We start from the raw sequence: 115,343 nt of genomic DNA, 5'->3' as shown, positions 1-115,343 counted from the left end.
ATTTGCATTTGAAGCGTAACCGGTTTCAAATTATTTGATTTGAACCAAAATGTTGATTTCTTCGAGGTTCTATTAAATTTATACTCCCAATCCTGAACTTTCAGCTCTGCAAAATTCCATTCTTTCGGGAATCCCGGTTTGATACTGATTTTATTCTCCAACAAATTTGGATAAACCCCAAAAAGTCCTTCCGTTAAAGTTCTTGCAGCAACGCCAATCGGGTCGGCAAAATCACGATACAATTCACCTCGAAAGGCATCATAATGTGATAATTGCTCAAAATTTCCGGGACTTATCCCGTAATACATACTTTCGGTAAGATTTCCTTTCCAAAGCAGGTATGCATCCTCATTTCTTCCGGCCTGCCAATATGCCAAAGCGGTTTGTAAATTCTCCGCCAAAGCGACATTGTTTATAGACCAAGTGTATGGTTGCCAATTTGTTGTTGCTAATGTGTAATAGTTTTTGGAATCTTCGCCTTTTACTTTTACGGGAATGTGAGGAATTTGATTTCTAATGTATTGTGTGTTTTGATAATCCTCAAATTCATTCAGAATATAAGCATCTGAAACGTGATAAATAGACCATATTCCCGGCTTATCGTGAAGGATTTGATTGCCTAAAGCATCTTTGAATTCAGCGAAATAACCGTTCTTTTTAATCCAAAGCTGGTTTTTCATTGCCTTTAAAATTGCTTCCGCTTCTTTTTCATAAGGAGCAGGATCTTCACCAATAATTTTCGCCAGTTTTGCCATTTCGCGGTTGGCTCTGTAATTATATGCTGAAGTATGGGTCACTTTTCCACCCGAATATTGCAATCCGTCACTTGCCCAAATCGCAGCATATGCATCATAAAGATCGCCACGTTTGAAATTTCTTTTTTCCCAATCCATATGACGAACCATCGTTGGCCACATTTTCTTGAGGAATTCTTTATCTCCCGTATAATTGAAATGCGAAAACATCTGATCAAAGAAAACCAAATTCATATCATAATGATGTGGCTTTGAATTATCATTCGGATTCCTAGAAATATATCCGCTTGAAAACACCGAAGTTCCCATCTTTTCTGCGTGTCTTGCTAAATGTAAAAGTGTATCCATCTCAACAGGTGCAAAATCTGGTTTTAAAACCTGAGAATTTGAATAGCTTTCAAAATGTTCTTTCGCTCTGTCGTGCCAACTCAAAACGTCAGCTGCATAAGCGCCACGCCAGGCATTGAGTCTCATTCTCCACGCAACGGCGCCGTGAAGAAAGGTCGGGCTTTCCCAAACTCCGTCTGCGGCAACTGCTAAATTAGCTCCGAAATTATTTAAATCTGAATCCGGAGTTTTTAGCTGAATTCTGTTGGTTAATGTTAAACGTGATTGTTCAGCATCATTAAAAATCCCGGCAAGCTGTTCATCAGATAAATTAGAACTAGAATTTCCTTTGGCTATTTGAATATAAACCGGATTTTTTTGTGCTGAATAACCAGCGTAAACAATAGGGGATTGTTCTGCTTTATTTTGTGTGAAATCAGACAGATTATCTAACGTTTTTGCATCTGTTAATTGTAATGAACTAACGTTTGAAAAATTTCCGTTAATGGTCTGAGTTTCCTTTTTTTTATTGAAATAAGAAAGCTGGAATTGGTTTTTATTGATTTGAAACTGATTGCCTTCACAATATTCGGGAAGCAGGTAAAATCCTGATTCAGGATCTGCACCGATGTCGCCGTTTCTGCTGAATGTTTTTCCGCTTGCGCCACCGTAAACCGCATAGATTTTTGTATTGGAATCTATAGTTGAAGTTTCCATTTTTAAAACTAAACCTTCTTCTTTTGATTGTGCTAAAACAGTTAATTTTAAACTTCCATTTCCAAGAATAGGATCTTTGATTTCATACAACATTGAGCCCGGTCGGTAACGAGTTTCAATTTTATCAGCGTTAATCAGTTTTTTGATAGAGTTTCCTTTTTGGATGACAAACTGAAGATTGCCGCCCATTCCGGGAAGATACAGTGCGAATTCAGGTAAATCTCCTGCCTCAACACGGGAAGCACGGTTATTGCCATACAAAGCACGATTGAATCTGTATTTTCCGTTGACCAATAAAAAATCGCCTTTGTCTTCTGTGTAATGCAGTTCACGCTCGTTATTCTGCCCATGTTTAGACTGGGAAAACGAATATGAGAATGCCGATAAAACAATCAGTCCGGCGAAAATGGTTTTTCTTCGCATTTTATGGTTTTAACTCGGTTAAAGGCTGTCCGTTAACAGTCACATTTTTTAAGGTCACATTTTTCAGGAAATCTACTTTGTAAGGAATCTGAACACCAGTCATTTTAGCATTGATCATCGTGAAATCTGTTACCGGAGAAGATTCGTAAGCATCAGAAAGAACAGCATATTTTCCACCTTTCTCAACCTGTAAATTTTCTACCCAAATATTTCTGATCGTCGGAATATGATTTCCGGGTTTTTCATAATGCATATTAAAGCGAACTGCTGCTTCTTTGTAAGCGCCGACTTTTGTGTTGTAGAAAAACACATTTTCAATAGTTCCGCCACGGCTTGAGCTCGTTTTAATTCTTAAAGCTCGGTCAAGATTTTTACTGTCCATCACGTTTCCGATGGCATAAATATTTCTTGCTCCGCCCGCAATTTCGCTTCCAATAACAACACCGCCGTGACCGTCTTTCATTTCACAGTTTTCAATAATATGATTTTCAGCAGGTCTTCCGATGTCCCTTCCATCCTCATCTCTTCCAGATTTGATGGCGATACAGTCGTCTCCAGTATCAAAATAAGAATCTTTGATCCAGACGTTTTTACAAGCTTCAGGGTCGAAACCGTCATTGTTTGGTCCGTGACTTATTACTTTTACTCTTTCAATCAAAACATTTTCACACAAAACAGGATTCAAATTCCACATTGGAGAGTTTTTTACAAGAACATCTGCCATATAAAAGTTTTTAGACTTGTAAGGCTGAACAAAATTGGGTCTTAAATACCATCCATCCCCGAAAATTCTTTCTCTTGCTGGTTTTCTTTCAGCCATATATTCGTGAAGCTTTGCACGGGCAGGATTTTGTCTTCCCGGACGAGAAGTATTGTATCCGTATTTTGTGGCGCCACACCAAAACCACCAGTTATCATTATCAGAATTTCCATCTAATGTTCCTTTTCCGGTTACTGCAATGTTTTCTTCTTCGTAAGCATAAATTAACGATGAGTAATTCATACATTCCATACCTTCCCAACGTGTGAATACGATAGGATAGTCTTTGCTGTCCTGACTAAATAAAATCGTCGAACCGTCACTCAAATGCAGATTAACGTTACTTTCTAAATAAATTGCTCCTGTGAGGAAAACTCCGTTCGGAACGACAACTCTTCCGCCGCCTTCAGCACTACATTTTTCGATTGCTTTTTTAAAAGCTTCAGTATTTTTTGTTTTTCCGTCACCAACAGCTCCGAAATCAGTTATCAGATAATCAACTTTTCTGAATTCAGGTTTTTTGATCTGCTTCTTTAAAGCTTTAATTTCTTTTAAAGGTTGCTTTGCGGAAGTCCAAGGTTTGTATTGAGCCGATGCATTGATCGATAGGATGAATACAAAAATGAATAAAAAGTATTTTTTCATAATTCTAGAGAATTGTAAGTTTATAAGGCTGATCTTTTGAATTGTTTTCTTTCTAATCGCAATCTAAAATAATTGAAATTAAAAATTGTCCTGCACTGTCCGTTATTTTATTTTTTATGTAAACGATTGCATTGTTTTAATTTATAAATGTAAGTTAAACGAAGATTTACTTATATATAGGCGCAAAAAAAGAGAAGTAACGATGTTATTTCTCTTTTATATATTTAAAAGTATTATAAAAATTTAAAGCTGATTTACATCTAAAATTTATAAACGAATGCGTTAATATTCATTCCTGCCCCGACTGATGCGAATAAAACAATGTCGTTTTCTTTGATAGAATGTGAAGCCAGTTCATCATTTAAAATCATAGTCAATAATGATGGGATTGTTGCAACGCTGCTGTTTCCAAGTTTACTGATCACCATCGGCATAATACCTGCCGGCGGAGGAGTATCATATAATTGGTAGAATCGGTTGACAATTGCTTCATCCATTTTTTCGTTTGCCTGATGTATGATAATTTTATCCAGCTGATCTATTGAATAGCCACTTTGATCAAAGCATTTTTTCATCGCATCCGGAACATTGATGAGAGCAAATTCATAGATTTTTCTGCCATCCATCTTGATGTATCTTGTATCCGGGCAACTATCATTATTATATGACTTACCAAAATTTAAGAAATCTTTTTCATTTAATGTGTGAGATGCAGATACGTGAGATTTTATACCAGAATCGTCATCATTATCATTGGCCTCCAGAATAACTGCTCCTGCTCCGTCTGCATAGATCATGCTGTCTCTGTCGTGTTCATCAACAACTCTTGAAAGTGTTTCTGCACCGATAACCAAACATCTTTTTGCAATACCAGATTTGATAAATGCATTAGCCTGAATAACGCCTTCAATCCAGCCGGGGCATCCAAATAACAAATCATAACCAACGCAGAAATTATTTTTGATCTGCAATAAATTTTTAACTCTTGAAGCAAGACTCGGAACAGCGTCTGACTGTATGGTACCGAATTTTACATCGCCAAAATTGTGAGCGAAAATAATATAGTCTAAAGTTTCAGGATCAATTTTTGAATTTTCTATTGCATTCTTTGCCGCAATAAACCCTAAATCAGAAGTTACCTGATCATTGCTCGCATATCTTCTTTCTTCAATCCCTGTAATTTTTTTTAGCTTACTGGTAATTAAAGAATTATCATCTTTTAGATTTTCTCCCTGTTCATTAAGGAAAACATGCTTATCGAAAAACAGATTGGTAATGGTTTCTGATGGTATGTAGTTCCCTACACCTATAATTTTACTTTTCATATTGCGGGTATCTCATTGTTGAGATCAATAAAATATTATGAATAAATTAATATTTTTATACTAAAGGTAGTTTTTTAATGGCGAAAGATACTATAAAAAATAATTTATTACAACGATTTAACATTCGATACATACAAAATTATCCTGTTGAATGACATAAACAGAATGAAAAATATCCTTCAACGACCCGTAAATAACTGTGTAAAAATGCACTATGCTGTTTTAATAATATTAAATGAAAAAAATCATGTTAAGTTTAAATGCTTGAGTCTCATTTTTTTACTATTTTCAATTTTCTTCAAATATCTATAATAAACTTTTAGTGATTTAATTATTAAAAGTTTTTTTATTCACTTTTTTATCTTTCACTTTAATTATGAAATCTGGGACAACTACCATTTCTCCAGCTTTCACATTAATATCAAAGCTTTTGGTTTCACAATATGTGTTTGCAGGAAGGGTAGACTCATCAATAGCAATTGTATAAGTACCGGTTGGCAAAAAAGAATTGAATTTTCCTTCATCGTCGCTTCCTATTGTTTGTACGATATCGTTTTGTTTAATAATTTTAAATGCCACCGAAGAAGCTCTGTGCTCAAAATCAAGAGCGGTTTTTGAATTGTAATCAAAAAATATTTTACCCTGAACTGTTCCGTTTTGATGAAGCGGAATATTTAAAGGATATAAGTAAGAATCAACAGTAAAATCATATTCATCATAATACCAGCCTTGCTGAATAAATTGTTTTAAGCTAAATTTTCCGAATGGTACATTTTTATAAAGTGCAGTTCCTTCTTCGGTAGTTTTCAATGCTATATTATTGATATTGATAATATAATCGTGCGCAGGTTTTTCTCCCATATCAAAAACATTATTGTTGTTTTCGTCATAAAAGGCAAATGCCTGTATTTTTCCTTTTTTATCAGGACTGAGTACTGTATTTCTGAAATTTAACGTTAAACCAACTTCAAACGTCAGAATATTATTGGACAAAACTCCAACAGAATAATTATACCATGACGAATTCATAAATGCAGTGAAATTTTTACCGAGATATTTTGCATTTAAAAATGCAGAAGGCGATTTGCCGTAGATTACATCATCTACATACGACAATCCCGTACTCAGATTCACTTTGTCTTTGATGAAATTATCATTATAGAAAAGTGAAACGGTGAGTTTTTTATAATCGGTATTTGCTGCGGCTAAATGAGAAAATGCATATTCGGATAAATAGTAACTTCCAGATTGGTAAATGGCATTGATATTAAAGTTTTTAAAACTGTAGTTTCCATTCAGTTTCATTTGAAAATTCTGCTCGTCATCAAGTGGATACTTTACAATTCCTGTTTCAAAGGCAAATACTGCAGATTGTCTGGTTTTGTAATTTGACCACGAAATTTGTTCTACAATTCGGTGCGCCGTTAAATCCCGCAATTGACTATTTTCCCAGCTTCCAAAAAAATTATTGTAGCTGTTTGAGTTTTCATTCTGAAACTGATAAAAAAGCCCAAAACTAAAATCTTTTACTCTTGGAAATTTTGTTCCTATCTCAATTCTAGTGTTTTCAGAAACCTGAGGTCTGTCGAAAAAGTAGTATTTAGGCGAGAAGTTGGAGAATATAACATTACCAAAAAAGTTATAATTTTTATAATTCTTTGAGATATTCTGCTGCAGAAGCAAACTTCCACGTCGGTTTCCCGGGTAATATCCTGTACTGAAAAAATAGTTTCCGTTCAGATTATAGTCATTAATCGAACCAATATAATTAGATTCTGCCGACATCGACGGTTTTGTAATATCCTGAGATTCATAAGAACTTAAACCTGCATTTATCTTGGCATTCATACTCCAGACTTTATCAAAAGCATAAGTAGCTTCTGTACCCAAAATATTGTGCTTACTTTTCTCAAAAGGGTCGTAACGGTAAATGTAGGCTGCTGAAACGTTTCTTGAGCTGTTGTTGGCGTTAAGCGTTCCTTTGGCAAAAAAACCGTAACCGTTTTTTAAAAAACTGTTTTTTTCAACAAGATTAAAGTTTTGATCGACAAAACCGATCTCCAGTTTGGTATCTTTTGCAAAAGTACGACTGTATTCTGCACCTCTTCCTACCAGGGTCATTTCTAAAAGTTTGTTGACACTTCCAATGGTGTACTGGTTTTTACCCTGCTGCAGAACTACATTAGTATTGGTTACCAAAGGCTGTTGCTGGCTGTTTAGAAAAGCAATATTTCCTCTTATAAAAAGAAATCCGGAAGGTAGATTAAAACCTCCTGAACCAATCAATTGATACATATCAATATTATCTCCTACCTTTCTGTATGATGTGGTAATTTGATTTTTTGTCTCCTCAGCAAAATTATTGAATTGCGGATCCTGATATTTCTGAACACTCGAAATATTCTGTACAAAAACAGTCGCTGTATTGAATATTTCTTTGTCGGGATTTCTGAAACCCGAAATGTTGATAGAAAAGTTGGACAGTCTGGACAAACCTTTTGAAGGCTGATAAGTAAATGTAAAAGTAGAATCTTTTTTTACATTAATAATGGCTTGTTGCTCTAAAAATTGATTTCCATTTTCAGGATCAGGAATTTTGCAAACCAAAGTAATATCCTGAGATATATTTCCCGAGTTACTCACCCTTACTTTTACCGATATAGGTTCCAGGCTGGAAGATCTGTAAATAGGAGCATTCAGTAGAGATAAATTCAGGTCATTATTTACCTCAATCACATGTTCTTTTATTCTTTCGGCAATAAAAATACCAAGCTGATCAAGCAATCTGACTTTTATAGGCGAAGATCCTGCTTTAGCATCAGATTCTACAATGATTCTTACAGGTAAATATTTTTTTTCGTTGGGCTTAAGTTCTATTAAAGGTTCTTCACCAGAGATTACTTTAAACCCTTTTGGGCATACAAACTGTATTTTTCCGGTGAAATTATTAGAACTATGATTCTGAATAGCAACAACAAGATTTAAAAGCCTCGAACGTGATGGCGAATTTCCCTGCTCGATCTCCATAGTGACATTAGATTCAGTTTTTTGTGCATTTATAAAAATACTACTGAATAAAACGATAAATAAGGTGAACAAAAATCTTCTGCTGAAAAAAGGCATCATTTAAAATTTATTGAGGAGTAATTTCGTACTGTAATGTTGTAGAATACTCGGTAGGCTTAGCATTAATTAATTGCTCATCTTGTGGCAATGTAAAATATTTGATGTCGTAGTTGTAGATGGTACTTTGGGATGCATTTCCCTTTGCAAGAGTTTGATTTGCAGTGCTCAAAGTTATCGGGAAAACAGTCTGATTACTTTGCCCAAGAGGTTGCAGAGTAAGATGCACTGCTCCCACAGGAATAGAATAATTGCCTGTGTTTGATTGCAGATGACTTTGTAATGATCTTACTTTAATCTGGAAGTTGGTATTTGTATTAATTTGCAAACCGCTCGGATAAACAACGCTGGTTCCGTTGTTGTAATCCTGCATGCTATTAAATTCAAGCAAGCCGTTTGCGGCATTCATGTTTATTTTTAAAGACATTTCCTGCGTTATTGGTGGTGTTCCCGTCAAATTAGCAATGTGAAAATCAAAAGTATGATTTACTTTTCCTATCACATTATTGTATTGATCATATGCTGTAAATTCTACAGGAGCTACAAACCTCGTCCACGCCGGATATGTTCCCAAATAAGCACCACCCATTATCGTAATACCGTATTTAAGCTGAAGGTTGTAATAGCCATTGGGTGTAGAAGGCATATTGTATAAAGGAGCATTGGATTGAGGAACCAAAAAGACTTCTGCATTTTCCTGTAAAAATACATTCGGCGGTACTCCTATTTGTGCTAGTGATGGAGTAGGGTTAGGATATGCCTGCCCGACTGAGGAGATGGGCTGAAAGGATATTTTATTTCCGGGAATGGTGTATTGGCCGTCTGTAGAAGTTATGGGCTGTTTCAGGTTTGCCGAAAGTTTCCAATAAGGTATATTTAAATTGCCATTGGCTGCAAAGGTAACCGTATAGGCATCGGGATTATTGTTTCCATTGTAAGAATTTACCTGCAAATAGCTGTTCGTCCATGAAGTGAATGAAACCTGAGCATTAAACAGCATGGAAATTGTGATGAAGAAAGTGACTAATACCTTACTCATAATTAAAATTCAATTCTCCCATTTCTAATGTCTCATTATCTCCGTAATCAATCAAAACAGACACATTATACGAGCCTTTTTCAGTTAAATCTTGTACCGGAATGGTTACCTTACGGATGTTTCCGGGGAGGGTATAAAAAACAATTGGCTCTACCGTAATTTTTTTACCTGTGTTTGTATTGATAATATCTGTTATGATTTTTCCGTCAGTCCATATCTCCGATTGGTTTTCAAAAGTAATATTTAATAGCTTTTTTGAGCTATCGAATTTTAAATCCTGAATTTCAATTTTTCTTTTTATTGGTTCCAGTGTTCTATGAAATATTTTGATTCCGGAACGAATGCTTACTTTAATTTTTGCTCCTTTGTTGTCTACATCGTCCACAGGATTCATTTGGCTGACAAATAGTACTGCTGTATGTGCAGAAAGTTTGTCTTGGTTTACTTTTGGTGAAGTAAGGGTTACCTCCAGTTCTTTTCTCTCTCCGGGAGCCAGACTGAAGTAGTTATCATCTTTTTTGATATTGATCCAGCTTGCACAAGAGTTTTTCAACGCGCCGGCTGCATACATCATATTTTCACCTTTTTCATCATAATCCCAATCACCTAAGCTAACCGCAAGGTCTAAAGTGTTTTTTGCACTCACATTGGTAACCGTTATTTTTTGCGTATTACTAGATCCCGCAGCAGACTCAAAATATACTCTAGGTGGAGAAACCGAAATACCTGTCTGTGCACTGATTTGTATCATCAGAAATAAGAAAAGTAAGGTGATTTTGTTCATGATGGTATTTTTAATTACATAAAAAGTGTCACAAAGAATTGTGACACTACAATATCATAATGAGTGTAGTTTGTTATTGACTAACAATCGTATACGTTAATTCTGTTGTATATAGAGTAGGATCTTGACCTGCAATATAATTGTTTATGTAAGCATTTGCTCCAGCTCCTTTATATGCAATGTTGATTTTTTTGTTAACTCCACCACTTGTTGAAGTTACCAAAGTGCTTTCACTTCCACTTAGCTGCACGTCTTGAGAGTATTGAGCTCCGTTTAAAACATCTGAACCTGCTGAAGCTTTTATTAGAATAGTATTTGTAGCGATACTTTTTCCTCCGTTCTGCATTGCAGCATTACTAGCTTTTACTTTAACCTGGAAACCACCAGTACTGTAAATGTTTAAGTGATCCGGATTTTCTGATGTTACACCGTTTTGATAATCATCTTTTGTGACGTACTCTAAGTTTACTACTTTTTGGGAAGTGTTTACTACTAGCGTTTGAATGGGCTTTAATCTAACGTTTAATGTTACGTTTTGAGCGCTAGCTGTTGCGAAAGCAAGTAATCCTGCTGCCGACAATAAAAATTGTTTCATAATATCAATCAGTTTTATTTTAGATATGTATATCTATTCTTTTCGAGTGCAAAGATATGTACCATCTAGAGATTGGGATTTGCAAAAACACGCTTATTTTTTGTAAATTTTTACACAAATGAGTATGTTTTGCAATAATTGATATAATGAAAACTATTTTTAATACGAATATGTGATTAGAAACTGGCTCTTACAGAGTTGTGAGCACAATTACTTAGTTTTTTAAAACAGGTAACCGGATGCATTGATTTTATTCAATACATCCAGTTACCATTGAAAACTGATGATGAAAAGTTTATTAATATGATGAATGTGTCGATTGAAAAGAATAAATATAATACTAATAATACTTTGTGATTTGATGTTCTTCGTTATTTTCTGATATGATAATTTTTATGTTGTTCTATTTAATACTGCAAATCTACTCAGTATATATATGTAATACAATTTACTATGGGTTTGATTTAATAATTTTTACGTAAAAATTTATAAATTATTACGTAAAAAAGAGATGCAACTACTTACTAATTAAATATTTATATTATTTACCTTACAAAGTTCATACAAACAAAATTTGCTCTAAAAAATAGAGCAAAAAATGGTATAAAACATAAAATTTTACAAACTTAGAAAGTCATTTCCCGCATATCGGAAGGTTTTTTTCCACTGTGTTTTTTTACAAAATTGGTGAAGTTACCCTCATCTTTAAATCCTAAATCAAATGCAATTTCAGATAAAGTTTTGTTTGAAAATTTGATAGCTTTCTCACATTCGAATTTTACTTTTTCTATAATCATTTGCTTCGCAGATTTACCATATACAAATTCTGTCATGTCGGTAAGTCTACGACTGGAAACCCTCAATTCGCTTGCATAATGAGAAACTTTTTTTTCTGTTTTATAATCTCTATGAAGAATCACAGTAAAACGATTAACTAAACTTACAGATTCCAACTGTTCTTTTGGATCGTTTTTGTGATCAATATGCAAATGAGCATCAAGAATTAAACTTTCTATTGCATTATGTGCCGCAGCAAAATAGATGTTTTTTTCATCAATTGCTGAAAATATTTTCAGCCTTTCTATTAAGATGATTTTATTGTATTCGGTATTTCCAAAATATGGCGCAACAAAAATGTGAGATTTACTGTTGAAAAAAATATTTGAATTGAGATATATGCTGTCTTTTGATGTCTTATCAAAAAATTCTTTAGAAAAAACAATGGCGTAAATTTCTTTACCCAATGCATTTCCAAATTCTACATTTTTTTGAGGACCAATAAAGACAGAGTTTCCACCGGGAATCTGATAAGGTTTATGCTCAACCGTTATATTGAGATCTTCAGCGACCAAATAAATAGCAAAATACTCTAATGTATTGAATTTTCTTGAAAAATTATTGCGTTTTATAATATCAGAAACGAGATTAATACTGAAGCCATTTTTTTTTAATTCATCGAATATTTGATTCATTGCCTAATTTGTGTTTATGAATGAATATATTCGTCAAAAATAAGTATTAGTTGGGTATAATTATCACTTTATTTTATGATTTTCTTACAAATTTTCAAAAAAAATAGAAAAGTAGTCTGATTATGTCATTTTAGCTTTGCTGAAAAATTGATTTTCCTTTATTTCATCATATATGTAGCTATTTTGATACAAATTAATTTCATTACTAATAATCGTCTTTTTATATTCTGAAATCTTACATGATCAGCGGTTAAATAATGAATAGTTGAAAAGTGCAAATTATTTTTTTGAGAAATAGTAGTATTGCCTTAAATACCATGTCGAGTGAGGAAGTCTCTATGATATTAACTATTAAATGTAGTTTTAATGACGATATTTTTTATTTTTTATGTTTTGATGAAATATTTTCATTTATATATGTCAAAAAAAACCTCTACAATTAGGCTGGAATAGTCTGAAACCATATATTTGCAGCCTAAATTTTATAGACATGAAAGAACTTATCGAAAAAATCAACGCAGAATTTGAAGCGTTCACAACAGAAGCTAACCAACAAGTTGAAAAAGGAAACAAGGCAGCTGGAACCAGAGCTCGTAAATCAGCTCTTGAACTAAGCAAATTGTTCAAAGATTTCAGAAAAGTTTCTGTTGAAGAATCTAAAAAATAATAAGTAAGCCGGCTGATTCAGTCGGCTTACTTTTTTTAAAATATATTTTTCTTGCTGATTTTTGGCTTCTTATTCATAATGGCCTGGTAAGATGATGTAAATGCCGAAAGGCTTTTGTATCCCACTTTGTAAGCAATTTCGCTTAACGTAAATTGATTACCATCAATCAATTCTATACTTTTAAGAATCTTGATCAGTTGTACATATTTCTTTATACTTATTCCGGTTTCCTGTTTAAAGATGCGCTGAAGGCTTCTTGTAGAAAGATTTGCAATCTCTGCAAGTTCTTCAATACTATGATTATGCTGATAATTTTGATTAATAAGCTGACAGACTTCAAGTAATCTTTTATCTGAAGGCAGCGGAATTTGTAATGCATTATTTTCATTACAAAAGTGAGGAAGGCTAATCAATAGTGCATTCATAAAAGCTTCCTGCTCATCATTTTCTGCCGTTTCTTTATTCCATTTTTTCGCATATAATATCATCTCTTTCAACACCGGCGGCGCTGGGAAAACATGTATTTGACTATAAAAATAATCTTCAGGAATATTTTTAAAAAGACTTACCATCAATTTTACGGTTTCGGCTTCTGAAGTTATCTTATGTTTTTGCAATGACGGAACCCAAATAACATGATTCTGCGGAACGAGATATATTTTATCGTTAATGTGAAAATATTGATAACCTTCTTTCACAAAAGTGAGCTGTGCCCGCTGATGAAGATGTTCGTAATCATCATGTTGCCAATTTTCTTCGTACCAGATGTAAGCGTCTTTTTCTAATGAATCATCAAAAAATCCATTTTCCTGTTCGGTAAGACTGCATTTAGATTTGGCGCTTTGCATAAAGTTTTTGGCAAAATTAATAAAAATGACAGCACTAAATTTGCATAATCATAAATAATTTACATGAAGACATTCAATAGATTTTTAGTAATTTTCATTTTAACGATAATTTCAAATACGATGACGGCTCAAAATAATAAAGCAAAAGTATTGGTGCTCATCCATTCTGATAATGGCGGTACGTACGAATTGGCAAAGCAGATTTCAAAAGGAATTGAAAACAATGGAAATGTTCAACCTATTATCAAACAGGTAAAATCATCAAATAATACAATTTTAAAAGATATTCCGGTGGCTTCGGTGGAAGAATTAAGTTCTTATGACGGAATCGCTTTTGGCTCACCTGTTTATTTTGGAAACATCAGTACAGGAATGAGTGAGTTTCTTTCGAAAACTGTGAATTTGTGGACGAATCACTCATTGGAAGGAATGCCTGCAACAGTCTTTATGTCTGCAGGAAGTGGAGCTGGAAATGAACTTGCCGTTCAGGCTTTTTGGAATACGCTTTCTGTTCACGGAATGGTTTTGGTTTCAAATGGAATTCGTGGTGTTGAAAAAATAGATAAAAATATTCCGCAGGGAAATACGGTTTTGGGAGTTACAAGTCTCGCTTCGGTTAAAAATGTAGAAAGACCAAGTTCCAGTGAAAAAGAAATAGCTTTTGAACAGGGAAAGAATTTCGCAAAAGTTGTGTTTGCTTTAAAAGGAACTTTTCACAAAAATTCTGAAATTAAAATTTCACAAAACAAAAACATCGATAAAGTTTTAGAAGAAAAAAATATTGTTCTTCCAAATGTCCCGAAACCGGCAGGAAATTATCAGCCTTTTGTAAGATCGGGAAATCTGGTTTTCATCAATCAGGTGGCATTGAAAGACGGAAAGATTTTATATCCCGGAAAATTAGGAGTTTCGGTGGATGAAAATCAGGTGAAAGAAGCGACTAAACAAACAATGCTGAATGTGTTGGCTGTATTGAAAGACGCTGTGAATGGAGATTTAGATAACGTGAAAAAAGTGGTGCAGCTCACCGGAATCTTCAATACGAAAGATGATTATACCAAACATGCTGATTTGATGAATGTTGCTTCAGACCTTGCTGTAGAAGTTTTTGCTGAAAAGGGAAAGCATGCAAGAGCCACCTTTGGTGCTTCTTCGGTTCCTGTAAATTCTTCTGTAGAAATTCAGGCAATTTTTGAAGTTGAATAACTTAAAACCGTTAAAGAAATTTAAATATTCACAAATAATATTAAATAAATCATTCATTGTAGAATTCTATTCTTTTTTGAATTTATATTTGTTCCGCTAATAACCAATAGCGGAACTTTTTATTATGAAACATATTTCCTTTTTATTTGTTTTATTTTCTGCACTTTTCTCAGCACAAAAATTACAGGTTGTAGATGCTGAAAACGGAAAACCAATTGCCAATGCACGAATTATTTTAACCGACCAATTGTTTTATACCAACGAAGATGGTTTGGCGCCTGTCGATGAGAATTCTAAAGATTTTGAAGTTTCTGCGTCGGGCTTTAAGAAAGAGAATTTTAAAAACTTCAGTTCTGTCATTAAACTTGAACCTGTTTTTAAAAATATTGAAGAAGTGAAAATCATTAATGTAGACATCAAGAAGATTATTGAAGATTTGCATAAGAATTATAATAAACGATATTTTGACAAGCCATCACTCTATGATATTACTTTTAAATCTAAAAGTTTTAATAATGATAGCCTGTTTTTTATGGTAATTGCAGAAGCTAAATTGTGGACTAAAAGCAATTCTTACAATTTTAGAGATGGATTTAAAAAGAATTATGACGAAATATTACAGATACAACTTAATAATATAAAGTATAAAAAAAATAGCTCGAAAGGTGTTTTTAATGTCAAAACAAATGAGTTTGAACACGCAAGTATGGGCGATTATTTTTTTAGTTTTGAAATATATCGGTTGTTAGCAAATATGAATATTAAAAATTCAAAAATTACCGGTCGACTGATTTCAGAAGATAATGATAATCAGGTTATTTATGTAAAAGTACAATCTGAAAGAGGAATAGATGTATCGGGTGAAATTACTTATAATAAAATAGATAAAGTAATAACGTTATATGATTTAAATTATCAGCAGGAAAATTTTCCTGTTTATAAAAGAACCAATAAAGATGGGGTAGAATTTGATTATCAGCTTGGAAATGCAAGGGTAATTTTTGATTTTTATAAAAAGAACGGAAGCTACATACCTGCGTCTAAAAAAATTACTGGCGAAAAATTCTTTGTAAGCTATGATGGTAAAAAGGATGAGAGAAGTTTTACTACAGAAATAGTCTACAACACGTTTACAAAATCTGATAAAAAGGGATTAGACCCAAAAGTAGATTTCAATAAAAGTATCTGGGAAAATGTTCCGGTGAAAGAAGATAAAGAAGCGACTATTTTACTTTCAAAAGAAGAACAGGAATTTATCAATCAAAAATAATATAGTATGAAAAGTTTAGTTTTATCAGCTTTTATCTTGTCAGGTTTCTTATCTAAAGCACAAACGCATCGTTTCATTTATGATGTAGAATACAAGAAAGATTCTACTCAAAACAGCATTACTAAAGAAAATTATCATCTCGATATTGAATCTAAAATCGTGAAATATTATCCACGTGATTTTTATATTGGTGATTCTTTAGTGACGAACAATCTTCCGATTACGGATGGGTCGAAATTTAATACGTCTCATATTATCACTCATCAATTGGGTTCGGCAGATTACAATTATTATGATGTTTTGGAAAATGTTGTTTTAAAACTTTCATCTAAAAATACCCAAAACTGGAAGCTTACCAACGAAAAAAAGAAAGTGAAAGATTTGAATATGCAAAAAGCGACGACAAATTGGGGTGGAAGAAATTGGACGGCGTGGTTTACAACTGATATTCCTTTTCAGGAAGGTCCGTACAAATTTCACGGACTTCCCGGTTTGATTACAGAATTGTATGATGATAAAAACAATTATAAATTTGAATTGGTAAAAACTCAGAAAATTGCCAATCCTAAAGGGAATATGTATATCGATTATATGGTGAAAAGCAGTGTTGCCGTAGATGAGACAAAATATAAAGATTCTAAGCTGAAATATTACGATTCTCCCGTCAATTATTTAAGAAATGCAACACAGCAAACCCGTTCAAATGAAGAATTTTTTCTAAATGACGGAACTAAGGTCGGACAAAACAATTCCCGTGAAGTCAATGAAAGATTAAAGGAGAGAATCAGGAAATATAATAATCCAATAGAATTGGATAAGGCGATAAAATATCCACTTTAATTTATGGGTAATGAATAATATGTAATAGGCAATGATTCCCAATTCATATTTACTATTCTTTTTACTATTAAATCTGTGCAAATTTGTGTAATCCGTGGGAGAAAGTAAAATTCATTTTCCGCTGATCATACATGTTTACACAGATTTTTATTTGTAATAGAAGTTTTTAGGAATTTTAATTTTCATTAAATAACTTTATCTTTATGCCAATCAATAAAAGTATGAAGATAAACACCTTTTTTGCAGTTCCTGCACTAGTTTTGGCGAGTCAGTTTGTCAATGCACAATCAGCCACTCAGAAATTAAACCCCATTGTTGAAAGTTTTGTAAACGAAACCAATAATCATTCTCAGTTAGAGGATATGGCGTTCGAATTATTAGACGGTATCGGTCCGCGTTTGGTCGGAACTCCGGAAATGCAGAAATCTAATGAATGGACAGCTAATAAATTAAAATCTTGGGGTATTGATGCTACTTTACAGCAATTCGGAACCTGGAAAGGCTGGCAAAGAGGAACTACGCATGTAGATATGGTGTATCCACGTGTAAAATCTCTTTCTGCAACGCAATTAGCATGGAGCCCTTCAACGAAAAAAGCAGTTGAAGCAGAAGTAATTGTTCTTCCTAAAGTTTCTTCAAAAGCAGAATTCGATCAATGGCTTCCTTCCGCAAAAGGAAAAATAGTTTTGATGGCTCAGTATCAAAAAATTGGTCGTTCGGATGAGCAGATCAAAGAATTTGCAACTCCTGAATTGTACGAAAAACTGAAAGCCGAAAAAGAGCAGGCTTCAAAAGACTTCCGCGATTATGTGAAAAATATCGGATATGATAACAATACACTTCCCGAAGCTTTAGAAAAAGCAGGTGCAGCCGGAATTGCGATTTCAAACTGGACAGGAATAATGGGAGCCAACCGTATTTTCGGAGCGAAAACTTCTAAAATTCCAATGATTGATATCGACATAGAAGATTATGGAATGCTGTACAGAATGGCCGAAAAAGGAAGTAAGCCGAGAATTAAAGTTGAGGCGCAATCAAAAATTCTTCCTGATGCAAAAACTTTCAACACCGTTGGGATGATCAAAGGTTCTGAAAAACCTAATGAATATGTAATTCTTTCTGCCCATTTAGATTCTTGGGACGGTGCGCAAGGTGCTACAGATAACGGGACGGGAGTTTTAACAATGCTTGAAACCATGAGAATTCTTAAAAAGTATTATCCTAATCCTAAAAGAACCATCGTTGTCGGACTTTGGGGAAGTGAGGAGCAAGGTTTAAACGGATCTAGAGGTTTTGTGGCAGACAATCCTGAAATCATCAAAGGAACGCAGGCAGTTTTTAATCAAGATAACGGAACCGGAAGAGTTGTAAATATTGCAGGTCAGGGTTTTGTAAAGTCTTATGATTATATCGGGAAATGGCTAAATGCCGTTCCAAAAAATGTAAGAGATCACATCAAGACCGATTTCCCAGGAATGCCTGGTGGAGGAGGATCGGATCACGCTTCATTTGTTGCAGCCGGAGTTCCTGGGTTTTCTTTAGGTTCTCTAAACTGGGGATATTTCGGTTATACATGGCACACTACGAAAGATACTTATGATAAAATTGTTTTTGATGAAGTGAAAAACAACGTGATTCTTACCGCAACTTTAGCGTATATGGCATCTGAAGATCCTGAATTTACAAGTAGAGAACGCAGAACAATGCCTGAAAATGACAAAGGAGAAATCGCAAAATGGCCAGAATTAAAAGAGCCAAGGAGGGATTCTAAAGATTATAAATAATTACAACGAAAGGAAAATAATAACTATAACTTAAATAGTAACTTATTTCTGAATAGAAAAAACGGGTTGAGATCATATCTTAACCCGTTTTTATTTATTTAAAATGAAATAAAGGTATTTCATTAATTTAGTATTTTATGATTAAGTCGTCTCTTAATTTCCGGAATTTGACTTTCTTTTACAATATAAGTTTTACATAATTTATTGTTCATGTGCATACTGAAATGCATCGTTGTTTTAGAGGCTTCATAATTACTATTTGGACCGGAAACAATATCTTCAAATACAGGAAAGAAATTAGCAAACGATAATACATTTCGAAACATCGATTTTAAAATCTTTGGATAATTCCCAAAATCATCAATAACTTTTAATTTAAATAACTTCTTTCCCAACGTTGTTCCAAATATAGATTCAGATACAGCTCCATAAATAAGTACGCTTGCAATTGAAAAGAATAAAGAAACAATAATAATCTTGTTAAAACCATAGTGAAATATCAGAAAGAAAAGAATTAAATCGATAATTTTTGCATATAAACGTTCTCTCTCATTTCCCTTATGTGTCGGATTATAAGGTAAATCATATTCAAATTCATCATAAATACGTTTGCCTTCCGAATCAAAATTTCGGGTTGCTCTTCGAGTTATTTTTCTTTCTTTAAGTTCTGATATTCTTTTCATCTCTGATCAAAATTAAATGTTTTTCATAAATTATCAATAGAGTTTGAATTAAAATCATTCAATGGAGCTATTATTTTCAAATTAAAAAAGCAAGAACATCATGCTCTTGCTTTACTATTTATCTCAAATCATCACAGTAAATAGGGTTTAAATACAAAATTCCAGATCTGAAAATTTTGAAACGGAAGGTTTGTATTCCGGAATATTCAATGTTCCAAAACCATATTCACAAAAAATAAATGATAAATGGTTTGCGTTCGCAGAATCATGATCTGTCTGTGTGTCGCCAATATACACTGAATTTTCATGGCTTAAATGATTTCTTTCCATGAGCAGTTTTATGTTTTCGGCTTTCGGTTTTTTAGTGCGTCCATGAGACTCAATGTCTGTAAACAGATCATTAAATTGATAGTATTCTAAAAATGCTTCAATATAGCCGTCCTGACAATTGCTCACAATGAAAAGATTGTGTGTTTTTTTCAAGTTCGTCAGAGTTTCTGCCACTCCTTCATAAAGAATACCGCCATGAGTGCGCAAAACCTTATTTTCCTTCTGTACAATTTCCACAAGAATCTCCTGCACCTGTTGATCTGAAATTCCGGGAATGATATCTTTTAAAATATCATCAAATAAAAGTCCCATATATTGATCCATATCTTCAGGTTTCAATTCTCTTTGCAACAGTTGACGTAGGGTTAAAACCTCATTCCAGATTTTGATGATTGTCGCTCTGGGATCCCAAAGCGTTCCGTCTAAATCGAAAATTAAATTTTTTTTGTTCAAAATGTATTGTTATTTAGTTTGAATTATATGATTGAAGAACCTTTGCAAAGTGTAATTTACAACACCATACTCAGTTGAATTCTCTTCCTCGCTTCATCCACTTCCGTCACTCTTACCTGAACGTGTTGATGTAGCTTCACGACTTCATTTACATCAGAAACGAAGCCGTCTTTCAATTGAGAAATATGAACCAATCCGCTTTCTTTAATTCCTAAGTCTACAAAACATCCAAAAGCGGTGATATTGTTGACAATTCCCGGAAGGATCATTCCGGTTTTTAAATCGGTGATCTTTTTTACATTCGGATCAAACTCAAAAACTTTTGCCGCTTTTCTAGGATCTAATCCTGGTTTTTCCAGTTCTTTCAAAATATCTTTTATTCCTAAAATTCCGATGTCTTCCGTTATATATTTTTCAGGTTGAATTACATTGATTTTCTCTTTATTGGCAACTAATTCATTGGTTTTAATGCCTAAATCTTTTGCCATTTTTTCGATAATTCCATACGCTTCGGGATGAACTGCCGAATTATCTAAAGGATTTTCGCCATTTGTAATTCTAATGAAAGCTGCAGCTTGTTGAAAAGCTTTTTCTCCGAGCCTTGGAACTTTCTTCAATTGTTTTCTGTTTTCAAAAGCCCCTTTTTCAGCACGGTAATTCACAATATTTTCTGCCATCTTTTCACCAATTCCGGAAACGTAGCTTAACAGTGATTTGCTTGCCGTATTCAAATTAATTCCAATCGAATTTACACATTTCATTACCGTAGAATCGAGTTCGTTTTTTAGCTGAGTCTGGTCTACATCATGTTGATATTGACCGACACCGATCGATTTAGCATCAATTTTCACCAATTCAGCGAGCGGATCGGAAAGTCTTCGCCCGATAGAAACTGCACCACGAACCGTCACATCAAAACTTGGAAATTCATCTCTTGCAATTTTACTTGCGGAATACACAGAAGCTCCGGCTTCCGAAACTACAAAAACCTGCAAAGGCTTATCAAAACCAATTTTTTTAATGAAAAATTCAGTTTCACGGCTTGCGGTTCCGTTTCCGATAGAAATTGCCTGAATATGATAAGCATTTACCATCGAGCGAATTTTCTTCATTGCCATTCCGCTTTCGTTTTGCGGAGCATGAGGATAAATCGTTTCATTGTGTAGTAAATCTCCTTTTTCATCTAAACAAACCACTTTACAACCACTTTTAAAACCGGGATCGATTGCTAAAATTCTCTTCTCTCCCAAAGGCGGAGCGAGTAGAAGCTGACTTAAGTTTTCAGAAAAGATTTCGATGGCTTTTTTATCGGCTTTTTCTTTGGCTTCCTGAAGCGTTTCGTTGGAAATTGCAGGTTCTAAAAGTCTTTTGTAAGAATCTTTAATGGCTAAAGCGATTTGCTCTGAACTTTCATTTTTAGATTTGATAATTGCATTTTCAATAAAATCAAGCGCTTCATCTCTATCGATTCCGATATTTATTTTTACGTAGCCTTCTGTTTCTGCTCTCAGCATTGCCAAAAGTCGATGAGAAGGTGTTCGGTTCAGACTTTCTTCCCATTCAAAATACTGCGAAAATTTTTGAGCTCCTTCGTCATCTTTTTTAGCTTTCACAACTTTAGAAGTAACAGTTGCTTTTCTTTGAAATAATCGGCGAAGATTTTTACGGACGTACATATTTTCATTGATCCATTCTGCCATGATGTCTCTTGCGCCCTGTAAAGCTTCTTCCTCAGAAGAAACCTGATCATTCAGATATTTTGAAGCTAAAAACTGAATATCCTGAGCTTTTTGGCTCATAATAATTTTAGCTAGAGGCTCAAGACCCTTTTCTTTTGCCGCATCTGCTTTTGTTTTTCTGCGTTTTTTGAAAGGTAAATAGAGATCTTCCAACTCCTGAATATCAAAGCTTTCATCAATTCTTGTTTTTAATTCTGGAGATAAAGAATCTTGCTCTTCTATAGATTTTAAAATACTTTCTTTACGTTTTACGATGTCTTCAAACTGTTTATTTAGTTTAAAAATTTGCTCTATTTGAATTTCATCTAAATTTCCTGTTGCATCTTTTCGATAACGAGAAATAAATGGAATAGTGCAATCTTCAGATAATAGTTTTAAAGTAGCATTAATGCTTTTATCAGATATACTAAGTGTTTTTTTTATGAATTCTGTTACAGTCATTCGGCTTTTTTAGAACGGCTAAAATAGTGACTTTTTCAGAGTATTAAGCCAATTGTGAACTTGAATTTAAGCTTTGTTTAATTAAGTCTTTTCGTAAATTCAATAAATGTGAAAATGCATTAAAAGCATTTATTTGCTTTTAAAATTACATAATCTGTATTTTTAAAAGATTATATAATTGTTTTAAATAATTATGTTATGATTTGCATAAAAATACTATATTTGTGGATTATCACAAAATGTACGCCTATGACAGAAATTTCTACTTTTTCTATTTTTTTTGTATTTACAAATTCAGATGTTTCTTTAATCCGGAAAACATCTTATTCATTTACTAACCATATTCTACTATTATGAACAGATTTTTAATGATCCTGGGGATTTTGCTGTGCTTTCAGCTCAAAGTCTCCGCACAATGTACGGCTTTGCCCGTCCCATTTTTACAGTCTTTCAGCACAGGGGCTTTGCCTACTTGCTGGACCAGTCAAAACCCAACCAGTTCATCCACCAGCATATACGTTAAATGGAGATTTAGCACATCTGCAGGTTATGGTGCAACAGGAAACGGAGGTAAACCTGCGGGAACCTTTGCATGGGTAGATGCCAGCTCGCCTTATACTAATGAACACACGGTTGAGCTTATCAGTCCGCAAATCAATCTAACCGGACTTACGAATCCTTTTGTGAAGTTTGAATGGTTTAAAAATCATCTTACTTCAGCAACAGGAACCGTTCCTCCTTACGAGCATAACAGAATGAAGCTTGAAGTAAATAACGGAAGCGGCTGGGTTGAGATATGGTCTGATAACAGTAATGCCGCAGAATGGCGAACGGTAGGTGTTCCTCTTGCAGCGACTTATGTAGGAGCGACGATTCAGCTTAAATTTACAGTTGATAAAGATGTTGCCGGTAACGGATATTTTTATGATGATGTACTTTTGGATGAAGTTCAGGTAATACAGGCGCCAACATGTTTTGAGCCTGTTATAGGAACAGCAACAAATATAGCTCCGAATTCTGCAACTTTGAACTGGGCTGCTCCGTTAGCGCCGGCTCCCGCACCTGCAGGAGGATATGAATATTATTACAGTACTACAAATACACTTCCAACAGCAGGAACAGTAGGAACTATTGTTCCCGGTTTTTCAGCTAATATCACTCCTTTGGTGGGTGGAAGTACCTATTATTGGTGGGTTCGTTCAGTATGTTCAGCTTCAGATAAATCTTTATGGGTACAGGGTGATCCTTTTACTCCGGGACAGATTGGAGGCGGTACGGCAACTCATGCATTTTTGCCGGTATATTCTTGTTCAGGATTTAATTATTCTCAGCAGATTTATACCCCTACCGAAATAGCAAGTGCTGTTGGGACGAATAATATGATTACATCAGTTAAGTTTTTTGTATCTACTACAGCAGCTAATCAGGCAAATTATAACCAGTGGGTTATTTATATGGGAAATACAACTCAAAATGATTTTGCTACAACTACAAGCTGGATTCCTGCAGGAACGATGACCCAGGTTTACACCGGAACACTCCCTGCAATGACTGCCGGAACTTGGATCAATATTCCTCTTGCAACCCCATTCCTTTGGGACGGAACGAGCAATTTGGTAGTTGCAGTAGATGAAAATGTTACAGGAACATCTTGTACAGCCAACTGGGGAAGTTATTCTGCAGGAACCAACAGAGGAATGATTTATTATAATAGTACAACTAATCCTGATCCGCTAAATCCGCCTGCGGGCACTAGCAGATATGCTGTTTTGCCGAGACTGCAGCTTACAGGTACTGTTTTGCCTTCTTGTACAAATGTACCACCGTCAAATATTGCAGTAAACAATATCACGGCAACTTCCGCTTCGGTATCCTGGACTGCCACTCAGAATGCAACCTATGTTGTAAGGTACAGAGCTTTACCATCCGGGGCTTGGCAAACGATTAACGTTACAACACCATTTACAAATAATGTGATACTTCCGGGGCTTATTGAGCAAACTCAGTATGAAGTGCAGATCGCAACGATTTGTGGAACTCAGGGTGCTTTCTCAACACCAGTTCCATTTACTACTCCGGCTCTCACTTACTGTAGCTCGGGTACGGCAACGGTGACAAACGGATATATCAATAACATTACGATGATAGGAACCAATGTTCCAACCACAACTAATAATTCAGGACCAAGTACTTTTACAGACTATTCTAATGATCCTTCAAAGACCATTACTTTATTAAGAAATTCGGTTAATAATACATTATCGGTTGGAAGATCAATTGCTTCTGGAACTTATTCCACTTATGCATGGATTGATTTTAACGGTGACGGAATTTTTAATAATAGTCCTGTAGGTACAGCGGGAGGAGAAAGAATTATGAATCTGGGATATTCTAGTACAACTCCTGTAACTGCAAATTTTGATGTACCCGCCAATGCTTATATTGGTACGAGTAAAATTAAAATGCGTGTTATTGTCTATTTTAATACGCCGACAGATCCTTGTGCTAACCTTACGAGTAACGGAGAAGTAGAAGATTATTATATTAAATTTATTGATCTTCAACCGTGTACAACAGCTCCTCCTACAAATATTGCTGTAGGTAACCTTACTCATAATTCAGCGTATGTGTCATGGCTGCCGGCAGCTAATGCAACATATGTCATAAGATGGAGACAGGGAACTACAGGACCATGGTTGCCAAGTGCAGCTGGATTAACACTTCCTGTCGGGCAGAGCTTTCACACAATTACGGGTCTAACAGAGCAAACTGCTTATCAGGTACAGGTTGCTACCATATGTGGCGGAAATCAGGGAGCTTTCTCACCATTGCTTGATTTTACAACACCACCGGTTACTTATTGTAATATGAATGGAACAGGAGTAAATGATTATATTTCTAATGTAAAAGTGACGCCTGTCAATTTTCCGATGATGGAAAATATTTCACTTCAAACGAACTATACCAGCTATACGACACCAGCAACATTAATTAATCTTGAAATAGGTTCGCTAGGTAACCAGATTGCTGTATCAAAAGCTTGGGCAGGAACTAATTACGGAGATTCCGTACATGCTTGGATTGACTGGAACAGAGACGGAATTTTCACAGATAGTGAGAAAATAATGACTACTCCTTCCAATACCACAACACCTGTTAGTGCTACATTTGATGTTCCTGCAACGGGAGTTTATACAGGAACGAACACTACAACGATGAGAGTTGTCCTAAAGCGTGGAAGTGCACCGGTGATGTGTCAGGATGCAGCGAATGGGGAGGTAGAAGATTATGCGGTAAAATTAAGACCTTGTAATAATGCTACGCCAGGAACACCTGCTTTTACAACGATAACTCATAATTCGGTTATTATTAACTGGACTCCAGCTGCCAATAATAATGCATTTGTGCTGGAATACAGAGCGGTTACCAATCCTGCTTCTGCATGGACAACGCTGAATCTTTCTGTTTTAGGAGGAAATCCACCGGTGACTATTACCGGATTAACTCCTGCAACACAATATGAAGTAAGAGTTGCAGCAGTTTGTGGAAGCGGTGGAGCAGGTTCTTATACTCCAGTACAGGCATTTACAACAAGATGCGATCCTGAACCTCCGAATGTAGTAATATCTAATGTTACATCAAATTCGGCAATGGTAACCTGGAACCCGCTTGTCCCAAATGCTACTTATGTTTTGAGATGGAGAGAGGTAGGCAGTACCGTTTGGAATACTCCAACATTGCCACCACCACCAATAAACACCTATACAATACCAAATCTTGAGTCTTATAAGACTTATGAAGTGCAGGTAGCAAGTATTTGTAACGGAGAAACCGATCCGAACCCATGGTCAATTACACAAATATTTACAACAATGAGAGTTTGTGAAGTGCCGCCGCCAGGATTTACCATTACTCAATTGACGCCTACAACTGCGGAAGTGGTTTGGGATGCGTATACGGGGACTGGAGCTACCAATAATTATATATTGCGATACAGAAAAGTAGGAATACCTAGTTGGACGACTGTTAATGTAAGTAATACTACCTACACAATAACAGGATTATTAGAATTAACTAAATATGAAATGCAGGTCGCTAATGTCTGTACCGGGGCAGCAGGTAATTTTACACCTTTATACTATTTTATTACACCTACAGTGATTTATTGTCAGATGCAGTCAAATAACTTTGCGTCAGAATATATTTCAAAAGTTACTGCTACACCGAATGGTAAACCTGAAATGATTAATGTTTCGACGGGAGCTACTTATTCTGATTATACAGGAGATCCTAAAAAATTTATTGAATTGATTCAAGGATCAACGGGAAATCAAGTTACCATTGATAAAACCCAAGGAGCAGATTCTGGAGTTGCGGTATGGATTGATTTCGACAGAAGCGGAACTTTTGATCTTAATGAAAGAATTATTGCAGACGGACCTAATTCAAATCCAACAGCAAGTGCTACATTTAGTGTTCCATCTGATGCATTCATCAGTATGACCAATTCTAAATATGTTGTGATGAGAGTTGCTATGGCCAAAGGTGCCATCCCTGTAAATTGCATCAGCTTTGATGATGGAGAAGTAGAGGATTACACCGTAAGAATATCAAAACTTCCAACTGTAAATTCGCTTAATCAGACAGATATTTTGATTTATCCAAATCCGGTAAAATCAATATTGAATGTTAAAAATATTAGTGAGAAAGCAAATTATAAAATCTATAGTGCTGCCGGAAGATTAATATCTAGTGGATCGATCGTTAACAATAAAATTGATGTCAGCGCACTTATTAGTGGAGTTTACATCATTGATATTGACGATAAAAAAGGAAATGTACAGAAAAAATTCATTAAAGAAGAATAAGTGTTTTTTAATTTCCGTTTAAACAATAAGCTCTCATCATTGAGAGCTTATTTTGTTTTATAAAAGAAAGATGTGCTATTTTAAAACATCATTGTAATACAGCAAGTCATTATTTTCGTCAAAGCCAATAATCATAACCCGGAAATTTTTTGCATCGTCATTATTATACCATTGCACGATAGTAGATTCTCCTGATTTGCTTTCAAGATACGGGTTCCAATACAAAATACTTCTTTTATCTTCAGAAATAGATTTGGCACTTTGCTCATCGTAGATGCCATTATTAAAAGGTATTTCTTTATCGTAGCCATTTAGTTTTACTTCTTTGAGGTTAGACGGTAAAGTAGTGTCGATTGCGGCAGAGCCAGTAGTTCCGCCACGTCTGGTGTATATGGCAATAGCTCCATTTCCTCCTCCGAAGCTTCCTGCAAAATTTCCTTTAATTACTTTCACCATTGCAATAGTTGATACAGGAATAGTAGAAATCTGGCTTGCATCAATTCTCATTTCGTCTAAAAAAAACTCTACAGCGCCACCACGATTAGTAGCGGTGTAAGTGCCGTTTTGCATTTGAATCTGAAGACCGGCAACTCTACCTTGTAGATACTGCAGAATATTCATGGAAGCTTGCGCATTCTGATTCTCGTTCACAAAATCAAAAACAGTTTCGTTTCCATTTCTAAAAAGTGGGCTGCTAAGTTCATTATTAAGTTTTTTTGTTAAATCTTTCTTTTGTGCCTTAATTTTAACTTCTTCAATAAGCGTTTCTTTTTCTCTTAAGGTAGTCTGTGAACTCTTATTTGATACTGCACGTTCTATTTCACGAGGAATTTGATCAGTCGACTGACGTTTTGTAAGTGTATAATTGGTAGAAGGAAGATTGCCTCGTAAAGGTAAGAATGAAAAATCAGGCTGAAAATAGACCTGTACCGAATTTTTATTAGCTTTCTCGTGATTGAGCTGATAAGAAAATGCCATTGAATCTTCAAAAACCAACCCACTTAAGGTGAACATTCCCTCTTTGTCCGTTTTAATCAGATTATATTTAATTCCCTGATCCGGCATTTTAAAAATTAAATTAATCTCTTCTTCTGAAGCAGGTTTCCCCAATTTAGTTGCTTTTCCTTTGTATGAAAGATAGCTTTCAGGCTTATATTTGATAACCGGAAAAGTTCCAGACATAATGGTCTGCCAATTAAATCTAGACCATTTTTCTGAAATCAATAAAGCATCCAGTGCGTCTGTGTTTCTGTTTTCATCGAAATATTGGGCAGGATAATATATTTTTGAAGTAAGATCTCCCGTAAGCCAAAGTGTGCTTGGTAAACTATTGTCGTTCTCAGGATTTTCACTCTCATTATCGGTTACACTTACAAGATAGCTTGAAATCGCCGGATTATTTTCTATATTGAAAGAATTGCTGTCTCGAGGTGTTAAACTAAGAGAAGTCCCTTTTAAAGACGGCTGTTTAAGTTTAAGAATTTGAGGTTGTACAAAACAAAGTCGTTGGGCAACAATATTTTCAGATTCATCAAAAACGGTAAGATTAAGGATTCCATTCACCAATTGGCTGGTCGGAATTGTATAAACCTTATCTGAAATTTGAGAGACATTGGCTTTGTAAACCATTTGATTATTAATGGTCCCTAAGATTTTATATTTAGCATTTTGATCAATATTTTTACTTTTAAAGACAAACTTTATAGCATCAGATTCACTTTTAACCTGTAAATTTATTCCTGAAGCAGCTGCATCTGGCAAATTGATAGTTTGCTTGATTCCTTTTTCATCTTCTACTGTAAGCTGATATTTTTTTCCGGCAACAGGTGTAAAACTAAAAGATCCTGTATTTTGATCAAACCCTTTGAAAGTAACCAGTTTTGTCTGTGGGTTCAGCATTTCTGTGATAAAACCAGTCCAGTTTGTAGATGTTTCCCCTTTGGATTGCAGTCTTACCGAAAATTTCGTATTAATTCCATCAATAAAAGTTCCACTTTCCGGGAATACAGCAGCAGACCATGGGGCAGAAGTGTTTTTCACCAACTTTTCAGACGATGAAGGATTGTATATAGTAATCGGCATTATTTCATTGAAATCGTCACTGAAATTCCCCATCCATTTGGTATAGGCTCTGATATAATAGACATCTTCTTTCAAATCAGCAGGTAAACTGATGCTTCCGCTACCTTTACCGTTAATCAGAGGATAGATTTTTTTGCTGATTTGTTTTTTATTTTGATCGTACAATTCGATGAAAACACTGGTGGAAATCGTCGAAGGGCTGTATCCGTCAAATACAAAAGAGGTAAACCAAAGATTTTCACCGGCAACATAATTTTTTTTACTAAGAAGAAGGTGTATTTTTTCCTGTGGATAATTCTCCTCAAATTTTTTAAGTGCTTCTTCTGCTTTGTTCTGAGAAAAATAAAATGGAGCAATAATTAGTGATAATGCAATCAATGGCTTTTGAAACAAACAGATATTCATTGTATGGGTTCGTGTTTTTAATATATTTCAAAAATACATTTTTTTCTATTGAAAGAGAGATAAATAGTGCTATTATTTAAATAAAAATGCCCCGCAGATAGGCGAGGCGCTAAATGTTTTCACAACGGAATAATCCTTATTGTGAATTGCTTTCGGATACAAATCTAAAGATAATATTTTTAATCAGTTTACGGTTTTCCACATTTACATGAATTATTTTCTTACTACTTTTAAGAAACTCAATTATACTAAATAGTGATGGCAAAAAATATACTTGGATTAGACTTAGGGACCAACTCGATTGGTTGGGCGCTAATCAATCAAGACTTTGAAAACAAACAAGGCGAAATTCTTGGAATGGGAAGCAGAATAATCCCTATGTCTCAAGATATTTTGGGCGATTTCGGAAAAGGGAATTCTGTTTCTCAAACTGCTGCAAGAACAGGTTATCGAGGCGTGAGAAGATTACGTGAAAGATTCTTATTACGAAGAGAAAGACTCCACAGAGTTTTGAATATTATTAATTATTTACCAGAACATTATGCTTCTCAAATTGATTTTGATAAAAGATTTGGGAAATTTAAAGAAGAAGCAGAGCCAAAATTAGCTTATAATAAAGATGAATTTATTTTCAAAAATTCTTTTGAAGAAATGCTTGCTGATTTTAAAAACTATCAACCTCAACTTTTAGAAAATAATAAAAAAATCCCTTACGATTGGACGATTTATTATCTCCGCAAAAAAGCGATTTCTCAAAAAATAGAAAAAGCAGAACTGGCTTGGATTCTTTTGAATTTTAATCAGAAACGTGGTTATTATCAGTTGCGTGGAGAAGATTTTGAAGAAGAAAAAGATAAAACGTTTGTACGTCTAAAGGTTGAAAAAATTATTGATTCCGGAGATAATGTAAAGGGTAAAATATTATATGATGTTTATTTCGAGAATGGCTGGAAATATGATAAACAAATTGTAAAAACGGAAGATTGGATAGAACGTGTAAAAGAATTTATTGTTACTGAATCATTCTTGAAAAATGGTGATATAAAAAGAACTTTTAAAGCCGTTGATTCTGAAAAAGATTGGATTGCTATTAAGACTAAAACTGAACAGGAAATTGATAAATCTCACAAAACCGTCGGTGTCTATATTTATGAAGCGCTTCTTCGAAATCCAAAGCAAAAAATTAAAGGAAAATTGGTTCGTACAATTGAGCGAAAATTTTATAAAGATGAACTTAAACAGATTTTAGAAAAGCAGAAAGAATTTCATCAAGAATTAAAAAATGATGATTTATACAACGACTGCGTTCGTGAATTGTACCGAAATAATGAAGCGCACCAATTGACTTTGAGTAAAAAAGAATTCGTACATCTTTTGATGGAGGATATAATTTTTTATCAAAGACCTTTAAGAAGTCAGAAATCGTCCATTTCAAACTGCAGTTTAGAATCTCGAAAATACAAAGATGAAAATGGAGTAGAGCATATTCAATTTTTAAAAGCCATTCCGAAATCCAATCCATATTATCAGGAATTTCGCATCTGGCAATGGATTTTTAATCTTAATATTTACAAAAAAGATGATGATTCTAACGTTACGAAAGAATTTTTAAATACAACCGAAAACTTCGAAAATCTGTTTGAATTTCTAAATAACAGAAAAGAAGTTGACCAAAAAGCATTGTTGAAACATTTTAAATTAAATGAAAAAACGTATCGCTGGAATTTTGTAGAAGATAAAAAATATCCTTGCAACGAAACCAAAACAATGATTTCTTCACGTTTGGATAAAGTTGAAAATATTTCTGATGATTTCTTCACGAGAGAGACTGAGCAGAAGATTTGGCATATTATCTATTCTGTAAACGATAAAATGGAATATGAAAAAGCTTTAAAATCTTTTGCCAGAAAAAATAATTTAGATGAAAATTCTTTCTTTGAAGCGTTTAAAAAATTCCCGCCATTCAAAAGTGAATACGGCTCTTTTTCCGAAAAAGCGATTAAGAAGTTATTGCCTTTGATGCGATTGGGGAAATATTGGAATTATGCCGATATTGACAAATATTCGAAAGACAGGATTCAGAAAATCATCAATGGAGAATTTGATGAAAATATCAAAGATAAAGTCCGAGAAAAGGCAGTTCATCTTACGTCTGAAAATGATTTCCAAGGTCTGCAATTGTGGTTGGCTCAATATGTAGTTTACGGAAGGCATTCAGAAGCTTCAATAATTGGGAAATGGAACTCTACAGATGATTTGGAAGAGTTTTTAAAAGAATTTAAGCAACATTCCCTTCGAAATCCAATTGTAGAACAGGTGATTACGGAAACGCTTCGTGTTGTAAAAGATATTTGGATAAAATATGGAAATGGAGCAAAAGATTTCTTCAATGAAATTCATATTGAACTTGGGCGAGAAATGAAACTTCCTGCCGACGAAAGAGAGCAACTGACAAGGCAAATTTCTGAAAACGAAAATACCAATCTTCGTATCAAAGCGTTATTGGCTGAAATGATGACTGATAATTCGGTTGAAAATGTTCGTCCATATTCTCCAATGCAACAGGAAATTTTAAAAATCTATGAAGATGGAATTTTAAAATCCGACATCGAAATTGAAGATGATATTCTAAAGATTAGCAAAACAGCACAACCTTCTTCATCAGATTTAAAAAGATACAAACTTTGGCTCGAACAGAGATATAAATCGCCTTATACTGGACAGATTATTCCATTAAATAAACTATTTACCCCGGAATATGAAATTGAACACATCATTCCGCAGAGCCGATATTTTGATGACAGTTTTAGCAATAAAATTATTTGCGAATCTGCGGTGAATAAATTAAAAGATAATTATATCGGATTAGGATTTATTAAGCAATTTGGTGGAACTATTGTTGAATGTGGTTTAGGGAAAAATGTAAAAGTTTTTGAAGTTGATGAATATGAAGATTTTGTTAAAAAACATTACGCCAATAACCGAGGCAAAAGAAATAAACTTCTTTTGGAAGAGATCCCTGAGAAAATGATTGAGCGACAACTGAACGATACTCGTCATATCAGCAAATATATTTCAGGTGTTCTTTCTAACATTGTTCGTGTAGAAGATGGAAGCGATGAAGGTGTAAATTCTAAAAATATTGTTCCCGGAAATGGAAAAATAACCACACAACTCAAGCAAGATTGGGGATTAAACGATGTTTGGAATGATTTGATTCTTCCACGTTTTGAAAGGATGAATCAACTTACCAATTCAACGGATTTTACCGCCTGGAACGAAAATCACCAAAAGTATTTGCCAACTGTTCCGATTGAGTTTTCAAAAGGATTTTCAAAGAAAAGAATAGACCATCGCCATCACGCTTTAGATGCTTTGGTCATTGCTTGTGCAACGAAAGACCACGTGAATTTATTGAATAATCAATCGGCAAAATCGGATACTAAACGTTACGACTTGAAAAAGAAACTGATGAAGTTTGAGAAAGCGGTTTACAAGCATCCACAAACTGGCGAAAGAATAGAAAGAGATGTTCCGAAGCAATTTTTAAAACCTTGGGAAAGCTTTACAATTGATGCTAAAAATAATTTAGATAAAATCATAGTAAGCTTTAAGCAAAACTTAAGAGTCATTAATAAAGCTACCAATTATTATGAAAAATATGTAGAGAAAGATGGCGTCAAAACTAAAGAAAAAATACAACAGACCGGAACAAACTGGGCGATTAGAAAACCAATGCATAAAGAAACTGTTTCCGGAAAAATTGATTTGCCTTGGGTGAAGGTTCCGAAAGGGAAAATATTAACCGCAACAAGAAAAAGTCTTGATACATCTTTTGATTTGAAATCGATTAATTCAATCACAGATACCGGAATCCAGAAAATTCTTAGAAATTATTTGGAATTTAAAGAAAGCTCGGAATTGGCTTTTTCATCTGAAGGAATTGAAGATATGAATAAAAATATCGAGAAATATAATGATGGAAAACTTCATCAACCTATCAATAAAGTGAGAGTTTTTGAATTAGGAATTAAATTTCAAGTTGGGCAAACTGGCAATAAAAAAGATAAATACGTGGAAGCTGCCAAAGGAACAAATTTGTTTTTTGCAGTTTACGAAGATAAAAATGGAAAAAGAATTTATGAAACAATTCCTTTGAATATTGTTATTGAAAGGCAAAAACAAGGATTGTCTGTTGTCGACTTAAAAGGAGTAAATGATTTCTATCTGTGTCCAAATGATTTAGTTTATATTCCTTCGGAAGACGAGCTTGAAAACGTAAATAACATTGATTTTAAAAATTTCACAAAAGAAAAAAATGAAAGAATTTATAAAGTTGTAAGTTTTTCGGGTAGTCAAATATTTTTTGTGAGACAAGATGTTTCTACATCAGTTGTTAATAAAGCAGAATTTTCAACTTTAAACAAAATGGAACGTGCAATTGATGGTTCTATGATTAAAGAGCATTGTTTAAAACTAAATGTTGACCGTTTAGGAAATATTTCAAAAACATAAATCTATGATAACCCGTTCCATCTACATCGGCAATCCCACCTATCTGAAACTCAAAGACAATCAGATGAAAATCCTTTGTCCGGAAACTAAAATCGAAAAGGGGAGTGTGCCGGTGGAAGATTTGGGTTTGTTGATGTTAGATCATTTTCAAATTACCATTTCGCATCAACTGATTCAGAAAATGATGGGAAATAATGTTGTAGTAGTAAGTTGCGATTCCCATCATTTGCCACACGGAATTATGCTTCCATTATATGGGCATTCGGAACATTCGGATAGGGTAAAAGACCAGTTAGAAGCAAGTGAACCGCTCAAAAAGCAACTCTGGAAACAAACTATCGAATGTAAAATTGAGAACCAAAAAGAAGTTCTCCGGCGATTAGGAAACTATTACGAACCAATGCTTGAGTATCAAAACAATGTTAAAAGCGGTGATATTACCAATATGGAAGGCATCGCCGCACAACATTACTGGAAATATCTCATCAGTTTGGATTTCCTGAGACAGCGTTTTGGAGATTCACCCAATCAGTTTTTCAATTTCGGGTATGCCGTTCTAAGAAGTATTGTCGCAAGAGCAATAGTTGAAACAGGATTGCTTCCGGTTCTCGGAATTTTCCATAAAAATAAATACAATCCTTATTGTCTTGCTGATGATTTGATGGAGCCTTACCGCCCATTTGTAGATTTGCTAGTCATGCAGTGGCTTGAAATACATCCCGAAACCGAAGAATTAACCAAAGAGTTCAAAGCCCATATCCTCCAAATTGCCACAAAAGATGTTCGGATTGATGATAAAACAAGACCTTTATTAATTTCTGTAAAAACAACTGTAACCTCGCTTTATAAATGCTACACCGGCGAAAAAAGAATGATTTCCTATCCAGAATTACAGTGATTTTTTTTATGGGCAGCTTTTCCGCCTTCCGCTCCCAATCTTTTTTGCAGACGATTTCACATAAAATAGTATTTGAGAGCAAGCAAAAAAGGATTTCCGCTCAAGTCGGGCTGCAACCATTATACCGCAAAACAAAACCATGAAAAATGAATGCCGAAAGGTTTAACGCTTACCGAATTATGTGGGTTTTAGTATTATACGACTTACCAACGGAAACCAAAGCCAATATGAAAGATGCCAACCGCTTTTGTAAAGGCCTAATTGATGATGGCTTTACATTATTTCAATTTTCCATGTATGTTCGCCATTGCCCAAGTCGTGAAAATGCTGAGGTGCACATTAAGCGCACGAAGTTTAATCTTCCAAAGGCAGGAAAAGTAGCCATCATGTGTATTACCGATAAGCAATTTGGCGACATTGAAATATTCTTTGCCAGAAATAAAGAAGAACCGCCGCCCACCTTCCAACAGCTTGAATTATTCTAAATTTCAAATCCTAAAAAACAACAAAACCCATTGAATAACAATGGGTTGAATTTTGAGGTTGTGTTATATCTCAAAGATACTCAAAAATGAAAGCAATTCACAACTTGAAAGTAACTTTTTCAGAAAAACCTCCTGTTGTGTTATATCTCAAAGATACTCAAAAATGAAAGCAATTCACAACGCATATCTAAAACCGAGGAAATAAAACAAAGTTGTGTTATATCTCAAAGATACTCAAAAATGAAAGCAATTCACAACAAATCATTAGTACTAACTTTTAAAAAATTTGTTGTGTTATATCTCAAAGATACTCAAAAATGAAAGCAATTCACAACAGCCAGCACTTTATCTCCGGCCATTAATCCGTTGTGTTATATCTCAAAGATACTCAAAAATGAAAGCAATTCACAACAGCATAATGCCAGACACTTGAGACATTCCTGTTGTGTTATATCTCAAAGATACTCAAAAATGAAAGCAATTCACAACTAATTGTTACTACGGTGTTGTTGATGAATTGTTGTGTTATATCTCAAAGATACTCAAAAATGAAAGCAATTCACAACGTCGGGCCTGTGGTCCACCCAGGGAACGGGGTTGTGTTATATCTCAAAGATACTCAAAAATGAAAGCAATTCACAACAGTTTAAGTTAATATTATAAAATATATTAGGTTGTGTTATATCTCAAAGATACTCAAAAATGAAAGCAATTCACAACAGTTTAAGTTAATATTATAAAATATATTAGGTTGTGTTATATCTCAAAGATACTCAAAAATGAAAGCAATTCACAACATACCGCTGAAGAATTAGAAGAGCACAATTGTTGTGTTATATCTAAAAGATACTCAAAAATAAAAGAAACGAAATAATATCACATCCCAAAAAATATTCATAAAAGATATTCCTATTTTTGCGAATGATTTACTTTCTTTTGGTGTCAAATATTTTGACTTTTATAGTTTTCGGAGTAGATAAATGGTATGCTAAAAAAAACAAAAGAAGAGTTTCAGAACTATTTCTTCTGAGTTTGACTTTTTTAGGAGGTACTTTGGGAGCATTGTTAGCGATGATGATTTTTAGACATAAAATATCAAAAAAATCTTTTATTCTTAAACTTCTTATCGTAATTTTTGTTCAGCTAATTATATTTGGAATAATGAAAAATTTTAAAGTGAATTTTTAACATTTTTTAATACCACAATCATCGGAGTAGGCATTATATTTTCTTACATATCTATTTTAACACCCAAAAAATATTATTATGTCAAAGAAAATTGCAATTCTAGCAACAAACGGATTTGAGGAAAGTGAATTGAAATCTCCAAAAGAACATTTGGAACAACAGGGTTGGACGGCTCATATTATTAGTCCAGAATCTGGTACCATAAAAGCATGGGCAGAAAAAGATTGGGGAAAAGAATACAATGTTGATAAAACGATTGGTGAAGCGAGCGCATCAGATTATGATGCTTTGGTTCTGCCTGGAGGAGTAATCAATCCCGATCAATTGAGAACTAATGATGAAGCACTTAATTTTGTAAAGGACTTTTTTACTCAGCATAAACCGGTTGCAGCAATTTGCCATGGCCCACAGATTCTTATTAATGCTGAAGCAGTGCAAGGCAGAAAATTGACATCAGTAAATTCTATCAGTAAAGATTTGAAAAACGCTGGTGCCGTTTGGGAAGACAGTGAAGTAGTGGTAGATAATGGTTTGGTCACAAGCCGTACTCCGGAAGATTTGCCTGCATTTAATGCTAAATTGGTTGAAGAAATCAATGAAGGTAAACACGAAGATCAGAATTTATAAGACGTTTTATTTAGGAGTAAGGAAGACTTGAATATTGCATTCAGGTCTTCTTTTTATATAATATTGATTTTCATAAAGATTAAAGCTTATATTTTAATTTTCATCATTATTCGTACCTAACACGGGATTAGAATTTTTTAATCTCAACCATTGAAAATGCACTATTTATAACGTGTTTTTCACCATCGTTCATCAATCTTCTCATTATGAATTTGTTAATAAATGAATATTGATAGTGGTTAATTAATTAAAAATCACTAATTTCGCACCCGTAAAAATCATTCATGCAAAACATTAGAAATATTGCGATTATCGCACACGTTGACCACGGTAAGACTACTTTGGTTGATAAGATTATTCATGCTACAAACATTTTCAGAGAAAATCAGGAAAGTGGAGAATTAATAATGGATAACAACGATCTTGAAAGAGAAAGAGGAATTACCATTTTATCAAAAAATATTTCTGTTACTTATAAAGACGTTAAAATCAACGTTATCGATACTCCTGGTCACGCCGATTTTGGTGGTGAGGTAGAGAGAGTTTTAAAAATGGCAGATGGTGTTATCTTATTGGTAGATGCATTCGAAGGACCTATGCCTCAGACTAGATTCGTTTTGCAGAAAGCATTAGAATTGGGTCTTAGACCATTAGTGGTTATCAATAAAGTTGACAAACCAAACTGTCGTCCTGAAGAGGTTCACGATCAGGTATTTGATTTGTTCTTTAATCTTGAAGCTACAGAAGAGCAGTTGGATTTCCCAACGTTCTATGGTTCTTCAAAACAAGGATGGTTCAACACTTCATTAGAGCAAACTGACAATATTTTCCCATTATTAGATGGTATTTTAGAGTATGTTCCTGAGCCTAAAGTTGAGGAAGGTAACTTACAAATGCAAATCGTTTCACTTGATTTCTCTTCTTTCTTAGGAAGAATTGCAATCGGAAAAGTGATCAGAGGAGAAATTAAAGAATCTCAATGGATCGGTCTTGCGCAAGCGGACGGAAAAGTTTTAAAAGGAAAAGTAAAAGAACTATACGTTTTTGAAGGTCTTGGAAAGAAAAAAGTAACTGAAGTAAAAGCTGGAGATATCTGTGCTGTAGTAGGTTTTGATGCTTTCCAGATTGGAGATTCTTTCGTAGATCTTGAAAATCCTGAGCCATTGCCAAGAACTGCAATTGATGAGCCTACTTTGAACATGACGTTCTCGATCAACAATTCACCTTTCTTCGGTAAAGACGGTAAATTTGTAACTTCAAATCACCTGAAAGAAAGATTAACTAAAGAATTAGAAAAAAACCTTGCATTAAGAGTTCAGCAGACTGATGATGCAAATACATTCTTGGTATTCGGTAGAGGTATTCTTCACTTGTCAGTTTTAATTGAAACAATGAGAAGAGAAGGGTATGAAATGACTATTGGTCAGCCACAGGTTATCTTGAGAGAAATCGACGGAGAAAAATGTGAACCTTACGAATCTTTGGTTGTTGACGTTCCTGAAGAATATGCTTCAAGAGTAATCGACTTGGCTACTCAGAGAAAAGGTGACCTTCACATTATGGAAACTAAAGGGGAAATGCAGCATATGGAATTCGAAATTCCTTCTAGAGGTTTGATCGGATTGCGTTCTCAGATGTTGACAGCTACTGCAGGTGAAGCTATCATGGCACACCGTTTCACAGAATACAAGCCTTTCAAAGGTGCGATTCCTGGAAGAAGTAACGGTGTATTGATTTCTAAAACTCAAGGTCCGGCTACAGAATATTCTATTGCTAAATTACAGGATAGAGGTAAGTTCTATGTTGATCCGGGCGAGGAGATCTATGCAGGTATGGTTATCGGTGAGCAAAACAAGCCGGGTGACTTAGTGGTAAACATCGTGGAAGCAAAACAATTGAATAATATGCGTGCTTCTGGAAAAGATAAAGATACAGGAGTTGCTCCAAAAATCTTATTCTCTCTTGAAGAATGTATGGAATATATTCAGGCTGATGAAGCAATCGAGGTAACTCCAAACTTCATCCGTATGAGAAAGAAAATCCTTTCTGAAGAAGAAAGAAAAAGAATGGAAAGAGGAGCGAAAGCATAATCCGAAATTCTCAGATATATTTAAAGCCTCGATTTTCGGGGCTTTTTTTGTTTTATTTTACTAATTTAGCAATACTAAAATATTAATAGTATGACAATTACTAAAGAAAAATTACATCAACAGATAGATAAATTTCCGGATGAAATAAGCATAGATGAGGTAATTGAAAGACTAATCATGATAGAAAAGCTTGAAACTAGAATACAAGAATCAGATGAAGATGATACCATTTCAGAAGAAGATCTCAAAAAGGAAATGGGACAATGGTTCGAATAAAATGGCTAAGATCAGCTAAAATAGATTTAAAAGAAATCTATGATTTTATAAGCCTAGATTCTAAAAGATATGCGAGATTTCAAATTGAAAAAATTCAAAATAAAACTGAAATTTTAAAAACCGGAATGATTGTTGGAAAACGAGTTTCGGAAATAGACAATAATAATGTAAGAGAGATTTTTGAAGGAAATTACATAATAATTTATCATATCTCAAAATGAAATTCATATTCTTTTAATTCATCACGGTGCAAAAGATATATTGCATAGAATGAAATAATGCATTAAACTATTCTTTAATAATCTAAAAGTCTCGATTTTCGGGGCTTTTTTCGTTTTAACTAAATTTTACAGTAACATATTTCTCAAATTATCTTTATATCATTAGTTTTGTGTTTTGAATAACTCAGAAATCCTTTTTTGGAATCATATATGAAAATCTCTACAATAAAATTAGTCTGCATATTGGGTATGTTTGCTTCTTTCAGTACTTCGTGTGCTGTAAGAGAAAACAAGCCGAAAGTAAAAGATAAAGTCTCTAATAATACTACTAAAACTCCAAATCCCAAATTAGTTCCTCCTATCGCAGCGATTCCTGTGAATGAGGAGTTTAAAGCCAATCTTCCAGCGATCAAAAGAGAATTTCGTGGAGTATGGATTGCGAGTGTTGCCAATATCAACTGGCCTTCGAGAAATAATCTTTCCGTAGATCAGCAAAAAGCGGAAGCGATCAGTATGTTGAATATGCTTCAGGAAAATAATTTTAATGCAGTGATTTTTCAGGCACGTCCGTCTGCTGATGCTTTGTATACAAGCGAATTGGAACCTTGGTCTTATTTTTTGACCGGAAAAACAGGCGAACCTCCATATCCAAATTATGATCCGTTGCAGTTTTGGATTGAAGAAGCCCATAAAAGAGGGATGGAGCTGCATGTTTGGCTGAATCCTTACAGAGCACATCACTCTAATGGAGGAGCGGTTTCTAACCAATCGATGGTCAATAAACTTTCGGATATTACCATTAAATTGAAAAACGGAATGTATTGGTTTGATCCCGCCAATCCGAAAACTCAGGGACATGTTTCGAATGTTGTAAAAGATTTGGTAAAAAGATATGATTTGGATGCCATACATTTTGATGATTATTTTTATCCGTATGCAACCTATAATAGAGGTGCAGATTTTCCGGATCACGAAAGCTGGAGAATCTATCAAAGTTCAGGTGGAACACTTTCGAGACCAGACTGGAGAAGAGATCAGGTCAATAAATTTGTAGAGAGAATTTATAAAGAAATCCACGCTGAAAAAAATTATGTAAAATTCGGAATCAGCCCGTTTGGAATCTGGAAACCGGGTTATCCGGAAGGAGTTGTTGGTTCTTCACAATATGACGAATTATTTGCTGATGCTAAATTATGGTTAAATAATGGCTGGGTCGATTATTTCTCTCCACAGCTGTATTGGCCGATCGATTCAAAAGGACAAGCGTTTGCTTCTCTGTTAAATTGGTGGAAATCTGAAAATACAATGAACCGTCATCTTTGGCCGGGCTTAAATACGGTTGAAGTGAAAGTTTCCGACAGACCGGGTGAAATTAAAAATCAGGTGGAATTGTCAAGGCAGATTTTAAAGGATGATGCAGGAGAAATACATTGGAGTATTGCGGGTTTAACGAAAAGTTCAAACATGCTTCCAACCTTAAAAAACGGACCTTATAAAGAGAAAGCGTTGACTCCGAAAAGCCCGTGGATAAAAATGGCTCCTTTAGAAAAACCAACGCTATTCATCAATGATAACGGAAGTTCTGTACAAACAAGCTGGAGCACAAAAAATATAGGGAATGTTTTTCACTGGGTGCTTTTTACGCAATATAACGGAGTTTGGGAATCAGAAATACTTACTTTAGATAACCTTTCAAAAGAAATTCCTAAGTTTAAAGATGGTAAAAATTTAAATGCTATTGCAATAAAAGCGATTGATCGTTTAGGAAATGAAAGCGATTATATGGCAAAGAAAATCAAATAAAATATGTTATTGAACAAAAAAAGACGCAAATTTTGCGTCTTTTTATTTACTTATAATTTATTTTTAAAATATCAGCTATTGTGTTAAATTGTTTTTCAGCTTCATGTAAATTATCTGGAATTTTATTTTTAAAGCGCTCAGATAATCCAAATGGAATTATATAATCACCATCTTCAATGCGCAGTAATACATGGTACTCATCCGAATATTCGAAAATAAACTTGTTAAGGTTTACATTTTCAAACCCTTTTTCATTTATGAATTGTATAAAATTAAATTTTTTGTCGTCCATTTTAATTTTTTTCTAGTACAAAAATATAAATTTAACTTTCAAAATAGCTTTTAAAAAAGATTTTTATCCGATCTCGATACCGTTCTCAACATTGCTGTCATCCGGTGCTACAAAAGATAATTTCCCGTCTGGTTTTGTTGTTAATAGCAACATTCCCTGAGATTCTATTCCTCTGATTTTTCTTGGAGCAAGGTTTAATAAAATCATTACCTGCTTTCCGATCACTTCTTCTGCAGTAAAGCTTTCTGCAATCCCAGAAACAACAGTTCTTACATCAACACCTGTATCAACAGTTAGTTTTAATAATTTATCTGCTTTTTCTACTTTTTCAGCTTCAATGATTGTTGCTGTTCTCAAGTCGATTTTTGTAAAATCATCAAACTGTATTTCCTCTTTCATTGGGTTGGCGTTAGGATTGGTTTTTTTATTGCTTTGTTTTGTATTTTCTAATTTTTGAATCTGAGCTTCAATAACGTCGTCTTCAATTTTTGAGAAAAGAAGAGATGATTCGTTGATTTGGTGACCGGTTTCAATTAAAACGGTTTTTGTTTCAACAGTATTCCAATCTGATTTTTGAACATTAAACATGTTCAATAATTTCTCAGAACTGAAAGGCATAAATGGTTCACACAACTGTGCTAAAGCAACAGCAATCTGAGCTCCGACAAATAATGAATGTGCCGCCTTTTCAGGATTATCTTTAATGCTTTTCCAAGGTTCTTCTGCCTGAAGATATTGGTTTCCGAAACGTGCTAAATTCATTAAAGCTGTTAAAGAATTTCTGAATTCATAATTTTCTAAGAATCCTGAAATTTCTTTCGCTGATTTATTGATTTCCGCTAATTCCGGAGCGTTCACATCTCCTTGAGGAACAGTTCCATCATAATATTTATGAATTAAAACCGCAACTCTGTTGATGAAGTTTCCGAAAATCCCTACTAATTCAGAATTATTTTTAGTCTGGAAATCTTTCCACGTAAAGTTATTATCTTTTGTTTCCGGAGCTGAAGAAAGCAATGCATAACGCAAAACATCCTGCTGTCCCGGGAATTCTTCCACATATTCGTGTGCCCAAACTGCCCAGTTTCTGGAAGTTGAAATTTTATCATTTTCAAGGTTCAAAAATTCAAAAGCAGGAACATTTTTTGGCATTTTGTAATCTCCATGAGCCTTCATCATCGCAGGGAAAATAATACAGTGGAATACAATATTATCTTTTCCGATAAAGTGAACTAAGTCGCTTTCTTCACTTTGCCAGTAATCCTTCCAGTTTTTTCCATTTTTTGCTGCCCATTCTTTGGTGAAAGAAATGTAACCAATCGGTGCATCAAACCATACATACAAAACTTTTCCTTCTGCATTTGGAAGAGGAACAGGAACGCCCCAATTCAGATCTCTGGTCATCGCACGAGGTTTTAAACCATCATTTAACCAAGATTTTACCTGCCCGTAAACATTAGGTTTCCAGTCGTTTTTGTGACCTTCAATAATCCATTCGTTTAAGAAATCTTCGTATTCATTTAATGGTAAATACCAGTTTTTTGTTTCTTTTAAAATAGGAACATTTCCACTCAACATCGATTTTGGATTGATCAATTCTGATGGCGAAAGGGTAGAGCCGCATTTCTCACATTGATCTCCGTACGCATTTTCATTTCCACAATTCGGACAAGTTCCAACGATATATCGGTCAGCCAAAAATTCATTGGCTTGCTCATCGAAGTATTGCTCAGACATTTCTTCCGAAAATTTCCCTTTTTCATAAAGAACTTTAAAGAAATCCTGACTTGTTTCACGATGATTAGCTGATGTTGTTCTAGAATATTCATCAAAAGAAATTCCTAAATCTGAAAAAGATTTTTTGATGATTTCGTGGTATTTGTCGACAATATCCTGTGGTGTAACCCCTTCTTTTTTAGCTCTTATGGTAATAGGAATTCCGTGCTCATCTGATCCACAGATAAAAGCAACATCTTTTCCTAATCTTCTTTGAAATCTCGCATAAACATCTGCAGGAATATAAACTCCAGCCAAATGCCCAATATGAACCGGTCCGTTTGCATATGGCAAAGCCGCCGTAATCATCTTTCTGTTTGACATTTATAGTATAGTTTTAAGTCTGCAAAGATAAAGATAATTTGGCAATGCCTATTTATAAAACTTCTACAAAAAAGAGATGCTATTTTATCAAAATGAATCAATAGTAGTTAAACATTTGTTTAATTATTTTTCTCTGTTAAGTAGATATTATGTAGTGAATAGTTTTATATAATATCTTTATTATCAGTGATTTAACATTAATAATTCGTTAAATTTACAAAATATTAACTAAACTTAATATAAAATTAAGATAATTATAATTTTTTTTTAAATTGCAAGACTGCTAAGGCAGTTTTTAAATAAAAGAAACTATATAAAAATATAATTTGTGAAAAATTTTACGACAGTATTAAAAATTGCACCTGCATTTTTATTGGCTAGTTCCATGATTCATGCACAGGTACAAGACTCTACAACTAAGGAGAAGGCAATCGAGGAAGTTGTTTTGATTGGATATGGAAAGCAAAAGAAGGAAGACCTTACAGGATCTATATCTTCGATTACATCAAAAGACTTTAACGGAGGTGCAGTATCTGCCGATCAGCTAATACAGGGTAAAGCTCCTGGTGTAACGGTAACGGGTAACGGTGGGGCGCCAGGTGTTGGCTCTACAATCAGGATTAGAGGTGGGGCTTCATTAACGGCTTCAAATGACCCTCTTATAGTCATAGATGGAATCCCGATGGATTTTGGTAGTGTTTCGGGTGCTTCAAATGCTTTAGCATTGATCAATCCAAACGATATCGAATCATTTGACGTTTTGAAAGATGCTTCAGCTGCTGCAATCTATGGTAATAGGGCTTCAAATGGAGTTATTCTAATTACTACAAAAAAAGGTTCTGCAGGTAAGCTAAAAGTTAATTTTTCCACTTTGGCATCAGTATCAACAAAAATGGGAATACAAGATGTCCTTACTGGTGATGAATTCAGAAAATATGTGACGGAAAATGCTTCTCAACAAAAGTATATCGATATGTTGGGTACAGCAAATACAAATTGGCAGGATCTTATTTATCAACAGGCTTGGGGTACAGATAATAATGTTGCAATCTCTGGCGGAATCAAAAAACTTCCATACAGATTATCACTAGGATATAATGAGCAGAATGGTATTGTACGAACCAACGAATTCAGAAGAACTTCTGTTGGGATCAACCTTACACCAAAACTATTTGACAATCACTTAAGCATTAATGTCAACATCAAGGGGTCGATGACAGAAAACCGATTTCCTGCAAATGTGATTGGAGCAGCGCAGCAGATGGATCCTACTCAGAATGTTAATGATAATTCTGCTCAGGGTGCTCAGGTGGGTAATTATTATGAATGGTTTTTAAATAATAGCTTAAATGTAAACGGAACAGCAAATCCATTGGCATCTTTGGAAGCCAGAAGAGACGTTTCTACAGTGTTTAGAGGGATTGGAGGTTTACAGTTGGATTATAAATTTCATTTTTTACCCGATCTTCACTGGAATATTAATGTAGGATATGATTATCAAAAAGGTACTGGAGCTGTTACAGAATACGCAGGGTACAGAGCTACATTCTTTAATTTGGGAACAAGGAGAGATTACACTCAGGAGAAATCAAACAAATTATTGGAAACGTATTTGAACTACGTTAAAAATATTGATTTCGTTAATACTAAAGTTGATTTACTTGCAGGTTATTCTTACCAGAAATTTAATGATAAAGTTCCTGGAGCGCTGACTTATAATGGTGATCCGTCTTATAATGCGGTTTCAGCACCTAGAGATTATGAAGGCAATCTTGTACTGTTAGGATTTTATGGTAGAGGTATTTTTACAATTGCAGATAAATATATTCTTACTGGATCTGTACGTAGAGATGCAACTTCAAGATTCTACAACGGAGTAGACTTAAAAAATAACTGGGGAACTTTCGCTGCTGTTTCAGGAGCATGGAAGATGAAAAATGAAAATTTCCTGAAAGATTCTAAAGTTTTCTCAGATTTAAAACTTAGAGCAGGATGGGGTGAAACAGGTCAGCAGGAAGTAGGAGGATATTATAATTCATTTGCATCTTATAATATTTCGGATGCTACAGCACAATATGGCTTTGGAGATCAGTTTTTCTACATGTACAGACCGACACAGTATAATCCTAACTTAACTTGGGAGACGACTGAAACCATAAATGCAGGTATTGACTTTGGTTTCTTAAATAATAGAATAACAGGATCTTTCGATTGGTTTAAGAAAAATACAAGAGATTTGTTGGCAAGAGTACAGGTTCCGGCGGGCGAGTTCAGTAATACCAACATCAAAAATGTAGGATCTATGGAAACTGACGGTCTTGAATTTTTGATTAACGTTGTTCCTGTAAAAACAGAGAATTTCAACTGGGATTTCAGCTTCAATGTTGCTCATTACAACCCTGTAATTACCAATTTTCAGGATGTTGCTCCTGATTATTTGATTCAGCAGGGAGGGATTTCCGGAGGTATTGGAAACAATGTTCAGGCACATGTCGTAGGAAATACTCCATTCAGTTTCTGGTTGTTCCAGCAAGTGTATGATGATAATGGTAAACCTTTGGAAGGAGTTTATGTTGACCGCAATAACGACGGAAAGATTGACATTGCTGACAGATATCTATACAAATCTACGACACCAGATGCAACATTTGGTTTCTCAACAAAATTGAGATATAAAAAATGGGATTTTTCTACAAGTTTGAGAGCGGTAGTAGGAAATTACGTTTACAATAATTTTGCTTCACAGTCTAATGTTCAAAGTATTCAAACCAATGATTACCTTCAAAATATTTCAACTACGGCTCTTAACTACGGTTTTGCAACTCCACAATATTGGAGTGACGCATTTGTGGAAAATGCTTCATTTTTAAGAATGGACAACCTGACGGTAGGATATAATTTTACAAATATCTTTAATAAGGGAACGAGTTTGAGAATCTATGGGATGGCACAAAACGTTTTTGTGATTACAAAATATTCAGGGGTAGATCCTGAAATCTTCGGAAATATTGATAATGGATTTTACCAGAGACCAAAAGTATATTCATTAGGTCTTAACTTTCAATTTTAATAAGTAAAAAATGAAAAATATTAAAATAAAAAATATATCTCTTGCTGTTGCAATGTTGGGTTTAAGCCTTACCGCAAATTCTTGTGCAGATGATTTAAGACAAGAGCCAATTACAGAAATTACTGCTGCAAGTCTTTACAAAGACTTTGGAAATTATAAAAATCTTGTAGCAAAACTTTATGGTGGTTTGGCTGTGGGCGGACAGTCTGGAGGTGACGGTAATGGTGATATTGCTGATATTGACGGTGGATTCTCTAACTATATGAGACTTCTCTACATCATGAATGTAATCACTACTGACGAAGCAGTGATTGGATGGAATGACGGAACACTTCCTGAATTTCATAAAATGACATGGACTCCTGCCAATGAATTCAATAATGCAATGTATTATAGACTATATACTGAGATTGCATTCTGTAATGAATTTATTAAAAATACTACCAATGAAATGCTGGGGCAGAATGGTATTTCTGGAGCAAATCTTGATGAGGCAAAAGCGATGAGAGCAGAAGCCCGATTCTTGAGAGCTCAGGCATATTATCATCTTTTAGATATGTATGGTAATGTTCCTATGGTAGATGAGACAACTTTTGGAACTTTACCAAAACAAATGAACAGAGCTGCATTATTTACTTTCGTTGAGTCCGAACTTAAATTAGCGGAGTCAGAGCTAAAGGCTCCCAGAACAAATGACTACGGTCGTGCTGACAAAGCTGCTGCATGGTCACTTTTATCAAGATTGTATCTGAATGCAAAGGTATATAATAACACCGAAAGATATGCAGACGTTATTGAAAACTGTAACAAAGTAATCGCTGCAGGTTATTCTATAAATCCTTCATACGAAAAACTTTTCCTTGCTGACAACAATGTAAATAACCCTGAAAATATATTTTCAGTGGTTTATGATGGTCAGTATACTCAGACTAATGGTGGTACTACATTCTTGGTTCACGCATCAATTGGAGGTTCCATGGTTCCTGCCTCATTCGGTGTTAATGGTGGCTGGGGTGGTATTCGAACTACAAAAGCTTTCGTTCAGAAATTTCAGGCAAGTGATTTAAGAGGTCGTTTCCACACAGCAGGTCAGACTTTAGAAATCAATGATCTTGCAAACTTTAATGATGGATATGCGTTTATAAAATATAAAAATGTAAAAAGTACCGGTCAGGCTGGAATACATGATAACTGGGTTGAAACTGATCTTCCTATTTACCGACTAGCTGATGTTTACCTGATGTATGCTGAAGCAGTCTTAAGAGGCGGTGGAGGCAACTCAGCGACAGCTTTGGGATATGTTAATGCATTACGTACAAGGGCTAATGCGTCAACTGTAAGTTCTATTGATCTGAATTTTATCCTTGACGAGAGATCAAGAGAATTATCTTGGGAAATGACAAGAAGAAGTGATTTGATCAGATTCGGTAAATTTACTACGTCAGCATATTTATGGCCTTGGAAAGGAAACGTGAAAGATGGGATAGGTGTAGCAGATTACAGAAATATTTTCCCGATTCCAAACAACGATCTTGTAGTAAATTATAATTTAGTTCAAAATCCTGGGTATTAATAGTTAAAATCTTAAATAATGAAATATATATATAAAATATTTTCAGTTTTTGCAGTTTTGTTTTTGTTCTCTGCTTGTGAAAAAGATGAAGATACGACGGTAGTAAGCGAGCTTACGACAAGTTCATTAAAAGCAGATAAAACAATAGTAGTCTTAAGCGAGCTCGTTTCAGAAACTGCAGCAGTAAATTTTACATGGCAAAAACCTACATTCAACGTAGCAATAGTTCCAACTCAACAAATTGAATTTGCTAAGAAAGGGAATAATTTTTTAAACTCTACCATAATTGGTTATGGAAGTAATGTAAGTACATCTGCAGTTACCCATGCACAGCTTAATATGATTATGTCTGATTTAGGAGCTACTGCTGATGTGGTAAGCCAGATCGAAGCAAGACTTGTTACTGTTTTGGGACAGAAAAAAGTGTATTCTTCTCCTGTGACAATTTCAGTGACTCCTTATACTCCAAATCCTGACAATGCATATCCGAAAATAAATGTTCCGGGTGCGTTTGGTGCAACATCTGGTTATACTGGCTGGGCTCCCGCAAATACGGCAAATCTTTATTCTCCAGAGAAAGATAATAAATACAGAGGTTTTATTTATGTTTCAAGTGTAGCTGGTGATGATGGAAAATATAAGTTTACGATCAATCAGGATTGGCCGGGAAATAAAGGAGATGATGGCACGCTTACAGGAAAACTTGCTTTAGATGGTTCAGATATCAAAGCTACTGTGGCAGGAACCAGATATATCAAAGTTGATTGGGTAGCAAATACCTACTCATCAGTCTTGGCTAATTTTGGTGTGATCGGTGACGCTACTCCTGCTGGTTGGGGTTCAGATACAGATTTGGTTTACAATTCTGCTACGAGAACTTACGTTATCAATTCAATAGCTCTAACTGCTGGAGGAGTTTTTAAATTCAGAGCCAATGATGACTGGGCAATGAAGATTCAGCCTGCTGCAGCAGATCAAACTTTAGCTTCAGGTACAGGAGTTCAGACCTTCTTTAGTACAGAAGGTACTGTAACTGGAGATCCGGCTTACAAAGTTTCCGTTTCAGGAAATTATAAAATCGAATTAGATTTACATAATTCTGCTAATTACAAATTAACTGTTACGAAATTATAACATATACTACCTAATTTACATAGCAAACTGTTGCTGTAAAGCAGCAGTTTTTTTATTTTTAAAGTTTATAATAATCAATATGAAGAAAATGACAATCGGAGCATTTTTGCTCTCAATGATGTTTGGAGGTGCCAATGCACAATCTTTAAAATCGCCGGATGGAAAGTTCGAAATGGATTTCCAGTTGAAACAAGGCGTTCCTTATTACAATCTTAAATATAACGGTAAAACGGTAGTTGAAGATTCAAAATTAGGATTGAGAATTTTTAAAGATTCTTCAATAAAATTTGCTTCCGAAATTGCAAAACCTGAAGATGCAAAACTAGATTTAAATAGCGGTTTCGCAAAAACTGACGAAAAAAGAGATTCGAAAAACGAAACCTGGCAGCCTGTTTTAGGTGAAAAGAAAAATTATATCAACAATTATAATGAATTGGCAGTTACGCTCAATCAGGCGAGTACAGACAGAAATATCATTGTTAAATTCAGATTGTTCAATGATGGGTTAGGTTTCAGATATGAGTTCCCCCAGCAGAAAAATTTGAATTATTTTGTCATTCGTGAAGAAGATTCAGAGATCGATTTCCCTTCAGATATGAAAGCCTGGTGGATGGTTGCAGATTACGATTCTCAGGAATATCAATATCAGGAAACAAAAGTTTCAGAAATTCCTGCAAGATGGCCAAAAGCTGCTGATGCCAATGCTTCTCAGACCTTAATCAAAAATGCAGTTCAGTCTCCTTTGATGCTGAAAAAAGAAGGGAAAGAGCCTTTGTATATCAACGTTGCCGAGGCAGCAGTTTTAGATTATCCTGCTTCTCATTTGGAAGTTGATGCTCAGGATTTTAAGCTGAAAACTCATCTTACGGCAGACAGGCAGGGAGCCAAAGGGTATATGCAGACTCCTATGGTTACGCCTTGGAGAACCATTATCGTTGCTCCGAAAGCAGAAGATGTGATGGATTCTAAAATGATTTTTAATCTGAATGAACCTACTAAATACACCGATACTTCTTACATTCATCCTACAAAATATATGGGTGTTTGGTGGGAAATGATTATCGGGAAATCTCAGTGGGCATACGGTCAGCCGGAATCAAATGTACGTTTAGGGGAGACCGATTTTACCAAACTTACACCTAATGGAAAACATGGCGCCAACAATACAAAAGTAAAAGAATATATCGACTTTGCAGCTGAAAACGGTTTTCAGGGACTTTTAGTTGAAGGCTGGAATGTGGGTTGGGAAGACTGGTTCGGACGTTCAAAAGAATATGTTTTTGATTTTATTACGCCATACCCGGATTTCGATATCAAAATGTTAAACGAATATGCACATTCAAAAGGAATTAAGCTGATTATGCACCACGAAACTTCAGGTTCTGCAACGAACTATGAAAGATGGTCTGATAAAGCATTTCAGTTGATGAATAAATATGGCTATGATGCTGTGAAAACAGGATATGTAGGAGATATTATTCCCAGAGGTGAGCATCATTATTCTCAATGGATGATCAATCATTATTACAGAATTGCAGAAAAAGCAAACGAGTACAAAATAATGATCAATTCTCACGAATCGGTGCGTCCTACAGGAGAAAGCCGTACCTATCCGAACTACATTTCTGCTGAGGCAGCTCGTGGAACAGAATACGAAGCTTTCGGAGGAAACAATCCTGATCACCAGACAATTCTTCCATTTACAAGATGGATGGGAGGTTCTATGGATTACACGCCGGGAATTTTCCAGACCAAATTAGATTATTACTTCCCTGGAGATACCCGTTTTGTAAAAACAACACTGGCAAAGCAGTTGGCATTGTATGTCACGATGTATATGCCGCTTCAGATGGCTGCCGATTTACCTGAAAACTACAAAAAGCACATGGATGCCTTCCAGTTTATCAAAGATGTTGCAGCAGATTGGGATGATACCAAAATCTTATCAGCTGAACCTGGAGATTATGTCATTACGGCAAGAAAAGCAAAAGGTACAGAAAACTGGTTTGTAGGCGGAATTACCGATGAAAATAAGCGTGACTATACAGTAGATTTTTCTTTCCTGGATAAAGGTAAAAAATATGAGGCAGTAATTTATGAGGACGGAAAAGATGCAGATTACATCGACAATCCTCAAAGCTACAATATCTACAAAAAGCAGATCACGAGCAAGTCTAAAATTCCTTTCAAAATGGTAAGAAGCGGAGGTTTTGCGATCTCTATCAAACCTGTGAAATAAAATTCGCCCTCTATGAAGGATAGATTTGAGCGCAGCGGGAAAGACGGGTAATTTTATACGTAATTTTATTTTTAGAAGCTGTTTCCCGCTCTTCACTGTATCTTTTTTTTCCTTGGCTTTTGCCTAAAACAAAAAAGGATGTCGTTGCGATCAGGGCTAAGATAAGCTCCATATATTCAAACTTTGTTGAGGTTTAAAAGCTCTCGACAAAGTTTTTTTTGTAAATTGAAATTTAAAATTCTTACAGATGAAGTTGATGACTACCATATTCAGCAAGCAGAATGTTTTTCTTCTCTTGTTGATCGTAATGGTCTTACTGGCAAAGCTGATCCCGTTTCACGAATCTTATAATCAATATTTCAATCTCGCAGGTTTCATAGATTGGGGAATTGCCGTAATATTTCTTTTGTATGGTCTAAAACTAAATCTGAAAGAAGTTGTAAAAGACGTATCCAACTGGAAATTACACCTGCTGATTCAGTCCGGTACTTTTATTATTTTTCCGTTACTGGCGCTGATATTCTATCCGTTTGCAAAAGATTCGGAGTATTTTAATCTTTGGCTTTCGGTGTTTTTTCTGGCAAGTCTTCCGTCAACAGTTTCTTCATCCGTCGTGATGGTTTCTATTGCAAAAGGAAATGTAACTTCCGCGATCTTCAACGCCTCTATCTCCGGAATTATCGGAATTATAATGACACCATTGCTGATGAGTTTCTTTCTCACAGCAAACAGTGAAGGAGGTAATCAGACCGAAATTATTGAGCAACTTCTACTCAAAGTCCTTCTGCCCATTATTTTAGGAATTCTGCTGAATCCGTTGTTCAAAAAATGGGTGAACAAATACGCAAACATTATTTCAGAATTCGACCGCCTCATTATCTTGCTGATTGTATATGAAAGTTTTTCGACAGCATTTTTAGAAAATGTCTTTGTTTCGGTACCTGCATTAGTCTTTGTCGTCTTAGCATTCAGCGTTATATTTTTATTTTTTACAACCTACTTTATTTTAAAATTGATTGCGACAAAACTTAAATTTAAACCTAAAGATATCATCACTGCAACATTCTGTGGTTCCAAAAAATCACTGGTTCACGGCAGTTTATTTCTCCTTGTTTTAGGTATTCCCAATGATCAGAAAGTTCTCTTTTTGTTGCCGGTAATGATTTATCACAGTTTCCAGCTTTTCTATGTCAGTTGGCTGGCAAGTTATCTTTCAAAAAAGTATACCGTTGTTGAGGTACAAGAAATTATTTAATTATCTTTAAATCTATGAATTTGCTCAAAAAAATCACTTCTCTGTCTGCACTTTCGCTTATTTCAATGATGAATGCACAATCTGTTCGCACAATTCTGAATAAAAAAGAATCGTTCAGAAAAGACACTATATTTTCCATTAAAGCAGATACAAAAGCAACATATTTTCCCGTAACGATTATAAAAGGCAAGCAGAAAGGCCCCGTTTTCAGTATTGTCGCAGGAATTCACGGCTACGAATATCCGCCCATCATTGCCATTGAGGAATTGTTGAACGAAGTAAAACCTGAAAATCTCAAAGGCACTTTAATTATTGTTCCGATTGCCAATGTAGAATCTTTTCAGAAGAGAACGCCGTTTGTAAATCCTCTCGATCAGAAAAATTTAAATAACGCTTTCCCCGGTTCACCAATTGGAAGTCCGACCGATCAGATTGCCCATTTAATAACTCAAGAAATTATTTCAAATTCAGATATATTTTTAGATATTCACGGTGGTGATGCCAATGAAGATCTTTTACCCTTCGTTTGCTATTACGACAGAAAAGATACTCCCGAAAAAACAAATGCCGCAAAATCTTTATCCCGGCAATCAGGAATGAAGTATGTTGTTTCATATCCTTATAATTTAGCCCAAACAGAACCTGCAAAATATGCTTTCAAACAGGCAGCACAACAGGGAATTACGGCTTTAAGTATCGAAGCCGGAAAATTAGGGACTGTTCAGAATGAAAATGTTCAGATGATCAAAACAGCTGTTTACAGAATGTTGGAGTATTCTAACATGTATTCTTCGCCATTTAAAAATAAAGTACAGGCCAAAACTATACAACTCGACAATCAGGACTACATCCGTGTTCCTGAAAACGGAATTTTCTACAGCCTTTTAAAAAGTGGGGATAGCGTACGCAAAAACCAGATTTTAGGATACATCACTGATGAATTTGGAAAGAAGAAACAAGACATTATCTCAGAAACCAACGGAATTATTTTATACAAAGTCGGTACACCGCCTGTGAATAAAGGAGAAACGCTCTTTTGTATCGGCTATACCAAATCTTAATAACTATTTATGAAAAAAATATATGCCATTTTTGCTTTGTCGGCATCCGCTGTCGCTTTTGCCCAGATTCAGAAAGTAGAACCTGCGTTTTGGTGGAAGGGAATGAAAAATCCCGAAATCCAGATTCTTGTGTATGGAAAAGACATCGCTAATAATGAAATCGAGCTTTCAGATGGAATAAAAGCAGTAGATATTCAAAAAGTTGAAAATCCTAACTATCTTTTTGTTACCGTCAATACCAACGAAGTTAAGGGTTCAAACTTTAAAATTAATATTAAAAAAGGCAAGAAAAATGTTGATTCCTACAACTATGAATTAAAAAAGAGAAATCCCAATTCTGCCAATAGAGAATCTTTTACTTCCAAAGATGTAATGTATCTAATAATGCCCGACCGTTTTGCAAATGGTGATGGAAATAACGATTCGATGCCGAATTTGACCGAAAAAGCAAACCGAACTTTACCAAACGGTCGGCATGGCGGAGATTTGCGTGGAATTATTAACAATCTTGATTATATCCAAAATTTAGGAGCAACTTCAGTCTGGTTAACGCCTGTAAACGAAGACAACGAAAAAGTCTATTCTTATCATGGGTACGCTCAAACCGATTTGTATAAAATCGACGGCCGCTACGGAACCAACGAAGAATACCGGGAACTTTCCCAAAAATTAAACAAAAGAAACATGAAACTGGTGATGGATTACGTCACCAATCACTGGGGAATTTCTCATTGGATGATCAAAGATTTGCCTACAAAAGATTGGATCCATTTATTTAGCGATGAAAAAAATGGTTTTAAACGTTCCAATTACAAAACAACGACACAATTTGATATAAACGCTTCTGAAGCTGATAAAAGAGTAGCTCTTGACGGCTGGTTTGATACCACAATGCCCGATATAAACCAGAAAAATCCTTTGGTTTTAAAATATTTAACCCAAAATGCAATCTGGTGGATTGAGTATGCTGAATTAGGAGGTTTTCGTGTAGACACGTATCCTTACAACGATAAAGAAGCAATGGCAAAATGGGCAAAAGCGATCACCGATGAATATCCGAAATTCAATATTGTTGGTGAAACATGGCTGAATACGGCAGGTCATATTTCAGCTTGGCAAAAAGATTCGAAAACGGGAGAAGCGGCGAATTATAATTCAAATCTGCCTTCAGTGATGGATTTTATGCTTTATGATGAGCTTCCGAAAGCTATCAAAGAAAAAGATGGCTGGAATAATGGGATGAATAGACTCTACAACAGCTTTACAAATGATTTTCTTTATCCTGATATCAACAATGTGATGGTTTTCTTTGAGAACCACGACACCGAAAGATGGAATGAGATTTTCAACAGTGATCCAAAAGCCTATAAATTAGGTTTGACATTACTCTCGACCGTACGCGGAATTCCGCAGATTTATTACGGTTCAGAAATTGGAATGCGTGGCGACAAAAACAAAGGCGGCGACGCAGATATCCGAAGAGATTTTCCCGGTGGCTGGAAATCTGATAAACAGAATGCCCTAAATCCTTCAACCCAAACTCCACAACAAAAAGAATTTTATGATTTTACTCAAAAATTACTGAACTGGAGAAAAGGAAAAGAAGTTATTCATACCGGAAAAACTAAAAATTTCGTTCCTCAGAATAATGTTTTTGTGTACTTTAGATACAACGAAAAAGAAACCGTAATGGTTGTAGTAAACAATAATGATAAAGATGAAACTCTAGATTTAAAACGTTTTTCAGAGACCATCAAATCGTCAAGAAAAGGGAAAGATATTATTTCAGGAAAAGAAATTTCTCTGCAGAATAATTTAATAGTTCCTGCAAAAACCTCAATGATTATTGAACTTAACTAAATATTTGAGTTAAAAATAAAAAAGATTAAATATGAAAAAGACAACAATATTCTTAACACTTGCTTTATTTGTTTTGAGTTTTACAGCAGTTTCTGCTCAAACAGGATTTGATAAAGAGAAAACAGCGATCAATAAAATGCTCGATGATTTCAATATTGCAGCTGCAAAAGCAGATTACAAAACTTATTTTGATTTTTTTGCTGAAGAATCTACTTTTATCGGAACCGATGCAACAGAAATCTGGGACAAAAAGGAGTTTATGGTCTGGGCAAAACCACATTTTGATAAAAAGAAAACGTGGGATTTTACTTCATTAAAAAGAAATATTTACTTTGCAAAAGATGGAAAATTGGCTTGGTTTGATGAATTATTGGATACTCAAATGAAAATCTGCCGTGGTTCCGGAGTTTTAGAAAAAATAAATGGTGTATGGAAAGTAAAACAATATGTGCTTTCGATGACGGTTCCCAATGAGATTGTTGATAGAGTAGTTGACGAAAAAAGGGTAATAGAAGATGCGCTCATCGACAAATTAAAAGCAAAGTAAAAAATGGCAAATAAAATAAAGCCAAATTTGTCTATGGCTCAGATCATCAACATGAGCATGGGTTTTTTGGGAATTCAGATGGCTTTTGGGCTTCAAAACGGAAATGCAAGCCGTATTCTGGGGAACTTCGGTGCAGATGTGCATGAGCTTTCATGGTTTTGGCTGGTTGCGCCGATTACTGGTTTGATCGTTCAGCCAATCATTGGTCATATGGGCGACAATACATGGAGTCCTTTGGGTCGTAGAAAACCTTATTTTTTAATCGGTGCAATTCTCTGCGCGATTGGTTTGGTTTTGCTTCCAAATGCAGCTTCTGCAACCCAGATGATGGCTGCTAATGTTTTGCTTTTAGCGGTGATTTTTCTTGCGATGATGGATGCATCTATTAATGTAGCTATGGAACCATTTCGTGCGTTGGTGGGCGATATGCTTCCGAAACATCAGGGAACTTTAGGCTTTTCAGTTCAGACGATTTTAATTGGTATTGGTGCAGTTATCGGATCTTATCTGCCGGATTGGCTAACTAAATTAGGCGTTTCTAATGTTGCTCCTGCAGGATTTGTCGCTGATAATGTGATTTATGCATTTTACTTTGGTGCCGGAATTCTTTTATTGACGATCATTTATACAATTGTTACTACAAAAGAATATTCACCAAAAGAATTTGCTGAGTTTGAAGGCGGAAAAGAAATTGTAGAAGAACCTTCTAAATTTAAAGATATTTTTAGTGATTTTGCTAAAATTCCGAACTTGATGAAAAAACTGGGTATTGTTCAGTTTTTCTCTTGGTTTGCTTTATTTACGATGTGGGTTTTTACGACGAGTGCTTTAGCAACTCATCAATTCGGTCTTTCTCCGGAAGACACGCATTCTGTTGCTTTCAATAAAGCAGGTGATCTTACCGGAAAATTATTTGGGATGTATAATCTCTGGGCGATTCCTTTTGCTTTTTTATTAACGCCGATTGCTAAGTTGATTGGCAAAAAACAAACCCATGCTTTGGCTCTCTTTTGCGGTGGATTAGGGCTGATCTCAATGTATTTTATCAAAGATACTTCACTACTTTGGATCTCAATGATCGGGCTTGGTTTTGCTTGGGCAAGTATTTTGGCAATGCCTTATGCAATGCTCATCGATGCAATTCCACAAAAAAAGATGGGCGTTTTTATGGGGATTTTCAACTTCTTTATTGTGATTCCTCAAATTATCAACGGACTTTTTGGAGGGCCAATTGTAAAAGGTGCTTTCGGAAATTACGCAATGGGTTATGTTGTTGTTGGTGGAATCTGTATGCTTTTGGCGGCAATTCTTACCTTAATTTTTATTAAAACAGACGATTCAAATCCAAAAGAAATTGAAGAAGAAATACAACAGGTACATTTTTAATTTAATTAGAAGTTAGAAATTATTTTTGATAACATTCAACATTATCACCATTATATATCAATAGGAGCGGACTTTAGTCCGCTTTTTTAATAGCTTTTTGTATTTCTTAGCTAAGTTTACAGCTTTGTATAACTTTAAAATGGTCAAATTTTAATATTCTTTGTTTGCCTTTACATTAGTAAAAAACAGGTCTACATATATATTTAGCATGAAAATTCACTTCGAAGAAAATTCACAATTCACAATTTACCATTCACCAAAAAATCCTTTCTTACCTTACATCAACATTTCTCTACTATCGACACCGTACATTTGTACCATAAATAATCAAAAAAATATCGATAATATGAAAACAGTTTATCACAAAGCAGATACAAGAGGTCATGCCAATCATGGTTGGTTAAATTCTTATCACACCTTCAGTTTCGCAGGTTATCAAAATCCTGAAAGATCGCATTTCGGAGTTTTGAGAGTATTAAATGACGATACCGTCTCTCAGGGAATGGGTTTTGGAACTCATCCGCACAAAGACATGGAAATTATTTCAATTCCGTTGGAAGGTGATTTAGAACACAAAGATTCAATGGGTACAACTGCTGTTATCAGAAAAGGAGAAATTCAGGTAATGAGCGCCGGAACCGGTGTGATGCACAGTGAGTACAATAAAAATAAAGACGAAGCCGTAAAATTCTTGCAGATCTGGGTTTTTCCAAGAGAAACAGGTGTTGAGCCAAGATATGATCAGAAAAGTATTGCAGACGGTGAAAAAAATAATGGATTCCAACAGATTTTATCACCCGATAAAAACGATGCCGGAGTTTGGATTCATCAGGATGCATGGTTTAATTTGGCTAAATTCACCAAAGGAAACGGTAAAAACTATATGATCAATAAAAAAGGAAACGGTGTTTATGCTTTTGTTTTAAAAGGAAGTGCCAAAGTGGGCGACAGAGTTTTAAGTGAAAGAGATGGTTTAGGAATTTGGGATACCCAAAGTTTCAACATTGAAGCAACAGAAGATACCGAAATACTTTTAATGGAAGTTCCTATGGAATTACCTTCTTATTTAAAATAAAAAAAAATATTTTTGCCGAATAAAAATTCCCCTTCCTTGGAGGGGTGACGAAAATTCGAAAGAATTTTTGACGGGGTGGTTTTAGTACTACTTCAACAATAATACATTAAAACTTAGACAAATTTAAATATACAATGAAAATTTTAGCAGTAGCAGGAAGTAATTCCGAAACATCAATCAATAAATTATTAGTTTCTTACGCAGCTTCATTAATTGAAAATGCAGAAGTAGAAATCATTGACATGAACGATTTTGAAATGCCAATCTACAAACATCAGCGCGAAGTAGAAAGCGGAGTTCCTCAGGAAGCAAAAAACTTGGCAGAAAAAATAGATGCTGCAGACATTCTTTTAGTTTCTTTGTCTGAGCACAACGGAACGTATTCTACAGCATTTAAAAATGTTTTCGACTGGACTTCAAGAATCAAACAAAGAGCTGTTTGGAACGAAAAACCAATGTTGTTAATGGCTACAGCTCCTGGTGGAAGAGGTGGTTTGGGAGTTTTGGAAGCTGCAGAAAAGCGTTTTCCGTTACATGGAGGGAATATTATCGATACTTTTACCCTTCCATTCTTTAATGATAACTTCGATAAAGAAGCAAATGTGATTTCTAATGCAGAGAAAAACAGTGAGTTAAAAGAAAAAGTAGCAAAGATTGCTTCTGTTGAAATAATCTTAGAAAAATAGCATTTGAAAATTAATATAAAATTAATATCTTTGCAAAAAGAAAAAGTAATGAAAATTCAGACCACTTTTAAAGAATGTTTCTCCAAAAAAGGGAATATTGTGGACTCTGAAATTCTGAGATAAAATAACGGCCGATAATCTACTAAGATTGTCGGCTTTTTTGTTTTCTAAATTTGAATAAAAAGTAAAAATAAAATGTACCAATTTATCAATGTAACAGTTTACCAATTTTAGACCATTGTTACATTATTACATTGATACATTGCTAAATTATTAAGCATGAGCAACACGTACAAATCTGCAGGAGTAGACAAAGAAGAAGGTTACAAAACCGTTGACAAGATCAAAAAAGCGGTGGGCGAAACTCACAATTCCAATGTTTTGAATCATTTGGGAAGCTTTGGAGCTTTCTACGAGATTGGAGGTTACAAAAATCCAGTGTTGGTTTCGGGAACAGATGGAGTAGGAACGAAGCTGAAAGTAGCTTTAGATTCAAAAAAATATGACTCTATCGGGGTTGACTGTTTCGCGATGTGTGCAAATGATATTCTTTGTCATGGTGCAAAACCATTATTTTTCCTGGATTATTTAGCTTGCGGAAAATTAGATTCCGAAATCGCTGCAGAAATCGTTTTAGGAATGGTAGCGGCTTGTAAAGACAATAATTGTGCGCTTATCGGTGGTGAAACTGCTGAAATGCCGGGAATGTACAAACCGGGAGACTACGACGTTGCTGGATTCTGCGTTGGAATTGTTGAAAAAGATCAGATTATTGACGGTTCAAAAATCAAACCTGGAGACAAAATTATTGCTTTACCAAGTTCAGGTTTCCACTCAAACGGATTCTCTTTGGTAAGAAAAGTGTTCCCTGATTTTAATGAAGAATTTGAAGGGAAACCTTTGTACGAAACACTTTTAGTTCCTACAAGACTATATTATAAAGATATTCATAAGGTAATTGAAGAAGTAAAAGTTGCAGGTATCGCTCACATTACTGGCGGTGGTTTGTACGAAAACATTCCAAGAATTATTGGTGATGGTTTGTGTGCTACAATCGATGCTTCAAAAATTCAGATTCCTAGTATTATGGTAGAACTGGAAAAAAGAGGAGGCGTGGCTCACGAAGAAATGTTCGGAACCTTCAATATGGGGGTTGGGATGATCGTTGTAGTTGATGCAGAACATGCAGAAAAAGTATTACACCTTTTGGATGATGCGTACGAAATCGGAGAAATCACAGAAGGAGCTGAAAAAATAGATTTAAAATTTTAAATAAAAATAGAATTTAGTATTAGAGATTAGGTTTAAACTAATTTCTAATTTCTAACTTCTAACTTCTAATTAATGAAAAACTTAGTTATACTCGTTTCAGGTTCAGGAACCAATCTACAGAGAATTATTGATACCATTGATAATGGAGAGATCCAAAATGCAAAAGTATCTTTAGTGGTTGCGGATAGAGAATGTTTCGGGTTGGAAAGAGCAAAAAATCATAACATAGAAAACGTTTTGATTCCGAGAGGAAAGAACTTCAGTAGCGAATTGAGTAAAATCATTCCAGAAAATACTGATCTTATCGTTTTAGCTGGTTTTTTATCAATCTTAAAACCTGAATTTTGTGAAAACTGGGGCGGGAAAATAATCAATATTCATCCTGCTTTACTTCCAAAATTTGGAGGAAAAGGAATGTGGGGACATCATGTTCACAATGCGGTGATTGAAGCTAAAGAAAAAGAAAGCGGAGCGACAGTACATTTTGTAACTCCTGGAATTGACGAAGGAGAAGCGATTCTGCAAAAATCATTCGAAGTTACTGAAAACGATACTCCCGAAACTGTTGCAGAAAAAGTTCACAAAATTGAATATGAAATTTTTCCGATAGCAATAAATAAAGTACTCAATAATGTACCAATGTAACAATGTATCAGTTTACCAATTAATCAAATTGGTACATTGTTACACTAATATATTGTTACATTAATAAAATAAAGACACACTTAGATTGATTAAAAAAGATTTCGAAAAAGTAAAAAATCTAAGTAAAGTAAGATCGGAGGTGAAAGAACCGGTCTACAGTTTGAAATAACTGTAAAAAGTAAAAATTGAAAGTCCCAAAAGGACGATTTAACCAAGTGTAGAGTGAAATCCTATGCTGAAAATGAAAGTAAAAATGAGTGAAAATCGCAATATTGCGGTTTTCGCTTAAAAAAATGAAAAATCTATGAGCAAGAGAGTTTTGATCAGTGTTTCTGACAAAAGCGGATTAACAGAATTCGCACAGTTTTTGGAATCCCAAAATTATGAATTGATTTCTACAGGCGGGACGTTCAAACATTTGAAAGAGGCTGGTTTAAATCCCATTCAGATCGACGAAGTAACAGATTTTCCTGAAATGTTGGATGGAAGAGTGAAAACTTTACACCCAAAAGTTCACGGTGGTTTATTGGCGGTTCGTTCAAACGAAGAACACATGAAAACGGTTCAGGAGCACGGAATTGGCTTAATCGACATGGTGATCGTTAATCTTTATCCTTTCTTTGAAAATGTAAATAAAGATATTTCTTTACATGAAAAGGTAGAATTTATCGATATTGGTGGACCATCAATGCTTCGTTCAGCAGCTAAAAACTTCGATTCTGTAACCGTAATTACCGATGTTGAAGATTATACGAAAGTAAAAATCGAAATGGAGCAAAACGGTGACACGTACATCGAAACTCGTAAAAGATTAGCCGGAAAAGTATTTAATCTTACTTCAGCCTATGATGCCGCGATCTCAAGAATGCTTTTAGAAGAAGATTATCCAACATATTTAAGTGCTTCTTATAAAAAAGTTTCAGACCTTAGATATGGTGAAAACCCACATCAGACAGCAGCATATTATGTTTCTACTTTCGAAAACGGTGCGATGAAAGATTTCGAACAGTTGGGAGGTAAAGAATTGTCTTTCAATAACCTTCGCGATATGGATCTTTGCTGGAAAGTGGTTACAGAATTTAAAGAAGAAATGGCTTGTTGTGCTGTAAAGCATTCTACACCTTGTGGAGTGGCTATCGGAACTTCAGCTTTGGAGACTTACCAAAAAACTTTTGAATGTGATCCTGTTTCTATCTTTGGCGGAATTGTTGCAATGAACTACAAAATCGACGCAGCAACATCTGAAGAATTAAACAAAACATTCCTTGAGATTGTAATGGCTCCTGATTTTGATGAAGAAGCATTGGAAGTTTTAAGAAAAAAGAAAAATTTAAGAATTATAAAAATCGTTAATCCAGTTTCTGACAAGCAAACTTGGGTAAAAGTTGACGGAGGAATTTTAGTTCAGGATAACGACAGTATTTTCTCAGATGATATTAAAGTGGTTACTGAAACACAACCGACAGAAGCACAGCAAAAAGCATTATTGTTCTCTCAGAGAGTGGTAAAATATGTGAAATCTAACGCGATCGTTGTGTCAAACGGTATTCAGGCTTTCGGAATCGGAGGCGGACAGGTTAACAGAATCTGGGCAACTCAACAAGCAATTGAAAGAGCTAAAGAAAAATTCACAGGAGATCTTGTTTTGGCTTCTGATGCATTTTTCCCTTTCCGTGATGTGGTAGATTTCTGCGCTCAGGAAGGTATTACGGCAATTATTCAGCCGGGTGGAAGTGTAAAAGACCAAGACAGCATCGAAGCGGCAAATGAGCACAAAATCCCGATGATGTTTACTGGTGTTAGACATTTTTTCCATTAATTAAAATAGAATTAAAAAATAATTTGAGATTGTATTTATAGCATTCAAAATTATATATTTGTACAATAGACTAGATAATAAATAAAGTATGAGAATATTAATCATAGGTGAAGGTGGTAGAGAATCTGCTTTGGCAGCAAAACTTCAGAAAGATTCTAGAGTGAGTCATATGTTTTTCGCCAACGGAAATGCAACTACTGGTGCGATAGGAAAAAATGTTCATTTATCAGAGATTAAAGAACTTAGAGATTTTGCAATCAAAGAAAAAGTAGATCTTACGATTGTAGGACCAGAAGCTCCTTTGGTAGCTGGTTTGAAGGATGAATTTAAGAAACATGGTCTTAAGGTTTTCGGTCCGAATCAGAAAGTGGCAAGTCTTGAAGGAAGTAAAGCTTTCTCTAAGAAATTTATGCAGACCTATGATATTAAAACAGCAAAAGCTGTGGTATTTGATTCTTATCCTGAAGCTAAAGAATATGTTCAGAATCAAGAATATCCTTTGGTTGTAAAAGCAAGTGGTCTTGCTGGTGGAAAAGGAGTTGTAATCTGCGAAACTTTGGAAGAAGCAGAAGCTACGATTCACGATTTCATGATAAGAAGAATCTACGGCGATGCAGGAATTCGTTTGGTTATCGAAGAATATTTAGAAGGTTTTGAAGCATCAATAATTGCATTCTCAAATGGTGAAAAAATATTCCCATGTATTGCAGCTAAAGATTACAAAAAAGTAGGAAACGGCGATACAGGTCCAAATACAGGAGGAATGGGTTCAGTAGCTCCAAGCCCTGAATTCACAGAAGTACATTATGTTGATTTTGAAAACAATATTTTGAATCCAACTGTAAAAGGTCTTAAAGCTGAAGGTTTCACGTTCAAAGGAATGATTTTCTTTGGATTGATGATTACCAAAAACGGGACTTACTTATTAGAATACAACATGAGATTCGGTGATCCTGAAACTCAGGTTTTGATGGCATTAATGGAAAATAATCTGTTAGATGTAATCAACGACTGTATGAGCGGTAAAGAAATCGAGCTTAAATTTAGAGACGAAAAAGCAGTGTGTTTGGTGATGTGTTCAGGTGGTTATCCTAGAAATATCGAGACTGGTTTTGAAATCACGGGTGAAGAAAAAGTAAGACACAGTCAGCTTTTATATGCAGGAGCAATCAAAAAAGGAGATAAAGTGGTTTCCAACGGCGGTAGAGTTTTAAATATCGTTGCAACAGGCGCTACCTATGAAGAGGCCAGCAAAAAGGTATACGAAGACGCTAGTCATGTACATTTCGATTACGGCTTCTACAGAGAAGACATCGGAAAGTTTTAATATAAAGCCCTGATTTGTCGGGGCTTTTTTTATTAGAAGCTATTTCCCGCTTTTCGCTATATCTTTTTTGTCATTGCGAACAAAGTACAGCAATATGCTGAACTGGTTTACAATCGCAATAACAAAAAAGGATGTCGCTGCAATCGGGGCTATGGTTTTCGGTATTTCAACAAAAATTAGTTATCAATCATCATTTATCAATTATAAAAATGAACAACGGTATTATCATTTTAGATTTCGGATCTCAGTACAACCAGCTTATCGGAAGAAGAATCCGTGAAATGGGGGTTTATTCCGAAATTTTACCTTTCAATACACCATTAGAAACAATTTTAGAAAAGCAGCCGAAAGGGATCATCCTTTCCGGTGGACCAAGTTCTGTGAATGCGGAAAATGCTCATTTGGTTGAAAAAGAATTGTATGAACAAGGAATTCCGGTTTTGGGAATTTGCTACGGAATGCAACTTACAGCACATCTTTTAGGTGGAAAAGTACACAAAGGAGTAAAAGGAGAATACGGAAAAGCACATTTGGAAATCGTAAAAGAATCTTCTTTATTAAAAGGCGTTACCAACGATTCTATTGTTTGGATGAGCCACTTTGACGAAGTTGGAGAATTACCTGCAGGTTTCGAGTTAAATGCAAAATCTGGTGTAATCGCTTCAATTTCTAACGAAGACAAAAAAATATATTGCGTACAGTTTCACCCTGAAGTTTCTCACACAGAAGAAGGTGGCAAAATGCTGGAGAATTTCGTGTTCCCGATTTGTAATGCAGAGAAAAACTGGAAACTTACAAATTATATTGAAAAAACAGTTGAAGAAATCAAAGAAAGAGTAGGAGATCAGAAAGTGATTCTTGGTCTTTCAGGAGGTGTAGATTCTTCTGTTGCTGCAGTTTTAATTCATAAAGCGATTGGTGATCAATTGCAATGTATCTTCGTAGACACAGGATTGTTGAGAAAAGATGAAGATGTAAAAGTAATGGAAAACTATGGAGAACATTTCCATATGAACATTAAGCTTGTTGATGCTAAAGAAAGATTCTTATCAAAATTAGCCGGAGTTGATGATCCTGAAGCAAAAAGAAAAATCATCGGAAACGAATTTATTCATGTTTTTGATGAAGAATCTCATAAAATTGAAGGCGCAAAATTCTTAGCGCAAGGAACAATTTATCCTGATGTGATCGAAAGTCAGTCAGTAAACGGACCTTCTGCAGTGATCAAATCGCACCACAATGTTGGCGGACTTCCAGAAGAAATGGAGTTTGAATTATTAGAGCCTTTAAGAGAATTATTCAAGGACGAAGTAAGGAAAGTAGGTGAAGAATTGGGTATTCCTCATCATTTGGTACACAGACATCCTTTCCCTGGTCCTGGTTTAGGGATCAGAATTTTGGGCGCTGTAGATGCTGAAAAAGTTAAAATCCTTCAGGAAGCGGATGATATTTTCATCGAAGAATTGTATAAAAATGATTTGTACGATAAAGTTTCTCAAGCTTTCGTAGTACTTCTTCCTGTAAAATCTGTAGGAGTAATGGGGGACGAAAGAACGTATGAATACACAGCAGTTGTTCGTTCAGCAAACACGATCGACTTTATGACGGCAACGTGGAGCAGACTTCCTTACGAGTTTTTAGATACTGTTTCAAGCAGAATCATCAACGAAGTAAGAGGAATCAACAGAGTAGCTTACGATATCTCAAGCAAACCACCTGCAACAATAGAGTGGGAGTAATTTTGACTTGAATTTTAAATATAAATCCTGCCTTCGGCGGGATTTTTTGTTTTATTTTTGAATAAACTTTAATATGAAAAATATTCTAATAACAATTTTTATAGTTGTACTCTCATCTTGTAATAAGAATCCTAAAATTACTGAAGTTGTAGAGAATAAAAAGATAATTGCTGAAATTGATCGGTTTATAGAAGATTCAGACAAAAAAAATAAAGAAAAATTTATGGTAGTTTCCGGATTTCATGACTCACAGAAACAGAAAATAGATATTCTTTTTACAAATCAAAAACCAGTTATCATTACCGAAAATACAGCAAGATATAATGATGAAATTAAAAATAGTAAATATGGTTATTTCACCTATAAAAATTATGAGTTTCTGGTTTCTGATAAAATGAAAAGTGTTTTTAAACTGGATTATAAAAATTTTGATGCGATGAAAAAACATTTTACCATAAAAAAGAACTTTGCTACGAAAGAAGAGGCAATGAAAAGTAAATGGAGAACCATGTATATGAGGTTGAACACCGCAAAAGATTCCGTAGAACAGAGCACATCTCAGAAATATCCTTATCTGATTATAGCCGTTAAAATAAATTTTATAATAAATCCTGCCCTTTGCAGGATTTTTTTTTGATTGTATTTTAAAATATAAATATTTTCTACATTTGTCCTATGAAAATAGCATACCTCGGCCCACAAGCCAGTTTCACACAATTAGCAGCGTCTCAGATTTTCCCGAGTGAAGAATTAGTTCCTCAGTCGAGTATTTTAGATTGCTTTAATGCAGTGAAAAATAATGAAGTAGATAAAGCCGTAGTTCCATTAGAAAATTCTATTGAAGGAACAGTTTCTATGACCCTCGATTATCTCTACGATTTTGAAGTTTTTATCGAAACCGAATTGGTGATGCCGATTGCGCATCATTTGATGATTCATCCCGATAACGAAACTTTTGAGAAAGTCATTTCACATCCGCAAGCTTTGGCGCAGACTTTTCATTTCAGGTATGATCATTTTAAAGACATTCCTTCGCAGGATTATAGTTCTACAGCGGCTTCAGCTAAATTGGTTTCTGAAAATCCTCAGGAAAAATGGGCGGCAGTCGCCAATAGATATTCAGCAAAACTGTATGGCTTAAAAATTATTCATGAAAACATTCAGGATTTTGAGCAGAATCATACCAAGTTTATTGTGATTTCAAAAACGAAATCTGCTTTAGATATTCCTTTACCCAGAACTTCAGAAAAAACGTCTTTAATCATTACGCTTCCCGAAGATCATGCAGGAGGTCTTCATCAGGTGCTTTCTGTTTTTGCTTGGCGAAAAATGAACCTTTCGAAAATTGAAAGCAGAACGTTGAAAACAGGTTTGGGAAATTATTTTTTCTTCATCAATGTAGCAAGTGAATGGCACAATGTTTTGTCCCAAAATGCTATCGACGAGATTATCGCATTAGGAACTAAAGTGAAATTTTTGGGACATTATAATGAATATATTTTTGAAGAATAATTTTAGCTTGCATTTCTAAAGATTATTGCTGAAAAATCTGTAATTTACATTTCCAAAATTATCACAGATGATAGATAAATTAAAATCTAAAAGCAATATTAATGATGAATTTAAATATGTTGCCAAACTTCTGAGTCGTGCCACATTAAGCTTCCTGAAAATCAATCTTATCGGGCAGATTTCTATTGCAATTCTTTGTATTATCACAATTATTGTAATTGTGAGTCAGACATTTAATAATGGTGGCGGACCGGTTCATACCAACGGACAAGCTGCCATTTTAGTATTATTTGCAGCAAGACCGATTTCTTTCGGATTGACGATACTCAGTATTTTTGGAGCTCCGATTCTGTTATTCACATTAGGAAATAAATATGTGATGTTTCGTACGATGAACAGGTTGATTGCTGATAAAGGTGAACAATTACTTTTCCCGATAATTGACAGAATTTTAAATAAAACAAAAGATAATCAACCACAATTATTTCAAAAAGGAACGGATAAAGCCAAGCTCCAGCTGAAGATATTACAGGAAATAAGAGATTCTAAAGAAAATAAATGGTTCAAGAAAATCATTAGCTACGGTTTCAAGAAAGTTGAACTTGACGAAATAGATTTTAAAGATGAAAATGTAAGCTTTACCGAGATTTTAAAGGGAAAAATCATTGATAAGCTTGAAGATATTTCACAACCAAGCCGACTGTTTTTCTATCTTATTTTGGGTTGGCAGGCTTTGATTTTGTTGTTGACTGTTTTTAAGGTTATTTAATATTTGATCTGAAGTGTCAAGTTTTAATATTGAAAGTAGTTTTTAAAAGGAATAATTTTTGAACGTAACTTGCAATTCAATTTACTCTCACCACAATATGTTTGATAAGCAGCAAAGAAAACTAAAAAGATCGGCAAAACTGATTTCCGTTTTAAGTAAGTACGGATTCAAAGATATGATTGCCAGAATGGGCAAAAAACCGGAAGAGGGTATTGCTCAATCTGACGAAATCATCTCAAAAGGAACTGTTTATGAACGCATTCGTCTTGTTTTGGAAGAGTTGGGTCCCACTTTCGTGAAACTCGGCCAGACTTTCAGTAACCGTGAAGATCTGCTTCCACCCGAGCTTATTCAGGAGCTTCAAAAACTTCAGGACAGAGTAGAAGTAGTAGAAATGAATGTGGAGGAAATCCTTGAGAATGAATTCAATATTATTCCCAAAGAACATTTTTCAGAAATTATTGCAAAACCTTTGGCAACGGCGTCTATTGCACAAGTTTACAAAGCAACTTTAATTTCTGGGGAAGAAGTTATTCTGAAAATTAAAAAGCCAGACGTGTTATCGGTTATTGAAGACGATTTACTGTTGATAAAAGATTTGGTAAAACTCATTTCAACGTATTCTGAAATCGGTGCTAAACTGAATCTGAAGCAGGCAATTTTAACTTTTGAAAAATCGTTGCTCGAAGAAGTTTCTTTGGTGAATGAAAGAAATAATATTCAGCAGTTTGCTTTAAATTTTAAAAATAATAAAGAAACTTACGTTCCGAAAGTCTATGATGAGTTTTCCAACAATAATATATTGTGCATGGAATTCATCGACGGAATAAAAGTAACCGATAAAGCGGAATTATTAAAGCATAATATCGACCCGGTTGTGGTTTCAGAAGTTGGTTTAAGGCTTTTTGTCTCGCAGATTTTAGATTACGGATTTTTCCATGCCGATCCTCATGCCGGCAATATTTTGGTAAAAAGAGATGGAAGAGTCGTATTTATAGATTTTGGCGCAGTCGGGAAAATACAGCCAAATGACAAGGAAATTTTAGAAAGTTTAATTGTTGCTTTTGTCGCTAAAAATTCTCATAAAATCGTCCGTTATCTGAAAAAAATGGCGGTGAGCTATGAAATTCCCGATGAGAGAAGATTTGAAAATGATGTTGATGAAGTTTTAAATTTCGTGCATAGCACTTCATTGAAAGACATCGATCCTAATATTATTATCAATAAAATGAAAGATGTTCTGAAAGATAACAGGTTGTATATGCCTGATTATTTTTATCTTTTATTTAAAGGAATTGGCTTGATAGAAGGTGTCGGAAGAACGATCAATCCTGATTTGGATATCGTAAAAAGTCTTCATCCGTACACAAAAAAAATATTAAGCAACAAAATAAGTCCCAAAAAACTCCTGAAAACAGGAATCGAAAAGATAATGACTTTCACCGATAATGTAGACGAAATTCCTAAAGAACTGCGTTCTGTATTAAAAAAACTGGATGATAACAGTTTTACAATTTCGAGTGAAATTAAAAATATTGACAAAACGAATCAGTTAATAAAATCGAGCATTATCAATCTTATTTTAGCGATGATTTTAGGAGCAAATATTATTGCAACAGCCATTGTTTTTGTTTCAGAATCCGGTCCGCGAATTGGGGAAATGTCTTTGGTGGCTGTTCTTGGATTTTTGTTTTCAGTATTGCTGGTAATTATTCTTTTGCTGAGAATTACAAGGAAATGAGAAATTTAATTCAATAAATATATTAAACTAAAATGAAAATATTAGTCTTATTTACTTTCACGTTCTTTGGTTTATCACTTTCTGCTCAGGAAACGGAAGGTGTTTTAGGTGATTTTGACGGAAACGGAATTCAAGAATATGCGTACACAAAGATAAATGATTGTAACGACGACTGCGACGGAAAGTGTGAGACAATCATTTATTTTAGTGATAAAAATATCAAACCTTTCATAATTGCTCCTTCGAGAAATGGAACTTTATACAATCTAAAAGATTTAAATAGCGACGGAAAAGACGAAATAGGTTTCTATCCTGATTGGTGTACAAGTTGTTGGCACCCGTTTTATGTTTATACTTATGGGAAAAGTGTTTGGAAACCTTTGGTGTCTCCAATTTCTACACATTGTTCGCAATGGGAAGATGAGAAATTTCCGATTAAAAAAGATCCGAAAAAGAAAGGATATGTCATCATTACAACAAGTGTCTGGAAAGATGATGATATTAAAATTATGAGCAAAAGCGTGAAAATTAATTAAATTTATTTGCCGAGATTTATATAGATTTAAAACTTAATAACGAGTCTAAAAACTCACTTCCTTCAGTATAGATTTACAACCAAATTAATTGCCTATCTTTGCAAAATGGAAAAACTCACTTTTGCAGACTTTGACCTTCCGGTTAAAGTTCTTGATGTTTTAGCAGATTTAAATTTATTTGAGCCCACTCCAATTCAGGAAAAAAGTATCGGCCCGATTCTTTCGGGGAGAGATGTGATGGGAATTGCACAGACAGGAACAGGAAAAACTTTGGCGTATTTATTACCGGTTTTAAAAACCTGGAAATATAATAAAAACGGAAATCCTACTGTCGTTGTTTTGGTTCCTACAAGAGAATTGGTGGTTCAGGTAACAGAAATTGTTGAAAAACTGACAGAAAATCTTACTGCAAGAGTAATTGGAATTTATGGTGGGAAAAACATCAATACACAGAAATTATTGTTCAATAATGGTTGTGATATTTTGGTAGGAACTCCCGGTAGAATCATGGATTTGGCGATAGATAACGCAATTTCATTAAGAGAAGTTCAGAAACTTATCATCGATGAATTTGATGAAATGCTGAATTTAGGTTTCAGACCACAGTTAACTCACATTTTCGAAATGATGCGCGAAAAGAGACAGAATATTCTTTTTTCGGCTACCATGACAGAAGCTGTAGATGAAATGTTGGATCAGTATTTTGCAGGTCCTATTGAAATTTCACTAGCAAAATCAGGAACTCCGCTTGAGAAAATCGAACAGACCGCTTATAAAGTTGAAAACTTCAATACAAAGATCAATTTACTTGAGCATTTGTTGAAAAACAACGAAGATATGTCTAAGGTGTTGATTTTTGCCAATAACAAGAAACATTCAGATCTGCTGTTTACACAAATTAATGAGCTTTTTCCAGAGCAATTTGATGTGATCCACTCCAACAAATCTCAGAACTACAGACTCAAAGCAATGAAGCGCTTTGAAAATGAAGAAATCAGAGGTTTAATTACGACAGACGTAATGGCGAGAGGTCTTGATATTTCAAATATTACACACGTTATCAATTTTGAAACTCCTGAAGTTCCTGAACAGTATATTCACAGAATCGGTAGAACAGGTAGAGCCGATAAAGACGGTATTGCAATAACCTTTGTGGCGAAGAAGGAAGAAGAATCTGCTTTAGATATCGAATTATTGATGGATAAAGAATTGAGATACATCGATTTCCCTGAAACGGTAAAAATCAATCCTAAGAAAATTGCATCTGAAGAAGATCAGATTGTAATGAAAAACCCTGCTCAAGCGAAACTTTTTGACGGCGGCGGAGCTTTCCACGAGAAAAAAGATAAGAATAAAAAAGAAAACTGGGGCGGACCTTCCAAAAGAAAAACTCCTAAGAAATTCGGTGCGAATAGAGCACAACAGAAAGCAATTTCTAAGTCTAAGAGAAAGAAATAAAATAAAAAAAGATGCGTCTCACCTGAGACGCATCTTTTTTATGGTTGTTTTTTAAATAAAATAACTGACGTATCATTTACGCCATCACCATTGTAATCTTCAATGTGATCTACAGTCATCATTTCAGTACTATTCAGCGAATGAACGACGCTCGATTCTACCATCGAATCTGAATATGTAAAGGTCAGCATTTTTGTATTTTCACTATATTGATACGTTCCAGTGTCAAATCCGTCAGCAATGCATTCTGTATTATTTTTAGTGTAATATTTTATACTGAAACCTTGATTTTGACCGAACTCGAAAGTGTTTAAAGCTTCGCAGCCTGTAACAGGACTTGACTGCAAAATTGCATTATTAGAGCCTGAGATAATCATTGTTTTACTCATTTTCCAATTTCCTACAATTGGATTTATTTCGTTTTGACTATTTTCGTTGTCATCGTTACCACAGGAAGTCAATAGAAGTAGGATGGCAAATGCCAGTAGAGAGATTTTTTTCATCGATGTTGTTGTGTTTATTTTCACAAAACTATGATTTTTTTAACCACTAACAATGGAATAATGTAAAAAAAGCGATTTCAACTGAAATCGCTCTTGTTTTTTCTAAAAATCGAATGTTTTTTAAGGTTTATAATCCTATTATTTCATATAAGGATTCATCACTTTTGTCCAAAGTCTGTAACCTTCAGGTGTCATATGAAGCATATCTTCTACAAAAAGATCTTTTCTTATATTTCCGTCAGCATCATTCATCACCTTGGTAATATCTATGAAATCAGCGTTTTTTTCTTTTTTCATAAACTTCTTAATTTTTTTGTTGGCTTCTTTCATTTGAGGCCATAGATTTGCACGGCTCGGCGAATATTTTATTGAAATATAATCAACCTGAATAGTCGGAAATTTCTCACGAATTTTTTTGTAGAACGTTTTGTATCGGTCAACCACAACATCAGCTTTTAATTGTGCATCATCGGCAAAATCATTTTCTCCGCAATAAATGATGATCTGTTTTGGTTGATAAGGAATTAATAAATCTTCAGAAAAATAATTTAAATCTGTTAGTCTTGATCCTCCAAAACCTCTGTTGATAATTGTTTTACCCGGAAAATAATCTGAAACATCCTGCCATTTTGTGAATGATGAGCTTCCGACTAAAAGGATAGAGTTTTTTGGCGGAGCATTTTCCTGATCTAGTTTTTTGAAATTCTGAATGTCCTGCCAGAACAGCGGTTGTTTTTCCTGAGCGAAAGTCAGGGCGAAAATCAGTAGCAATACTACTGAGAAAATCTTCTTCATTGTTTCTAAATTTTTAACGAAAGTAAATATAAAAAAAACTCCCGTAAAAAACGGGAGCCTGTATCGTATATTTTGTTTCTATCTTTTATAAGTAATGTAAGTAGTGTCTATTACTAAATCACCATTTACATCAACATTATCAAACATCTGCACAAGTCTAAGTTCACTATTGCTTAGAATAATAACCTTGTACGCTCTTTCGCTGTCATTATCGTATTTTATAACCAATAATTTATCCTCATTGGAGTATGTGTAAGTTCCTTCAGTTTTTGCACTTGTACACGATGCACCAACACCTGAGAAACCTGTATAGGAAGCGTAATAATCAGTTCTGAATTCTGTTATACTTTTAGTTTCGCATCCTGTAGGAGTAAATGTCTGTAGCGCAGTCGTATTATCTTTTCCTGATATTACTTCAGTTTTTACAGTTTTCCATTCGCCTTTCAGCATGTCCATTTCATAACCCTGAACGTCATCATCTTCACATGATGTCAATGCTAATGCAGAAAAGGCAAATAAGAGTAAGTGTTTTTTCATTTTCACAAATTTAAGAATATGCTAAAATATAAATAAATTTGTAATATATATAATGAAATCGAGGTTTTTTAAACAAATGTTTGTAAAAAATATAATCTAGATATTAGGTTTTAGGTTTTAGAAAAATCTCTGAAGTATCATAATTTCTCATTTTCCTGAAAATATATTAGCATAATTTTTTTAACTAAATCCTAAACCCTAATATCTATTACCTAATTTTAGTAACTCATCTCAACGATTTTATATGCATCTTGAGGAGTGAGATTTTTATTTTCACCTAGGCCCAGCCAGTTTCTCTCAGTAAAAGCTTTTTCAACTCTTTCCGCAGTTCCTGCAAAATCCTGCGTGTAATCTGACAGTTTTGTCTGAATTTGAAGACTGTGGAAAAACTCTTCCAGTTTTACGATAGCCAGCTCAGCTTTTTCTTCAGTGCTGCCTTCTGTAATTCCCCAAACTCTTTCTGCATATTGTGCCAATTTTCCTTTTTTTGCATCAAAATTATAGCGATAATGCGAAGGAGCAACTACAGCTAAAGTTCTTGCATGATCAATCCCGTAATAAGCGGTCAATTCGTGTCCCATTGCGTGAACAGCCCAATCGGTAATCACTCCTTTTTGAATTAAACCATTTAGAGCCATCGTGCAACACCACATAAAATTACCTGCAGCATCATAATCAAAATCTTCAGACATCACTTTGGTAGCGGCATTCTGAAGGCTTATCAAAATGCTTTCAGCAATTCTCTCCTGAAGATCTGCTGAAGAAGGCGAGGTCATATATTGTTCTAAAACATGGGTGTAAGCATCTGCAATTCCGTTTGCAATCTGATTTTTAGGAATTGATCTGATCACTTCAGGATCTAAAACTGAAAACTGAGGAAATAATCCAGGTCCGCCTGAAGACAGTTTTTCGTTGGTTTCCCTTCTTGAGATTACATAGCCGGAATTCATTTCAGATCCCGTCGCCGGTAAAGTTAAAATGGTTCCGAAAGGCATTCCTTCACCTTCAAAAGTACGCACCGGCTTTTTAAGGATTTCCCAAGGCTCGCCTTCGTAATTAGCAGCGGCAGAAAGAAATTTAACGCCGTCAATTACAGATCCGCCACCAACAGCAAGAAGATAATTGATGTTTTTTTCTTTAATATAGCTTAAAGCATTGACCAAGACTTCGTATTCCGGATTGGCAGGCACACCACCAAATTCATGTAAGTCATGATCTTTTAAAGCTGTTTTCACCTGATCATAAACACCATTGTTTTTGATGCTTCCGCCACCATAAATCATTAATATTTTGGCGTCTTTAGGAATTTCATTTGAAATTTTTGCAATTTCACCTTTTCCGAAAAGTATTTTTGTGGGATTTTTAAACTCGAAATTAAGCATTGTTCTTATTATTTACATCAAATGTAAGCATAGAAACACGAAATCTCAGTTAAGAAAGTTTTAAAGTTTGTATGATTATATTTTATGTAAACTATTGCAATTTTGCATTTATTTCATCTAAACTGTAAATTGCTGTAATTGCTTCTTTTCCGCTTGAATCTATAAATCCGAATTTGTTGTTGACTGTCTCTACCAAAGCGAACCCTTTTTTTAGTTCGTCAAACTTTCCAATTTTTTGATAAATTGTCGGTACAATTTCTTTTCCGTTTTTGTCGATGAGCCCATAAGTATCCGTAATTGCTTTTACGACAGCAAAGTCAGGATGTACATTTCCGAATTTTTCGATTTTAGAATAGATTGGCGTTACAATCTGCTTTTTATTTTGATCAATGAAACCGTAAGTTCCTGAAGAGGTTTTTACCAAAGCCCAATTTTTTTGATAGTCACCATAAGTATACACTTTTTTATATTGAGCAAAAGACGAAACGCTAAGCGAAGTAAACATGAGAACAAATAAAGCCTTTTTCATGGTTCAGTAGAATTTTAATTATAAATATTTAGATTTTCGTGATTTTATCTCAGCATTTAATTGACCGATATTGATAAAACTAGGAATAAATGATATTACGATGCCGATTGCAGAAGCAATTAAAGCAAAATTTTTAGACGTTATCGCAAAATAGAAAAAGAATAACACGCAATGAATATTACAATTATAAATCCTATTGTAGCATTTAAAATCATTTATTTGCTCTCATGAATTTTAATCTAATACAATTTTATAATATCCATTTTCTTTTGTTGTCAATACGTTTTGAAAGTTAATCTCATCAATTTGATAGCCATCACAATCCGTCGGAACATCAGATGATCTGATAGAAAAAAAGAAAATATTGGGCGCTGAAGTAAATCTGTATTCTTGAATTCCGTTATATGTACCAACATTTTTTAATACAACCTTATGATCTTCAGTCTCTGTAAGTTCTACACTTGTATAACCGCCTTGTCCTGTTTTTCTCATAATGCTGTAAGTAGTGATATTTCCATTTTCAATTAAATTTTCTCCGGCTGAATTAACAAATTCAAAAACTACTTTTTCAGGAGCGGTATAACAGTCTTTTTTACAGGAGATTGTAAAAAAGGCAAAACATAACAATAACATGATTTTTTTGATCACAATAAAAATATTTTAGATTTGAATATCACGAAAGTACAAAAAATAAAAGATTTTTTATTAAAAGTCCCTTAAGGTTGAAAAAAAATAAGTGTTAAAGCAACTTATTTGTAATTCTATAGAGTTCTTGTTTTCCAATTTTTAATCACTTTCGGAATTCATACGATTGGTAAATGCGATCGAGATTATTCTAACACAATTTTATAATATCCATTTTCGTCAGTAACATCAATATCAACACCTGTAAACGTTAATTTATTGATTTGATAACCGTCACAACCTCCTTTAAATTCTGAAGACTGTATTGAAAAATCAAAAACTTTGAAACTAGAGTAGAAGGTATAATTTTTTGTTCCATTATAAGCACCCACTTTTTCTAAAATAACCTTATTATCATCGGTTTTAGTCAGTTGCAGACTAACATTATTCTCGTCTTGAATTGAATATACGGTAAGTGTTCCATTGGCAATAAGATTTTCATCGTTTGAATTAACAAACTCAAAAACAATGGGTAGTGGCGCATTATAGCAATCTTCAGCGCAGGCTGTGAAAAGAAAAGTCATTACAAGGAATAGGAATATTTTTTTCATTAAATATAGATTGGTTCGGTAAAATTAAGAACTAATCAGCAAATATTTTCATTTAAAATTATAAATCTGAATGATTACTTCGAGATCTGAATATTTTTAACACCTGCGCAAATTGATAATTGCTAATATCAAAATCATCAATCTTAATTTCAATTTTCTCATTATTATGGAAAAAATATAAATAATTAATTTCAGGCTTGTAATCATTTTTAGGTTCTCGGCTTACTAAATGTTTTGATGTAATTTTTTCAAGCTGAATTTCATTCCAAAAGTATCTTGTGTTATCTTTTATCTGAATTCCTTTTCTATTTATAGAAATCATAACTTTAGGTATTTTCTTAATTTCTAAAACTATTTTTGTAATGAAATAACCTGTAAATCCTGTTAATGCAATCAGTACAAATATTGTCACAAAATTCAGTTTAATGACAATTGATGAAAGAAAGAGAATTCCTATCATTACAAAAATACAGTACATAGAAATTGCTATAATTCTACCAGAACGTGAATATTTAATGACTACTTCATCTGAAACTGTATCTTCTTCATATTCAATTTTATCATGCTTATGCATACTGTATTCTTTATGAATAAAAATTCCATTGATAAATGCACCAATAAAAAATATAATCGAAATAATAAAATTATACTGAAGAAAATAAATTCCTAGTGTAAAAGTTAAAATGCCAAGTATGGTATAAAAAATAATTCCGAATTTCATAGTGTATAATTAGTCAATCTCATATTGATTGTTAAACTTTGCATTCAATTTAAGATGATTTTTAAAGATTTTAGCGAAGATACATTTAAAACACTATTTAGAGAGGTTTGCTAAAAAATTTTCATATTATTTTAAACTGATTTACTCGAAATTAAATTTAAAATCTCCTACATTTGTTATATGATACACGACCAGCGCGCAGAAAAATTCAGGCAGATCGTTGAAAATAAGTTTCAGATCTACAATTCATTATTTATGAGCCTGCCTTATGATAAAATGACGAATATTGGGATGTTGCTTCCGTTTCTTTGTGAAGAAAGCAAGATCGGTTACGAAGCAGGAAAAACACCTGAAGAAATCGTTGAAGAATTCTTTAAAAATCATACCGATTTACAGACCGAAGAGCAGAAAACCGAACTCCTTTTTAAAATTATACAATATATTGAAAGACAAGTTGTTTTGTTTGATAGTATTGAAGATGCTGCCTTTCCTAACATTCACTCCGAAAGTGATAACGGAACAGTGACCAATATGTACGAACGATCATTACAGGATCACAAACTCGATAAAATTCGTGAAAAACTGAAAGATTTTGCTGTAAAAATTGTTTTTACGGCTCACCCGACACAGTTTTATCCGAATTCGGTGCAGAGAATTCTTCATGATCTTCGAAATGCGATTACGACAGATTCTATCACCAGTATTGATATGTTACTGCAACAATTGGGTAAAACCCCTTTTGTCAATAAAGAAAAACCGACTCCGATTGATGAAGCTTTGAGTATCATTTATTATCTGAGATATGTGTATTATGATACGATTGGCGAACTTTTCACAAAGATAAAATCAACATTTGAGAACGAGCATTTTCATCTACATGAAGACCTTATTCAATTAGGTTTTTGGCCGGGAGGTGACCGCGACGGAAATCCTTTTGTGACGGCAGATGTTACGAAAAGAGTAGCGGAAGAACTGCATTCAGCCATTTTAAAGGCTTACTATAATAACCTTAAATCTGTAAGAAGAAGATTAAGTTTCAGAGGAGTTTCTGATGTGTTGACAAAGCTGAGCAATGAATTGTATTCTGCTATTTTTAGAAATGAAAAGATCACTGCGGAAGATATCATTACAAGATTAGAGGAAGCTGAAAAGATATTAGTTGAACAACATAATTCGCTATTCCTTGATCTTTTGGTAAACTTCAAAGATCGTGTGAAGATTTTCGGAACTCATTTTGCGACGTTGGATGTTCGACAGGACAGCAGAATTCATCAGAAGGTAATTGACACCGTTTTTGCTAAGGTTTTTGGAAATAATGAGGCGAGCAATGAAGATAAATTCAATCAATTAATTCAAATTTCAGATAAGGTTAATGCTGATGATTTTGAAGATATTGTGAAAGATACGTTGTTGACAGTTTCTCAGGTATCAGAAATTCAGGAACTGAACGGATTGAGAGGAATGAATCGATATATTATTTCAAATTCTGATGCCGTGAAAGATGTGATGAATGTATATGCATTTTTCAAAGTTTGCGGTTATAAAGATGAAGACATCAATATGGATATTGTTCCACTTTTTGAAACCATGGAAGGTCTTGCGAATGCTGAAAATGTAATGAATGAATTGTATCAGAACTCAGTTTACAAAAAGCATCTTTTAAAGCAAGGAAATCAACAAACCATTATGCTTGGTTTTTCAGACGGAACCAAAGATGGAGGTTATTTGAAAGCCAACTGGGAAATTTATAAAGCAAAAGAAGTTCTCACGAAACTTTCTGAAGAAAACGGAATTAAAGTCGTATTCTTCGACGGCAGAGGCGGCCCGCCTGCAAGAGGTGGCGGTAAAACCCACGATTTCTACGCTTCGCAAGGGAAAACGATTGCCAATAATAAAATTGAATTAACAATTCAGGGTCAGACGATTACTAGTATTTTTGGGAATAAAGAACAGGCAAAATACAATTTTGAACAGCTTTTAACAGCCGGAGTTGAAAATGATGTTTTCAAAAATTCTAAAAAAGATTTAACTGAAAAAGAAAGAGCTTTAATTATTGAATTGGCTGATCTAAGTTATCAGAAATATTCAGATTTGAAGGCACATCCAATGTTCGTTCCTTATTTGCAGGAAATGAGTACGCTGGAATATTACGGTAAAACCAACATCGGAAGCCGCCCGTCAAAACGGGGTGGCGACAGCGAGCTTAGATTTGAAGATTTAAGAGCGATTCCTTTTGTGGGATCCTGGTCGCAGTTGAAGCAAAATGTTCCGGGATTCTTTGGGTTTGGTTTTGCGATGCAGCAGATGAAAGAGCAGGGTAGATTTGAAGAAGTAATTGAATTATACAGAGGTTCAGACTTCTTTAAAACTTTAGTTTTAAACTCGATGATGAGTATGAACAAATCTTACTTCCCATTAACGTATTACATTAAAAACAATCCCAAATTTGGCGAATTTTGGAATGTTCTATTTGATGAATTTAATCTTTCTAAAAACATTATGCTTGAATTGACAGGATTTAAACAGCTTCAGGAAGAAGATCCGTTATCAAGAAAATCTGTTAAAATTCGAGAGAGAATTGTGCTTCCATTATTGAGTATTCAGCAATATGCTTTAATGAAAATCCAGAAAGGAGAGGGTAATAAAGAAGCTTACGAGAAATTGGTAACACGTTCTTTATTTGGAAATATTAATGCCAGTAGAAATTCGGCTTAAGAATTTTTAAATATAAAATTAAAAGAGACTGCCATAAAGACAGTCTCTTCTTTATAAACCTAATTTGTCATTAGGATTTGTCGGTTCACTTACCTGATTAATCAAATTGATACTTGTTGGCGTAACCAGAGGAATATGGTCTGCGTCTAACTGCTTTTTTATCTTTTCTAAAGCTTCGCTTTTGACGTGTAGCATATTGGCTCCGGTTGTGATCCAGAATTTAGCCTGAAGAGTGAAAATCCCTTGTTTGAGATTTGTGAAATTAACCTCAGCAGTTTCAAGCTTATCGATGTTTTGTAATTTTTTTATAACCTCCAAAATACCTTGCTGTGCTTTGCTTATATCTTCATCAGCAGGAATTTCAAAATCTAAAATAATTCTTCTTTGCGGTGAAGCTGTAATATTATAAAACGGTGCATTAAAGATGACCTGATTGGGAATATATGCTTTTTTTCCGTCATCTGTAATCAATTTTGTCGTCAAAAAACCAATGTCCTGTACAGTTCCCGAGTGATTTCCTATTGTAATATAATCTCCCACTTTGAAAGCTTTATCAATCCCGATAAGCATTCCGGAGAAAATACTCGATACCAGATCTTTCAGCGCAACACCCGCAATAACACCCGCAACTCCTAAACTTCCTATAAACTTCCATAAGAAACCGCTGAATCCCATGATTTCAAGAGCAATGAATGTTCCCATCAACATAATAATGAATCGGAAAATTCCAATAATAGTGATTACAGATCCTTCGTTCTTACTTTGAGGAAAAACCTTATGCATTATTTTTACGGCAAGCTTACTTAGATATTTACTGGTAAGAAGAAAGAGTGAAAAAACCAGAATTCCAACAACAAGTTTCGGGGTGAGTTTTGCAAATGCGATATACCAATTTTGTAAAACTTTATATACTGTATCTACGTAGCTTAAGCCATATTCCATAATAATCTTTTAATTTTTAATATAATTTTTAAGCAAAAATTTTGCCAGTTACAAAAAGTCTATTAAATTTGTAGACTAATAAAACGAAATATTATGTCAATCAAACTAGGAGATACCGCACCCAACTTTCAGGCAGAGTCGTCGTTAGGCAATATTGATTTTTATGAATACTTAGGAGATTCCTGGGGGATTTTGTTTTCGCATCCTGCAGATTTCACTCCGGTTTGTACAACAGAACTAGGTTTTACATCAAAACTACAGTCTGATTTTGAGAAAAAAAATACTAAAGTGATTGCCTTAAGTGTGGATGGAGTAGAAGATCACAAAAAATGGATTGATGATATTAATGAAACGCAAAATACGGAAGTAAAATTTCCGATCATTGCAGATAAAGATAGAAAAGTTTCAGAACAATATGATTTTATTCATCCCAATGCCTCTGCAACTGCCACGGTTCGTTCCTTGTTAATTATAGATCCGGATAAGAGGGTGAGATTGATTATTACATATCCGGCTTCTACAGGAAGGAATTTTAATGAAATCAACAGAGTCTTAGATTCTCTTCAGTTGGTAGATTCTCATAAAGTTGCGACCCCTGTAAACTGGAATGACGGTGATGATGTCATTATTCCGCCAGCAATTTCTACAGAAGATGCAAAAAATATTTTTCCTAAAGGTGTCACAGAAATAAAACCATATTTACGATACACACCGCAACCCAATAAGTAGGCTTAGATTTTTTATTTATTATATATAGTTTAGTTTTAATTTGAAAAAGCGGCTCGGAAATTTTCCGAGCCGCTTTATTTTATATAAGTTGTAATTAAATTATCTTACATCATTTGCAACTTGCTTAGCTTTTGAACTTGGTAAATAAATACTGAAACCAACATTAAATGTAATGTTTGAGTTTAAACCTTCATTACCAAATCCTGCTTGTCCTTGATATTTTACTAATCCTTCAAGTCCAATGTTTGGAGTGATAAAATATGAATAACCAGGACCAACTCCGAAATCTAAACCAGTTGTCGAGTTACCACTTTCAACAGAAGATCCACCAATACCTACGTTACCTTCAAAAAACCATCTACCGTGATTTAATAAATTGTCAACTCCTTTTTCTCCTGGTGAAAGGAAATAACGACCTAAAGCTCCAACTCCATAATCAAATCTTGTAGGGCTTCCGTTTGTTACTTTAGAAATTCCTAAGTTTACATAACCACCGACAGCAACATTGTCTTCTACAAAATATGCTCCTTTAGGCTGTAGTGCAATACTGTAACCTCCACCAGTGTTTAGTCCGAAGTTGCTTGAAAGTAAGCTGCTTCCTACCATCCAGTTACCTTTTTGAATTTGAGCATTTGCAGTTGTAGCTAAACCTGCGATAGCTAAAATTCCTGTAAAAATTAATTTTTTCATATTTATTATTTTAATATTAACGTTTATTATTTATAAAAGTTAAAATTCAATTAATGTGCCAATACGTTAATGTTAAAGACTTTTTTTTGATTTTTTTAAGATTTTATTATAAGAGTAAAGCTAAATTAAAGGTGTCTCAATTGTGATTGCCAAGTTCTGTTGGGAAATAAAGCTGCAGAAATTGTTAAAATTCTTTCAAGCTATTTTCTTTCTTTTTATTTTACTTTCTATAATTTGAAGCAATAAATTTTCATAGTATAACTTTTTGCTTATTATAAATTACGTTGCAAAAATAAAGTGGAAACTGCATCTTGCAATTTCCACTTTAATAGAAGTATTAATAAATTATTTAAAGCTTATACGTAAGCGTAAAATAAAAGTTTCTTGGTGTGATAGGGTTTACAGAATAATTTTCGTGAACGTTGTAATTTTCGACATCAAACAGGTTTCCAACTTTTGCCTGAATCATGAATTTTTTCCATTCATATCCTGCAGATAGAGCAACTGTTGTATAGTCTTTTACCTCAAAAACTCTGCTCACTCCATTTCTTACTACTAAGCTGTTTGCTCCGGTTTTCGTATCATTCCAGCCAGCCAATCTATTACCGATATAATATACACTTGCTCCCACTTTAAGTCCGGGAACGATTTTTGTAAATTTATAGAAAACAGAACCATTAGCCGTAGTTGCAGGTGTTCTTACCAATCTTTGATCTTCTACATATCCAAACATTTCAGGGGTGTCCAGATAAACCGAATTATTGTAAGAAACTCCTCCAATAATTGATAAGTTTTCGGTAGGATTTCCTGTAATATCAAGTTCAACACCGCGACTTCTCATTTGCCCTGCAAAGTCTTTTGTTAAACCTGTAGGATCTACAGCATTTCCATTGTTATCTAAAGCATTTTGGTAGTAATTTTTGTATAAAATTTGGTACACTGTTAAGTTCACTGCTAATGCGTTATTCCAAAGATTCTTTTTTACACCAACTTCATATTGATCAATATTGGTAGGTGTTAATGCTTCTCCGTTTCTTTCTTTACCTACGTTTGCAACAAATGAATTGGTATACGTTGCAAATACCGAAAGGTTTTCATTTGGCATATACACTAAACCTGCTTTTGGAGATATTGCCTGGTCTGAAGATGCTGAGTTATCTACTAATCCTTTACCAGTTGTAGAATTTGGATTAACGATATTATTTTTTGCTAGTTTAAAGTCAGTTTTTATGGTAGGCATATTTTCAATATACGACCAACGTAAGCCTGCAATTACTTTAAATTCTTTAGTTAAGCTAATAAAATCTTGAGCATAAACACCAATTCTTCTGGTATTGATTCTTGTTTTACTCAATGCTGCAGAGTTTGGCATTGCTCCGGAAGCCCAAGTAGACTGATCATCAAGATAAATAGTTCCAGGCTGCCCATTGATACCTGATGCACCATTTGTACCAAAATAATAACTTGTACCAAAAGCTTTATTATTATCAGGATTATAATAAGCATAAGAATCAGCGACACCATAATCAGCATCGGTACCGATCAAAACTTTATGATTTATTTTTCCTGTATAGAATTCTCCATTCAGGTTTATTTGTGCAGACGTATAGTTTTGTTCGTTATACGTTCTGTTCAATGGTCTGTTCCACGAAAGTCGGTTAGGAGTTGCTGCTACATAAGCCCACTGAACTCTTTCTGTAGAAAAATAATCTTTAGTATAATTCTGATAAGATGCCGTAGAATTTAACGACCAATTTTCACTAAATTTATGGTTAAATGTAACGTTGGTAGAAACCTGCTCTACATTTTGATACTGCCAATCTGTTCCTAGAAATGCACTTCTGTCTAACCCAGTATTCAAAGAATAGCTTTTATCTTTATTTTCAATAGCGCCAATTCCAAAATCTGGAGTGAAATCATTTTTAAGATAATCAGCTTCAACAATTAATTGAGATTTAGGACTCAGATTAAACAAAAATGAAGGATTGAAATAATACTTTTCAGACTGTACAACGTCTCTGAAACTTTCAGCATATTCGTAAGCACCATTTACTCGGAATGCAATATTCTTTGTAAGAGGACCATAAATATCAACTGTTGGTTTGTAAGAATTCCAGCTACCAGCATTCAAACCAACACTTCCGCCAAAATCAAACCTAGGTTTTTTTGTAATCATGTTGATAACGCCACCTGCAGCAGTATTTCCATAAAGCATCGCATTGGCTCCTTTCAAAACCTCAACTCTCTCTAATCCGCTTACTTCAGGGAAAACACCACTGTTAACTCTAGATCCGTTTTTAAATATATTGTCATTACCGAGAGCAAAACCACGACCTCCGAAGCTATCCTGGGAATTTCCTCTGGATGAGGTAACGTACATTCCGTTTACATTTTGCAAAACATCGCTGAGTTGTTTTGCTTGCTGTTGCTCAATGATATCATGAGTCACGATTGCAATGGGTTGTGGAGTTTCCATTACCGTAAGATTCGATTTTGTAGACATTGGGGTCGCCTTGTTGGGATTTCCTGTCTTACGAATATTTACATCTTCAATGGTTCCGATTCTGATTGTATCAGCTTCTGCGTTTTTAAGTTGAGCACTTACTGATATAGTAATAATCAGAAAGCCTAAAGAGATAATTTGTTTTTTCATTGGAATATGTAGAGTGGATTTAAATATTGTGCAAATGTATCATTGTTATTTAGAATAGTTAAAAATAAATTTCTGATTTTTGTCATGTTATTTTTAGAGGATTATTCTCCCTTTCTAATGTTGTAATTTTAAATATCTTTGTTAAAAAATAAGTCTATGCAATTGGTAAAAGTAGGTCTGTGTGCATTTGGAATGAGCGGTAAAGTTTTTCATGCTCCGTTTTTAAAAGAGCATCCCGGTTTTTTTATGTCTGCTGTGGTTGAAAGATCGAAGGAAGATTCTAAAGAAAAATATCCGGATGCAGAAATTTACCGTTCGGTAGAAGAGATGTTAGAAAATGCAGATATTGAGGTTGTGGTTGTAAATACGCCGGTTCAGACTCATTTTGAGTATGTGAAAATGGCTTTGGATGCAGGGAAAAATGTAATTGTAGAAAAACCGTTTACCGTTACTGTTTCAGAAGCAGAAGAACTGGTGAATCTGGCCGAAAATAAAAATCTTTTTTTAAGCGTTTATCAAAATAGGAGATTCGATCGCGATTATCTTCAGGTACAGAAGGTTTTAGCGGAAGGAAAATTAGGAAATGTAAGAGAAACCGAAATCCGTTTTGACAGATTCAGAACAGAACCAAGTGGAAAAGAGCATAAAGAAAATCCTGAGCAAAACGGCTCCGGATCAATGCATGATTTGGGTTCGCATCTGGTCGATCAGGCGGTGCAGCTTTTTGGTTTTCCAGATAAGCTTTTTGCAGATGTTTTTTCAATGAAAGGAGAAGATTTCGCTAACGATTATTTTGAAATTTTGTTTTATTATAAAAATGATTTACGGGTAAGGTTGAAATCTTCTGTTTTTACCAAAGAAGAACATTTTGCTTATAAAATTCATGGCGATAAAGGAAGTTTTTTACAGGAGCGTACCGATAATCAGGAAAATGAATTGACGGCAGGAAAGATTCCTGCATATGGAAAAGAATGGATGGAACCTCTGAAAGAATCTGACGGAATCCTTACTTATTTAAACGAAAATTCTGAAACCAAAAGAGTGTTAACTTCAAGTGAATTCGGAAATTATATGAATTATTATCAGCAAATCTACGAACATATTGTTTTTGGATATGCTTTGCCATCTCTGGGAAATGAGGTTGTACAAAACATGAAAATCATAGAAGCTGCACTTGAAAGCTCAAAAAAAGGTAAAATTATCGAACTGAAATAAACATACATTTCAAAAACTAAATTAATGCAAAAAAGAAGTTCAAGTTTTACAATAATCGGGTTGCTGTTTGTGGGGATTGCCATGACTTTAGTAGAGGATAATATCTACTTACGATACGGTTTTCTTGTTTTGGGAACGGCGTTTCTTTTTTACAGTATTTTTACGATGATCAGGAAAAAGTAATTTAAAATCATAAAAAAAATAGCTATTCAATCACTGAATAGCTATTTTTAATTTTATTTAATCCTGAAGCTCAAGCCATCTCATTTCGTGGTTTTCCAGCTTTTCGGCAAGGCTTTCCAATTCGGCAGAAAGTTTTGATATTTTTTCGTAATCAGTTTCATTATTCAGTTGTTCCAAAATGGCGGCTCTTTTACCTTCAAATTCCGGAATCTCTTTTTCAATGGTTTCCAATTCGCGCTGTTCTTTGAAAGAAAGTTTCTTTTTTGGAGCTTGAGTTTTTGGAGCTTCAGCAACAACTGGTTTTTCAATTACTTTTTCAACAACAGTTTTTGCTTTTTTATCTTCATTTTTTTGGTTTCCGTCTTCAAGTTTTTTATTTTCTCGGTATTCTGAAAAGTTTCCGATGAAATCTTTGATTTTTCCTTCGCCTTCAAACGCTAAAATATGATCAACAATACGATCCATAAAATATCTGTCGTGGGAAACGATAATCAAACTTCCCTGAAAATTTAAAAGGAAATTTTCCAAAACCGTCAAAGTCGGAAGGTCAAGATCATTCGTGGGCTCATCAAAAATCAAAAAGTTTGGGTTTTGATAAAGAATATACATCAAATGCAGTCTTCTTTTTTCACCTCCCGAAAGTTTAGAGATCGGTGAATATTGCGTTTGATCGTCAAATAAGAATAATCTTAAAAACTGCGATGCAGTAATCGTTCTTCCGTTGGCCAAAGGAAAGTTCTCCGAAATTTCTTTGATGAAATCAATCACCCTTTCTTCCTCTTTATATTTGAGGCCTTTCTGTGAAAAATATCCGAACTTAATGGTTTCTCCGGTTTCAATTTCTCCTGAATCTTTTGGTTCAAAACCTTGAATGATATTGAGTAAAGTAGATTTTCCGGCTCCGTTTTTCCCTACAATTCCTACCTTTTCGCCTCTTTGAAAAGAATAACTGAAATCTTTCAGCAACAATTTATCACCATAACTTTTAGAAATATCTTTAAGTTCCAGAATTTTATTACCCAATCTTTTCATTTCAAAATCAAGCTCCAAAGACTCTTTTCTGGTATCTGTTTTAGCTACTTTTTCAGTTTCGTAAAAATCATCTTGTCTGGATTTTGATTTGGTAGTTCTCGCTTTAGGCTGTCTTCGCATCCATTCCAACTCTTTTCTGTAAAGGTTTTGCGCTTTATCGATGGTAGAATTCATGTTATCCTCACGAATCATTTTGTTTTCAAGATAAGTCGCATACGAACCATTGTGGAAATACATATTCTGATCTTCCATTTCCCAGATAATTCCGCAAACAGCATCAAGGAAATAACGGTCGTGAGTAACAAGAATTAATGTGATTTTTGCTTTATTCAAATAATTTTCAAGCCATTCTACCATTTCCACATCCAAGTGGTTGGTCGGCTCATCCATAATCAAAAGAGTATGACGGTGCTCGGCTCTGGTTTCTGTTAAAAGTTTTGCTAAGGCAACACGTTTAATCTGTCCACCCGAAAGCATTCCCATTTTCGCTTCAAGATCTGTAATTTTTAGCTGAGAAAGAATTTGTGTCATCTCATTCTCAAGATCCCAGGCTTTGTGGATTTCCATTTCAGCCAAAGCTTTTTCCATAAAATCATGGTCGTCAGACAATAATGATTTGTGATAATTTTTTAACGCTCTGATTGGGGCCGAATCTAAAGTCATCATAAATTCTTCAATCGTCAAATCAGAATCAAAATCGATTTCCTGATCAAACAAAACCACCTGAATATCTTTACTAATGACTACCGAACCGCTGTCTGCAATCTCTTTTCCCATTAAGATTTTCAGAAGTGTAGATTTTCCGCTACCATTTTTGGCAACAATGGCAATTTTGTCACCTTCATTTACGTGAAATGATATATTTTTAAACAAAGTTTTGATGCCATATGATTTGGTAAGGTTTTCGACAGAAACGTAATTCATTATATTATGAAGATTTTATTTGAAATTTCAATTGAGCGGCAAAAATACAAAAATTAAACCTTAAAAATATGTTTGCAAAATTACGTTTGGTTCCTAAAAAAAGATATTGGGACTATTTCATTTTAGTCGCAAGATTTTTACTTGCTTTTACTTTTATAAAGTACGGCTACAGTAAACTTGTGGATGGTCAGTTTGGAGTTTCATCCAGTGATCTGCAGGTTCCGTTGAAAGATTTGCCTTTGTTTAAAGTAATGTGGTTTTTATTTGATCATGAACCTTTAAAAACAACAGTAGGAATACTTCAAATTATTACGGGAATCTTACTTCTGTTTGAATCAACAGCGATTTTGGGTGTTGTATTTTTTATTCCTATTGCTGCGAATATTGTTTTAATGGATTTGAGTTTTATGGATGCCGGAATGGGGCAGGCTTTTGCAAGACGCTTTATATTTTATTTTATCTTATGCCTTTTAATTTTATGGAATGATAGAGACCGGATAAAAATCATCTGGAATGCAATGATCAAGAAAATTTCGATGAAAAGAAAATTTCCTATATTTCTTTATCTGCTGTTGCCGTTATTTGCGATCATTTTAGAAATATTGCCCGGTATTCCTTATGTTGTTTACTATTATATTACCAATCCGGAAAGAATTTCTGAAAGTTTTAAGATTATTCAAAATCTATTCTGAATTTTTTGTAATTATTTTAATGTAGATTTATGAAACAGATTCTATATCAAAACTGAATTTATTGTCTTTTTAATGTATTACAACTTTAAGATTTTTAATTCAACTAAAGAACTTCCTGAAGAATGGAACTCCATAATCGGGCAACACAATATTATGTTGTCTGAAGAGTATTTTTGTGTTTTGGAAGAATCAAAACCGACAAATATGAAATATTCTTTTGTTGGTTTCTTTTCTGATGAGGATTTGATTGGCGGAGCTTTATTCCAATATTTAAATTTCATCGAGCATAAAAGCTTTCAGAAAGGGGAGATGTTGTGCAGCATAAGAAATTTTTTGGCTAAACAGTTGAGTAAAGATGTAATGATCTTGGGAAATAATATGCTGACCGGACAAAACGGTTTTTATTTCAATACATTAAAAATTTCAACCGAAAAAGCGATCACTTTATTGAAGGAGGCTTCCAAAGGTGTATCGAATGTATTTGGGAAAACGTCTTTAGTCATTTATAAAGATTATCAGAAATCGTTTTTGAAGAATTTTGATAAAGAAAAATTTAAGTCATTTTATAGGTTTTCAGTTCAGCCTAATATGATTTTAAATATAAAACCGGAGTGGAAAACCTTTGAAGATTATTCTAACGACTTGTCTAAAAAATACAGAGCAAGATTGAAATCAGCAAAGAAAAAGATTGACGGAATTCAAAAAAGAGAATTGGATATTGAGTCAATTAAAAAGTATCGGAATGAAATGAATATTTTATATCAAAACGTTGCAGAAAATGCTCCTTTCAATACATTTTTCCTCACAGAAAATCATTTTGAAAGTATGAAACAAAATCTGAAGGATAATTTCAAAGTTTTCGGATATTTTTTTAATGAAAAACTGATTGGCTTTTATACTTTAATTCTTAATAATAACGATATTGATACGTATTTTTTAGGCTATGATAAAGAGATTCAAAAAGAAAAACAGATTTACCTAAACATGCTTTTTGATATGACCGAATTTGGAGTTTCAAATCAGTCTAAACGTATTGTTTTCGGCAGAACAGCTCTCGAAATAAAATCTACAATTGGTGCCGAACCTGTAGAGATTTTTGGTTTAATTAAACATAACAACAAAGCCATCAATCCTTTTATGGAAAAGATTTTCACATCATTAAATCCAAAAGTAGGATGGATCCAGAGAAAACCTTTTAAATAAATTAAGATTTCCGTTCACTTTTATGTGATTATTTATATTATTTTTAACTAATCAGAATTTAAATTTAATAGGATTTTATGAGTGATTTGTAGACGAATTTGAGATTTTTGCTTCAAATTATTATTATGAAAAAAATCAATCTTTTACCATTGCTGTTGACCACCAGTATTTATTATTCACAAACCATTTCCGGAACTGTAATTTCTAAAAATGAAAACCAACCGGTTTCTTATGCCAAAATTGGTGTAGATAAAGAAAATATTGGCGTCATTACCGATGAAAACGGGAATTTTACAATCGATCTTTCTAAAGCAAACACTTCAAATAAGATTAAAGTCGAAGTTGCGGGGTACGAGCCTTTTAGTGAAACTGTTGCCAATTTTATTAAGCAAGATCAACAGAAGATTTATTTGAAAGAAAAAGTGAAAAATATTCAGGAAGTTGTATTAAAAACTAAAAAATTAGTCGATAAAAATTGGGGAGTGAATACGAAGACTAAAAGTGTGATGTATTCGGTAAATCCGGCATTCAGAAAAGAAGATTTTTTAGGAGAAACTGCATTGGAATTTAAAGCGAGTAAAAAATCAAAAATTAAAAATATCAATCTGAATATTGCAAGTATTACGGCAGATCGACCTGTAATTATGCGATATACGATTTATAATGAAAAGAATGGTTTGCCAAATGAAAGTATTTTGGATGAAGAAATTACGGTTGAATTAACAAAAGATAAAATTGTTGACGGAACTTTTACTTTGGATGTGAATGACAAAAATATTTGGGTTCAGGGAAAATTTTTTGTGGGAATTCAGTTTTTGAGAGAGTTTGAAGGCAGGTTAAATATCAGTGCTGCGCTTTTCAGAACGGGATATATCAGAAAGTTTTATGATGAATGGAAGAAAATGACTATTGCTGCTCCGGCCATAAATATTGATGTAAAAGTGGATAAAAATGCAAAAGATGAAAATAAGCACGAAGAATTGAGTGAAGAAAGTATTGCTTCTCTTTTTCCGGATGTAGGAAGTTATCAGGCTGCATCTGAAGAAAGTGTTTTCGGGAAAAATTTAGAGGTTGGAAAGGTGTTGAAGCTGAAAAACGCAGACCTTTATTATGAAGTTTATGGTGAAGGAGAACCGCTTTTTTTACTTCACGGAAATTCGGGAAGTATTAAAGATTTTTACCAGCAAATCCCGGTACTTTCAAAGCAATATAAAGTGATTGTGATAGATACAAGAGCGCAGGGAAAAAGTATCGATAAAACTAAAAATGATTTTAATTATAAGATTTTTGCAGATGATGTAAAAGCTTTGGCTGATCATTTGGGGTTACAAAAAATCAATATTGCAGGATGGAGTGACGGTGGAAATACAGGATTGGAATTTGCTTTAAAATATCCACAAAATTTAAATCGATTGATCACAATTGGTGCAAATGCTTTTCCGGATGGTGTTGATCAGGAATTAATCAATAATTTTAATATTAAATATAAAGTTTTCCAGCTGCAAAATAATCCTGAAAAACTGAATGAAAGAAGACTGTTGAAACTGATGCTGAAAGAACCGAATATCAGTGAAAAACAACTCAACAAAATTCAGAGTAAAGTATTAGTCATTGCCGGGGAAAAAGATGTCATTAAACAAAGTCATACCGAGTTTTTAGCTAAACAAATCGCTAACTCAGAACTGAGAATCTATAAAGACGCCACTCACATGATTCCTTTCGAAAATGCAGATCAGCTTAATCAGGATATTTTAGAATTTTTGAAAAAATAATCAGTTTATTGTTTCAGAAACTTTTCATAATACACTTTATCCTTGGTTTGAATTTTTAAATAATAAGTTCCTTTTGCGAAATCTTCTACTTTGATAGATCTTTGAGCAGATTTTAAAATCATTCTTCCCAGATTATCGTAAACCTCCGTTGAAATAATTTGTGCTTCAGTCGCAATATTGAGGATGTTTTTTACGGGATTTGGGAAGATTGCTATGGTTTTCTTTTTAACGAGCTCTGAAGTATTTAATGTAGAGTTGTAAAAACTTCCAAAATTCAGAATTCCATATCCCATTTGATCATTATGAGCCGGAAATAATGAAGCACTCTGTCTTAGGTTAGTTCTCATTACATCCCTGTTCATTGTCGGGAAAGCCTGAATTAAACAGGCAACTCCACCTGCTGCGATAGGCGTTGCAATCGAAGTTCCCGAAACTGAGATCATTGTGTTATTGTCTACTGTTGCAGATGAAGTTCCTCTTGTGCTTGCATCCGGTTTTATCATTCCTAAAGAATTGGGACCATAAGATGAAAATGCAGAAGCATTTCCAGCAACATCTACCGAACCAATACTAAAAACTTTCACATTATCCGCAGGAGTTGTAATATAATGCCAGGGAACTTCACCAGAATTTCCCGCTGCAATTAACACAAAAATCCCTTTGTTTACAGCAATTTCACTGGCTCTTCCGATAAAAGATTTTGTACCGTTCATATCGGTATAACTGTAACTGTATTTCGGGTCATCAAAATTATTGTAACCTAAAGAAGTTGTGATAATATCAACGCCTTTTCTGTCGGCTTCTTCTGCAGCTTCAATCCAGTATAATTCTTCTTCAGGAACTTCAACTGTCGAATTTTCGCTGCGGTAAAGATAAAAATCTGCATCGGGTGCAGAACCTACAAATGTATTGGCAATATAACCGCCAATTGCTCCTAAAACTACCGTTCCGTGGTTGTTTAGCGAAGTATTGTAGATGTCTGTGCCTTTAGAAACAAAATCGTAGCCGCCTTTTATTTTATTATTCGTCCATAATCTTGAAAATGCCGAACCCGTATTTACGGAAGGAAATCCGGTATCAATTACGGCGATTGTTACTCCGGTTCCGGTAAATCCTGCAAGATGGAGCGGTCTTAAATTGATTTGATCAATCTGCTCAGATCCTGAACCATAATCGAATACAGTTTGGTTTTTCTGTGTCGATTCAAATTCTGACCATTTATTGGTATTTTGAGTTTTTAAAACTAAAGAAGAATTTTTAGCAAAACTTTCTACCGACTGTACAAAAGGCTGTGTTTTAATTAAGTTTACCTGAGCTTGATTCGCATTTACGGCAACACCATTCAGCCATTTTGAATAATCAGTGATGGCGAATCCCAAATTTTGTAAGTTTTGAATATATGATTGCTCAATGGGAGCATCTTGATCATTGAGTGCAATCCCTAAAGCGGTACGCCTGTCAAGCGACTTTTGGCTAAGTTCGGTAAGAGGATTAGCATAAAACGCCGCTTTGTTGGGTTTGCCGGTAAAATAAACAAAAACAAGTTCGGTTTGAGCGGAAACAGTGAAGTAACCTGCTAAAAAACAAAACAGTAAAAGTTTTTTCATCTAATAATTTTTGATAAAGATAAAACAAAATCAATAAAATTTTTGATAGCACTTTAAAATCCTTATTTTTACGAAAATATTCGTTTGAGAAATTGCTTTATTGATGAAAAAAAGAATTAAAACACAAAAGCAATTAAACAAAACTTAAAAAATAAAATTTACATATGAAAAAGATACAGATGGTTGACTTGCAAAGTCAGTATTACAAAATTAAAAATGATGTAGACAATGCGGTTTTAAATGTAATGGATTCTGCTGCTTTTATTAACGGACCTGAAGTAAAATCTTTCCAAAATGAAATGGAAACTTACCTGGATGTAAAACACGTAATTCCTTGTGCCAACGGAACCGATGCTTTGCAAATTGCTTTGATGGGCCTAGATCTACAGGAAGGGGACGAAGTAATCACCGCTGATTTTACTTTTGCAGCCACCGTTGAAGTTATTCATTTATTAAAACTAAAATCTGTCTTGGTAGATGTGGATTACGATACTTTTACTATTTCTACAGAAGCGATAAAAAAGGCAATTACTCCTAAAACAAAAGCGATTATTCCGGTTCATATTTTCGGACAATGTGCCAATATGGAAGAGATTTTAAAAATTGCTGAAGAACATAATTTATTTGTAATCGAAGATAATGCGCAGGCAATCGGTTCTCAATATACTTTTTCAGATGGAAGCGTACGACATGCAGGAACGATGTCTACAGTTGGAACAACTTCTTTTTTTCCATCTAAAAACTTAGGTTGCTACGGTGATGGTGGGGCAATTTTCACCAATAATGATGAGCTGGCTCACCGTTTAAGAGGAATTGTAAACCACGGAATGTACGAAAGATATTACCATGACGAAGTAGGAGTAAACTCAAGACTAGACAGTATTCAGGCTGCAATTTTAAGAAAAAAACTTCCGAATCTTGATTCTTATAACGATGCAAGAAGAAAAGCAGCTGATTATTATGACGAAGCTTTTGCAGGGAATGCAAATATTCTGACTCCGAAAAGAGCAGAAAACTCAACCCACGTATTTCATCAATATACTTTAAGAATTGTAAACGGGAAACGTAACGAATTACAGAAATTCCTTACTGAAAAAGAAATTCCGGCTATGATCTATTATCCTGTCGCTCTAAGAAAACAAAAAGCGTATTATCAGGAAAGTAATGATGCAGATTTTGTGAATACAGACAAGCTTTTGGATCAGGTAATTTCACTTCCGATGCATACAGAATTAGATGAAGAACAGTTGAAGTATATTACGGATGCTGTGTTGGAGTTTATGGGAGAATGAAAAGAAAAGTCTTTAAATATAAAGCTGTATACTATCTAGCAATTAGTACCACAATAATATTAATGTTAATATCATTATTTGCATTTATTTCATTATTTACGGATTCTAATTTTTTCAAATTATTGATCACATTATTTACATTGATAATAAGCCTATTTTCATTTGTAAATTTAATTGAGAAGTATAATAAAGCTGTTTTTTATTTAAATATTAATTTAGGTGTATTTGCTTTTTTTCTTGGATTGAAACTATTTTTTACAGGTATTTCCTTCCAGTCAAAAACATTTCAATTTTTCATTATAATTATAATAATTTCAACAATTATAAATTTGTATAAAATACAAGATGTCGATTTTGTTAGTGAGATAGACAGAATAGGTAAAAAAGAAGATTAAAAAAAATATAAATAAACAATGGCAATACTAGTCACAGGCGGACTTGGATACATCGGTTCTCACACCGTTGTAGAATTAATCAATAATAACTTTGAAGTAATCATTGTTGATGATTTATCTAATTCAGAAAAATTTATTTTACATAATATTGAGGAAATTACAGGTAAACGACCTATATTTTATCCTTTTGATCTGAAAAGAAAAGAACTTCTTAATCAGGTTTTTGATGCACATGAGATTGAGGGTTGCATTAATTTTGCAGCTTTTAAAGCAGTTGGTGAAAGTCAGGAAAAACCAATTGATTATTATGAAAATAATCTGTTTTCGCTAATCAATATTCTTCAGGAATTTAAAGCCAGAAAAATTTCAAATTTTATTTTCAGTTCATCTTGTACGGTTTACGGACAAGCTGATGAAATGCCAATTAATGAAGAGACCCCTCTAAAAATGCCCGAAAGTGTGTACGGGAAAACCAAGCAGATGGGAGAAGAGATCTTAAAAGATTTTGCCAAAGCTTATCATAGCAAAATCTGCCTTTTGAGATATTTTAACCCTATTGGAGCACATCCTTCAGCTTTATTGGGAGAATTACCGATCGGAATTCCGAATAATTTGGTACCTTATTTGATGCAGACAGCTGCAGGAATCCGTGAGAAACTAAATATTTGGGGTAATGATTATCCTACGGAAGACGGAACTGCAATTCGTGACTATATTTATGTTGTAGACCTGGCGAAAGCTCACGTTGCTGCATTAAAAAGTTTAATGAATAAAAATTCTGAAGAAACCGTAATTGATATTTATAATCTGGGCACAGGAAGAGGTTCGTCAGTTTTGGAAGTAGTACAGGCATTTGAATCTGCAAATGAAGTCGCTGTACCTTATCAGATTTGCGATAGGAGAGAAGGTGATATCATTATTGCTTATGCTAATGCTGATAAAGCGGAAAAAGAGCTTAATTGGAAATCTGAAACTTCATTGGAAGAAGCTTTGAAAACGGTATGGGAATGGCAGAAATATTTGGTGTCGCGAAAAAATTAAAATTACAAATAACAGTATAAATAATATGAAAACGGAAAGAATAGGCATTACATTTTCCTCATTTGATTTACTGCATGCAGGTCATATCAAAATGTTGGAAGAAGCCAAAACGGTTTGTGATTACCTGATTGTTGGCTTACAGATTGATCCGTCACATGATCGTCCCACAAAGAATAAACCCACTCAAACCATTGTTGAGCGATATATCCAGCTAAAAGCTGTAAATGCAGTGGATGAAATTATTCCTTATTATACAGAACAAGATTTAGAAGATATTTTAAAGTCTTTTGTGATTGATGTAAGAATAATCGGAGATGATTATTTCGATCGTGACTTCACAGGTAAAAAATATTGTGAGGAAAAAGGTATTGAGATTTTTTATAATAAAAGAGATCACCGTTTTTCTTCCAGTGATTTAAGGAAAAGAATATATGAAGCTGAAATGCAAAAATTAAAATAAAAAAAGTCCCGAAAAATTAATTTCGGGACTTTTTTATGATTGATTGTCAATGATATTACATTGGCCCGCCTTGTTGGTCGTCGCCTGTAGCATTAGAATTTACGTCTTTCTTTCTCTTCGGCTGCTCAATCTTTTCACCTTGCTTAAATCTGTAGGTTAAAGATACTGCAAACTGTCTTGGCTGCCATTGCATGTAAGATTCTCGAGTAAAGTTCTCACCATAAGTAGTAGATCTCATTGCTCTCGTATTGAAAATATCTTGTACATTAAATGACAATGTTCCGTTACCATTCCAAATTGTTTTTGATGCTCCTAAATTTAAAGCATACATATCTTTTCTATCCTGATAAGCAGTTTTTTGTCCTCCTCTGTAGAAACCTTGCAACTGGAAGCTAAATGTTTTGTCAATTTTAAATGTGGAAGTCAATCTTGCTCTTGTAGAAAAACCACTACCGTTAAAATCTGCTGTTGCTATGATTGGGTTTCCATTATTATCCAAAGTGTTATAAAGTACGCTACCTTTTGTTTTGTATCCGAATAAATCAACATTCCCTAAAAATTTCAACCAGCTTGTTGCATCCCAGTTAAAGTTTATATCTAAACCAAAACGATCATCCGATCCTAAATTGATAGGTTTTGTATGGAAAACAATTCTTTCTTCTTTTTCTTCGTCGGGTAGATCTGGGAACTTAGGATCATCAATTAATACTTTTTCATTATAAACCAGCATTTTTGTATCATCTGTCTGATGTCTATAATAAATAGTTGGATTGATTGTAAATTTCTTTTTAGAAATACTATAACCAAATTCGTAAGAATCAACATAAGACGGATTTAAATTGATATTTCCATCAAAGATATTTTGGTTGTCATTATAACTAGGATTAGGTATTAAAAAGAAAGATCTCGGTCTGTCTATTCTTCTTGTGTAATTTAGTAAAAACTGACTGTCTTTAGCTAATTCGTAACTTAAATAAACACTTGGGAAAAGATTATTATAACTTTTTCTTGTTCTAATATCTTCATCTGCAGGGTTTAGATTTGCATAATCAATGTCTATATTTGAATATTCATTTCTTACTCCTACCTGATAACCTAATTTTCCAATTTTACTTTTAAATTGTAAATATCCTGCATTGAACATTTCTTTATATCTTGCTTCATAAGTATATGTTCCTAAGAAATTCAAAGTAGGAATTTTCACAGTACTTTCTCTTACATCATTATCATAATCATTTTGATTAATATCAATTCTGTATCCTGCTTCAATTCTAGAATTCTCTCCAATAGGAAGTTCATAATCCGCTTTACCGATTAATGTTTTATTTTTGGTAGTTTGATTGATAATATTTTGCAGTTCGAAGTTACCATTATTGGTCTCATCAATGTTGGTATCGTTGTAGGATCTGTTGCTTTGTAAACTCAATGATAAAGCAATATTCTGACCTTTATCGTCAAATTTATGGTCTAGTCCTATGTCACCTTGAAATGCGAGGTTATTATTAACACTGTTGGTTAATCTATTTCTAAAAGTATCAGGAGCGCTAAAAAGTTGGTTATTATATGTAACGTTACCAGAATTTTCGCTATCAAATGTTCTTACAGTTCCCGATAAGTTAAAAGAAGTTTTATCAGAAAAATCATAAACAATTCCTCCCGAAGCATTATAATTTTTATTTTGGCTCTCACTAATGTTCTCTTGGTTGCTTTGAACAGTACTTCCGATTTTAGTTACATTAGTAAAATAATTATCAGTTCTATTCGTATTTTTAGATTCACGGTAACCACCGCCACCATTCAAAAACCAGGTAAGATTACCTTTTCTCCAGCTCAGATTTGTGTTTAAATTAGTTTGAGGTAAATATCCTAAAGTTCCGGTAACACTACCGTTGAAACCTGTCTTTTTATTCTTCTTTAAAATAATATTTAAAATACCTGCAGTTCCGCTTGCTTCAAATTTTGAAGAAGGGTTGGTAATCACTTCAATTCTTTCAATCTGATCGGCAGGAATACTTTGTAATGCGTTGGCTCCGTCATCAATCCCAAGAAGGGCAGAAGGTTTTCCATTAATTAAAAAACGAACGTTTGAGCTTCCTCTCATCGAAACTGTTCCGTCTGTATCTACAGAAACCGAGGGTACGTTTGATAAAACATCCTGAAGATTACCGCCTTTACTTACAATATCCTGAGACGGGTCATACGTTCTTTTATCCAGTTCAACTTTATATGGTTTTGCCGTTGCTGTAATCACAACGCCTTGAATATCCTGCGTTTTTAGATTGGTATTTGTTGCCTCAGGCTCTATAGAAAGTGAACCAATACTTCCAGCGGTTGTAATCTGTTTATTGATAACGCTTTTTTTGTAATCGATTGCTTCGACGATAACATCGTAATTACCGGGAGTAAGATCTAGTTTGTAGTTTCCTTTTTCGTCGGTAAGCGTCGCATCGCTCAACAGTTTACTTGCTTTATTGCTAAAAGTTACAGAAGCATAAGCAACAGGTTGGTTGCTTTTATCAACTACAGTACCCGAAACTCCTACTTTATCCTGAGCAAAAGCAAAAGCTGCTGCAGATAATACAAAAGTAAGTCCTAGGGTTTTCTTTGTGAAAATACTGATTATTTCCGTCTGATTCATAAGGTATTCTTTAGATAAAATTGTAATCAAAAAGGCTTTAATTTTATTAATTCATTAAACCTTTTAAAATTATAATTTCACGATTCGTTTATTATTTTTAATAGATAGGTCGTCTTTAAGAGCTAAATGTTAATTATTAATTTGTTAAAATAAAGTTAAATATATTTCTTATTTGATATTTTTTGAATTTAGCCAATCCTGATACGCTTTTGCATTGATGACATGTTGCTCTGCGCTTGCTGTAAATTTGTGGAATCCAAATCTTTCCGGATCTGCACACATGAAAATATAATCGTGTTTTTCAGGGCTTAAAACCGCATCCACAGAATTTTTATCTACCACACAAATAGGTCCCGGAGGAATTCCTGCATTAGCGTATGTGTTATAAGGTGATGGAGTGGAAAGGTGTTTATAAAAAACTCTTTTGATAGATTCTTTAAAGTTGGTCTGTTTGTTTATTGCGTAAATAACGGTTGGGTCAGATTGTAGTTTCATTCCTTTTTTATATCTGTTTAAATATAAACCGGCAATGGTTTTCATTTCGTCCGGTTTTCCTCCCGATTCTTTGTAAACAATAGATGCCAAAGCATAAATTTGATCTCTTGTTAAACCAGATTGTTGTTCTTTAGCTTTTCTTTCTGCAGTCCAAAATTCGTTGTACTGATCTTCAAATTTTTTGAAAAATTCTTTTGGAGTAACGGTCCAGAAAAAATTATAAGTATCGATGAAGAAATATTTTTTTAAATCTTCAGCATTTTTGTATCCTTTTTCAGAAGCTATTTTATCGAGATCGTTGACGAATTTTAATGAATCAAGCTCAGTTTTTTTACTCACTTTCCCTACCATCTGATAAATATCTCCGAAATCACCAATTCTGAATGAGTTCTCAGTTTGATTTCCGGCTTTTATCATATTCACCAAACTCGTATTGTTGGCACCTTTAGCAAAATGATAACGACCCGGTTTGAAGTATTCATCCATGTCTTTATCTTTTGCAACATCGACAAATGATTCTTTATTATCGACATACGGACGGATAGAATCTAAAACCTGATTAAAATTTGCCCCATGCGGAATCAAAACATATCCGTCTTTTGAGACGTTGCTTCCGTAATACTTACTGTAGAATTTTAAACCAAAAAATCCTGCTACCGCAAGAATAAGGAGTACAATAATGAGAATAGCTTTTTTCATTATAATTAATAGATTAAAAGTTTTAATGTTTTTCTAAAGAAGATCTAATTTTCCTGTAAACACTTGCTTAGCGGGGCCTTCTAACCAAATCTGACGGAATGTTTCTCCATCTTTTTCAGCATAAACTTTCAGGTCGCCGCCCAACGTTTTAACTTTTATGGAAGTTAGATTGCTTTTTTTCAAAAAAGTTAAAGCAGAAGCTGTAACTCCTGTTCCACAACTGAAAGTTTCATCCTCAACGCCTCGTTCATAGGTTCTTACGAAAATTTCGTCGTCAGAAATATTTTCAACAAAATTGACATTGATGCCTTTTTCTTTATAATTTTCAGAATTTCTAATGCTGTTTCCCTCTGCGAAAACGTTGAAATTGGCAATATCTTCAACATATTTAATGTAGTGAGGTGAGCCTGTATCTAAAACAGAATCTTCGCCGTCATTGGTAATCGTTGTAACATCACCCATTTTCAGCTTTACAATATTTCCGTTAATTTCGGCTTCATGAAGTCCGTCAATCGCCGTAAATACAGTTTTATTATTTTTAAAAATCGAAAGGAAGTGAGCAAAAGCCACTGAACAACGGGCACCGTTTCCGCAGAAGCTTTTGGAACCGTCAGAATTATAGTAATCAACTTCAAAATCTACATTTTCGGCTGCGTTTATTTTAATCAATCCGTCTGCGCCAATTCCGAAACGGCGGTCGCACAATTTTTGAATATTCGCAATTGAAAGGCCATCCCACTCTCCGGAGCGATTGTCTACCATTACAAAGTCGTTTCCAGTTCCCTGATATTTATAAAATTCCATACTTCTGTTCTCTCTAAAATTAGCCTGCAAAATTAATGTAATTAAAACGAAAAAACGAACAGCGATTGCTGTCCGTTTTATTATTTAGAATGATTATCTTCTTGATCCGCTTCTTTGAGGATTGTTATCCGAATTATTGTTGTTTTGAGGCGTTGTCTGCGTGTTGTTTCTATAGTTTCCGCTATTGTTCTGTGTAGGCTGCTGCTGATTTCTCATCCCACCGTTTCTCTGACTTTGATTCCGAGTGCTTGAGTTACTTTGGCTTCTCACACCGTTATTCGAGTTATTTCTAGGCGGATTATTATTGTAAGTTCTTTGACTGTTATTGTATCGGTAAGAGTTATTCCCGTTTCCTACACCGTTATTAGGTCTTTGACTTGTTGTAACGTTTCCTACAGCTCCCGAATTACGTTGTATGTAGACTTTATTTCTATTATCTCCGTAGTAATAAGGTACACCGTTGTCGTAATAATATCGCATATCGTCTCTGTAATAATATCCGTCGTTACCATAATAACCACCGGAACCATAATATCCTGAAGGAGCGTAATAATATCCGTTATCATAATAAGGATCTCCATAAGCACCGTAGTTGCCACCGTAAGCAGCACAAGATGCCAAGCTAAAACCAAGTAGAAGACCCGCTGTTATTTTTAATATATTTTTCATAACTGTACTGTATTTTTTTCTTTAAAACTTTTTTTCCAGTTGACATATCCTATGATTGCCATTATGGTAAATACCAAATATTGAACCGAAGTTATTCCGTATCCTTTATAAATATACATAGGAATAGAAATTAGATCGCCCAAAATCCAGAAAGCCCAATTCTCAATGCGTCTTTTCGCCATCAGCCACATTCCGACTAAAAATACAGAAGTTGTAAAAACATCAAGCCAATTTGCCCAATCCAGATGGTAAAAACCAAATTCTATATTCTGTGATGAAAAATGATTATCGATATAAGGTTTATAGTAATAAATAATCATCACTAAAAATATGCTTAATATAAAAAGCATTGCCGCCATCATCCATTCTTTCTTTTTTGCCCAGGAAACTTCTACGTGAATCTGGTCTTCGGAATTTTTGTTCCACAAAATCCATCCATAAACACTCATTATTGAATAATATACATTGATCATACAATCTCCAAGCAAGCCAGCGATAAAAAGAAGGTAAACATAGATGACGGTAGAAATAATTCCTGTAGGATAGACCCAGATGTTCTTTTTAATTGAAAAAAATACACTCATAATTCCTAAGACAGTGGCAAAGGTTTCAAGAAAAATTTGTGCGTCAGTATATGATTCGTAGGGTTTTATGAAAAGATCATACATATTCATGGTTTCAAAAATAAGCAAAAAATACAGTATTTTAAAATACATTAAAGAAGGTGAAAATCAATTTTGTACAACTTAAAATGAAAATAAATTGACGAAAGTTTATTAATAAATGTTAAGGTCTCCAAATTTTTTATATTTTCGTAAATCTTTAAAACAAAGAAAACAATATGTCAAATATTTGGAAAACAAAACCGCTCGGAGCCTATGAGGCTGATATGAAAAAGAGTGAGCTCAAAAGAGTTCTGGGGAAATGGAGCCTTACTGCCATTGGTATCGGAGCAATTATCGGAGGTGGAATTTTTGTACTTACAGGTACCGGAGCTTATTATCATGCGGGTCCTGCTTTAGCTTTATCATTCGTCGTTGCAGGTATTGCCTGTATATTTGCCGCACTCTGCTATGCAGAATTTGCTGCTTTATTACCCGTTGAAGGTTCGGCTTATGCTTATGCATACGGAACGGTAGGCGAGGTATTCGCTTGGCTTATCGGTTGGGGATTGGTGCTGGAATATGCGATGGGCTCTATGACGGTGGCCGTTTCCTGGTCGGGGTATTTCAATAAATTTTTGAAAATCATTAATGTTGAACTTCCTTATTATCTCACCAATGATTTTGCTACAGCAAAACAATATGCAGTAGCTCATGGTTTAACAGAGCCTAACTTTGCGTTTAATTTACCGGCATTTATCATTGTTTTGATTGTTACTTCAATTTTGGTAAAGGGTACTAAAGAAGCTGCAGGGGCAAACAATATGATTGTGATTTTAAAAACTTCAGTTGTTGTTTTTGTAATCGTTGTTGGAGCTTTATTTATCAATATGGATAATCTTACACCATTCATTCCGGACGAAAAAATGATTCTTCAGTCAGATGGAAAAATGGGAGCAGCGTATGGTTTCAACGGTATTATTGCTGGAGCAGCTGCTGTTTTCTTTGCATACATTGGCTTTGATGCCGTTTCTACGCAGGCTGCAGAAGCAAAAAATCCTAGAAAAGATATCCCTTTTGCAATTATTACTTCGTTGTTGGTTTGTACAGCTTTATATATCTTAATGTCATTAGTTCTTACGGGAATGATGAGTTATAAAGATTTCGGATCGGTTCCTGATGCATTAACGGCACCTGTTGCTGTCGCTTTTGAGAAGGCTACCGGAATGAACTGGGCAGTAATCTTGATCACTGTTGCAGCAACTATTGGATTAATCTCTGTATTATTGGTAATGATGTTGGGACAGTCTAGAATTTTCTTAGGAATGGCAAAAGACGGTCTTCTTCCGAAAATGTTTAAAGAAATTCACCCGGTAAGAAAAACTCCTTATAAAAACACTATTCTTTTAGGTTTAATTGTAGCTACAGTTGCAGCACTTACACCAATCAGTACTTTGGTACACATGTGTAGTTTCGGGACTTTATTTGCATTTACAATGGTTTGTTTTGCAGTTTGGCTTTTGAGAGTAAAAAAACCGGAACTAAAAAGAGGTTTCAAAACTCCTATGCTTCCTGTTGTAGCATCATTAGGTATTTTAATCAATATTTATTTGATCATCAACTTAGAGCCTAGCGCAATCTACATGGCAATTGGCTGGTTGGCTTTAGGACTTCTAATTTACTTCTTGTATGGGAAACGTAACAGTGTTCTTAACAAAGGTGGTTACGATGAATTTATCGAGAAATAAGTTTTAAATATATACTTTTACAATCCGCAGTCTACTTCTGCGGATTTTTTTATTTTTGTTATTATGAAAAAGATCTTCACTTTGTTGTTTTCTACGATTGGTTTATTGATGTTTTCTCAAAAAATTGAAAATTTTGAAACTATTTTAAATGATAAAATTAGCATCAGAGCAATCGAATTGTACGATAATAAAGTCTGGTACAGCGGAACAGATTCTAAATTTGGCTTTGTTGATTTAAAAGATCATAAAATTCAAAAACAGATTAAACTCTCTGAAAAGAATTTACAGTTTAGAACATTAGCACAAAATAAAGACGCTTTTTACGCTATTAATATTGAAAGTCCGGCTCATTTTTTTAGAATAGATAAAAAAGACCTTTCGGTTGTAAATACTTATACAGATACCTTAAAAACGGCATTTTACGATGCATTAATTTTTGTAAATGATGAGCATGCGGTTACTTTCAGTGATCCCGCAAAAGATTTGAATCTGAAATTATCTTTTATAATGCCAAAATTGAATGCTGTTTTGGATTTCAATACACTCACCAAAAGAGAAGGCTTTAATACTATAAAGTTGAATGAAGGTGAAGCGGCTTTTGCAGCAAGTAATACCAATATTGCTCATCAGGGAACTAATATCTGGATTGCAACAGGAGGTAAAAGCTCAAGAATTATTAAGATAGATTATACTACTTTAAAATCAAATGTTTATAAAACACCTTTCGTTCAGGGAGAATCGGCTCAGGGAATGTATTCAATTGATTTCGCAAACGAAAAATTCGGAGTTGCAGTTGGTGGTGATTACACAAAACAGGAAGCCAATGTCAATAATATTGCAACCACAAATGACGGAGGAAAAACCTGGCAGATTCAAGCATCAGGAAAAAATGCTGGATATACAACGTGTGTAAAAATAAAACCTAATTCTAAAGGAAAGGAAATGATTTCGGTTGGAGATCAACACATCAGTTATTCTTCAGATTTCGGAAAAACTTGGAAGAAAATTTCTGATGAAAAAGGATTTTATGTTTGCAAATGGGTTGATGGAAATACGGTTGTTTTTGCAGGAAAAGATAAAATTTCGCTTATGAAATTAAAATTTTAAATCTTTTAGATAGAACATATCTTTTCAATTGAAACAGATTTAAAATTTCTTAAAATTACCTTTGATAAAATTTTCGCATGAAAAATTTAAAAATATTTCTATTATTACTTCCGACATTTTTTTATACTCAAAAAATAAGAGTTTTTATTTTGGCGGGTCAGTCGAATATGAATGGTTTTGGGTATAATAAAGATCTTCCCAATGATTTAAAAACGGTTAAAGAAGTTTATATTTTCCATGGGAATTCTGTTCCTGACGGAGAAAAAAATGGCGGAACAGGAAAGTGGGATGTTTTGAAAGCAGGAAATGGAACTGGTTTTAAAACTGACGGAAAAACAAATACACTTTCAGACCGATTTGGTTTGGAAATAACGTTTGCCAAAAGAATGAAAGAACTCTTCCCAAACGATAAAATTGCGTTGATCAAATATGCAAGAGAGGGAACTTCAATAGACAGTCTTGCGACAGGAAGTTTCGGGTGTTGGGATTCAGATTATCACGGGAAAAATGGATTGAATCAATATGATTATTTCCTAAATACGGTAAAAAATGCTTTAAGTGAAAAAGATATTGACGGAAACGGAAAAGCAGACGAGTTACAAATGTCCGGAATTTTGTGGATGCAAGGGGAAGGAGACGCAAGCTACAACGAAGAAATTGCCAATAATTATTACACTCATCTGAAAACTTTGATGAATCAGATGCGGGCTGCCTTACGTACCGATGATATACCGGTTGTTATTGGAAAAATTTCAGATTCGGGTAAAAATGAAAAAGGAAAAGTCTGGGCAATGGGAGAGTTGGTACAGTATGCTCAGGAAAAATTTGTCCGCAATGATAAAAACGCTGCAATTGTTCGCTCAACTCAAAAATACAATTACGGAAACGATCCATGGCATTATGACAGTGCGTGTTACATTGATTTGGGAAAGAGTTTTGCAGACGAGGTATTTAGACTCATTATAAATTTCGAAAAGAAAGACTAATATAATTCATGATCTCTAATTCAGAAGTAATGGTTAATTTTGCAGAATGAAATGTATCAATTTCATCAGTTTAGAAAAAATATAAAGTTTCAAATGAATTCGTTAATCGATAAATATAATATTCCAGGCCCGCGTTATACGTCTTATCCCACTGTTCCATATTGGGACGAATCTACTTTTTCTCCGGAAAAGTGGAAATCTAGTGTCATCAAATCTTTTAATGAAAGCAATTCGGCAGAAGGAATTTCAATATACATTCACCTTCCTTTCTGTGAAGCATTGTGTACTTTTTGCGCTTGTCACAAACGTATTACAAAGCAGCACAGTGTAGAAGTTCCTTATCTTGAAAGTGTCTTAAAAGAATGGATGCTTTACCTTCAATTATTTAATGAAAAGCCAAAGTTAAAAGAACTGCATTTAGGGGGCGGAACACCTACATTTTTTTCTCCGCAAAATCTAAAAACCTTATTGCAGGGAATTTTTGATACCGTTGAAATCGCAGAACATCCTGAATTTTCTTTTGAAGGTCACCCGAATAATACAACAAGAGAACATCTTCAGACTTTATACGATTTAGGTTTTCGCAGAGCCAGTTTTGGGGTGCAGGATTATGATCCTAAAGTTCAGAAAGCGATCAATAGAATTCAGCCTTTTGAAAACGTAAAAAATGTTACAGAATGGGCGAGAGAGATTGGGTATACAAGTATTTCTCACGATTTGGTTTATGGTTTACCGCATTCCAATTGGGAAAGTATGGCTCTTACCATTCATAAAACTTTAGAGCTGAAACCGGATCGTCTTGCTTATTATTCTTATGCTCATGTACCATGGATAAAAGGAGTAGGTCAAAGAGGTTTCGATGAAAACGACCTGCCAAGCGGTGAAGAGAAAAGAAGATTGTATGAAGACGGAAAAAAATTATTAGAAGAATTAGGCTATAAAGAAGTCGGGATGGATCATTTTTCTCTTGAAGAAGATGAGTTGTACAAATCTATGATTTCAGGAGATATTCACCGTAATTTTATGGGATATTCTTCGAGCAAAACTCAATTAATGATAGGTTTAGGGATGAGTTCTATTTCAGATTCTTGGTATGCTTTTGCTCAAAATGTAAAAACGGTTGAAGAATACCAGAAAATTGTTGAAGAAGGTGAAATCCCTGTAGTGAAAGGACATGTTTTAAATGAAGAAGATTTATCGATCAGAAGACATATTTTAAATTTAATGTGTCAATTGGAAACCACTTTTGAAAATAAAGATGCCATTCCAGAGCTTGAAAATGCTTTTGATATGCTTCAGGAAATGGAACGCGATGAATTGGTTGAAATTAATCATAATCATATAAAAATCACAGAAAAAGGAAGGGCTTTCACAAGAAATGTAGCCATGGTTTTCGATCTCAGAATGTTGAGAAACAAACCTGAAACCAGAATTTTTTCAATGACAATATAACAAAAAGCGATTCAGAAATGAATCGCTTTTCTTTGCCTAAACCTAAACCTAAACCTAAACCTAAACCTAAGCCTAAACCTAAGCCTATTTAATAATTATTTTCTGGCTGTAAGATTTCAAATCTCCCGATTTAATGTTGATGTAATAAACTCCTGCAGGAATTCCTGTAATGTTGATACTGTTTTCAAAATCAAATTTTGTTTCGTCCAAAACTTTTCTTCCTTCAGTACTGAAAATTTCGGCAACGCTATTCTTATCTTTTAAGCCTTCGACAAAAATTCTTTCTGATGCAGGATTTGGGTAAACTCTGATCTGGCTGAATGTAGCATCCTGTACTCCCAAAGTTGTTGTGGTAATCTTATAAATCTTACCGTTATTTACAGCCCCTACATAAAGTTCGTTAAGATTGTTTTGTCCGAAAGTTGAAAAATTATTGCCGGTAAAGGGGGTAGTCCAGGAAATTGAGTTGTTTGCATCCATCATACCGATTTGTGAAGAACAGTAATCTGCAAAAAAATATTTTCCTTGCAGACCTGGGTTTTGTGTTCCCCGATAAACATATCCTCCGGTAATCGAACATTTGTTTCCGGAATGATCATAAACAGCAACAGGGAATGTCATCGTGGTAGAAGCTGCACATCCAGTGGCGTTATAAGTGTTATTTCCTTCGTAACATCTCCATCCGTAATTGATTCCTGCCTGCGTGATTGGCATCCGGTTGATTTCCTCAAAAAGACCTTGTCCTACATCAGCTATCATTGCATTTCCGGTAGTTAAGTCAAAAGAAAATTTCCATGCATTTCTTAGTCCATAAGACCAGATTTCATCTGCGCCATCAATTCCTACAAAAGGATTTCCTGCGGGAATATTGTATGGTCCCGTAGAATTAATATCCAATCTTAACAGCTTTCCTAACAATGAATTTTTGTTTTGAGCATTATTATTGGGATCGCCGCTACTTCCGCCGTCTCCCGTTACAATCCACAAATTTCCGTCAGGAGCAAAATGAATACTTCCACCATTATGGTTATCGAAAGGTTTTGGAATATTTAAAATGATTTTTTCTGAATTAGGATCAGCAGTATTCGGATTGGTAGAATTCACAGAATATCTTGCTACGATGATATTTCCTTCTGTGTTGTTGTAATACACGAAAAAATATCCGTTGGTTAGATATTGTGGGTGAAAAGCCAGACCTAAAAGTCCTCTTTCTCCATTGAATGTAACTTTGCTGCTTATATTAAGAAAGTCTGCAGCATTCACGGTTCCGTTGGGTTGTATAATCTTAATAATTCCATTCTGTTGTACTACGAAAAGACGGCTGTCATTTGCGTTGGTGATCTCTACAGGACTCGTAAGCCCACTTGCGAATTCTTCCAGTACAAAACTTTGAGATTGTACGATTAAGGAAGATAATAATGCTAATAAAAGTAATGGTCTTTTCATAATATTTTGAAATTTAGGGTGTTGTATTGTTGAAATGAAAATTTCATACCATTACCTGTTTTTAATATTTAATAAATTTAGCCATAAAATATCATTAAAATAAGATTGCCGATATATCTGAAAATAAACCATTTCTGTTGCCAAAAGTTCATAAAATATCAATAAAATCATTATATTTGCCGACTTAATTTAACGTAGTTATAACAAAATGCAAGGAAAAGGACTTATTACAATTGTTGCTATTGTACTAGGGTTAATTTGCTTAAATGAGCTATTACCAACCTGGTACGCCGGCAAAATTGAATCGCAAATCGAAGCTGCGAACGGAAACGAGAAAGAAATTCAGAGATTAAAGGATGAAACTTTAAATCTTGGGTTTACAGAACTTTCTTATGCTAAGGCAAAAGACAAAGAAATGAAGCTGGGTCTTGACCTGAAAGGGGGGATCAACGTTCTTTTGGAAATCAATCAGAGAGATCTGGTGAATGATTTAACTAATTATTCTACCAATCCTATTCTTATTGAGGCTCTAAACAGAACAGATGAAGCTCAGAAAAACTCTACAAAATCTTATATCGACAATTTCTTTGTTGAGTTTGATGCCGTAAACAAAGCAAAAGGCGCAAACCTTAAACTTGCAGATCCTGAAATCTTCGGAAATACTAATCTTTCTGAGATTAAATTTAACACCACTGATGATCAGGTAAAAAGCATTGTTAAAAAAAGAATTGATCTTTCTGTAGGTACAGCTTTTGAAGTAATCAGAACCAGAATTGATAAATTAGGAGCTATCCAGCCAAACGTACAGAGAGTTCCGGGAACGGCAAGAATCTCTGTAGAAATGCCGGGTATGAAAGATATCGATAAGGTTAAAAAGATGCTTCAGACTTCTGCAAAACTTCAGTTTTGGGAAATACAGCAGTTTGCTGAGGTTGCACCTTATTTCCAGACTTTAAGTGCTACAGTTGCTGCAAAAGGTGACTCTATGGGAGTTGCTAAAAATGTGAACTTCTTAAACTTAATGCAAGGAGGGAAATCAGGAACCATGAGCTCTGTAGGAAGTGTGAAATTGACAGATACTGCAAAAGTAAACAAGATATTAAACAGTAAAATTGCACAGTCTTTACGTCCTGCAAATATAAAATATACCCAGTTTATGTGGGGTTACAAGCCTGAATCTACGGATGAAAAAAGCTTAGTCCTATATGCTATAAGAGGTAATATCAACCAAAAAGCTCCGGTAGACGGTGCTGTAGAAACTGCAAGCATCGGTTACGATGAGTTGAGCAGAGTAGTGGTAGATATGCAAATGGATTCTAAAGGTGCTAAAGACTGGAAAACGCTTACCGAGAAAAACGTAGGAAAACCAGTTGCTGTAACTTTAGATAACAGAGTATATACTGCACCAAATGTACAGGGTGCAATTCCTAACGGTAGAACACAGATCTCTGGTAACTTCTCTCAGGAAGAAGCTAAAGAATTGGTAGACGTTTTAGGAGCTGGTAAATTACCTGCAGGTGCAAAAGTAGTACAAGCTACACAAGTAGGACCGTCTTTAGGGCAGGAGTCTATTGATGCGGGAGTTTTATCATTCTCTATTGCGTTCTTAATTATTATTGCGTACATCATTTTCTACTACGGTTTAGCGGGTGTTTATGCAGTAATTGCAATGATCATCAACTTATTCTATATTTTCGGAATTATGGATTCCGGAGACTTTACTTTAACGCTTCCTGGTATTGCGGGTATTGTACTTTCAATGGCGATGGCGGTAGATACCAACGTAATTATTTACGAAAGGACGAAAGAAGAATTATTTGCAGGAAAAAACATTCTTGAAGCTTACAAAGATGGTTTCAAACATGCATTAAATGCAATTATAGATGGTCACTTAACGATGATTTTGACGGCGGTAGTATTGTTCTTCTTCGGAACAGGTCCTATCAAAGGATTTGCATTGACGTTGTTGATTGGTGCTGTAATGACATTGTTTACATCAATCTTACTTTCGAGAGTAATGATTTTCCACAGATTAAATAAAGGTAAAAGTCTTTCAGTTTGGACGCCTCCAACGAAAAACTTATTCAGAAATACTTGGATCGATTTTATTGGAAAAAGAAAATATTCATATATTCTTTCTGCAATTTTAACGGTAATTTCTTTAGGGTCAATTTTCGTTAATGGATTTAAATTTGGTATCGATTTTACAGGAGGTAGAAACTACGTTGTAAGATTTGACAAAGAAGTAAATGCAGAAGATATTGAAAATGGTTTAGTTAAAGTTTTCACAACTCAGGATGGTAAAAATTCTTCTGTAGAAGCTAAAACTTTTGGAAACAACAATCAGCTGAAAATCTCTACAGATTATCTTATCAATGACGAATCATTGAAAGCTGACCAGACTATTGAGCAAAAATTATTTGAAGGTTTAAAACCGAATCTTCCTGCAAAAATGACTTTAGAAGAATTTAAATCTGCAGATACAGATCACGCAGGTATTATTTCTTCAGAAAAAGTGGGACCTTCTGTTGCTGATGATATTCAGACACATGGTACATTGGCAGTAGTTGCTGCTTTGGCAGGTATTTTCCTATATATTTTGGTAAGATTTAGAAAATGGCAGTTTTCATTGGGTGCTGTTGCGGCACTATTACATGATGCTATTATTATCTTGGGTGCGTTCTCGTTATTCCATTCTGTAATGCCTTTCAACATGGAGGTTAACCAGGATTTCATCGCGGCAATTCTTACCGTATTGGGTTACTCAATCAATGATACCGTAATTATCTTCGATAGAATTAGAGAATACTTGAGAGAGAAAAAAGCGCTTACTTTATCAGGATTGTTTGATGATGCTATTTCAAGTACTTTAGGTAGAACGTTCAACACTACATTTGCTACGTTACTTGTAATTCTTGCGATCTTCATCTTTGGTGGAGACAACTTGAGAGGATTTATGTTTGCATTATTAATCGGTATTGGTTTTGGTGCATACTCATCCATCTTTATCGCATCGGCAATTGCTTACGATTTCCTTAAATCAGGAAAAGAAGAAGATGTACACGGTAAATCTTCTACAGATAAAGAATTACTTGCTACAAAGTAATATCAACTACATTAAATATATTAAAGAGCCTTTCATTTGAAAGGCTCTTTTTTTTATAACTTTTAAATTTAATTTAATTAAAACTAAAATTAAAACAGTTATTCCCAACCAAAAACCATCAACTATCAACAACAATAATTCAACAATTTAGAACGAATATTTTTCCTGATTTCCTTATTTTTGCACAGTAATGGAAAATTCAAAAAAGAAAGCAGCAATGAGCTTTATATTTATCACCTTGCTGATAGATATAACGGGGTGGGGAATCATCATTCCTGTAGTTCCACAATTGATTAAAGAACTGATTCATGCTGATATCAGTGAAGCTGCAAAATACGGCGGCTGGCTCGGTTTTGCTTATGCTTTCGTTCAGTTTGTTTTTTCTCCGGTTGTAGGAAATCTCAGTGATAAATTTGGGCGGAGACCTATTATTTTGATTTCACTTTTTGGTTTTGCCATTGATTATATTTTACTTGCATTGGCTCCTACGATTCTATGGTTGTTTATAGGAAGGGTTATTGCAGGGATTACCGGTGCGAGTGTTACAACAGCGAGTGCATATATTGCAGATATTTCTACAGATAAAGACAGAGCTAAAAACTTCGGTTTAATCGGTGCTGCCTTTGGTCTGGGTTTTATTATAGGTCCGGTTTTAGGTGGTGTTTTAGGACATTACGGAGCAAGAGTTCCGTTTTATGCAGCCGCAGGTTTATGTCTTTTAAATTTCCTTTATGGTTACTTCATCCTTCCTGAAAGCTTAGACAAAGACAAAAGACGCGATTTTAGTTGGAAACGTGCAAATCCCGTTGGCTCATTCAAATTTTTAGGAAAACATCCTGAAATTTCTGGGCTAATCTTTGCTTTAATTTTAATTTACATTGCAGGTCATGCCGTACAAAGTAACTGGAGCTTCTTTACCATGTACGAATTTGACTGGACGGAAAGAATGGTCGGGATTTCTTTAGGTGTCGTTGGTCTTCTGGTGGGCTTAGTTCAGGGAGTTTTAATCCGATGGACAACCCCAAAACTGGGTGAACAAAAAAGTATTTATTACGGATTGATATTATATGCAATAGGATTGCTGCTCTTTTCATTTGCATCCGAAGGTTGGATGATGTTTGTGTTTTTAATTCCTTATTGTCTGGGCGGAATTTGTGGACCAGCATTGCAGTCTGTGATTACAAAATCGGTTCCTTCAAATGAGCAGGGAGAATTGCAGGGAGCTTTGACGAGTTTAATGAGCGCAACATCTATTATCGGGCCGCCCGTGATGACCAATTTATTCTACTTTTTTACACATGAAGAAGCACCGTTTAAATTTTCAGGGGCACCTTTCTTTTTAGCATTTATACTCATGTCTGTAAGTGTTGTAATTACTTATTATGCTTTTCAGAAAAATAAATCTTAAAATTTGTTTAAAATTAAATATATCATATTTTATATATATAATCTTTTGTAATTTAGCACCATGGAATTAAGCATTGGAGAAATGGCACTTATTGCCATTGCAATTGTAGTTTTGTTTGGTCCGGATAAACTACCTCAAATTGCTCGTGATCTAGGA

Annotated in this window: 89 protein-coding genes and 1 CRISPR repeat array (2 of these 90 only partly in view); of the genes, 54 read left to right on the top strand and 35 right to left on the bottom strand. The window is 34.4% G+C overall.

The window, feature by feature from the left end; translation table 11 throughout:
* The 8 genes from OH814_RS06405 to OH814_RS06370 all read right to left on the bottom strand — a co-directional run.
* Positions 1-2,222 carry the 5' portion of a DUF4450 domain-containing protein gene (locus OH814_RS06405; protein WP_308827577.1) on the bottom strand. Its footprint begins 1,342 nt before the window's first position, so the window shows 2,222 of its 3,564 coding nt (coding positions 1-2,222); it begins with the start codon at positions 2,220-2,222; the stop codon falls past the left edge of the window.
* Position 2,223: 1 nt separating this feature from the next.
* A complete protein-coding gene (locus OH814_RS06400; protein ID WP_201134744.1) occupies positions 2,224-3,627 on the bottom strand; it encodes a glycoside hydrolase family 28 protein in 1,404 nt (467 codons plus the stop codon).
* 260 nt (positions 3,628-3,887) lie between these two features.
* Positions 3,888-4,952: a 3-oxoacyl-ACP synthase III family protein gene (locus OH814_RS06395; protein WP_115619482.1), complete on the bottom strand. Its 1,065-nt coding sequence runs from the start codon at positions 4,950-4,952 to the stop codon at positions 3,888-3,890.
* Between the two features lie 327 nt (positions 4,953-5,279).
* Positions 5,280-8,078 carry a hypothetical protein gene (locus tag OH814_RS06390; protein ID WP_308827576.1) on the bottom strand — a complete coding sequence of 933 codons (2,799 nt, stop codon included), beginning with the start codon at positions 8,076-8,078 and terminating at the stop codon, positions 5,280-5,282.
* Between the two features lie 7 nt (positions 8,079-8,085).
* On the bottom strand, positions 8,086-9,114 hold the full coding sequence (locus tag OH814_RS06385; protein WP_308827575.1) for a hypothetical protein: 1,029 nt from the start codon (positions 9,112-9,114) through the stop codon (positions 8,086-8,088).
* Entirely contained in the window at positions 9,107-9,898 is a 792-nt protein-coding gene (locus OH814_RS06380; protein WP_076559095.1) for a molecular chaperone, read from the bottom strand. Before OH814_RS06380 ends, OH814_RS06385 begins: the two co-directional genes overlap by 8 nt.
* 73 nt (positions 9,899-9,971) lie before the next feature.
* Positions 9,972-10,493 (bottom strand): hypothetical protein, encoded by a 522-nt coding sequence (locus OH814_RS06375; protein ID WP_123885395.1) that lies wholly within the window; start codon positions 10,491-10,493, stop codon positions 9,972-9,974.
* Positions 10,494-11,119: 626 nt separating this feature from the next.
* Positions 11,120-11,965, bottom strand: coding sequence for an AraC family transcriptional regulator (locus OH814_RS06370; protein ID WP_076559092.1), 846 nt, complete (start codon positions 11,963-11,965; stop codon positions 11,120-11,122).
* Positions 11,966-12,455: 490 nt separating this feature from the next.
* Here OH814_RS06370 and OH814_RS06365 point away from each other — a divergent pair, with 490 nt between their 5' ends.
* Positions 12,456-12,632, top strand: coding sequence for a histone H1 (locus tag OH814_RS06365; protein ID WP_055981058.1), 177 nt, complete (start codon positions 12,456-12,458; stop codon positions 12,630-12,632).
* Between the two features lie 35 nt (positions 12,633-12,667).
* Here the strand turns inward: OH814_RS06365 and OH814_RS06360 are convergent, their stop codons facing one another.
* Positions 12,668-13,480 carry an AraC family transcriptional regulator gene (locus tag OH814_RS06360; RefSeq protein WP_308827574.1) on the bottom strand — a complete coding sequence of 271 codons (813 nt, stop codon included), beginning with the start codon at positions 13,478-13,480 and terminating at the stop codon, positions 12,668-12,670.
* A gap of 63 nt (positions 13,481-13,543) precedes the next feature.
* On the opposite strand from OH814_RS06360, the gene OH814_RS06355 reads away from it, so the two are divergent.
* From OH814_RS06355 to OH814_RS06340, 4 genes are all read left to right on the top strand, one after another.
* On the top strand, positions 13,544-14,686 hold the full coding sequence (locus tag OH814_RS06355; protein WP_308827573.1) for an Atu1372/SO_1960 family protein: 1,143 nt from the start codon (positions 13,544-13,546) through the stop codon (positions 14,684-14,686).
* A gap of 124 nt (positions 14,687-14,810) precedes the next feature.
* On the top strand, positions 14,811-15,956 hold the full coding sequence (locus OH814_RS06350; protein WP_308827572.1) for a hypothetical protein: 1,146 nt from the start codon (positions 14,811-14,813) through the stop codon (positions 15,954-15,956).
* A gap of 6 nt (positions 15,957-15,962) precedes the next feature.
* Positions 15,963-16,796, top strand: a complete 834-nt coding sequence (locus tag OH814_RS06345; protein WP_308827571.1) for a GLPGLI family protein — start codon at positions 15,963-15,965, stop codon at positions 16,794-16,796.
* Positions 16,797-17,017: 221 nt separating this feature from the next.
* Positions 17,018-18,580 carry a M20/M25/M40 family metallo-hydrolase gene (locus tag OH814_RS06340; RefSeq protein WP_308827570.1) on the top strand — a complete coding sequence of 521 codons (1,563 nt, stop codon included), beginning with the start codon at positions 17,018-17,020 and terminating at the stop codon, positions 18,578-18,580.
* 122 nt (positions 18,581-18,702) lie between these two features.
* Here the strand turns inward: OH814_RS06340 and OH814_RS06335 are convergent, their stop codons facing one another.
* From OH814_RS06335 to OH814_RS06325, 3 genes are all read right to left on the bottom strand, one after another.
* On the bottom strand, positions 18,703-19,263 hold the full coding sequence (locus tag OH814_RS06335; RefSeq protein ID WP_308827569.1) for an RDD family protein: 561 nt from the start codon (positions 19,261-19,263) through the stop codon (positions 18,703-18,705).
* Between the two features lie 147 nt (positions 19,264-19,410).
* Complete coding sequence (locus OH814_RS06330) at positions 19,411-20,046, bottom strand: HAD family hydrolase (protein ID WP_308827568.1); 636 nt, start codon at positions 20,044-20,046, stop codon at positions 19,411-19,413.
* Between the two features lie 56 nt (positions 20,047-20,102).
* On the bottom strand, positions 20,103-22,226 hold the full coding sequence (locus OH814_RS06325) for a Tex family protein (RefSeq protein WP_308827567.1): 2,124 nt from the start codon (positions 22,224-22,226) through the stop codon (positions 20,103-20,105).
* 353 nt (positions 22,227-22,579) lie between these two features.
* Here OH814_RS06325 and OH814_RS06320 point away from each other — a divergent pair, with 353 nt between their 5' ends.
* Entirely contained in the window at positions 22,580-27,094 is a 4,515-nt protein-coding gene (locus tag OH814_RS06320) for a fibronectin type III domain-containing protein (RefSeq protein WP_308827566.1), read from the top strand.
* Between the two features lie 75 nt (positions 27,095-27,169).
* Here OH814_RS06320 and OH814_RS06315 read toward each other — a convergent pair whose 3' ends face one another.
* Positions 27,170-29,581, bottom strand: coding sequence for a hypothetical protein (locus OH814_RS06315; protein WP_308827565.1), 2,412 nt, complete (start codon positions 29,579-29,581; stop codon positions 27,170-27,172).
* Positions 29,582-29,839: 258 nt separating this feature from the next.
* Between OH814_RS06315 and cas9 the strand changes: the two genes are divergently transcribed.
* The 9 genes from cas9 (at position 29,840) to OH814_RS06275 (ending at position 41,684) form a co-directional block, all read left to right on the top strand.
* On the top strand, positions 29,840-34,096 hold the full coding sequence (cas9, locus tag OH814_RS06310) for a type II CRISPR RNA-guided endonuclease Cas9 (protein WP_308827564.1): 4,257 nt from the start codon (positions 29,840-29,842) through the stop codon (positions 34,094-34,096).
* Between the two features lie 4 nt (positions 34,097-34,100).
* Complete coding sequence (gene cas1, locus OH814_RS06305; RefSeq protein ID WP_308827563.1) at positions 34,101-34,994, top strand: type II CRISPR-associated endonuclease Cas1; 894 nt, start codon at positions 34,101-34,103, stop codon at positions 34,992-34,994.
* Positions 34,995-35,140: 146 nt separating this feature from the next.
* Positions 35,141-35,479, top strand: coding sequence for a CRISPR-associated endonuclease Cas2 (gene cas2, locus OH814_RS06300; RefSeq protein ID WP_308827562.1), 339 nt, complete (start codon positions 35,141-35,143; stop codon positions 35,477-35,479).
* A 57-nt stretch (positions 35,480-35,536) separates the two neighbouring features.
* Positions 35,537-36,276: direct repeats of the CRISPR family, unit length 47 nt; unit sequence GTTGTGTTATATCTCAAAGATACTCAAAAATGAAAGCAATTCACAAC.
* Positions 36,277-36,400: 124 nt separating this feature from the next.
* Positions 36,401-36,667, top strand: a complete 267-nt coding sequence (locus OH814_RS06295; RefSeq protein ID WP_308827561.1) for a DUF1294 domain-containing protein — start codon at positions 36,401-36,403, stop codon at positions 36,665-36,667.
* A 78-nt stretch (positions 36,668-36,745) separates the two neighbouring features.
* Positions 36,746-37,294, top strand: coding sequence for a type 1 glutamine amidotransferase domain-containing protein (locus OH814_RS06290; RefSeq protein WP_308827560.1), 549 nt, complete (start codon positions 36,746-36,748; stop codon positions 37,292-37,294).
* Positions 37,295-37,578: 284 nt separating this feature from the next.
* Positions 37,579-39,384 (top strand): translational GTPase TypA, encoded by a 1,806-nt coding sequence (typA, locus tag OH814_RS06285; protein ID WP_308827559.1) that lies wholly within the window; start codon positions 37,579-37,581, stop codon positions 39,382-39,384.
* A 90-nt stretch (positions 39,385-39,474) separates the two neighbouring features.
* On the top strand, positions 39,475-39,660 hold the full coding sequence (locus tag OH814_RS06280) for a hypothetical protein (RefSeq protein WP_308827558.1): 186 nt from the start codon (positions 39,475-39,477) through the stop codon (positions 39,658-39,660).
* Positions 39,648-39,881: a type II toxin-antitoxin system RelE/ParE family toxin gene (locus OH814_RS20625; RefSeq protein ID WP_374990558.1), complete on the top strand. Its 234-nt coding sequence runs from the start codon at positions 39,648-39,650 to the stop codon at positions 39,879-39,881. The genes OH814_RS06280 and OH814_RS20625 overlap by 13 nt, the downstream gene beginning before the upstream one ends.
* A 210-nt stretch (positions 39,882-40,091) precedes the next feature.
* Positions 40,092-41,684 carry a family 10 glycosylhydrolase gene (locus tag OH814_RS06275; RefSeq protein ID WP_308827557.1) on the top strand — a complete coding sequence of 531 codons (1,593 nt, stop codon included), beginning with the start codon at positions 40,092-40,094 and terminating at the stop codon, positions 41,682-41,684.
* A gap of 46 nt (positions 41,685-41,730) precedes the next feature.
* On the opposite strand, the gene OH814_RS06270 is transcribed toward OH814_RS06275, so the two are convergent.
* Positions 41,731-41,976: a hypothetical protein gene (locus OH814_RS06270; RefSeq protein WP_308827556.1), complete on the bottom strand. Its 246-nt coding sequence runs from the start codon at positions 41,974-41,976 to the stop codon at positions 41,731-41,733.
* Between the two features lie 63 nt (positions 41,977-42,039).
* Positions 42,040-44,076 (bottom strand): methionine--tRNA ligase, encoded by a 2,037-nt coding sequence (gene metG, locus OH814_RS06265; protein WP_308827555.1) that lies wholly within the window; start codon positions 44,074-44,076, stop codon positions 42,040-42,042.
* A gap of 328 nt (positions 44,077-44,404) precedes the next feature.
* Here metG and OH814_RS06260 point away from each other — a divergent pair, with 328 nt between their 5' ends.
* The 4 genes from OH814_RS06260 to OH814_RS06245 all read left to right on the top strand — a co-directional run bounded on the left by OH814_RS06260 (position 44,405) and on the right by OH814_RS06245 (position 52,092).
* Positions 44,405-47,146 (top strand): SusC/RagA family TonB-linked outer membrane protein, encoded by a 2,742-nt coding sequence (locus OH814_RS06260; RefSeq protein WP_308827554.1) that lies wholly within the window; start codon positions 44,405-44,407, stop codon positions 47,144-47,146.
* A gap of 10 nt (positions 47,147-47,156) precedes the next feature.
* The gene (locus OH814_RS06255) at positions 47,157-48,719 is read left to right on the top strand and encodes a RagB/SusD family nutrient uptake outer membrane protein (RefSeq protein WP_115619457.1); all 1,563 of its coding nucleotides are present in this window, start codon (positions 47,157-47,159) and stop codon (positions 48,717-48,719) included.
* Positions 48,720-48,737: 18 nt separating this feature from the next.
* Positions 48,738-49,853 (top strand): SusE domain-containing protein, encoded by a 1,116-nt coding sequence (locus tag OH814_RS06250; RefSeq protein WP_308827553.1) that lies wholly within the window; start codon positions 48,738-48,740, stop codon positions 49,851-49,853.
* 79 nt (positions 49,854-49,932) lie between these two features.
* Complete coding sequence (locus tag OH814_RS06245; RefSeq protein ID WP_308827552.1) at positions 49,933-52,092, top strand: glycoside hydrolase family 97 protein; 2,160 nt, start codon at positions 49,933-49,935, stop codon at positions 52,090-52,092.
* A 10-nt stretch (positions 52,093-52,102) separates the two neighbouring features.
* Here OH814_RS06245 and OH814_RS06240 read toward each other — a convergent pair whose 3' ends face one another.
* A complete protein-coding gene (locus tag OH814_RS06240; protein ID WP_308827551.1) occupies positions 52,103-52,264 on the bottom strand; it encodes a hypothetical protein in 162 nt (53 codons plus the stop codon).
* 84 nt (positions 52,265-52,348) lie between these two features.
* On the opposite strand from OH814_RS06240, the gene OH814_RS06235 reads away from it, so the two are divergent.
* The 18 genes from OH814_RS06235 (at position 52,349) to OH814_RS06150 (ending at position 72,780) form a co-directional block, all read left to right on the top strand.
* A complete protein-coding gene (locus tag OH814_RS06235) occupies positions 52,349-53,347 on the top strand; it encodes a bile acid:sodium symporter (protein ID WP_308827696.1) in 999 nt (332 codons plus the stop codon).
* A 14-nt stretch (positions 53,348-53,361) separates the two neighbouring features.
* The gene (locus tag OH814_RS06230) at positions 53,362-54,408 is read left to right on the top strand and encodes a M14 family metallopeptidase (RefSeq protein WP_308827550.1); all 1,047 of its coding nucleotides are present in this window, start codon (positions 53,362-53,364) and stop codon (positions 54,406-54,408) included.
* Between the two features lie 9 nt (positions 54,409-54,417).
* On the top strand, positions 54,418-56,268 hold the full coding sequence (locus OH814_RS06225) for a glycoside hydrolase family 13 protein (protein WP_308827549.1): 1,851 nt from the start codon (positions 54,418-54,420) through the stop codon (positions 56,266-56,268).
* Positions 56,269-56,299: 31 nt separating this feature from the next.
* Positions 56,300-56,815 (top strand): nuclear transport factor 2 family protein, encoded by a 516-nt coding sequence (locus OH814_RS06220; RefSeq protein ID WP_308827548.1) that lies wholly within the window; start codon positions 56,300-56,302, stop codon positions 56,813-56,815.
* Between the two features lie 3 nt (positions 56,816-56,818).
* Positions 56,819-58,201: an MFS transporter gene (locus OH814_RS06215; RefSeq protein ID WP_308827547.1), complete on the top strand. Its 1,383-nt coding sequence runs from the start codon at positions 56,819-56,821 to the stop codon at positions 58,199-58,201.
* 346 nt (positions 58,202-58,547) lie between these two features.
* Entirely contained in the window at positions 58,548-59,276 is a 729-nt protein-coding gene (locus tag OH814_RS06210; protein WP_076559029.1) for a pirin family protein, read from the top strand.
* Between the two features lie 134 nt (positions 59,277-59,410).
* Entirely contained in the window at positions 59,411-59,962 is a 552-nt protein-coding gene (locus OH814_RS06205; protein WP_308827546.1) for an NAD(P)H-dependent oxidoreductase, read from the top strand.
* 279 nt (positions 59,963-60,241) lie between these two features.
* Complete coding sequence (gene purM, locus OH814_RS06200) at positions 60,242-61,234, top strand: phosphoribosylformylglycinamidine cyclo-ligase (protein ID WP_308827545.1); 993 nt, start codon at positions 60,242-60,244, stop codon at positions 61,232-61,234.
* Between the two features lie 72 nt (positions 61,235-61,306).
* Positions 61,307-61,879 (top strand): phosphoribosylglycinamide formyltransferase, encoded by a 573-nt coding sequence (gene purN / locus OH814_RS06195; RefSeq protein ID WP_308827544.1) that lies wholly within the window; start codon positions 61,307-61,309, stop codon positions 61,877-61,879.
* Positions 61,880-62,183: 304 nt separating this feature from the next.
* Positions 62,184-63,698 carry a bifunctional phosphoribosylaminoimidazolecarboxamide formyltransferase/IMP cyclohydrolase gene (gene purH, locus OH814_RS06190; RefSeq protein WP_308827543.1) on the top strand — a complete coding sequence of 505 codons (1,515 nt, stop codon included), beginning with the start codon at positions 62,184-62,186 and terminating at the stop codon, positions 63,696-63,698.
* Between the two features lie 88 nt (positions 63,699-63,786).
* Entirely contained in the window at positions 63,787-65,025 is a 1,239-nt protein-coding gene (gene purD / locus OH814_RS06185) for a phosphoribosylamine--glycine ligase (protein WP_076559019.1), read from the top strand.
* Between the two features lie 209 nt (positions 65,026-65,234).
* Positions 65,235-66,764, top strand: coding sequence for a glutamine-hydrolyzing GMP synthase (guaA, locus tag OH814_RS06180; protein ID WP_076559017.1), 1,530 nt, complete (start codon positions 65,235-65,237; stop codon positions 66,762-66,764).
* 73 nt (positions 66,765-66,837) lie between these two features.
* Positions 66,838-67,401, top strand: a complete 564-nt coding sequence (locus OH814_RS06175; protein ID WP_308827542.1) for a hypothetical protein — start codon at positions 66,838-66,840, stop codon at positions 67,399-67,401.
* A 38-nt stretch (positions 67,402-67,439) separates the two neighbouring features.
* Positions 67,440-68,276, top strand: a complete 837-nt coding sequence (pheA, locus tag OH814_RS06170; RefSeq protein WP_308827541.1) for a prephenate dehydratase — start codon at positions 67,440-67,442, stop codon at positions 68,274-68,276.
* Positions 68,277-68,343: 67 nt separating this feature from the next.
* Entirely contained in the window at positions 68,344-69,045 is a 702-nt protein-coding gene (locus OH814_RS06165) for a hypothetical protein (RefSeq protein WP_308827540.1), read from the top strand.
* Between the two features lie 97 nt (positions 69,046-69,142).
* A complete protein-coding gene (locus OH814_RS06160) occupies positions 69,143-70,786 on the top strand; it encodes an AarF/UbiB family protein (protein ID WP_308827539.1) in 1,644 nt (547 codons plus the stop codon).
* A gap of 32 nt (positions 70,787-70,818) precedes the next feature.
* Complete coding sequence (locus OH814_RS06155; RefSeq protein WP_115619438.1) at positions 70,819-71,322, top strand: hypothetical protein; 504 nt, start codon at positions 70,819-70,821, stop codon at positions 71,320-71,322.
* A gap of 105 nt (positions 71,323-71,427) precedes the next feature.
* Positions 71,428-72,780 carry a DEAD/DEAH box helicase gene (locus OH814_RS06150; RefSeq protein ID WP_115619437.1) on the top strand — a complete coding sequence of 451 codons (1,353 nt, stop codon included), beginning with the start codon at positions 71,428-71,430 and terminating at the stop codon, positions 72,778-72,780.
* A gap of 38 nt (positions 72,781-72,818) precedes the next feature.
* On the opposite strand, the gene OH814_RS06145 is transcribed toward OH814_RS06150, so the two are convergent.
* The 8 genes from OH814_RS06145 to OH814_RS06110 all read right to left on the bottom strand — a co-directional run bounded on the left by OH814_RS06145 (position 72,819) and on the right by OH814_RS06110 (position 78,482).
* Positions 72,819-73,307, bottom strand: coding sequence for a lipocalin family protein (locus OH814_RS06145; RefSeq protein WP_308827538.1), 489 nt, complete (start codon positions 73,305-73,307; stop codon positions 72,819-72,821).
* A 114-nt stretch (positions 73,308-73,421) separates the two neighbouring features.
* Positions 73,422-74,078 carry a GDSL-type esterase/lipase family protein gene (locus tag OH814_RS06140; RefSeq protein WP_308827537.1) on the bottom strand — a complete coding sequence of 219 codons (657 nt, stop codon included), beginning with the start codon at positions 74,076-74,078 and terminating at the stop codon, positions 73,422-73,424.
* 78 nt (positions 74,079-74,156) lie between these two features.
* A complete protein-coding gene (locus OH814_RS06135) occupies positions 74,157-74,615 on the bottom strand; it encodes a lipocalin family protein (RefSeq protein WP_115619434.1) in 459 nt (152 codons plus the stop codon).
* Between the two features lie 218 nt (positions 74,616-74,833).
* Complete coding sequence (locus tag OH814_RS06130) at positions 74,834-75,997, bottom strand: iron-containing alcohol dehydrogenase (protein WP_308827536.1); 1,164 nt, start codon at positions 75,995-75,997, stop codon at positions 74,834-74,836.
* Between the two features lie 91 nt (positions 75,998-76,088).
* On the bottom strand, positions 76,089-76,526 hold the full coding sequence (locus OH814_RS06125) for a WG repeat-containing protein (RefSeq protein WP_308827535.1): 438 nt from the start codon (positions 76,524-76,526) through the stop codon (positions 76,089-76,091).
* A 234-nt stretch (positions 76,527-76,760) separates the two neighbouring features.
* On the bottom strand, positions 76,761-77,174 hold the full coding sequence (locus tag OH814_RS06120) for a hypothetical protein (RefSeq protein ID WP_308827534.1): 414 nt from the start codon (positions 77,172-77,174) through the stop codon (positions 76,761-76,763).
* A 182-nt stretch (positions 77,175-77,356) separates the two neighbouring features.
* On the bottom strand, positions 77,357-77,761 hold the full coding sequence (locus tag OH814_RS06115; protein WP_308827533.1) for a hypothetical protein: 405 nt from the start codon (positions 77,759-77,761) through the stop codon (positions 77,357-77,359).
* Positions 77,762-77,819: 58 nt separating this feature from the next.
* Complete coding sequence (locus tag OH814_RS06110) at positions 77,820-78,482, bottom strand: hypothetical protein (protein WP_308827532.1); 663 nt, start codon at positions 78,480-78,482, stop codon at positions 77,820-77,822.
* Positions 78,483-78,662: 180 nt separating this feature from the next.
* On the opposite strand from OH814_RS06110, the gene OH814_RS06105 reads away from it, so the two are divergent.
* Positions 78,663-81,197 carry a phosphoenolpyruvate carboxylase gene (locus OH814_RS06105; RefSeq protein ID WP_308827531.1) on the top strand — a complete coding sequence of 845 codons (2,535 nt, stop codon included), beginning with the start codon at positions 78,663-78,665 and terminating at the stop codon, positions 81,195-81,197.
* A gap of 51 nt (positions 81,198-81,248) precedes the next feature.
* On the opposite strand, the gene OH814_RS06100 is transcribed toward OH814_RS06105, so the two are convergent.
* A complete protein-coding gene (locus OH814_RS06100) occupies positions 81,249-82,139 on the bottom strand; it encodes a mechanosensitive ion channel family protein (RefSeq protein WP_308827530.1) in 891 nt (296 codons plus the stop codon).
* Positions 82,140-82,232: 93 nt separating this feature from the next.
* Here OH814_RS06100 and OH814_RS06095 point away from each other — a divergent pair, with 93 nt between their 5' ends.
* Complete coding sequence (locus tag OH814_RS06095; RefSeq protein WP_308827529.1) at positions 82,233-82,868, top strand: peroxiredoxin; 636 nt, start codon at positions 82,233-82,235, stop codon at positions 82,866-82,868.
* Positions 82,869-82,967: 99 nt separating this feature from the next.
* On the opposite strand, the gene OH814_RS06090 is transcribed toward OH814_RS06095, so the two are convergent.
* Together OH814_RS06090 and OH814_RS06085 are read right to left on the bottom strand one after the other, a co-directional pair.
* Complete coding sequence (locus OH814_RS06090) at positions 82,968-83,558, bottom strand: hypothetical protein (protein ID WP_115619424.1); 591 nt, start codon at positions 83,556-83,558, stop codon at positions 82,968-82,970.
* 349 nt (positions 83,559-83,907) lie between these two features.
* Positions 83,908-86,211 carry a TonB-dependent siderophore receptor gene (locus OH814_RS06085; protein ID WP_308827528.1) on the bottom strand — a complete coding sequence of 768 codons (2,304 nt, stop codon included), beginning with the start codon at positions 86,209-86,211 and terminating at the stop codon, positions 83,908-83,910.
* A gap of 156 nt (positions 86,212-86,367) precedes the next feature.
* Here OH814_RS06085 and OH814_RS06080 point away from each other — a divergent pair, with 156 nt between their 5' ends.
* Positions 86,368-87,426: a Gfo/Idh/MocA family oxidoreductase gene (locus OH814_RS06080; protein ID WP_308827527.1), complete on the top strand. Its 1,059-nt coding sequence runs from the start codon at positions 86,368-86,370 to the stop codon at positions 87,424-87,426.
* A gap of 24 nt (positions 87,427-87,450) precedes the next feature.
* Positions 87,451-87,609, top strand: a complete 159-nt coding sequence (locus OH814_RS06075; protein ID WP_181898825.1) for a hypothetical protein — start codon at positions 87,451-87,453, stop codon at positions 87,607-87,609.
* Positions 87,610-87,666: 57 nt separating this feature from the next.
* Here the strand turns inward: OH814_RS06075 and OH814_RS06070 are convergent, their stop codons facing one another.
* Positions 87,667-89,565 carry an ABC-F family ATP-binding cassette domain-containing protein gene (locus OH814_RS06070; protein WP_308827526.1) on the bottom strand — a complete coding sequence of 633 codons (1,899 nt, stop codon included), beginning with the start codon at positions 89,563-89,565 and terminating at the stop codon, positions 87,667-87,669.
* A gap of 68 nt (positions 89,566-89,633) precedes the next feature.
* Between OH814_RS06070 and OH814_RS06065 the strand changes: the two genes are divergently transcribed.
* From OH814_RS06065 to OH814_RS06055, 3 genes are all read left to right on the top strand, one after another.
* A complete protein-coding gene (locus OH814_RS06065; protein WP_308827525.1) occupies positions 89,634-90,257 on the top strand; it encodes a hypothetical protein in 624 nt (207 codons plus the stop codon).
* Positions 90,258-90,329: 72 nt separating this feature from the next.
* Entirely contained in the window at positions 90,330-91,460 is a 1,131-nt protein-coding gene (locus tag OH814_RS06060; protein WP_308827524.1) for an 8-amino-7-oxononanoate synthase, read from the top strand.
* A gap of 125 nt (positions 91,461-91,585) precedes the next feature.
* Positions 91,586-93,232, top strand: a complete 1,647-nt coding sequence (locus OH814_RS06055) for an alpha/beta fold hydrolase (protein ID WP_308827523.1) — start codon at positions 91,586-91,588, stop codon at positions 93,230-93,232.
* Positions 93,233-93,237: 5 nt separating this feature from the next.
* Here the strand turns inward: OH814_RS06055 and OH814_RS06050 are convergent, their stop codons facing one another.
* Positions 93,238-94,839, bottom strand: coding sequence for a S8 family peptidase (locus OH814_RS06050; RefSeq protein ID WP_279195323.1), 1,602 nt, complete (start codon positions 94,837-94,839; stop codon positions 93,238-93,240).
* A gap of 164 nt (positions 94,840-95,003) precedes the next feature.
* Between OH814_RS06050 and OH814_RS06045 the strand changes: the two genes are divergently transcribed.
* The 3 genes from OH814_RS06045 (at position 95,004) to OH814_RS06035 (ending at position 98,027) form a co-directional block, all read left to right on the top strand.
* Positions 95,004-96,131: a DegT/DnrJ/EryC1/StrS aminotransferase family protein gene (locus OH814_RS06045; protein ID WP_201134687.1), complete on the top strand. Its 1,128-nt coding sequence runs from the start codon at positions 95,004-95,006 to the stop codon at positions 96,129-96,131.
* Positions 96,132-96,544: 413 nt separating this feature from the next.
* Complete coding sequence (gene galE / locus OH814_RS06040) at positions 96,545-97,567, top strand: UDP-glucose 4-epimerase GalE (protein WP_308827522.1); 1,023 nt, start codon at positions 96,545-96,547, stop codon at positions 97,565-97,567.
* A 25-nt stretch (positions 97,568-97,592) separates the two neighbouring features.
* Positions 97,593-98,027, top strand: coding sequence for an adenylyltransferase/cytidyltransferase family protein (locus OH814_RS06035; RefSeq protein ID WP_076558959.1), 435 nt, complete (start codon positions 97,593-97,595; stop codon positions 98,025-98,027).
* Positions 98,028-98,082: 55 nt separating this feature from the next.
* On the opposite strand, the gene OH814_RS06030 is transcribed toward OH814_RS06035, so the two are convergent.
* The 5 genes from OH814_RS06030 to pnuC all read right to left on the bottom strand — a co-directional run bounded on the left by OH814_RS06030 (position 98,083) and on the right by pnuC (position 104,006).
* Positions 98,083-100,665 carry a TonB-dependent receptor domain-containing protein gene (locus OH814_RS06030; RefSeq protein ID WP_308827521.1) on the bottom strand — a complete coding sequence of 861 codons (2,583 nt, stop codon included), beginning with the start codon at positions 100,663-100,665 and terminating at the stop codon, positions 98,083-98,085.
* A 168-nt stretch (positions 100,666-100,833) separates the two neighbouring features.
* Positions 100,834-101,859: an endolytic transglycosylase MltG gene (gene mltG / locus OH814_RS06025; protein WP_308827520.1), complete on the bottom strand. Its 1,026-nt coding sequence runs from the start codon at positions 101,857-101,859 to the stop codon at positions 100,834-100,836.
* A 33-nt stretch (positions 101,860-101,892) separates the two neighbouring features.
* Positions 101,893-102,663, bottom strand: coding sequence for a diaminopimelate epimerase (dapF, locus tag OH814_RS06020; protein ID WP_308827519.1), 771 nt, complete (start codon positions 102,661-102,663; stop codon positions 101,893-101,895).
* Between the two features lie 93 nt (positions 102,664-102,756).
* Positions 102,757-103,332 (bottom strand): hypothetical protein, encoded by a 576-nt coding sequence (locus tag OH814_RS06015; protein ID WP_308827518.1) that lies wholly within the window; start codon positions 103,330-103,332, stop codon positions 102,757-102,759.
* A complete protein-coding gene (gene pnuC / locus OH814_RS06010; protein WP_308827695.1) occupies positions 103,329-104,006 on the bottom strand; it encodes a nicotinamide riboside transporter PnuC in 678 nt (225 codons plus the stop codon). The genes OH814_RS06015 and pnuC overlap by 4 nt, the downstream gene beginning before the upstream one ends.
* A 167-nt stretch (positions 104,007-104,173) precedes the next feature.
* Between pnuC and OH814_RS06005 the strand changes: the two genes are divergently transcribed.
* From OH814_RS06005 to hemN, 4 genes are all read left to right on the top strand, one after another.
* The gene (locus OH814_RS06005) at positions 104,174-105,682 is read left to right on the top strand and encodes an APC family permease (protein ID WP_115619409.1); all 1,509 of its coding nucleotides are present in this window, start codon (positions 104,174-104,176) and stop codon (positions 105,680-105,682) included.
* Between the two features lie 63 nt (positions 105,683-105,745).
* Complete coding sequence (locus OH814_RS06000; RefSeq protein ID WP_308827517.1) at positions 105,746-106,789, top strand: sialidase family protein; 1,044 nt, start codon at positions 105,746-105,748, stop codon at positions 106,787-106,789.
* A gap of 77 nt (positions 106,790-106,866) precedes the next feature.
* Positions 106,867-107,775 (top strand): sialate O-acetylesterase, encoded by a 909-nt coding sequence (locus OH814_RS05995; RefSeq protein ID WP_308827516.1) that lies wholly within the window; start codon positions 106,867-106,869, stop codon positions 107,773-107,775.
* Between the two features lie 93 nt (positions 107,776-107,868).
* Positions 107,869-109,227: an oxygen-independent coproporphyrinogen III oxidase gene (gene hemN, locus OH814_RS05990; protein WP_308827515.1), complete on the top strand. Its 1,359-nt coding sequence runs from the start codon at positions 107,869-107,871 to the stop codon at positions 109,225-109,227.
* Positions 109,228-109,311: 84 nt separating this feature from the next.
* Here the strand turns inward: hemN and OH814_RS05985 are convergent, their stop codons facing one another.
* Complete coding sequence (locus tag OH814_RS05985; protein WP_308827514.1) at positions 109,312-110,673, bottom strand: PQQ-dependent sugar dehydrogenase; 1,362 nt, start codon at positions 110,671-110,673, stop codon at positions 109,312-109,314.
* Positions 110,674-110,881: 208 nt separating this feature from the next.
* Here OH814_RS05985 and secD point away from each other — a divergent pair, with 208 nt between their 5' ends.
* The 3 genes from secD to OH814_RS05970 form a co-directional block, all read left to right on the top strand.
* The gene (gene secD, locus OH814_RS05980) at positions 110,882-113,779 is read left to right on the top strand and encodes a protein translocase subunit SecD (RefSeq protein ID WP_076558943.1); all 2,898 of its coding nucleotides are present in this window, start codon (positions 110,882-110,884) and stop codon (positions 113,777-113,779) included.
* A 190-nt stretch (positions 113,780-113,969) separates the two neighbouring features.
* Positions 113,970-115,187, top strand: coding sequence for a TCR/Tet family MFS transporter (locus OH814_RS05975; RefSeq protein WP_308827513.1), 1,218 nt, complete (start codon positions 113,970-113,972; stop codon positions 115,185-115,187).
* A gap of 60 nt (positions 115,188-115,247) precedes the next feature.
* Positions 115,248-115,343, top strand: partial view of a twin-arginine translocase TatA/TatE family subunit gene (locus OH814_RS05970; protein WP_076558939.1) — the 5' portion only. 240 nt of this gene lie beyond the right edge of the window; 96 of the gene's 336 nt are visible here — the first part of the coding sequence; the start codon lies at positions 115,248-115,250; the stop codon falls past the right edge of the window.

The sequence above is a fragment of the Chryseobacterium sp. CFS15 genome, assembly GCF_031118795.1.
Taxonomy (GTDB): Bacteria; Bacteroidota; Bacteroidia; order Flavobacteriales; family Weeksellaceae; genus Chryseobacterium; species Chryseobacterium indoltheticum.
This window is presented reverse-complemented; position numbering and strand designations above follow the sequence as displayed.

What these genes read in the sequence shown, in the direction of transcription:
- OH814_RS06055 (WP_308827523.1), top strand. Translation starts at nt 91,586, where the DNA reads ATGAAAAAAATCAATCTTTTACCATTGCTGTTGACCACCAGTATTTAT.
- OH814_RS06130 (WP_308827536.1), bottom strand. Translation starts at nt 75,997, where the DNA reads ATGCTTAATTTCGAGTTTAAAAATCCCACAAAAATACTTTTCGGAAAA.
- OH814_RS06230 (WP_308827550.1), top strand. Translation starts at nt 53,362, where the DNA reads ATGAATTTGCTCAAAAAAATCACTTCTCTGTCTGCACTTTCGCTTATT.
- OH814_RS06160 (WP_308827539.1), top strand. Translation starts at nt 69,143, where the DNA reads ATGTTTGATAAGCAGCAAAGAAAACTAAAAAGATCGGCAAAACTGATT.
- OH814_RS05995 (WP_308827516.1), top strand. Translation starts at nt 106,867, where the DNA reads ATGAAAAATTTAAAAATATTTCTATTATTACTTCCGACATTTTTTTAT.
- OH814_RS06240 (WP_308827551.1), bottom strand. Translation starts at nt 52,264, where the DNA reads ATGGAGCTTATCTTAGCCCTGATCGCAACGACATCCTTTTTTGTTTTA.
- OH814_RS06075 (WP_181898825.1), top strand. Translation starts at nt 87,451, where the DNA reads ATGCAAAAAAGAAGTTCAAGTTTTACAATAATCGGGTTGCTGTTTGTG.
- OH814_RS06295 (WP_308827561.1), top strand. Translation starts at nt 36,401, where the DNA reads ATGATTTACTTTCTTTTGGTGTCAAATATTTTGACTTTTATAGTTTTC.
- cas9 (WP_308827564.1), top strand. Translation starts at nt 29,840, where the DNA reads ATGGCAAAAAATATACTTGGATTAGACTTAGGGACCAACTCGATTGGT.
- OH814_RS06000 (WP_308827517.1), top strand. Translation starts at nt 105,746, where the DNA reads ATGAAAAAGATCTTCACTTTGTTGTTTTCTACGATTGGTTTATTGATG.
- purH (WP_308827543.1), top strand. Translation starts at nt 62,184, where the DNA reads ATGAGCAAGAGAGTTTTGATCAGTGTTTCTGACAAAAGCGGATTAACA.
- cas2 (WP_308827562.1), top strand. Translation starts at nt 35,141, where the DNA reads ATGAATGCCGAAAGGTTTAACGCTTACCGAATTATGTGGGTTTTAGTA.
- OH814_RS06325 (WP_308827567.1), bottom strand. Translation starts at nt 22,226, where the DNA reads ATGACTGTAACAGAATTCATAAAAAAAACACTTAGTATATCTGATAAA.
- OH814_RS06395 (WP_115619482.1), bottom strand. Translation starts at nt 4,952, where the DNA reads ATGAAAAGTAAAATTATAGGTGTAGGGAACTACATACCATCAGAAACC.
- pheA (WP_308827541.1), top strand. Translation starts at nt 67,440, where the DNA reads ATGAAAATAGCATACCTCGGCCCACAAGCCAGTTTCACACAATTAGCA.
- OH814_RS06150 (WP_115619437.1), top strand. Translation starts at nt 71,428, where the DNA reads ATGGAAAAACTCACTTTTGCAGACTTTGACCTTCCGGTTAAAGTTCTT.
- OH814_RS06315 (WP_308827565.1), bottom strand. Translation starts at nt 29,581, where the DNA reads ATGAATATCTGTTTGTTTCAAAAGCCATTGATTGCATTATCACTAATT.
- OH814_RS06030 (WP_308827521.1), bottom strand. Translation starts at nt 100,665, where the DNA reads ATGAATCAGACGGAAATAATCAGTATTTTCACAAAGAAAACCCTAGGA.
- OH814_RS06400 (WP_201134744.1), bottom strand. Translation starts at nt 3,627, where the DNA reads ATGAAAAAATACTTTTTATTCATTTTTGTATTCATCCTATCGATCAAT.
- OH814_RS06015 (WP_308827518.1), bottom strand. Translation starts at nt 103,332, where the DNA reads ATGAAAAATATATTAAAAATAACAGCGGGTCTTCTACTTGGTTTTAGC.
- OH814_RS06335 (WP_308827569.1), bottom strand. Translation starts at nt 19,263, where the DNA reads ATGAAAAGAATATCAGAACTTAAAGAAAGAAAAATAACTCGAAGAGCA.
- OH814_RS06140 (WP_308827537.1), bottom strand. Translation starts at nt 74,078, where the DNA reads ATGAAGAAGATTTTCTCAGTAGTATTGCTACTGATTTTCGCCCTGACT.
- purN (WP_308827544.1), top strand. Translation starts at nt 61,307, where the DNA reads ATGAAAAACTTAGTTATACTCGTTTCAGGTTCAGGAACCAATCTACAG.
- OH814_RS06270 (WP_308827556.1), bottom strand. Translation starts at nt 41,976, where the DNA reads ATGGACGACAAAAAATTTAATTTTATACAATTCATAAATGAAAAAGGG.
- OH814_RS06225 (WP_308827549.1), top strand. Translation starts at nt 54,418, where the DNA reads ATGAAAAAAATATATGCCATTTTTGCTTTGTCGGCATCCGCTGTCGCT.
- cas1 (WP_308827563.1), top strand. Translation starts at nt 34,101, where the DNA reads ATGATAACCCGTTCCATCTACATCGGCAATCCCACCTATCTGAAACTC.
- OH814_RS06380 (WP_076559095.1), bottom strand. Translation starts at nt 9,898, where the DNA reads ATGAACAAAATCACCTTACTTTTCTTATTTCTGATGATACAAATCAGT.
- OH814_RS06280 (WP_308827558.1), top strand. Translation starts at nt 39,475, where the DNA reads ATGACAATTACTAAAGAAAAATTACATCAACAGATAGATAAATTTCCG.
- OH814_RS06065 (WP_308827525.1), top strand. Translation starts at nt 89,634, where the DNA reads ATGTTTGCAAAATTACGTTTGGTTCCTAAAAAAAGATATTGGGACTAT.
- OH814_RS06090 (WP_115619424.1), bottom strand. Translation starts at nt 83,558, where the DNA reads ATGAAAAAATTAATTTTTACAGGAATTTTAGCTATCGCAGGTTTAGCT.
- OH814_RS06115 (WP_308827533.1), bottom strand. Translation starts at nt 77,761, where the DNA reads ATGAAAAAAATATTCCTATTCCTTGTAATGACTTTTCTTTTCACAGCC.
- OH814_RS06205 (WP_308827546.1), top strand. Translation starts at nt 59,411, where the DNA reads ATGAAAATTTTAGCAGTAGCAGGAAGTAATTCCGAAACATCAATCAAT.
- dapF (WP_308827519.1), bottom strand. Translation starts at nt 102,663, where the DNA reads ATGGAATTTTATAAATATCAGGGAACTGGAAACGACTTTGTAATGGTA.
- OH814_RS06360 (WP_308827574.1), bottom strand. Translation starts at nt 13,480, where the DNA reads ATGCAAAGCGCCAAATCTAAATGCAGTCTTACCGAACAGGAAAATGGA.
- metG (WP_308827555.1), bottom strand. Translation starts at nt 44,076, where the DNA reads ATGTCAAACAGAAAGATGATTACGGCGGCTTTGCCATATGCAAACGGA.
- OH814_RS06100 (WP_308827530.1), bottom strand. Translation starts at nt 82,139, where the DNA reads ATGGAATATGGCTTAAGCTACGTAGATACAGTATATAAAGTTTTACAA.
- OH814_RS06110 (WP_308827532.1), bottom strand. Translation starts at nt 78,482, where the DNA reads ATGAAATTCGGAATTATTTTTTATACCATACTTGGCATTTTAACTTTT.
- OH814_RS06340 (WP_308827570.1), top strand. Translation starts at nt 17,018, where the DNA reads ATGAAGATAAACACCTTTTTTGCAGTTCCTGCACTAGTTTTGGCGAGT.
- OH814_RS06365 (WP_055981058.1), top strand. Translation starts at nt 12,456, where the DNA reads ATGAAAGAACTTATCGAAAAAATCAACGCAGAATTTGAAGCGTTCACA.
- typA (WP_308827559.1), top strand. Translation starts at nt 37,579, where the DNA reads ATGCAAAACATTAGAAATATTGCGATTATCGCACACGTTGACCACGGT.
- OH814_RS06275 (WP_308827557.1), top strand. Translation starts at nt 40,092, where the DNA reads ATGAAAATCTCTACAATAAAATTAGTCTGCATATTGGGTATGTTTGCT.
- mltG (WP_308827520.1), bottom strand. Translation starts at nt 101,859, where the DNA reads ATGAAAAAAGCTATTCTCATTATTGTACTCCTTATTCTTGCGGTAGCA.
- OH814_RS06370 (WP_076559092.1), bottom strand. Translation starts at nt 11,965, where the DNA reads ATGAATCAAATATTCGATGAATTAAAAAAAAATGGCTTCAGTATTAAT.
- OH814_RS06050 (WP_279195323.1), bottom strand. Translation starts at nt 94,839, where the DNA reads ATGAAAAAACTTTTACTGTTTTGTTTTTTAGCAGGTTACTTCACTGTT.
- OH814_RS06345 (WP_308827571.1), top strand. Translation starts at nt 15,963, where the DNA reads ATGAAAAGTTTAGTTTTATCAGCTTTTATCTTGTCAGGTTTCTTATCT.
- pnuC (WP_308827695.1), bottom strand. Translation starts at nt 104,006, where the DNA reads ATGAATATGTATGATCTTTTCATAAAACCCTACGAATCATATACTGAC.
- OH814_RS06060 (WP_308827524.1), top strand. Translation starts at nt 90,330, where the DNA reads ATGTATTACAACTTTAAGATTTTTAATTCAACTAAAGAACTTCCTGAA.
- OH814_RS06045 (WP_201134687.1), top strand. Translation starts at nt 95,004, where the DNA reads ATGAAAAAGATACAGATGGTTGACTTGCAAAGTCAGTATTACAAAATT.
- OH814_RS05975 (WP_308827513.1), top strand. Translation starts at nt 113,970, where the DNA reads ATGGAAAATTCAAAAAAGAAAGCAGCAATGAGCTTTATATTTATCACC.
- secD (WP_076558943.1), top strand. Translation starts at nt 110,882, where the DNA reads ATGCAAGGAAAAGGACTTATTACAATTGTTGCTATTGTACTAGGGTTA.
- OH814_RS06080 (WP_308827527.1), top strand. Translation starts at nt 86,368, where the DNA reads ATGCAATTGGTAAAAGTAGGTCTGTGTGCATTTGGAATGAGCGGTAAA.
- hemN (WP_308827515.1), top strand. Translation starts at nt 107,869, where the DNA reads ATGAATTCGTTAATCGATAAATATAATATTCCAGGCCCGCGTTATACG.
- OH814_RS06005 (WP_115619409.1), top strand. Translation starts at nt 104,174, where the DNA reads ATGTCAAATATTTGGAAAACAAAACCGCTCGGAGCCTATGAGGCTGAT.
- OH814_RS06095 (WP_308827529.1), top strand. Translation starts at nt 82,233, where the DNA reads ATGTCAATCAAACTAGGAGATACCGCACCCAACTTTCAGGCAGAGTCG.
- OH814_RS06220 (WP_308827548.1), top strand. Translation starts at nt 56,300, where the DNA reads ATGAAAAAGACAACAATATTCTTAACACTTGCTTTATTTGTTTTGAGT.
- OH814_RS06235 (WP_308827696.1), top strand. Translation starts at nt 52,349, where the DNA reads ATGACTACCATATTCAGCAAGCAGAATGTTTTTCTTCTCTTGTTGATC.
- OH814_RS06290 (WP_308827560.1), top strand. Translation starts at nt 36,746, where the DNA reads ATGTCAAAGAAAATTGCAATTCTAGCAACAAACGGATTTGAGGAAAGT.
- purD (WP_076559019.1), top strand. Translation starts at nt 63,787, where the DNA reads ATGAGAATATTAATCATAGGTGAAGGTGGTAGAGAATCTGCTTTGGCA.
- OH814_RS06035 (WP_076558959.1), top strand. Translation starts at nt 97,593, where the DNA reads ATGAAAACGGAAAGAATAGGCATTACATTTTCCTCATTTGATTTACTG.
- OH814_RS06215 (WP_308827547.1), top strand. Translation starts at nt 56,819, where the DNA reads ATGGCAAATAAAATAAAGCCAAATTTGTCTATGGCTCAGATCATCAAC.
- purM (WP_308827545.1), top strand. Translation starts at nt 60,242, where the DNA reads ATGAGCAACACGTACAAATCTGCAGGAGTAGACAAAGAAGAAGGTTAC.
- guaA (WP_076559017.1), top strand. Translation starts at nt 65,235, where the DNA reads ATGAACAACGGTATTATCATTTTAGATTTCGGATCTCAGTACAACCAG.
- OH814_RS06135 (WP_115619434.1), bottom strand. Translation starts at nt 74,615, where the DNA reads ATGAAAAAACACTTACTCTTATTTGCCTTTTCTGCATTAGCATTGACA.
- OH814_RS06255 (WP_115619457.1), top strand. Translation starts at nt 47,157, where the DNA reads ATGAAAAATATTAAAATAAAAAATATATCTCTTGCTGTTGCAATGTTG.
- OH814_RS20625 (WP_374990558.1), top strand. Translation starts at nt 39,648, where the DNA reads ATGGTTCGAATAAAATGGCTAAGATCAGCTAAAATAGATTTAAAAGAA.
- OH814_RS06175 (WP_308827542.1), top strand. Translation starts at nt 66,838, where the DNA reads ATGAAAAATATTCTAATAACAATTTTTATAGTTGTACTCTCATCTTGT.
- OH814_RS06070 (WP_308827526.1), bottom strand. Translation starts at nt 89,565, where the DNA reads ATGAATTACGTTTCTGTCGAAAACCTTACCAAATCATATGGCATCAAA.
- OH814_RS06085 (WP_308827528.1), bottom strand. Translation starts at nt 86,211, where the DNA reads ATGAAAAAACAAATTATCTCTTTAGGCTTTCTGATTATTACTATATCA.
- OH814_RS06385 (WP_308827575.1), bottom strand. Translation starts at nt 9,114, where the DNA reads ATGAGTAAGGTATTAGTCACTTTCTTCATCACAATTTCCATGCTGTTT.
- OH814_RS06245 (WP_308827552.1), top strand. Translation starts at nt 49,933, where the DNA reads ATGAAGAAAATGACAATCGGAGCATTTTTGCTCTCAATGATGTTTGGA.
- OH814_RS06355 (WP_308827573.1), top strand. Translation starts at nt 13,544, where the DNA reads ATGAAGACATTCAATAGATTTTTAGTAATTTTCATTTTAACGATAATT.
- OH814_RS05985 (WP_308827514.1), bottom strand. Translation starts at nt 110,673, where the DNA reads ATGAAAAGACCATTACTTTTATTAGCATTATTATCTTCCTTAATCGTA.
- OH814_RS06165 (WP_308827540.1), top strand. Translation starts at nt 68,344, where the DNA reads ATGATAGATAAATTAAAATCTAAAAGCAATATTAATGATGAATTTAAA.
- OH814_RS06210 (WP_076559029.1), top strand. Translation starts at nt 58,548, where the DNA reads ATGAAAACAGTTTATCACAAAGCAGATACAAGAGGTCATGCCAATCAT.
- OH814_RS06375 (WP_123885395.1), bottom strand. Translation starts at nt 10,493, where the DNA reads ATGAAACAATTTTTATTGTCGGCAGCAGGATTACTTGCTTTCGCAACA.
- OH814_RS06125 (WP_308827535.1), bottom strand. Translation starts at nt 76,526, where the DNA reads ATGAAAAAGGCTTTATTTGTTCTCATGTTTACTTCGCTTAGCGTTTCG.
- OH814_RS06320 (WP_308827566.1), top strand. Translation starts at nt 22,580, where the DNA reads ATGAACAGATTTTTAATGATCCTGGGGATTTTGCTGTGCTTTCAGCTC.
- OH814_RS06250 (WP_308827553.1), top strand. Translation starts at nt 48,738, where the DNA reads ATGAAATATATATATAAAATATTTTCAGTTTTTGCAGTTTTGTTTTTG.
- OH814_RS06390 (WP_308827576.1), bottom strand. Translation starts at nt 8,078, where the DNA reads ATGATGCCTTTTTTCAGCAGAAGATTTTTGTTCACCTTATTTATCGTT.
- OH814_RS06155 (WP_115619438.1), top strand. Translation starts at nt 70,819, where the DNA reads ATGAAAATATTAGTCTTATTTACTTTCACGTTCTTTGGTTTATCACTT.
- galE (WP_308827522.1), top strand. Translation starts at nt 96,545, where the DNA reads ATGGCAATACTAGTCACAGGCGGACTTGGATACATCGGTTCTCACACC.
- OH814_RS06350 (WP_308827572.1), top strand. Translation starts at nt 14,811, where the DNA reads ATGAAACATATTTCCTTTTTATTTGTTTTATTTTCTGCACTTTTCTCA.
- OH814_RS06105 (WP_308827531.1), top strand. Translation starts at nt 78,663, where the DNA reads ATGATACACGACCAGCGCGCAGAAAAATTCAGGCAGATCGTTGAAAAT.